Origin of the sequence: Nonomuraea sp. NPDC049624, from assembly GCF_040675255.1 — a bacterium.
GTDB lineage: Bacteria > Actinomycetota > Actinomycetes > Streptosporangiales > Streptosporangiaceae > Nonomuraea.
The window spans coordinates 602,695-712,705 of the sequence record NZ_JBFAOR010000001.1; the positions used below are offsets into that span (position 1 = coordinate 602,695).

Sequence of the window (110,011 nt, forward strand, 5' to 3'; positions counted from 1 at the left end):
CATACGTGACCTCATGACCGGCATCCACGAGGGCACGGATCTGCCGATGCAGAATTCTCGCGTCCTCGGGGTTATGCACCACCGTCATGACGAGCACGTGCACTGCGCGCAGCCCTCCGTCGCTACAGCCGCTCGACGCGTTCACCCTCGGTGAGCACACCGCGGGTGTCCAGCACGAGCTTGGCCTTCGCCTCGACCATGGCCAGATCGAACGCGGCGTGCTGCTGCAGCAGCAGCGTCACGTCGGCGTTGACCACGCCCTCGGTCAGATCCTCTTCCCGTGGCACCGGAGTGCCGTCGACCGACCACTCCTTGACGTACGGATCGGCGAACGAGAGGTCGGCCCCCAGTTCCAGCAGCGCACGCGCCACCGGCAGAGCCGGAGTTTCCCGTTCGTCGGCGATATCCGGTTTGTACGTGACGCCGAGCATAACCACTCGGGCGCCGTTCACGGGCTTCTTGTGTCTGTTCAGCAGTCGCTGGACGCGCGCCACCACGTAGGACGGCATGCGCTCGTTGATCTCCTGGGCCAGCTCCACGAACCTGAACGGGTACCCGAGCTTGCGCACGGTGTAGGACAGGTACGAGGGGTCCACGGGGATGCAGTGACCGCCGACGCCCGGCCCCGGCAGGAACTTCTGGAAGCCGAACGGCTTGGTGGCCGCGGCCTCGATCGACTCCCACAGGTTGATGCCGAGCTCGTCGCAGAAGATCGCCATCTCGTTGACGAGGGCGATGTTGACGTGCCGGTAGGTGTTCTCCAGCAGCTTGGCCATCTCGGCCTCGCGGGTGCCGCTGACCGGCACCACCTGCTCGATGAACTGCTTGTAGAACGCCGTCGCCCGGTCGCGGCAGACCGGCGTGTAGCCGCCCACGACCTTCGGGGTGTTCTTGAGCCCGAACTTCGGGTTGCCCGGGTCGATGCGCTCGGGCGAGAAGGCCAGGTGGAAGTCCACGCCGGCGGCCAGGCCCGACTGCTCCAGCAGCGGGCGGGCCACCTCGTCGGTGGTGCCGGGCCAGGTGGTGGATTCGAGCACGACGAGCGTGCCCTTGCTGAGGTTGCGGGCGACGGCCTTGGTCGCGCCCTCGACCGCGGACAGATCGGGACGGTGGTCCTCGTCCAGCGGGGTGGGTACGCAGATGACGATCGTGTTGCTTCTGGCCAGCACGGACTCGTCCAGCGTCGCGCTGAATCCGTTCGCCAGCATGTGATCGAGGTCAGCGTCGGTCAGGTCATCGATGTAGGACTGCCCGGCGTTGAGCGCGTCGACCTTCCGGGGGTCGACGTCCACGCCGACGACCCGCAGCCCGGCGGCAACCGCTTCCTTCGCAAGCGGCATACCGACGTAGCCCAGGCCGATGACAGCCAAGTCGATTTCTGTCACAGCAGTGCCTTCGAGAGCCGGAAACAACACTTCATGGTCGCAAAGGTTATCTCAAGTCCACCTAGCTCACGCCTAATGCGACCGAACCCGTCACAACGTACAGGCAACGTGGAGGTCATCTTTCGGCAAGCGATCGGTATAGGGCTTGATAAGTCTCGGCAACGCGGCTCCAGGTCCGCTTCGCGGCGACCTCGGCGCGTCCGGCCTCGCCCATCTCCGCCCGCCTGGCCGGGTCCTCACGCAGGCCGGCGATGGCCTTGGCCAGCTCGGCCGGGTCGCCGGGAGGCACCAGCAGGCCGGCACCGTCGGAGCCGACGAGCTCGGACAACGCGGGCAGATCGCTGAGCACCACCGGCTTGCCGAGCGCCATCGCCTCGACCGGCTTCAGGGGCGTGACGAGCCGACAGACCCGCAGGTCCTCACGCGGGCAGGCGAAGATGTCGATGGCGTCCTGGGCCTGCAGCGCCTCGTCGGGACCCACCCGGCCGGGCAGGACGGCGTCGCGCAGCCCCAGCTCCTCGACCAGGGCGAGCAGGTTCTCCCGCTCGGCGCCGTCGCCCACGATGAGCACCCGCACCGGCGTGCGGTCGTCGCGCAGCAGCGCGGCGGCGCGCAGCAGGGTCGCGAAGCCCTCGTAGGCCACGATGCTGGACACCGAGCCGACCACGATCTCGCCGGGGGCGATGCCGTACGCCTCGCGGAAGGAGGCGCCGTCGTAGTGGGCCGACAGCAGGGTGTCGTCGACGGCGTTGGGGGCCAGGTGGATGCGTTCCCTGGGCACGCCGCGCTCGACGATCTCGGTGGCCATCGTCTCGGCCAGCGTGACGACCGCGTCGGCCTCGCGCATGAGGAACGCCTCGCGCTCGCGCTGGAGCACGTGCCGCTGGCTGCCGACCCGGATCGGGTCGCGGGAGGCCCACGTCTCCTCCAGGAAGCCGCGCACCTCGTAGACGAACGGGGTGCCCGTCCGGTCGCGGACGGCGTGGGCGACCGAGCCGTTGCGGTGGTCGGTGGCGGCGTGCAGGACCTGCGGGCGCAGCTGCTCGACCAGGCGGGTGACGCCCTCGGCGCCCTTGACCATGCGGCCGCGCATCTCGAACGGCACCTCGCCGTGCCCGTCGGGCAGCAGGCGGTAGTACGGGATGCCGTCGATCTCCTCCTGCGCGGGCGCGTCGGCGTGCCCCTGGAGCATGGGCCAGCCCCAGCTCGTCACGACGTGCGGGTCGAGCCCGGCCGCCTTCTGGGAGGTGACGATCCGGTGGGTGCGCACGGTGTAACCGGCCTGCGTGTACGGCAGCGCGTTGGTGACCAGGTGCAGCACGCGGCCCTCGACGCGCCCGGCGATGGCGACCTTCGGCCCCGGCGGGATCGGGTCGGGGCTGATGGCGGCCAGCTCACCGCGGTAGTAGGCGGCCCTGCGCTTGACGAAGGGGTATTTGGTGTGCGCGTCGAGCACTTCGGCGGCCTGCGAGACCCGCCCGGCGTCCCAGTGGGCCTTCGCCTCGTTCCACGGCGCCTTGATCACGCGCATGCCGATCTTGCGCACCATGCGGCGGGCGCGGCGGGCGGCGGGCCATGCCACGCTGCCGACGAACGGGCGCAGCTTGGGCGGGAGCGCGTCGGCGGCGGCCTGCGCCACGCGGACGGGGTCGGACTTGACCTTGGTCACGACGACGCGGGAAACGATGACGGGGTGCTGGACGAAGCCTTTGAGAAGTCCCCCGACGCCGGCCCGGGCGGACTTCGCGGAAACCTTGGAGGAGTCTTGACGACTGGCGTCGGATGCCACGCTGGGACCGTACCATAGGCAGCGTTTTTTCCCTTCCGCTATGAAAGGCGAGGTCAATGAGGGAGAACCCCCTGGTCCTGCACGTTTTGGGTGCTCGTCCCAATTTCGTGAAAGCGGCCCCGGTGGTGCGTGCACTCGGTGAACTCGGCGTGCGGCAGGGCATCATCCACACCGGTCAGCACTACGACGCGCTGATGTCGGACGTCTTCTTCGCCGATCTCGGCCTGCCCGAGCCGGTGGCCAACCTGGCGGTGGGCTCCGGCACGCACGCCAGGCAGACCGCGGCCCTGCTCGTGGGCCTGGAGGACGTCTTCGTCGCCCAGGAGCCCGACCTCGTCGTGGTCTACGGCGACGTGAACTCGACGCTGGCCGCGATCCTGGTCGCCGCCAAGCTCGGCATCAGAACGGCGCACGTCGAGGCCGGGCTGCGCTCGTTCGACCGGGGCATGCCCGAGGAGGTCAACCGGGTCGTCACCGACGCGCTGGCCGACCTGCTGTTCGTCACCTCGCCCGAGGCCCTCGCCTATCTGGCCTCGGAGGGCGTGCCGCCCGCGAAGGTGCACCTGGTGGGCAACCCGATGATCGACAGCCTGTTCGCCGCGCTGCCCTCGCTGGACCCGGCGCCGGTGGTGGCGCGGCTCGGCCTGCCGTCCCGGTACGCCGTGGCGACCCTGCACCGCCCGGCCAATGTGGACACCGCCGAGGCCGCCAGGGAGCTGGTCGAGGCGGTGCTGGAGGTGTCGCGGCGGACGCCGGTCGTGGTGCCGGTGCACCCGCGCGGCAAGGCGCGGCTGGCCGAGGCGGGCCTGGTGGACGGCGACACGATCAAGGTCATCGAGCCGCTGGGTTATGTGGACTTCCTCTCACTCGTCCGGGGCGCGGCGCTGGTCGTCACCGACTCCGGCGGCGTGCAGGAGGAGACGACCATGCTGGGCGTCCCGTGCCTGACGCTGCGGCCCAACACCGAGCGGCCGATCACGATCACGCACGGCACGAACCGCCTGGTCACGCCCGCGCTGCTGCCCGCCGCCGCGGAGAAGGCGCTCGCCGACGGCGCCGCCACCCCGGCCGGCGAGCTGCCGGTGTTGTGGGACGGCAAGGCCGGTCCGCGCATCGCGACGGTGATCGCGGCGTGGCTGAAGGGCGACAACCTGGCCCCGGCTTCCCAGGCCAAACGCCCCGAATAGCGGCTGAATCCGCCGTACTATGACATACCTCCGCTGAGCGATAGGCGTATCACCATGGCCGAAAACCCTGAGCCCCCCGCGTTCCAGCGACTGGGACCCGTCAACTGGCTGCCCGAGGAGCGCAAGCTCGTCGAGCGGTACGAGGCCGAGGTCAGGGAGCTGCGGCGGCGGCTGGAGATCGCCGAGGCCAAGGCCGCGTACGCCGGCTGGAAGCTGGAGGCCACCCAGGCCAAGCGCACGTTCAAGCTGGGCGAGGCCCTGGGCTCGAAGAGCCCGGGCAGGATCGTCGAGGCGGTCAGGTCGAAGGACAAAGCGCCCAAGCCGCCCATGCCGGTCACCGAGGCGGTCGAGCTCGCCAACCACCGCCCCCCGCTGGTCGAGGTGCCGGCGGCGAAGTGGCCGCTCGGCCCGGTCAACCGGCCCGACCTCAAGGTGGCGGTCATCCTGGACGACTTCTCCAGGATGGCCTTCAGGTACGAGTGGGACCAGATCGAGTTCGGCCTCAAGGACTGGCCGGAGATCTTCGCCGACAAGCGCCCCGACCTGCTGTTCTGCGAGTCGGCCTGGCACGGCAACCAGGGCCGCTGGCGCTACCAGATGACCGGCACGAACGCCCCCAAGGAGCCGCTGCGCGACCTGGTCGCCTGGTGCCGCGCCGAGGGCATCCCCACGGTCTTCTGGAACAAGGAGGACCCGCCGAACTTCGACTTCTTCATCGACACGGCCAAGCTGTTCGACTACGTGTTCACCTGCGACGGCGACATGCTGCCGAAGTACCGCGAGGTGCTCGGCCACGACCGGGTCGACGTGCTGCAGTTCGCCGCCCAGCCGCGGGTGCACAACCCGATCCAGCAGAAGCAGGGCCGGCTGCACGACGTGGTGTTCGCCGGCATGTACTTCCGCGACAAGCACCCCGAGCGGCGCGAGCAGATGGAGGTCGTCCTCGACCCGGTGCGCGAGCTGGGCCTGCACATCTTCGCCCGCAACGGCGAGGTGGACGAGAAGTACGCCTGGCCGGAGAAGTACCGGCCGCACATCGTGGGCGAGCTGCCCTACGACCAGATGCTGGCCGCGTACCGGATGTACAAGGTCTTCCTCAACGTCAACTCGGTGCTCGACTCGCCGACCATGTGCGCCCGCCGCGTCTTCGAGCTGTCGGCGTGCGCGACCCCGGTGGTGTCGGGGTGGTCGCGGGCGATCGAGGAGACGTTCGGCGAGCTGGTGCCGATCGCGCGTGAGCCGGTCGAGTCGTACAACCAGGTGCTGCACCTGATCAACAGCCCCGAGCTGCGGGCCAGGATGGGCCACCTGGCGATGCGGGAGGTCTTCGACAAGCACCTGTTCTCGCACCGGGTGGACCAGATCCTGCAGAACCTCGGCCAGGCCACCACGCCCCGGTCGCGCTCGATCTCGGTCGTGCTGCCGACCAACCGGGCCGCGCAGATCGAGCACGCGATCTCGTCGGTGGCCCGGCAGCTCCACCGGCCGCTGCAGCTCGTCATGGTCCTGCACGGGCTGGACATCGACCCGGTGGTGGTCGCCGACAAGGCGCGGATGGCCGGCATCACGGACGTCGTCGTCCTGCCCGCCGCACCGGAGCTGACGCTCGGCGCCTGCATGAACCTGGGCATCGCCGCCGCCGAGGGCGACCTGATCGCCAAGATGGACGACGACAACCTCTACGGCGAGCACTACCTGTCGGACCTGGTGCGCGCGTTCGACTACTCCGACGCCGAGCTGGTCGGCAAGGGCGCGCACTACGCGTACTTCGAGGGCAGCAACACCACCATGCTCCGGCTGCCCGGCCTGGAGCACCGGTACTCCTTCCTCGTCCAGGGCGGCACGTTCCTCGGCAAGGCGGACATGTTCCGCTCGTACGGCTTCGCGGACATCACGCGGGGGGAGGACACCCAGCTGGTACGCCGGCTGAAGGAGGACTCCGTCAAGATCTACTCGGCCGACCGGTTCAACTTCGTCTACTGGCGCAGCGCCGACGCCTCGATGCACACCTGGCAGGCCGACCACATCAAGCTGACCCGCAACGCCCAGTTCTCCTTCGTCGGCCGCCCGGACGACCACGTGCTCATCTGAGCCTCAGCGGGTGACGCGGGCCAGGTTCTGGTCGGCCAGGCGGGCGAGCTCGTACAGGCCGGCCGCCTTCACCTTCTCGCCGACGACGAGCATGCTCATGATCAGGTGGGCCCGCCTGATCACGATCGACCCGATCTGGGCGCGCTTGTCGCCGCCGGAGGCCGTCGTCAGGTACGCCCGCGACTCGTCGCCCCTGGCCGGCATGGCCAGCTTGGCGGTGCGGTAGGTCACGTCCGCCCCCTCGACGGTGGCCTTGTACAGGGCGCACTGCTGCGGCAGCGGCGCCGGCATGGACGCCGACGGCATCGACACGACGGCCTGCGTGATCGAGCCGCGCGCGGCCGAGAAGGCGATCACGGCGGCGGGCGCCTGGGCCACCTCCGGCTTGGCCGCGTCGAGCTGGGCGGCCCCGGCGCACTCCGGACGTTCCAGCTTGGCCTGCTGAATGGCGGCCAGCCCCTCCTGGGTGGACTTGAGCGAGCCGAACGCCCCCATCTCCGGCCCGTACGCGATGCGCATGCCCTTGGGCACGGGCAGCAGGGCGGCGCGCAGCCGGGCCGCCTCCACCGCCGAGGAGGACGCGGCGGGCTGCGCCGACCCGGCGGCCTGATCACCGGCCTCGCCGGCGGAACATCCGGCGACGACCATCATGCTCAGACATACCCCCGAAATAGCCTTAAGCACGAATTCTCCCCTTGCTCTAGCGGCTTTTTCGAAAACGCTAGAGGAAGGGCCGAGTAAGGAGCCGAGTAACGGCGCTATTCACGGAATTCGGCGGGTTCGCGAGGGATTTCAGGTTCGCGAGAGGTTTTGGCTTCGCGCGGGACAACGGGTTCGGCGCCGTTCCGGCTTCCGCCGTCGAGCAGCGCCCTGGCCAGGCCGATCCCGGTGCCGCCGAGCGTGAGCGCCTTGGCCAGCAGCTCCTCCACGCCCTGAGCGCCGTTCAGCACCACCATGTGGTCCACGTTCCCGAACGCCTTCGCGCCCGCCTCGACGACCTCCGGCCAGCGCTCGGCGAGCTGCTGGGCGATGACCGCCTCCTGGTTCTCCTTCAGCGCCTCGGCCCGCGCCCTGATCGCCTCGGCCTCGGCCAGGCCCAGCGCCCTGGCCGCCTGCGCCTCGGCCAGCCCGCGCGCCTGGGCGGCCTGGGCCTCCGCCTCACCCGCGATCTTGGTGGCCGCGCCGGCCGCCTCGCCGCGCAGCCGTACGGACTCGGCCTCCGCGGCGGCGGCCAGCTTCACCTGGCTCGCCTGGGCCCCGGCGCGCAGCTCGGTCTCCTGCGCCTCGGCCTGGGCCTGGGCGATCCGGGCGTCCCGGTCGGCCTGCGCGAGCGTGACGGTCTCGTACGCCTTGGCGTCGGCGGGCTTGCGCACCTGCGACTGCAGTCGCTGCTCGGCGAGCTGGGCCTCCAGCTCAGCGGCCCGGGTCTCCTGGACGACGACCTCCTGCCGGGCGGTGGCCTCCGACAGCGGCCCGGCCTGCCGGGTCGTGGCCTGCGCCCGGTCGATCTCGGCCTGGTAGGCGGCCCGCTTGAGCTGCGCGTCGCGCTGGGCGGCGGCCTTGTTGGCGGCGGCGATCTGCTCGGCCTCGGTGGCCTCCTGGTCGCGCTGGGCCTGGGCGATGCGGGCGACGGCCGCGACCCTGGCGGCGTGCGGCTTGCCGAGGTTGGCGATGTAGCCGGTCTCGTCGTCGATCTCCTGGATCTGCAGCGAGTCGACGATCAGCCCGAGCTTGCTCATCTCGTCGGCCGCCGAGGCCCTGGTCTCGCTGGTCAGGCGCTCGCGGTTGAGTATCAGGTCCTCGATGGTGAGGTTGCCGATGATCGAGCGCAGGTGCCCGGTGAACAGCTCGTGGATCGCGCTGGTCATGAAGTCCTGCTGGTCGAGGAAGCGGCGGGCGGCGTTGGCGATCGAGGACAGGTCGTCGCCGACCTTGTAGATGACCACGCCGCGGATGTGCACGGGGATGCCCTGCTGGGTGACGCAGGAGACCTGGAGATTGGCCGCCCTGGTGTCCAGGCGCAGCCGCCGGGCGGCCTGGAAGCCGGGGAGCACGGCCGTGCCCTTGCCAGTGATGATCTTGAAGCCCAGGCTGTCGACGCCCTCGCCCCGGCGGCGCGCCCCCAGACCGGAGATGATCAGCGCCTCGTTGGGCTCGGCGACTCGCCAGACGGCTTTGAACAGCAGAATCACGATGACGACCGCGACGACCGCGGCTCCGGCGACGATGAAGACCTCGGGGGACATCCGCCCCTCCCTAGACGAGTGCTCCGGCCACGTAAACCGTCCGCGGGGGGAAGTAGTCCACCACGACGACGATGGTTCCGAGGCCGAACTCCTCGTCGGGCACACTGGGGTGGGCGTAGAAGGCCTCCACCCCGCCCCTGACCGGGATCATGACCTCGCCGACGAGCCCAGGGCCGATCTTTCCGGTGACTCTGCCCTGCTTGCCGACCACCGCGCTCCCCCCGCTCGCTTCCGTTCCGGACGCTACTCCAAACGGGCATTCGCGGTAATAGGCCACGCAAAATGTTTCTCGAACCGCTGCGCGCCCCTGTGGGGCTTTTGGTCGAAGTGCTGATGATCGCCCTCATGAGCAGGAATCCGCGCGACCTCGGGATGGATGTGCCCATTTCCCGCCGTGACTTGTTCGACGGGATTGCGGTGAGCGCTCTGGCAAGCTCGGCGGCGAAGGCCGTTGTCAATGCCGCGGAACCGGCCGGAGGACTGCGCGGGGACACCGCGCAGGCGGTCGCCGTGCCGCACGCGCTGCGCGACGGCCGCTTCTGGCGGCACGCGGGCCCGCCCGAGCCCACCGGCGAGAGCTACGACCTCGTGGTGGTGGGCGGCGGGCGCAGCGGTCTCAGCGCGGCGGCGGAGTGGCTGCGCCGGGAGCCGCGGGCCCGCGTGCTCGTGCTGGACAACCGCGACCCCGGCGAGCACGGCGGCCCGGCGGGGTTCGGCGCGCGCCCGGCCGTGCGCGTGATGTGCGACAGGGAGACCTTCGGCGCCGACACGCTGGTCCCGGCCGACCGGCTGGAGGAGCTGCCGCTCGCCGCGCGGGCCGTCGACGACCTGCGCATGCTGCGCGACGACCCGCCCGACTGGTTCCCCGGGCTGTCGCAGGAGGACAAGCAGGAGCGCCTGGCCGGGCTGACCTACTCCGGGTTCCTGCTGGAGGTCTGCGGCGTGCATCCCGACGCCGAACGGTTCTGCCGGACGCTGCCGTGCGCCGAACGGGCCTACGACGGCCGGGCGCTCGGGGCGGTGGACGCCTGGGCCGCGGGTTATCCGGGCTTCGGCGGCCTGGGGCTCGACAAGCCCTCGCGGTACGCCTCGGCGGCCGGGCCCGCGACCGCGGGCCCGCTCGGTGCCGCGCGGGCGGTGCTGCGGCCGTCCAGCCCCGTGGTCTCGGTACGGCACGGGGACGCGTCCGTGGTGGTCGCCTACTTCGACGGGCATCGGGTCAGGACCGTCGGCGCGGAGTCGGTGATCATGGCCTGCTGGAGCGCGGACGTGCCGCACCTGGTGCCCGACCTGCCCGAGCAGCAGCAGCTGGCGTTGCGTCAGGCGGCCCGGCTGCCGGTCCTGGAGGCGAGCGTGCGGCTACGCGGCGGCCGGGCGCGGATCGGGCGCACCCGCTGGACGGGCGCGTTCTGGTGCCTGAGCGAGCCCGCGCCCGAGGGGTTGCGCCTGCTGGCCACGCCGTGCCGGTCGGAGCTCGGGCCCGTGGCGGGGGCGGCGGCGGGCCGGCGGGAGATGATGGCGACGCCGTACGACCGGCTGGCGGACGGGGTGCGCGACCAGGTGGCCCGGCTGCTGGGCCCGCGGGCCGGCGTCGAGGCGGTCACCGTCCACCGCTGGGGGCACGGGCTGCCAGTGGCGTACTGCAGGCCCTGGCACCCCTTCTACCCCGACGGCCCCTTCCCCGCCGACGTCGCCCGCAGGCGGTTCGGCCGCATCGCCATCGCCGGGTCGGACACCGAACCGGCGGCCGGCGGCGACGCGGCGGTGGTGGCCGCGCACCGGGCCGTGCGCGAGCTCACCGCATGAGGCCCTGGCTGCGGGTCTTTCTCGGCGGGCTGGTCCTGTGGCTGGCCACGGTCGCCGTCACGGCCTGGACGGCCAACTCCAACCTGGTGCCGACCGTCGTGCTGTTCGGCAGCTTCCTGATCCCGGTGACGTTCGTGGTGTGGGCGCACGGGCGCGACCGCTCGCCGGTGGTCACGGTGGAGCTGCAGTTCCGGGCGTTCGTGGTCGGCGGCGTGCTCGGGGTGCTCGGCGCGTCGCTGCTGGAGAGCTGGCTGATCCGGCCCTCGTTCGTCATGTACGCGCTGGTCGGCCTGATCGAGGAGGGCGTGAAGCTGGCCGCGCTGATGTACGTCACCCGGCACGCGGTCCGGCGCTCGTCCAGGGACGGCGTGGTGCTCGGCGCGACGGTCGGCTTCGGCTTCGCCGCCTTCGAGAGCTCCGGTTACGCCTTCAACGCCCTGTTCACCGCCGACGGCCTGTCGCTGGCGCAGCTCGTCGAGACCGAGATCCTGCGCGGCATCCTGGCCCCGGTGGGCCACGGCCTGTGGACCGCGATACTCGGCGGCGTGCTGTTCGCCGCCCACGGACGCCTCACCGGGCACGTCGTGTGGTGCTACCTCGGCGTCTCGCTGCTGCACGCGTTGTGGGACTCGATGAGCGCCATCGCCATCGCGATCACACTGGTCCTGACCGGGCGGCGGTGGCAGTTCGAGCTGCTGCGGATCGGCCGGGTGCCGAACGTGACCGAAGGGCAGGTGCACGTGTACACGCTGGTGAACTGGGCCGGACTCATCGTGATCTCGCTGGTCGCGCTGGGGTGGCTCTGGCGGGTGCTGCGTGCGGCTCGCCGGGAGACCGAGATCATGCCCCAATAATCACGGTAATCATCCTGTTCCTCCCACTGCGCCGGAACCATAAACGATGCTAGTCTCCTGTGCGATCTTCCGGAGGTGTATTTACACAAGGTGTGGAAATGCCCCCGACTCGAGGTTGGGACATGGGCTCGCGAAACCGGTCAATTCGGTTCAAGATCTTTTTATTGCTGCTGCTACCCCTCCTGTCTCTCAGCGCGCTGTGGGGTTTCGTCCTCAACCTGACCATGGGCGACGCACAGTCACTCCTCCGGGCCGACACGCTCTACGAAACACTCGGCGTCACCTCCACCGACCTGGGCGTACAGCTCCAGTCCGAACGGGTGCGCTCCGCCGAGGCGCTCACCACCCGTGAACTCACCGAGGTCCTGGGCGCGCAGCGGGCCCGTACGGACAAGGCGGCGGCCGACTTCCGGCACGCCGTCACCGAGGCGGGCGACGCGGTCGGCGACGACCTGCGGACGCCGCTCGACGCCCTGACCGCCCACCTCGACCGGCTCGGCGCCATCCGCGCCGACATCGACGGCGGCATCAGCTCCCGCCTGGCCGGCGTGGACGCCTACAACCAGGTGCTCGACGCCGTCTTCGCCCTCTACGACCACCTGATCTCCGTCTCCGACCTGACCGTCTTCCAGCAGGCCACCTCCCTGCACGCCATGGGCAGCGCCCGGGAGTACATCGCCAGGGAGCACGCCCTCATCGTCGGCGCGCTGGTGGACAAGCGGCTGACCGAGCCCGAGCGGGCCGCCTTCACCGAGTACGCGGCCTCCAGGAAGTTCCTGCACGCCCGCGGGCTGGCCGGGCTCGACGTGCCGCTGCGCAGGCCGTTCGAGCAGGTGTTCGCGTCCCAGCCGTTCCTGACCTTCTCCGCACTGGAGTCCAGGGTCGTCAAGACCGGCGCACCGCCCGCCGATGCCGAGGCGTGGAAGAGCGCGGTGGACCGGCTCACCACCGAACTGGACCGCGACAGCGCCGCCGCGGCCAGGACGCTGGCCGGCCGGACCTCGCGGGCCGCGACCGGCACGGTCGTCGAGATCGCCGTCGCGGGCGGCCTCGGGTTGATAGCCGTGCTCGCGTCGATCATCATCTCTGTACGCTTCGGTCGCCGCCTGGCGGGCGAGCTGTACGGGCTGCGCACCGCCGCGATCGAGCTGGCGGAGGTGCGCCTGCCCGACGTCGTGGACAGGCTGCGCAAGGGCGAGGACGTTGACGTGCGGAAGGAGGCCAGGGCCATCAGGGTGAGCGGATCGGCGGAGATCACCGACGTCGGCCGGGCCTTCGCGTCCGTGCAGCGCACGGCGGTGACGGCGGCCGTCGGCCAGGCCGCGCTGCGCCGCGGGGTCGGGCAGGTCTTCCTCAACCTCGCCAGGCGCAAGCAGGGCCTGCTGCACCGGCAGCTCGGGCTGCTCGACGGCATGCAGCGCCGCACGCACGACCCCGACCGGCTGGAGGAGCTCTTCCGCCTCGACCACCTGACCACCCGGATGCGGCGGCACGCCGAGAGCCTGATGATCCTCTCGGGCGCGCCCCCGGCACGGGCCTGGCGCCGGCCGGTGCCCGTGATCGACATCGTCCGGGCCGCGGTCGCCGAGGTCGAGGACTACACGAGGGTCAACGTCGAGGCCATGCCGGTCAGCGCGTTCGACGGCGGGGCCGCGGCCGACCTCACGCACCTCGTGGCCGAGCTGATCGAGAACGCCACCATCTACTCACCGCCGGACACCGTGGTCCAGATCCGCGGCGACGTGGTCAGCAACGGCTACGCGATCGAGATCGAGGACAAGGGGCTCGGCCTGTCGGCCGTCGAATACGCCGCGATCAACAAGCTGCTGGCCGCGCCGCCCGAGTTCGACCTGGCCGACAGCGACCGGCTGGGCCTGTTCGTGGTGGCCAGGCTGGCCGAACGCCACGGCGTCAAGGTCCAGCTCCGCCGCTCGCCCTACGGCGGCACCGCGGCCATCGTGCTCGTGCCGCGCTCGCTGGTCGCCGACCAGGCCGCGCTGACCTCCGGCGACGACGACGGCCGGCCGGCGGAGCTGCCGAGCCGGACGAAGAAGGCACTCGCGGTGGTCACCTCGGGCACCCACGCCGGACTGCCCAGGCGCGTGCGCCAGGCGAACCTGGCGCCGCAGCTCAAGGAAGAACCGCCGGAGCCGGAGCCGCAGGCCGAACGCTCTCCCGACGAGGTACGCGATCTGTTCTCCGCGTTCCAGCGGGGAACCCAACGTGCCCGAGAAGAAGCCTCCGAGGAGGAGCCCATGAGCAAGGGGGACGCATGACTGCGCAAACCACCAACACCGGTGAGCTGAACTGGCTGCTCGACGACCTGGCAGGCAGGGTCGCCGCCGTCCGCCAGGCGGTCATCCTTTCCACCGACGGCCTGGCCGTCGGTTACTCCAAGGGATTGACCCGCGAGGACGCCGAGCACCTGTCGGCCGTGGCCGCGGGCTTCCAGAGCCTGGCCCGCGGCACCGGGCGCCATTTCGGCGGCGGCGACGTGCGCCAGACCATCGTGGAGATGGAGAGCGCGTTCCTGTTCGTCACCGCGGCCGGCCAGGGCACCTGCCTGGCCGTGATCGCCGAGGCGAACGTCGACGTCGGGCACATCGCGTACGAGATGGCGATGCTGGTCAAGCGGGTGGGCCAGCACATCACCACCAACCCGCGCGCGGGAACGGCATGACCGACGCCCCCCGCTGGTACGACGAGGAGGCCGGGCCGGTCGTCCGGCCCTTCGCCCTCATCCGAGGCCGGACGCGCTCGTCGGGAGACGCCTTCGACCTCGTCGCGTCCGTGCGCGCGCTCGCCGACCAGGCGGCCGACCTCGGGCCGGAACAGCAGCTCATCCTGCGGGCGGCGCGGAGCCCGATCTCGGTGGCCGACCTGGCCGTCGAGCTCGACCTGCCCGTAGGCGTCGTCCGGGTGCTGCTCGGCGACATGCGTGACCACGGCCTCATCTCGGTGACGTCGCCCTCGGCAACGGGGTCGCGTTCGAATGAGCGCATTCTCAAGGAAGTGATCAATGGACTCCGTGCTCTCTGAGGACCCCGTCGCGCTGAAGATCCTCATCGCGGGCGGGTTCGGCGTCGGCAAGACCACCCTGGTCGGGTCGATCAGCGAGATCAAGCCGCTGCGCACGGAAGAGGTGCTCTCCGACCGCGGGATCGGGGTCGACGACCTCGACGGCGTGGAGGCCAAGACGACCACCACCGTGGCGATGGACTTCGGCCGCATCACGATCCGCGACGGACTGGTCGTCTACCTGTTCGGCACCCCCGGCCAGGAACGGTTCTGGTTCATGTGGGACGAGCTGTCCTACGGCGCGCTGGGCGCGGTCGTGATCGCCGACACCCGGCGGCTGACCGACTGCTTCCCGTCGGTGGACTACTTCGAGCAGCGCGGCACCCCGTTCGTGGTGGCCGTCAACTGCTTCGACGGCGCCTCCCAGCACAGCGTGGACGACGTGCGCATCGCGCTCGACCTCGACGACGACGTCCCGGTGATGCTGTGCGACGTGCGGCGCAGGGCCTCGGCCAAGGAAGTGATGATCACCCTGGTCGAGCACTCCCTGCGGACGCTCACCGCCGCCAACTAGGACGCGCGGCCCGCCGCGAACCCGGGCGGGCACGGCCCGCCGCCGGGCTAGAGCGCGCGCAGCCCGTTGATCACCTCGCGGAGCAGGCTCTCGGTCGGGGTGGCGGTCTTGTCGCGCGGCGGGCGCACGTCGATCAGGTCGTACTCCAGCAGGTCGCCGAGCAGCACCCGGACCACGCCCACGGGCAGCCCGAGCTCCGAGGCGACCTCGGCGACGGGCCTGGAGTGACCGGTCAGGCAGCTCATCAGCCGCCGGTGCTGGCCGCTCAGCTCGGCCTTGGCCGGCGCGGGCCGTCCCGTCGAGACGACGGTCGCCAGCAGATCGAGGGCCGGGGACGAGGGCCTGGTGCGCCCCCGCGCCACGGCGTACGGCCGGACGACGGGCCCGGCCTCCTCGTCAACCCACTCGTGCTCGCCGCTCACGCTCGGGAACCCCCATCCTGGTCGCTTTCCTGCCGCCCCCGCTGCCATCCGGACTGGAGTGAGGAGAGCAGCGCCCTGGTCTCCTCAGGAGAACGCTCGTCGGCCACGGGCGTCATGGGCGCCGGTGGCGTCGGCGCGGCCAGGGGCGCCTGCCTGAGCCGCTGCCGCTGCGGCAGGCCCGTCTGCCGGTCGCGGCGGGGCAGGTCCTGCCCCTCGCCCGGCGCGGGCCCCGCGCGCTTGCTCGTGCGCACCCGGCGCGGCAGCTCGCCCGGCCCGGTCGCCTCCCCCGCGTCGGCCGGCCGCTCGGACCGGAGGACGGAGACGGACACGGGCTCGAACTCCATCGGCCGCACCGGCGTCGCCATGGGCTCGACCAGCGATCCCGGCACGAGCACGATGGCGGTCGTGCCGCCGTACGGGGACAGCTTCAGCGTCACCTTGATGCCGTGCCGGGCGGCCAGCATGCCGACCACCGCGAACCCCAGCCGCTCGGTCTGCGCCGGGTCGAACTCGGGCGGGCTGGCCAGGCGGTCGTTGATGGCCTTGCGGGTCTCCTCGTCCATGCCGAGGCCGCGGTCCTCGATCTCGACCGCGAAGCCCCTGCCGACCATCTCGCCGCGCACCGAGACCTCGTTGGCGGGCGAGGAGAACGACGTCGCGTTCTCGATCAGCTCGGCGAACAGGTGCATGAGGTCGGCCACGGCCGAGCCGGACACGCCGCACTCGGGCATCGGGTAGACCCGGACCCGGGTGTACTCCTCGACCTGGGCGGCGGCGCCGCTCAGCACGTCCTCGACCGGGATGACGCCGCGCCACCTGCGGCCCGCCGTGCCGCCCGAGAGCAGCACCAGGCCCTCGGCGTGGCGGCGCATGCGGGTGGTCAGGTGGTCGAGCCGGAACAGGCGCTCCAGGGCCTCGGGCTCCTCGGTCTGGCGCTGCATCTCGTCCAGCATCCTGAGCTGGCGCTGCAGCAGCGACTGGCTGCGCCTGGCCAGGTTCCGCAGCGCCTCGGCCACGCCCTCGCGCAGCCTGGCCTGCTCGACGGCGGCGTCCACGGCGGTGCTCTGCACGCTGTCGAAGGCCGCGGCGAGGTCGGCGACCTCGCTGGTGGCGTTGCCGCCGACCTTGATCGGCGGCGCTTCGGCCTCGATGTCCACCCGTTCGCCGGTACGCAGCTTCGTCACCACGTCGGGCAGCCTGACCTCGGCCAGGTCCAGCGCCGTACGGCGGAGGGTGGCCAGCTCCCTGGTGATCCTGCGGCCCACCCGGACGGAGATGAAGATCGAGAAGGCCACCGCGATGAGCCCCAGCGCGCCCGCGATCGCGGCCCTGACCACGATGACCACGCCGGCCGGCTGCATCCGGCCGAGCAGCTTGTCCCCGGTGTCCCAGACGGCCTCGCTGTACTCCTTGAGCACCTGGTCGGCGATGCCGCGCCAGAGGTCCATGTCGGCCGGCTGGCCGGCGACGTAGCTCCGCAGGAGGCTCTCCATGGTGATGTACCTGGAGGAGTAGAACAGCTTCTCGAACGGCGCCCGCAGCTCGGTGTCGAGGTTGGCCAGCGCCTTCGGGAACAGGAACGTGCGGGTGCCGTCGATGCCGGCCAGCAGGTGCACGTCGTGCATCGAGGGACGGCCGTTCGAGCCGACCATCAGGGCGTTCTCGCGGCTGAGCAGCTCGCGCACCTCGTCGGCCGCGATCAGGCCGTGGGCCTGGAGGGACAGTTCGAGGTCGGTGCTGACGGTCAGCCGGGAGTACAGCAGGTGGACCTCGTCGGAGACCTTGGCGTACTCGGTGACCAGGTTGCCGGGGGTGATCCTGCGCTCGTCGACCTTGCGCCTGACCTCCGGCAGCCGGTCGACGGTGTCCAGGACGACCTGGAACTGCTTCTTCATGTCGTCGGTCATCGCCGACTGGGAGTCCTCCGACAGGGCCTGCTCGCGCAGGGTCTTCCTGGCGGCGTCCACCTTGGCGCGGGCCTTGGTCAGGGCTCCGGGCTCGGTCGCCGTGCCGGCGAGGCGTTCGGCGGAGGCCAGGCGTTCGACCTGAAGGCTGGAGACCAGGCCGTCGGCGTTGTTGATCACTCCCGACCAGATGGCGTCGACCTTGAAGAGGTTCAGCGCCTCACCCGTGGTCGTGCTCGCGGCGAAGCCCCAGAGCGCGATCAGGGAGATCAAGGGGATGACGAGCAGCGTCGAGATCTTGAATCGGATGGATCTGCCCGATGCCATGACACCTGCTCCCGCATAGAAGATCGCGGAGAGAATAGCATCGAAACAGACGAGATTAAGATCGACTAGCGATAAATCTGTGATATGTCGGGAAATTTGCGTCTACTGGGTGCTTCGGGGCGCGGACCGGCGACCACGTCAGCCACAGCGCCCACGCCGCCAGCAGGCCCAGCAACGACACCTCGGCGCCCAGCAGCAGCCGCTCGACCAGGCCGATCATGACCCGCTCCCCCGGCAGGGCCACGTACGTGATCGCCAGCAGCCCGAACCCGCCCGCCAGCGCCACCCACTCCACGGCCCGCGCGACGGGCTTCCAGTGGGCGTTCGCGGTCAGCCTGGGCACCAGCAGGGCCCCGGCGGCCGGAAGGCTCACGAACGCCGCGATCGACACGTACCGGTGGATCTGGGCCGCGAGGTCGAGATCGAGACCGAGCGGGACGGTCGGGATGACCGCCACCACGATCAGCGCCGCCGACCACACCATGAGCAACTTCTCCGGCAGCCCCCGGATCGGCGCCCCCATCCTCCGCAGGGCGGCCAGCAGCGTGAGCGAGCCGACCCCGAGCACCGCCATCGCGACCTCCGTGACGCCCCCGCGGTCGGTCACGGCGTACTCGCTGATGGTCACGTTCATGGGGTCGAGGTAGGGGTCGGGCCCGAAGTGGCCGACCAGGATCGCGACCACCGAGAACACGATCGATGCACAGGCGATCAGGGGGTAGAGCCTCGTCGGGGTCAGGAGGGCCCTCAGATTCACGCTCCAGGGCGCTCTCGCGACTCTCACTCTGCTGTTCGGCACTGCGGTCATGTGCCCAACTCTCGCGCCCCCAGGCGTGCCGCCACATCCGGTGGCACCCCCGAGCCGTCCCTGAGTCCACCCCTGAGTCCCCCTCCCCGGCCCCCGGAGGTGGACGGCGCTCCCCCGTCCGGCGAGGGTCCCGCCGATGGGCAACCAGCCGAAGGGGGTGCCGCTGTCACCCGATGCGATGCCCGTCTCATCGCCGGTTCCCCTCTCGCAGGAAAGACATCCTGCGGTTCCGGATGTCACGCTGTTCGCAGCATCGCTTCGCACGGCCGCGATCAGTACGTCCGACACGCATCCGGACTTCTAAGGAATTGTCAACTGCGAGGCTTTTTCGCCCGATACCACAGCCCTCAGTCGAGCACGTGGGACGTGGCCCTGGCGTAGCGGGCGCGGATCTCCGGGACGGCCGGGGCGTCGTAGGTCTCGGTGTCCTCGGTTCGCCAGTCGGGGGTCGTGAGGAGGGCGGCGGCCTGGCGGGCGGCGCCGTCGGCGACGTACTCGCCGGGCGGCGGCACCGCGATCGGCACGCCGAAGACGGTCGGCGCGACGCGGCGTACGGCCTCCGAGCGCGCCGCGCCGCCGATCAGCAGCACCCGCTCCGGACGGGTGCCGAGCGCGTCGAGGGCGTCGGCGAGGCCGCACAACATGCCCTCGACGGCCGCGCGGGCCAGGTGGGCCGGGGTCGAGGTGGCCAGCGTGAGCCCGAGGATCGAGCCGGTCGCGGTGGGCCGGTTGGGGGTGCGCTCGCCCTCCAGGTACGGCACCAGCGTCAGCCCGCCGGCCCCCGCCGGGGCCCGGAGCGCGAGGTCGCTCAGCTCGTCGAGGCCGACCCCGGCCAGCCCGGCGGCCGCGTCGAGGACCCGGGCGGCGTTCAGCGTGCACACCAGCGGCAGGAAACGGCCGGTGGCGTCGGCGAACCCGGCGACCGCGCCGGTGGGGTCGGCGCTGGGCGTCTCCGCGACCGCGAACACCGTGCCGGACGTGCCGAGCGAGACCACGACGTCACCCGGCCCGGCCCCGACGCCGAGGGCGGCCGCCATGTTGTCGCCGGTGCCCGGCGCGAGCAGCGGCCCCGCAGACGCCGGGTCGCCCGCGCGGTCGGCGGGCCCCAGCACCCGGGGCAGCAGCGGGACGGCGCCGAAGGCCGCCTTGAGCAGGTCGGTGCGGTAGGCGCCGGTCGCCGGGGACCAGTAGCCGGTGCCCGAGGCGTCGCCCCGGTCGGTGGTGAGCAGGTCGAGCGGGGGCGGGGGCGCGTCGTGCCAGGCCGCGAGATCGAAACCGGCGCCGGAGCCGCCCGGACACGAGCCCTTGCCCGAACCGGAGCCGCCGCCCGGACCCGAGCCCTTGCCCGAACCGGAGCCCTTGCCCGAACCGGAGCCCCTGCCCGGACCGGAGCCGTTGGCCAGGGCGAGCGCGCCCGCCAGCCGCCAGGTCAGCCAGTCGTGCGGCAGGCAGACCGCCGCCGTGCGGCGGGCGTTGTCCGGCTCGTGCTCGGCCAGCCACCGCAGCTTGGCCACGGTGAACGCGGCGACGGGCACCGAACCGACCGCGTCGGCCCAGGCCCCAAGCCCGCCCAGCTCCGCCACCAGGTCGGCGGCGGCCCGGGCGGAGCGGGTGTCGTTCCACAGCAGGGCGTCGCGCACGACCTCGCCGGACTCGTCGAGGCAGACCATGCCGTGCTGCTGTCCGGCCACGCTGACGGCGGCGACGTCGGCGAGCCCGCCGGCCTCCTCGACGGCCCGCAGCAGCGCGGTCCACCAGTGGGAGGGGTGGATCTCGGTGCCGGCCGGATGGGCGGCGCGGCCCTGTCTGACCAGCGCGCCCGTCTCGGCCTCGCGAATGACGACCTTGCAGCTCTGCGTGGAGGAATCAACCCCAGCGACCAGCGTCACCCGAACTCCTTATGCGTGCTCCCGCGCGAGATGGTTGAGATGGTATCCCCGCTCGGGAGCGACGTTCAGGGGCAATTCGGATGATTCACAACCCCGAGGGGTCGCGGCCGACGCTGATCTCCTCCGCGATCTTGCGGATCTCCGTCACCTCGAGACCTGGAGCCTTGGGCAGGTGGCGCAGCAACGCCTCCATGACGACGGGCACGGGCTGGCCCGCCATCAGCCCGGCGATGCCGTGGACCGTCCGGAACAGTGCCTCTTCGGTGTCGTGCATCGGCAATCCCCTCGTTCGGCTACCGGGAGAGGCTACGGCCTGGCCACGACAGTTCGCTCGCTACCGCTCCAGCGTGTCCCGCACGGCCCGCGACCAGTCGTTCCCGCGCGTCCCGCACGGCCGGGCGTTCTACCGTTCCAGCGTGCCCCGCACGGCCGAGCAGATCGCGCCGAGCTCGCGGACCTGCTCGGGGGTGAGGACGTCGAACAGGCTCCTGCGCACCTCCTCCACGTGGCCGGGGGCGGCGGCGGTCAGCGTGGCGAACCCCTCGTCCGTCAGGACGGCGAGGTTGCCCCTGCCGTCGGCCGGGCAGCGCTCACGGCGCACCCAGCCGCGCTCCTCCAGGCGGGCGACGGCGTGCGACAGGCGGCTCTGGGAGCTCTGGGCCCTGGCGGCCAGCTCGCTCATGCGCATCGACCGGCCCGGCGCCTCCGACAAGGCCACCAGGATCATGTAGTACGTGTGCGGCATGCCCGCCTCGCGCTGGAGCTGCCGGTCCAGCGCCTCGTTGATGAGCTGGCCGGCGGCCAGGAAGTCACGCCAGGTCTGCTGCTCGTCCGGATCCAGCCATCGGGTCACCCTCTCATTTTAGTTGAACTCTCATATACTCTGACCCGGGAGAAACAGGTGAAAGGGGACGACCATGCCGGTCCACAGGCTCAACCACGCGGTCCTCTACGTCCGTGACGTGGAGCGCAGCGTGGCCTTCTACCGGGAGGCGCTCGGATTCGAGGTGGTCATGGGCATGCGCGGCGCCGCGTTCCTCCAGGCCCCCGGCTCCAGCAACGACCACGACCTCGGGCTGTTCGAGATCGGCGCGGGCGCCGGCCCCTCGCCCGCCGGACGCACCGCCGTCGGGCTCTACCACCTGGCGTGGGAGGTCGACACGCTCGACGAGCTGGAGCGCATCGCGGTCACCCTGGGCGAGCTCGGCTCCCTCGTCGGCGCCTCCGACCACGGGACGACCAAGGCGCTGTACGCCAAGGACCCCGACGGGCTGGAGTTCGAGGTCTCCTGGCTCGTGCCGGCCTCGCTGATCACGGACGAGACCCTGGCCGCCAGGTCCGCCATCCGCCCGCTCGACCTGGCCGCCGACAAGGAGCGGTACGGCGCTCAGACGCGGGGCGGGGTAGGGGTGTCGATCCCGGCCTGAAGGTACCGTGGCAGGTATCCGACCGATTTGTTCCGGAGAGGGTCATGCCAAACGATCCGGATCACGTCCTCGACGCCATCGACGGCGTCGTGGACGAATGGGAGACGCTGAGCGCGGACGCCATGCGCTGGGCGCCTCCCGAGCACAAGTCGCCCGACCTGCTGGACGAGGCGACGGAGATCCTCAGGCCGCTGGCCGAGGCGCTCTCCGAGGTGCTGCGGCCGCTCGGCGACTCCATCAACCGCGCGCTGGAACGGCTCACCGACGACGACTGACCAGCCCTGACCAGCCCTGACCAGCACCTGACCGGCCCTGACCGGCGCTGACCGGCCCGTTCTGGCGCGTAGCGGCTCGTGGCCGTCAGTCGGTTCTGCGGCGGCGGGTGCGGCGGGGGTAGGCCTTGGCCGTCTCGGCCAGCCGGGCCGAGTGCTCGGCCTGCCGGCGCCAGTGGCCGTACGCGTCGCCGCGCTGGGCCAGCCGGTCGAGCTGCCGCATGGTCGTGAGCGGGATGAACGCGGGCTCGGCGTCCCGCCAGGGCGTGCCGGGCAGCGGCATGAACGTGTGCGTGTGGATGCGGGCGCCCAGCTCGGCCAGGTCGCCGGCCAGCACGAGCGACTGGCGCTGGTCCTCCTCCGACTCCCCCGGCATGCCGAAGATGAAGTCGACGTTCGGCCTGAAGCCGTGCTCGACGGCGATCCGGACGGCGTCGCGCACGGGCGAGGTGCCGTGCCCGCGGCCCGAGGCGGCCAGCACCCGGTCGGACCCCGACTGGGCGCCGATGATCAGGTTGTCGTTGGCGACGTACCGCTTGAGCAGCCGCATGGCCTCGGGCGTGACGTGCTCAGGGCGCACCTCGGAGGGGAAGCTGCCGAAGAACACCCGGCCGTGCGGCGGCAGCTCCTCCTTGACCCCCGCCAGCAGTTCCTCCACCGCGCCGAGATCGGGGTCGGGGCCCGGCGAGCCGTAGGAGAGCGAGGTCGGCGTGATGAACCGCACGTCCCGCAGCCCCTGTTCGACCATGCCCCTGACGTGCTCGCGCACGCTGGCCACCGACCGGTGGCGGAACTGGCCACCGAACATGAACGGCGTCTGGCAGAACCGGCAGGTGTACCGGCACCCCCGGGTGATCTCGATCGGCCCCTTACGCCCCAGGAACGACGGGAACGCGTCGAGCGGGAGCTGCGGGGCCGGGCGTGTCCTGAGCGCGACGCCGTCGCCGTCCTTGACCGCGAGGCCGGGCACGGTCGTCAGCGGCTCGTCCCGCCGCAGCGCCTCGACCAGGGCGATGATCGTGGACTCGCCCTCGCCGATCGCGGCCAGGTCCCAGCCGGCGTCGATGACCTGCTGCGGCTCGGCGGTGGCGTGCACGCCGCCGGCGATGTGCAGCCCCCGGCCGTCGCTGAGCGACCTGACGGCGGCCAGCTCGGCGGCCATGGCCTCGGCGTCGGGCGAGTAGAACGACCAGAGCACGAGCACCCGGTCGGCCCGGCTCGCCGCGATGTGGGCCGCCGTCTCCTCCGGGGTGACGCCCAGCAGCTGCCGGTGCTCCACGCCCGAGGTCTCCAGGGCGGCGAGCACCGCGTGCACGCCGTACGTCACGGCCTTGCGGTAACGGACCACCACATCCACTGCCAGCGCCACGACCGGCAGCGTAGCTCAGGCGGAGGCCAGCCGCATGGGACGCAGCGCGCCGGTGAGCTTGGCCAGCTCGGCGAGCATGGCGTCGGCGGCGGCGATCATGACGTCGTTGGCCGCCACGCTGCCGTCCTCGGCGATGAACTGCTGGTAGAAGGGGATGTTGACGGCCTCGACCACGGGGATCATCTTCAGCGTGCTGACGACCTGGCGCAGGCCGTTCACCGCCCGGGTGCCGCCGGAGATCCCGCCGTAGCTGACGAACCCCGCCGCCTTGTGCTGCCACTCGTGGTGCAGGTAGTCCAAGGCGTTCTTCAGCACGGCCGTGAAGCTGTGGTTGTACTCGGGGGTCACGAACACGAAGGCGTCGCCCCGGTCGACGGTGGCGCTCCACTCCTTGGTGTGGGCGTTCACGTACTGCTTGAGCTTGGGGTGGTTCGGCTCGTCGAGGAACGGCAGGCCCACCTCGGCGAGGTCGACCAGCTCGACGTCGAAGTGGCCGGAGGCGACGGCCCGGCTCCTGAACCACTCGGCGACCTCGCGCCCGGCGCGGCCGGGACGGGTGCTGGCGACGATGATCTGCAGGACCGGCTTGTCCATGGGGTTCCTCCTCAGATAGTTGACACCTCAACATTATTGAGTAACTAAACATTTCTTAGCAAATGCTAGGATCATCCCCGTGAGCCCCCATTCCGTCTGCGTCCGGTTCCACGTCGCCCTCGAACTGATCGGCGCCCGGTGGTCGGGAGCCGTGATCCACATGATCTTCAAGGGCGCCCATCGTTACGCCGATCTCAAGGCGGCCATCCCCGGCATCAACGACACGATGCTGGCCCGCCGGCTGCGCGAGCTGGAGACGGCCGGGCTCGTCGAGCGGCGGGTGCTGGCCACGTCGCCGGTGCGGGTCGAATACCACCTGACGGAGATGGGCCAGGAGCTGCGCCCGGTGCTCGACGAACTGGTCACCTGGGCGCACAAGTGGATCACGCTGCCCGAGGAACCGGCCAGATCCGCCTAGCGCGTACGGGCGAGCGCGGGGAGGCGGGCCGGGGTTAGACTCCGGGCATGCACTGGCGACATTGATGAACCACCAGCGGCCGACGCGGCAGGAGCGCGCGCGGGCCTCCGAGGTGCCGAGCACCAGACGGAGTCCCTGTCCGCCCCTTCCGAGAGGGCCGCATGTTCGTCCCCAAGCTTTACGTCTACACGTTCCTCGGCGAGTTCGTCCTGCTCTACCCGGTGTACACGCTGCTGTTCACCGATTCCGGGCTCTCGGTGGCCGAGACGTCCTCGCTGTTCGTCATCTGGTCCGTGACCGGCATGGTGCTGGAGATCCCCTCCGGCGCCTGGGCCGACGCGGTGTCCCGCAGGCTGTTGTTGTTCCTGGGTCCGCTGCTGGCCGGCGCCGGCTTCGCGCTGTGGGTGCTGTTCCCGTCCTACTGGGCCTTCGCGCTGGGCTTCGTGTTGTGGGGGGCCGAGGGCGCGCTCGTCTCGGGCGCCTTCGAGGCGCTCGCGTACGAGGAGCTCGAACGCCGGGGCCTGCAGGGCCGGTACGCCGCCGTCATGGGCCGGGCGCACTCGATCGGCATCGCCGCCGCCGCGTCGGCGATCGCCCTCGCCACGCCCGTCTTCGCGGTCGGCGGCTATCCGGCGGTGGGGGTGGCCAGCGTGGCGGCCTGCCTGTTGTGCGCCGCCACCGCGCTGACCCTGCCCGAGCGGCGTCCTGCCCGAGCTACCTCCACTGATTCGGACGGGCGGTATCTCGCGGTTCTGCGGGCCGGTGTGACCGAGGCCCGTACCGATCGGAACGTGCTCGAAGCGATCGTCCTGATCTCCGTCGTGACGGCGATCTGGGGCGCGCTGGAGGAGTACGTGCCCTTCCTGGCCGCCGCGACCGGCGCACCCAGGACGGCCGTGCCGCTGCTCGTCCTGGCCGTCTGGGTCGGGGCGGCGGCGGGCGGCCTGCTGGCGGGGCCCGCCCGCCGCCTGAGCGAGCGGTCGTTCGCGCTGGTCCTGGCGCTGGCGGCGCTGGCCATGGCGGCGGGCGCGCTGGTTCCGCATCCGGCCGGGTTCCTGCTGGTCGCCAGCGCCTTCGGGGCGTTCCAGATGGCCGGCGTGGTGGCCGACACGCGGCTGCAGGAACGCGTCTCGGGCGATCAGCGGGCCACCGTGACGTCGGTGGCCGGCCTCGGGACGAACGTGGTCACCCTGGCCGTCTACACGGCCTACGGCGCGGGATCGCCGTTCCTGTCCCACGGCACGACGTTCGCCCTCCTGGTCCTGCCGTACGTGGTCATCGCCCTGTGGCTGGCCCGGGAGCGGGTCGCGCCGATGTGATCCTCTTCGACGCGAACGGGACGCGCTTGGGCAGCGGCGGCGGCTCCTCCCCCTCCTTCTCCGGAGCCGGCGCCCCGCCCCGGCGCGCCCGCCAGCGGGACGGGAACACCGAAGCGGTCAGCAGAATGCCACCGACCACCAACGACCAGGTATTCAGCAATGCCGTGTACGCGTCCAGATAATCGGTGGGAACCAGGTCGAATCCCATTCTCCGGTCGCCTCCCGTGGCGGCCCGCACGACCGTCGCCCCGGCCAGGGCGGTGAATGCCAGGCCGGGCAGCAGCGAGGCGACCGGAGAAATCCGGGAACCGGCCAGGACTCCGATGAGGAGCGCGGTTCCCGCCAGCGCCGCCGTCGCCGTCCAGTCGGGGACGGACTCGGGGACGGACGTGGTCGCGCGGGGTCCGTACAGAAGACCGGCCGCGATCAACGGGATCGCGGCCACCCCCAGCACGGCCCCGGCGAAATGACGAACACCATTACCCATAGAGAACACCTCCAGGCCCAATACGATACCGACATACCACCAGTTACAACTTTAGGACGAAAAATCTCCATTTGTGGCCGGTGGCCGGAAGGACGGGCATATCGCCTTAATAGGAAATGATTGGTATCTCCTCATTTGTCTGTCAGCCGTTACCGTGACAGAACCCCCCATCGAGGAGCGGCGGCATGTTTCGCTGTGCAGTGGCAGGCGTCACCCTCCTGGCCGCCTGCCTGGCCACCCCCGCCCACGCGGCGTCCGACCCCGTGATCGAGGCGCTCTCGCGCGACCTCGGCCTCTCGGAGCCCGCAGTGGTCACCCGGCTGGCGAACGAGCGGCATGCCGCCGCCCTGGAGGCCGAACTGGCCACCTCGCTGGGCGACTCCTACGGCGGGTCGTGGCTGACCGAGGACGCCTCCGCCCTCGTCGTCGCCACCACCGACCCCGATCGGACCGCCGCGATCTCGGCCCGGGGGGCGCGCCCCGTCGTCGTGCGGCACTCGCTGTCGGAGCTGGACGCCGTCGTGCGCCGCCTGGACCAGGCCGCCCGCCGCATCCGGACCGGCCCCGCCCTCTGGTACGCCGACGTCCGCGCGAACCGGGTCGTCCTCCAGGTCCCCTCCCCGTCCGGACCGGCCCCGGCCCTGGCCCTGGTGAGGGCGGCGCGCAGCGCGGCCGTCGTGGTGGCGCCGGCCGCCGAGCTGCCCCGCACGTACGCCGACATCATCGGCGGCGACCCCTTCTACATCGGCTCGATGCGCTGCACGATCGGCTTCTCGGTCACCAAGGGCAGCATGCCGGGCTTCGTCACCGCGGGACACTGCGGGCACACCGGCGACCCGGTCAAGTCGCCGGCCGGCACCGTCCAGGGCTCGTCCTTCCCGGGCAACGACTACGCGTGGGTCGCCACCCCGGGGTACACCGCGCAGCCGTACGTCCGCGGCCCAGGCGGGACGCTGGTGACGGTACGCGGCTCGGTCCAGGCGACGGTGGGCGCGTCCGTCTGCCGTGGGGGCCCGACCACCGGCTGGCACTGCGGCACCGTCCAGCAGCACAACGCCACCATCACCTACGCCCAGGGCACCGTGTACGGCCTGACCCGCACCAACGTGTGCGCCGAACCCGGCGACTCCGGCGGACCGTTCATCTCGGGCGGCCAGGCCCAGGGCGTGACCTCGGGCGGCTCCGGCAACTGCAGCACGGGCGGCACGACGTACTTCCAGCCGGTCAACGAGATCCTGAGCGCGTACGGCCTGACCCTCCGCACCGCCTGACCCCGCCCCGCCCTCTTCCAGGGCCACCCTGGACCTTCGGGAAACTCGTTCGCGCGCTCCCTCCGGGAAATCCGTTCGCGCGCTCTTTTCGGGAAATCCGTTCGCGCGCTCCCTTCGGGAAATTCGTTCGCGCGCCACCGATGAGTTCCCATGCCCGGCCCGGTCTGCCCTCCCGACAGCGGATCCCCTCCGCCGCACCGACCACCGGGAGGCACCGATGACGCGCCCCAACCTGAACAGCCTGCTCCTGGCCAGCACCGACCCGGCCCGGCTACGCGCCTGGTACGCCGCCGTGCTCGACCCCGAGTCCGACACCGACGTCACCCATTACGGCGTGCTGACGTTCGGCGACTTCCACCTGATCATCGACACCCGGGCCGACGTGGCGGACAAGAATCCCGAGCCCGGACGGGTGATACTCAACTTCGACGTCCCCGACGCGCGCGCGATCGTCGCCCGGATGGAGGAGGCGGGCGTGTCCTGGCTGGCCGAGCTCGAAGACCGCGAGGGCAGCCTGTTCGCCACGGCGATCGACCCCGACGGCAACTATGTCCAGATCATCCAGCTCAGCGAGGAACACCGGAAGGCGATGTGACGATGTTCGGCAAGACGAAGGCGTTCAGCGGATTCTCCGTCAACGATCTGGCCGCCGCGAAGGCGTTCTACGGCGACACCCTCGGGCTGGAGGTGTCGGAGTCGAACGGCCTGCTCACCCTGCACATCGCCGGCGGCACCGACATCCTGGTCTACCCCAAACCCGACCACGTCCCCGCAACCTTCACCATCCTCAACTTCCCGGTCGACGACATCGAGCAGGCCGTCGACGCCCTGGCGGCCCGCGGCGTGCACTTCCAGCGCTACGACCACCTGAAGACCGACGAAAAGGGCATCTTCCGCGGCGGCGGCCCCCTGATCGCCTGGTTCACCGACCCGTCAGGAAACGTCCTCTCAGTCCTCCAGGACTGACGCCCGGAAGCCAGGCCGCGATCCTCCAGGACTGACGCCTAGAAGCCGGGCCGCGGTTCGGCGCCGCAGGAACACCTTCCCCCCCTGCGGCGCCCGCCCCACCCCGGACCGTCCCATCCCACGGCCCCGGCATGACTCACGTTTCCGCAGGCAGACCGCCTCTCGCGTGTCCCACCCTGTCCCACGGACGATGCGCACGACCTCGCCTCCGTGTTCGGATAAGCCCCGTCAGCACGCACCGCTCACCACGTACTGACGAAGGCACGAAGCACCGGCGAGTCCCCCGCGAATCCGATCAGAAAAGGCAGTGACCGGACATGAGCCACCACGTCAGCGAGAACGTCCTCAGCATCACGGACATCGAGCAGCAGCAGCCCAAGGCCCGCAGAATGAGGTTCACCCTCAACGGCGCACTCTGGTCACTCCAGGCGTTGTGGGGCTTCTTCTTCGCCGGCAGCGGCTTCGGCAAGGTGCTGCTGTACGACGACGCCCTGTTCGCGACAGCGCCCCGAGCTGTGGCCTGGTACGCGGCGGTGCCGCAGTCCCTGATCGTCTTCATCGGTATCGTCGAGGTGCTCGGCGGCATCGGCCTTATCCTGCCGGCGATGACGAAGGTCAAGCCGATGCTGACGCCGCTCGCCGCCGCCGGCCTGACGCTGACGATGATCCTCGCGGCCGGTTTCCACATCCTGCGCGGCGAGTACGAACTGGTTCCCGCCAACATCCTCCTGGGTGCCGTCGCGGCCTTCGTCACGGCCGGACGATGGAAGCTGCGCCCCATCTCCCCCGCACCCGTCACCACCCGAGGCGTACTCGGCGCGCTCGCCGTCCTGGTCGCCCTGGCCGTGCTGACGTTCGCTCCCACCTGGTACACGATGACGAACGTCCAGTTCTGATCACTGCGCCGGCAGGCGGAGGGCGCCGGGCGCGAAACCGCTGGGAACAAGACGCCGTGGGCTCGAACCCGGCACCGGCAGAGACTAGATGCAGATCCAGCAATAGATCATCTGCTCTTCCTCTTGCGCCCGTTGAGCAAGACCTCGCAGCCCGGTAAGAATCTCCAGCAGGTATCCAGCGCCCGGTGGCACGTAGGCGAACTCCTCGATCTGCTCCCATCGCTCGACGAGTTCGTCCACCCTGCTGTCCGGGATGCCGGCCAGCGTGTCGCGCACATCCGCAGAGAGCTCTTCGATTCCCGGCCCCTCTTTGTAAGGAGAGTCGTCGGGCAGAGCCTCCCACTCCTCCATCGTCGCCGGAGCGCCCTCGGGCGGCGGATAGACGGTGACCGGCCGCACCAGGTCCAAGCTGTACGGAACGTCTCTGGCAAGGGCTATCAGCTGGCCGAGAATCACGTAGGGGTCGATCCACTTGGCCTCCACGGCGTCGAACGTGGCCACCCCCGGGATGGGCTTCTCGACTGCACGTGGGTCATCAGGATTCTCCGCAGCGGCCTGCCTGTTCGCCGCCCGGTAATAGTCGTAGAAGACCCCCATGCGTCCCTCTCGTTCGATCGCCCGGCTTCCATGTTCGCGACAGATTAGGGGATCGTACGTATGTGCGAAAGACGCCTGGACTGCCAGCAGCTGCGCCGGCACCGATGTGCCGCCTCCGAAGGCGTATTCACTTGGGGCAATCGCGACCTGGAGATCACACCGCAGGCAGGCGATCATCACGCTCATGACTTCGTGCCGAAGGGGCCATACCGCGTAGGCGCCCTTCAGCGGTTCGCACCCGAAAATTCATATGCGTAACCCACAGACCTTCGATTCATCTTGGACGCGGCCGCATCTCTACAGCCTCGTACTCCCCATCGACAGAAGCTTCCTCGTCCGAACGTCGCCAGCCCCCCGCCCGCATCCCCTGATTGGCCATGGCGGCGGCAGCGGCACCGCCCAACCGCGTGACGGCATGCATCCAAGCCTTGGCGGTGGGCTCGTTCAATCGAGGCATGCATTAGTCAGCAATGGCGACGCTGCCGAGCCGGCGATCCCAGAGACAGCCGCGCAGAGATGAAAAGTCCCTCCCCTGAAGATGGGGGAAGGGTCATTGATTTGGCGACGGATCGGGGATGCAACCCCGGATGGTGCTGCCACCAAATCGCATCAGCAGCTCGGTCCCAGGCCGTCTCATATGGGCCGATGCGGCTGGACGGCCTTGGCGGAACAGAACGGTACGGCGCAAAACTGCAACCCATAGCGATCAAATGACGGCGCCTACGAGGCGGCGGCCATGACCATATGATCATCTCGTGTCCGATCTCTCGCTCCCTGAAATTGTCGGCTTCGTTGTCCCCGGACTGTTCATCTGCGGCCTCGCCTTGTGGACGGTGGGCATGATCCGAGTCTTCAGACAGCGCCGCATACTCCGATACACGGACCGGTTCAGAGCCGAGGAGCTCACCGGACGCGTCCGTCAGCTCAAGATCCGCGGGGATGAGGAACAAGCAGTCCGGCTTGCTCAAGTCGAATTCGGTATGCCGGTGAACCTGGCTCGCTCCTGGGTCAGGTCCATCTGAGGTAGATGACTGTTGATCAGCGGTCGGATGTACGTCATCTTGGCGCGCTGCATGACGGATTCCGCTGATGTACTGCTCGCAAAGACGCACGCCGATCTTGCTTCACCAGAGCAGACGCAGCTCAACGTATGGGCAGCATCGCCACCATGGCACCCCACCGCGGTCGCCGACCTGACGCAATGAGCATGCCGCCACGGGCGACGAACTCTATGATCATGTTCGTCCTGATCGTTGAGATTCGGAGAAGATGTCAATCTCATGCGCCGCGCCATGGTCCTTCTGGGTGGCGTCGCCCTCGTCATCGGCGCGTTCGTCCTCTTCTACCGGGGCCCGGGACAACCGTTCATCCGCGGCTACGTGAGCGACGTCAGCGCCACCATGCTGGTCTACGCGTTCTTGGGGCTGTTGTGGCGCACCACTGCCGCACGCCGCACCCTGGCCACGGCCGCGATCGCCGCCGCCGTCGAGTTCTACCAAATAGCCGGCATAACCCCGCCGGGCGTCGGCGGTGTCCTGGTCGGCGCGTTCCCCGACCCATGGGACCTGGTCGCCTACGCCATCGGGGTCGTCGCAGCCCTGGCCTGGGAACATCGATTGGTCCGAGCCGATGATCAGCCCGGCTGACTCTCGAACGCCACCCCACCGGCACGCCGACCGTACGGATGCCCCACAGCGGCGAGGTCATCGGGTTCGTCCGCGCGGCGGCCAACCGTCGCAAAGCAGAACCGCCGCATCTCAGGACAAGCCGGCGCGTCGCGTGGAGTCCATCCTCAAGCGGGCCCGGCGTACAGGACGTCCGCGTTCACGATGTCCGGCACACCGCCGCAACACTGTTGATAGAGCAGGGCGTCCACATCCGCGTCGTCCAAGAGATCCTCGGCCACACGCGGGTGACCACCACCGAGCGGTACACCCACGTGGCCACCCTCCAGATGAAGGACGCCAGCGACCGCATGGACTCCGCCCTCTGGGGCTGACGGGCCAACTGCAACCCACAGCCCCGCAGAGATCGAAAAAGGCCCTCCCCCGAAGATCGGGGAAGGGCCTTTCACCTGCGGAGGATCGGGGATTTGAACCCCGGATGGTGTTGCCACCAAACCGCATTAGCAGTGCGGCGCCATAGACCTGACTAGGCGAATCCTCCTGGAAGCCATCGCGGCTCAGCACAGCGTACCGGCCTTCTGCCGAGGCGGCAAAGCGGTTGCGCGTCGCGCCTTCACCAAGAGTTATCAACAGCCTGTGGGTAACCACCTGTGGATGAAGCCCGTCCCATGTCAGGACGGGCTTCCCGGGTGTGGATAACCCAGCTCAGGCGGGGTTCGCCTCGCCCTCGATCTCGATCTTGACCTTCTTGCCCACGAGCACACCGCCGGCCTCCAGGGTCTGGTTCCAGGTCAGGCCGAACTCCTCGCGGTCGAACTCGGTGTTGATGGAGAAGCCCCAGACCGAGTTGCCCCAGGGGTTGGTGCCGGCGCCGCCGTACTCGACGGTGAGCTCGACTTCCTTGGTGACGTCGCGGATGGTCAGGTCGCCTACGACGGTGAACTCGTCGCCGGAGTGGCCGACCACGCGGGTGCTGCGGAAGGTGATCTCGGGGAACTTGTCCACGGCGAGGAAGTCGTCGCTGCGCAGGTGGCCGTCGCGGTCGCCGACGCCGGTGTCGATGCTGGCGGTCTTGATCGTCAGCTCGGCCGTGGACTCCAGCGGGTTCTCCGCGATCGTCACGGTGCCGCTGAAGTCGCCGAAGCGGCCGCGGACCTTGCTCACCATCATGTGCTTGACCACGAACCCGATGCGGGTGTGGGCCACGTCGAGGTTGTACGTGCCGGCGGCGGGGATGGTCAGGGACTCCCAGGTGCGGGTGCTCATCGGGTTCTCCTTGGGAACGTTGCTGTGCGGATGTCTGCGGCAACAAATGTCTACACGAGGAATATTCCGCAAGTCAACTAACGTCGGTTAAGGTATGGACGTGAAGCACATCGATGACCCCAGGCTGACGGCGATGGGCCTGCTCGCCGAGGTTCACGCAGGCCTGTCGGCCCGGATGCAGCCCGTCTTCAGTGCGGCGGGGTTGTCGGGCATCGACTTCGAGACCGTCATCCGCCTGGCGCGATCACCGCGGCAGGCACTGCGGATGACCGACCTGGCCGCCCAGACGGGCTTGTCCACGAGCGGCGTGACCAGGGTCGTCGACCGGCTCGAACGCGAGGGCCTGGTGACCAGGCAGGCGTGCGCCACCGACCGCAGGGCCTCCTACGCCGCGCTCACGGACGAGGGGCGCGACCGGCTGGCGAGCGTCCTGCCCCAGCACCTTCAGGACATCGAGGACACCTTCACCGGCCTCCTGAGCCACGACGAGCTCGCCGCGTTCCTGCAGACGCTCCGCAAGATCAGAGACGTCGTACGCCCCTGCGCGACCGCCGGCGCCGAGGAGACCACCCCGTCGCTCAACTGAGGGCTCTGAGCCGACCAAGGGCTCGGAGCCAGACAACCGAGGGCCTAGAACCAGCCGAGGGCTCGGAGCGATCCTACGCGGACGTCTCCGGAACCCCCGGGCCCCCCGCCTCCGTGGAGATCCCCAAGGCGCTCCTCAGCTTGCCCATCGCCCGCGACACCGTGCTCTTGACCGTGCCGACGCTGATCCCGAGCGTCCTGGCGATCTCCGGCTCGGTCATGTCCTCGTAGTACCGCAGCACGATCGCGGCCCGCATCCGTTCGGGCAGCCCCTCCAGCGCCTGTTCCAGCAGCTCGTGCACCTCTCCGCAGGCCGGCGGGTCGGCCGTGGGCACCTCGGGCAGCTCGTCCGACGGGTACTCCTCCAGTTTGCGCCGCCGCCACTGCGAGATGTTGATGTTGACCATCGCCCGGCGGACGTACCCGTCCAGCGCCCCCCGGTCCTCGATCTTGCCCCACGCCAGGTACGTCTTGGCCAGGGCGCTCTGCAACAGGTCCTCCGCGTCCAGCGGATGCCCGGTGAGCTGACGGGCGGCGCGCAGCAGCGCGGGACCGCGGGCCATGACGTACTCGCGGAACTCCTCTTCCCACCCGGTGGTCTGCATCGTGGCCAGAATCGCAGCCTGATGCCCTTTTGCGACTGAGCCACAATTCAGGTTTCGGCCCGACGAAGACAAAGGTCAGTCAAGGTCGGTGGCAGATTGTTCGAAGGCGGGTGTCAACTACCTTCCCCGGGGATGCGTATTTTGCTCCCATCTGTTCGCCGCGGCACGAGCCGCTCCGGAGTCATGTGAACCTAGTACCTGACGAGGGAGGGCGGATGGGCTATCCGAACGTCGAGCGCCGCAGACTGCTCGCGGCCGCCGCGCTGGGCCGCGCCCCGGGCATCGCCGGCCCCGACCCGGCCGGCGGCCCGCCTTTGTGCGCCGTCACCGGCGAGATCCTTGACGTGAGCCCGCATCTCATCGTCGTCGAGACCTCCGAAGGCGCCGAGGAGCGGCTGGTGATCGCCCCCTGGGCCACGGCCTGGCACGGCGCGGAGATCGCGCCCGCCGACCTCCCGGTGGGCTCCATGGTCCTCATGCGCACGTTGCGCGAAGGCCGGGTGGTCGAGCGCATCTGGGCCGACACCACCCGCCTCACCGGCACGATCGTCTCGATCGAGGGGCGCCGGGAGCTGACGGTCGAGCTCGACTGCGGCCCCCACCGCGGCCCCCGCACGATCGTCATCCCCTACCCGGCCACCGGACGGCTGCAGGTGCGGCATCCGAAGTTCGAGCCGGGTTACCTGTTCGACGCCATCGGGATCAGGCGCGACGGCTCCGCCCTGGCGCTGCTGCCGGCGACTTCGCAGCCCGCTCACCGGTCGGGCAGCGTCCCGGCTCCGCCGCCGGCCTACGCCGGGGCGCAGGCGCGCATCTCCGGCACGGCCACCTGGTCCGACACGTTCGACGAGGAGGAGCGCGGCGCGGCGTACCCGATGCTGGAGCGCGTGGACACCGGCTGCCCCGACGCCGGGCTCTCCTGCGCCGGCCTGCCCTACCTCGCCATCGGCTCGCTGCTGCAGATCAGGAACACGTGCGCCGGCCGCACGGCCAACCTGCCGGTGGTCGCCTGCGGATGCCTGGCCGGGCGGTTCTGCGACCGCTGCGTCGAGTGCGAGACCTCGCCGCGCGGACGCGTCGCCGAGTTGTCGCCGGCCTCGTTCGTCGAGCTGGGCGGCGAGTTGATCAAGGGCTGCTTCAACGCTCAGATCGGATTGGGGTGACGGGCGTGCTGGAGACGGGCGTGCTGGAATCGCAGCTGCCGACTCTGATCGTGCTGCTGGTCATGGGCACCGGCGCGAAGGTGGTGACGGTCCGCGGGGGCGGCGAGCCGGGCGCCCTGTCCAGGCTGGGCCCGGCCGTGCTCATGCCCGGCCGCATGCAGGCGCCCTCGCTGCTGGTCTGCGCGGCGGGCGAGCTGGTGCTCGCCGTCGGGCTGCTGGCCGGCACCGCGCCGATCTTCAGGTGGGGGACGGTCTGCTTCTTCGCTCTGTCCACGTACGTGCTGATCGAGCTGCGCAGGCGACGTCCGGACGCGGGCTGCGGCTGCTTCGGCGAGGTCAGCTCGGCGCCGGTCGGCATGCGCTCGATCGGCCGGACGGTCGTGCTGACCGGGATGTCGGCGTTGTCGGTGGCCGCGCCGGCGTCCGGCTGGGCGGCGATGACCCACCCGACCTGGTTCACGGCCGCGGGGGTGGCGGTGCTCGCGCTGCTCTCCCCCGAGATCGAGGAGCTGGTCGACCGCGTACGGTACCGCGCCCCCTGCGAGCAGCGCCCCGGCCCCGCCGAGCAGGTGATGCTCTCCAGGCTCAGGTCGAGCGGCGCGTGGCGGACGTACCGGGAGGCGCTGGCCTCGCCCGAACCGTACGACAGCTGGCGCGAGCTGTGCTGGCGCTTCTTCGTCTTCACCGGCCACGACCACGACGACGTGGTCTTCGCGGTCTACCTGAGCGGACGGCGTCCGGCGGTGCGCGTGGCCGTGGTGAGCAGCGACGACAGCGACTCTCTGCCGGAATATACGTCAGTATCGGCGTGACGCTAGAGAGCCCTAGATTTCTCTATCCGGGCATGGCGATACAGCTCTATTGGGCTGTCTAGCTTCCCCACTAGACAGCCCAATAGAGGTCTAGGGGCGGCGCTCAAATGGGTTGAGCCCGCAGGAACCTTCCGAAGTGCGGCACCGTGAACGCGATCAGACCGCGTTCGGCGCTGTAGATGAGCCCTTTCTTGATCAGACTGTCGCGGGCGGGCGAGAGGCTGGACGGCTTCCGCCCGAGGGCGTCGGCCACGTCGGCGGTGGCGACCGGCTCGTCGCCGATCTGGGCCATGGCGTGCATGTAGTCGCGCTCGGCGGGGGTGGCGCGCTCGTAGCGGCTGCCGAAGAAGCCCACGGCGAGCTCCTCCTCGGCCTCGGGCGCGGACACCTTGACGTCGTCGAGGGTGATCGGGCTGCGCAGCGCGAGGTCCCAGGCGACCTTGCCGTACGCCTGGACGAAGTAGGGATAGCCGTCGGCGGCCTCGTAGAGCGCGTCGAGGGCCTCCTGGGTGAACTCGACCTTCTCCTCCCGCGCGGGCAGGATCAGCGCCAGGTCGGCCGCCTCACGGTCGAGCTTGTCGATGCGCGCGTAGCGAAAGAGCCGTTCGGAATAACTCTTGCTGGCCGACAACACGCTCGGCAGGTGCGGCAGCCCCGCGCCCACCACGATCAGCGGCCCGCCCGACTGGGACAGCTCGTGGCAGGCGGCGCAGAGCGCGGAGACGTCGGCGGACTGCACGTCCTGCATCTCGTCGATGAACAGCGCGATGCCCACGCCGAGGTCGGTCGCCACGCCGGCGGCGTCGACGAACAACTCGGTGAGGTCGATCTCCAGGTCGCCGGAGTCGGCGCGCCCGCGGCTGGCGGGCACCTCGATGCCGGGCGACCAGTGGGAGGTGCCCTTGGCCGCGGACGGGTCGCGCATCGCGAACGCCTTCAGCACGCCGAGGAACTCCTCGATGCGCTCGGGCGCGCGGTGGCGCGGAGCCAGCTCGCGGATGGCCATGTGCAGGGCGGCCGCCACGGGACGCCGGATCGACTGGTCGGGCCGGGCCTCGATCTTGCCCGTGCCCCACAGGCGCTGCATGGCCATGGACTTGAACGTGTTGAGCAGGACGGTCTTGCCGACGCCGCGCAGGCCGGTGACGACCATGCTGCGCTCGGGACGGCCACGGGCGACCCGCTCCAGCACCACTTCGAACTGCTGCAGCTCACGGTCGCGCCCGGCCAGCTCCGGCGGACGCTGCCCGGCGCCGGGGGCGTAGGGATTGCGCACAGGGTCCACGCTCTCGGACTTTATTGCCGGATATAGCGGCCGTCTTAGATTTGGGAAGAAAGTGCTACGGCGTGTCCGAGCAGGAGCTGTGGCGAGCATCGTCATCGGACACACCCCCTCTCACCAGGCCGAACCCTTGTTCGATTTCGATACCCAGAACTGTAGCGCGGACTCGAACATGCATGCGATGGTTTCGAGTAAAAGATCTTTGCAACAGTCCGGGACGCCCGTGCGTCTGGGTGTTGTGGAGTTCGAGGAGTTCGTGCAAGCGCGTGGCGCCGCCCTGCTCCGGTACGGATACGTGCTCACCGGGAACCCGGACGACGCCGCCGACCTCGTCCAGGAGGCGCTGCTCAAGCTCGGCGACACCTGGCGCAAGGTGCGCAACAAGGACAACCCGGAGTCCTACGTACGCACGATCATGACCCGTCAGCACGTGAGCTGGTGGCGCCGGCGACGCAGGGAGCAGCTCACGGGCGAGATGCCCGAGGGCGCCTACACCGACCGCCACTCCTCCGGCGAGCTGTGGCGGGAGCTGGCGACGCTGCCGCGCAGGCAGCGGGTGGTCCTGGTGCTGCGGTACTACGAGGACCTGCCGGACCAGGAGATCGCCGACATCCTCGGCATCTCCCGCGGAACCGTCCGCAGCCAGGCGTCGCGCGCGCTGCACACGTTGAGGATCCGGCCGGCACTGCTGGAGAGGGAACGGGCATGAGGAGCGAGAAGGACCTGACCGAGACGCTTCGGGCCGCGGCGGAGCACGCTCCTGACCCCGGCGGGCTGCTCGCCGGGGTGGAGGGGCGGCGTCGGCGCAGGCGGAGGCGGCGTACCCGGGGGCTGGCCGTCGCGACGGCGGTGGCGGCCGTGCTCGCGACCGGCACGGTCATGGCGGCGAACGGGCGGCAGGCAGCCGCGCCGTCCCCGGCCGCGCGGCCCTTCCCGCAGGCGGTGGCCGTGCCCCTGGAGCGGGCGTGGCCGCAGGCCGTCGTCACGATGCCCGGCGTGCGCGCGGACGGCCTGTTCCGCTTCCCGGTCACCGCGCTCGACGCCACCCGGATCCTGGTCGTCGCCGGGCCCGGGATGGCCACGATCCGCGCGATCGAGGTCTACGACACCACCACCCGGACGTTCCGCGAGATCACCGGCATCTCGACTCCGCCGGGCGTGAGAACCTACCGCCCCCAGCCGCCGGCGCATGACGGGCTGAACCTCGCCTGGCACGTGAACGCCGTACGGAAGGACGGCACGCAGGTGCGCGAGATCTGGACGGCCCCGCTCGCCGGCGGCGAGCCCCGGCAGGTCGCCGCGATGACCGGAGAGCACCTGCGGATCGAGCGCATCGCCCTCGACGGCGACCGGATCGTCTGGTCGGAACGGACCGGCGGCGTGTGGTGGATGCCGCTCGCGGGCGGCGCCCCGACGCGCTTTCCGGGCAGCGACGGCCTGCACCTCGTCGAATGGCCGTGGGCGAGCGACGTCGCCGACGGCGAGGACCGGAACCAGACCAGGCTCGTGAACCTGTCGACCGGCCGCCACTCCACCAGGGACGTCGTCGCGCCCCCGGACGTGCTGAGGCTGCGCTGCGGCCCGTCCTGGTGCCGGGGCGTGCGGGGCGGGCGCACGTACCTGCAGCGCCTGGACGGCGGCGGCGCGGCCGAACCCCCAGGACTCGGGCTCGTGCCCAGGCTCGGCGACTACCCGGCCCTCGACCGTTTCGTGGTGAGCAGCGACGGCGCGGTCTACGACGTGCGGACCGGCACGCTGGCCACGTCGGACCGGCCGGGCATCTGGTGGGGGCACGAATGGTCCGCCGAACCGGCCGCGATCGTGTACTGGGCCGAGAGCCTGCGCGACGGGTACCGGGTGCTCAACTTGGCAGCCGTCCCGCCCGCGCAATAGCGTTCGTGGCCATGCGGACCTTCGCGAACGTACAGGAACTCAAGGCGGCCGTGGGCGAGACGTTCGGCCCGACCGAGTGGCGCACCGTCACCCAGGAGCAGGTCGACCTCTTCGCCGACGCCACCGACGACCACCAGTGGATCCACGTGGACGTGGAGCGCGCCAAGGAGGGGCCCTTCGGCGGCACGATCGCCCACGGCTACCTGACCCTGTCGCTGCTGCCGACGTTCATGTTCGAGATGGTGCGCGTCGAGGGCATCGCGATGGGCGTCAACTACGGGCTGAACAAGGTCCGCTTCCCGCGGCCGGTGCCCGTGGGCGCGCGGGTCAGGGCCGTGGGCGAGCTCACCGACGTCAAGGGCACCCCGGCCGGCTACCTGGCCAACCTGAAGATGACGATCGAGATCGAGGGCGAGCGCCGGCCCGCCTGCATCGCCGAGTCGCTCAGCCTGTACGTCCCCGCGAGCTGATCACCACAGCGACAGGACGATTCCCACCACCGCGGCGAGCCCGATCAGCCCGAGATAGGCCAGCACGAGCCGGGTGTCCCTGAGCAGGCATTTGCTCCGGGTCAGCCCGGCCCGCCGCGCCTTCCAGTACCCCGCGAACCCCAGCGCCGCGAAGCCGAGCACCGCCCACGGCCCGAGCAGCCAGGCCAGCAGCGCCACGGTGGCGTACACGCACAACCGGAGCGGGTCGTACGGCCGGCTGTTCAGAGGATCACCAGCCCCGGCCTGGCGGCCACCGCGGACAGCCGCTGCCGCGACAGCTGCGGCCAGGCCTGTACGGCGCAGAACGGCGCGCACTGGTCCTGCGCGGCCCGCGTGCCGACGTGCACGCAGCACTGCGTGAGCCGCTCCTCGATCATGGTCGAGATGTCCATGAACGGCTTGATCGTGATCCGCACCACCCGCTCGCCCAGCATCCTGCGCAGCTTCTTCCGCCGGCCGGGCAGCGCCGAGGAGGCGAGGGTGAGCAGCGTGGCGACGCCGAGGTCGCAGTTCTCGCAGATGTCCCGCCACAGGTCGCCGATCTGCGGGTGGGACAGCGACGACTGCTCCGACAGCAGCCCGAGCAGCGATTCCTGGACGGCCGTCCGCAGCTCGCGGGGCAGCTCGGTGTCGGCGATGCGGTTGGAGACCAGGCCCAGGTTCTCCTTGAGGCGGTCGTGGCCGATCAGGGCGACCAGCGAGCGCCACTGCTGGGCGTCGTCGCGGATCAGGTAGCCGACCGAGCAGCAGTGGGGGTGCGAGCAGGGCAGGGCGGTCAGGTCGCGCCAGGTCACCAGGCCGCCGGTCTGCGGGCCGAGCCGCTTGAGCACCCCGGTGTGGGTGAGCCGGTCGGACGGGTCGATGACGCCCGATCTCCCCGAGCCGAACTGGGGTTGCAGCGACACGCCGCCGACGAACGGCGTGTCGAGCGCGAGGCGCACGACGTCGCCGATCTCGCCGTCGTTGACGCCCAGGGCCGCGGTCATGACCAGGGTCGTGAAGATCTCCCGCTCCGACAGCCGCCGTACGGCCTCCACCTTGATCCGGCGCAGGTCGCCGCCGCGGTGGTGCTTGGACGCCTCGGCCGACGAGCCGTCGTACTGGAGGTAGACCTCCACCCGGTCGCGGTGTTCGGTGAGCAGGTCGAGCAGCGCGTCGTCCCTGGCGATGAGCACGCCGTTGGTGTTGATCAGGATGCGGGTGACCGGCCGGCTCACCAGCTCGGCGAGGAGGGTCTTCAGCTCGGGGTGGAGGGTGGGCTCGCCGCCGCTCAGCATCAGGACGTCGAGCTTGCCGTTCTCCCTGGCCAGACGCTGGTCGACGTTCGCCAGCACGTCGGCCACCGGGACGACGCCGGTCAGGTCGGGCGAGCTGTCGGCGAAGCAGGTGGGGCAGCGCAGGTTGCACGCCTCGGCGATGTCCTCCAGGAGGATGCAGGTGTGCTGGGTCTGCATCTCGGGCAGGCCGTTGAGGTACGCGCCGGGGATCGGGGCGAAGTTTCCGGACACGTCTGGTATGTGCTGCTTGGTGGGAGCGGTCCACTCCTCCAGGTAGGCGAGGATCTCCGGGTCCTCGTCGTACAGCGTGCGGATCAGGCCGTGTTCGCGGCAGCCGCGTTCCAGCCACACCTTGCCGTCGCGTTCGGCCAGCCAGCCGCTCAGCCGTTCGACCTGGTCGAGGTCCTGGCCGTGGCATCTCGGGCAGAACGCGTTGACGTACCGGAGGATGCGGTCTCCCCGTAGCCCCATCCCTGCGCTCATGTCGTGACCTTCCATCTGAAAAGAGCATCGTAGTGGCCTCGACGCCAGCCGTACGCGAGCCTGAGCGCGAGCAACGTCAGGCCGGGCACCAGGAACCATTGCGGCCCGGTGAGGTCGAGCCACAACGTCTCGTTCGCCCTGGTGAACTCGACCAGGAACCGGAAGACCGCGTATCCGGCGAGATAGAGCGTGAAGAGCTCCCCGGGCTCGGTCAGCCGCTTGCGCGCCCACCGCAGCGCGACGAACGCGGCCAGCTGGAAGACGATCTCGTACACGAACGACGGGTGCATGGCCTGGCCCGTCAGACATCCCGGACATTCCGGGGTGGACGGCGGCGCGTGCACCCCCCAGGGCAGGTCCGTGGGCCTGCCGGGGGCCTCGGTCAGGTGGCAGCCGATACGGCCGATCGCCATGCCGAGCGCCACCGCCGGGGCGAACAGGTCACCGGTGCGCTCCTTGTAGCCGATGACCTTCTTGGCGACCAGCACGCCGACGTACGCGCCGGTCAGGCCGCCGAGGATGCTGCGGGAGCCGTACAGCCAGAGGTCGGCGAGGTCGAGCGTCTCCAGCCAGCCCGCCAGACGCATGCCGATCGCGCCCCCGACCAGGGCTCCGGTGACGGCGACCAGTGACTGCTCGTTGAGCGCGCCCCTGGCCCTGGCCTCGCGGACGAAGACCACCGCGGCCACCAGGACGCCCAGGCCGACGAATATCTCGTGGTAAGGCATGGTTCAGCCGTACAGGGTGGGGTTGGGACGACCGGTGCGGAGTCCGGCCGTCAGCGTCGACCACGACGCCCAGCCGATCGCGAGCCCCAGCCCCCGCCCTCGCCCTCGCCCTCGGGACCATGGCTTGCGCAGTAGACCGAACCCCAGACCGGCGGCCAGGCCGGCGAGGGCGATCAGGACCGCGGTGTAGGTGAGAACGCCCGCGACCAGCATCGCGCTGAGAAGCCTCATGGAGTTGCGACTACTGGGTGGTGGTGACTGTAGAGGCGTTGAGCGCTGCTGCTGCTGCGGCGGCTGCGAGTTCAACGCCCGCACGTGTGACGGCGGCGGCAACGGCCGCGGCTGTGACAGGGGCGGCGGCAACGGCCCCGGTTGTGGGGACGGCGGGGGCAACGGCCCCGGTCGTGACGACGGCGGCGGCAACGGCCCCGATTGTGACGACGGCGGGGGCGACGATGGAGGCGACGGTGGTGGCCAGTTCTGGTGCTGCCCCGGCGGGCACTGTGGCGGTGGCGTCGTCATCCCGCTACCTCTGGCCGACAGGCGATGCTACGTGCCGAACGATCAATGCCTTCACCTATGCGTACAGGCCGGGGTTCAGCCCCGTGCAATATCCGGCCGAGACGATCGACGCCAACGCCCATCCGATCATCAACCCGAGCCCCAGGCCGAACGACCACGGCTTGCGCAGGACGACCAGCACGATGCCCACGCCGAGCCCCAGGAGCAAGAGGAACCCCGCCGCGACGCCGATCGCCGCCGTGGACTGCACGCTAACCGCGAGCAGCCCGACCACCAGGTTGATCACCAGGTAGGCGAAACTCCCGGCCAGCGCCAACGCAACGGTCAGCCCGGCCTGCCGCCGCGGCTGCGGCGGCCCTACGGGAGGAGGCCCGGCTGGCGGCCCGCTGGGCGGCCCGAACGGAGGCTGCCCGGGAGGAGACCCAGGTGGACGCTGCCCATACGGAACCTGCCCAGCCGCAGGCTGCCCGAACGGCGCCTGCCCAGACGGCCCGGACGGCCGGTGCCCAGACTGAGACCCAGGCACCCCTGGTGGACGCTGCCCAGACGGAGCCTGCCCCGACGGAGGCTGACTGGAGGGCGACTGACTGGGCGAAGGCTGCCCGGACGAAGGCTGCCCGGACGAAGACTGGCCACCGGGCGGCCCGGGTGGACGCTGTCCGAACGGAGGCTGCTCCGAGGGCGGCTCCCCCGGTGGAGGGGGCGGCGGCGTGGTCACGCCGTTCACCCTACGGGGCTAAAGCGACTCTGAGTAGTAAATCGCCGCCTGCACGCGGCTCTTCAGCCCCAGTTTGTTCAGCAGCCGGCTGACGTGCGTCTTCGTGGTGGCCTCGGCCATGTCGAGCTCCTTGGCGATCTCGGCGTTGGACAGGCCGCGGCCGATGCAGGCCAGCACCTCACGCTCGCGCGGGGTCAGGGCCTCCGGGTCGGGCGGCTCACGACGGGGCGGCTGGTCGGCGAAGGCGGCGATCAGCCGTCTGGTGACGCCCGGCGCGATCATCCCCTCGCCGCCCGCCACCAACCTCACCGCTTCCACCAGGGCATCGGCCTCGGTGTTCTTGAGCAGGAAACCGGCCGCCCCCGCCCGCAGCGCGCCGAAGACGTACTCGTCGACGTCGAACGTCGTGAGGATCAGGACGTCACTCACCCCCGCCAGCTCCCTGGTGGCGGAGATGCCGTCGAGACGAGGCATGCGGATGTCCATGAGGACGACGTCAGGGCGCAGATCGTGAGCCAACCGAACCGCCTGCTCACCATCAGCGGCCTCCCCCACGACCTCGATGTCGTCGGCGCCGTCCAGAATCATCACAATCCCGGCCCGTACGGCCGCATGATCGTCAGCCACCAACACCCTGATGCTCATGCCACGTCCGTTCCGCCATCACCGTTCCTGGGACGTTCACCATCCCTGGGACGCTCACCATCCCTGAGGTCTTCACCGTCGTCACCAGCGCTCTCATCCACCGGCGCCACCGCTGCCCCTCCGACCGCCCGCCACCGCACCGCCCGCCCATCCACAGCCCCAGCCTCCGGCCCCTGCACACCCGCACCCCGCCATTTCCGATTAGTGATGGAAATGTCGTGAATTACTCCGGCTCCTGCACATCCGCACCCCGCCCCTCCGGATCCCGCGCCCCAGAAGCACGCACCTCCGCAGAACGACCACCCGAGGCACGTCCACCGTCCGAAGCACCATCACCCAAGACACGCCCACCCACAGGACCGTCACCTGACCCACGACCGTTCGGCGGCCGACCATCGAGCGCCCGTGTACCGGGGTTGAGCGACGTCGGAAAGCCCGCCGCGATGCGCCACCCATCCCCCGACCGCCCCGCCTCGAAGAACCCTCCGACCAGCGAAGCCCGTTCGCGCATGCCGATCAGCCCCGCCCCCGAACCCGGCAGCCGAGCCCCCCGCCGCCCGACCTGGTTCTCGACCGTCAGGAGAACCTCCCCCGGTCCGTACGTCAGCGAGACGACGACCGGCGCCTCACCATGCTTGAGCGCGTTCGTCAGCCCTTCCTGAAGGATGCGATAACCGGCCAGGTCCACCGAAGCCGGCACCTCACGCAACTCCCCCTCGACCCGCAGCTCGACCGCCATCCCAGCCCGCCGCGTACGCTCGACCAGGTTCTCGGCGTCGGCCAGCCGCGGCCGGGTGGCCTCAAGCTCCGGCCCTTCCCCCTCGCGCCCGCCGTTGGCCTCCCGCAGCAGCCCGATCATGTCCCGCATCTCGGCCATGCCCTTGACGCTGTTCTCCCGTACGGACTCCATGACCTTGCGAACCGTCTCCCGATCCAGGTCCTTACGGGACAGAGCAGCCGTCGACTGGATGGCGATGGCGCTGAAATGGTTCGCGATCATGTCATGCAGCTCACGAGCCATCCGCGTACGCTCAGCCGCGATCGCGGCCTGCCGATCGAGCTCGGCCAGGTGCGCGACCTGCTCGGCCCGCGCGCGTTCCGCGGCCGCCCGGTCGCGCTGCTCCCGCAGCACCCAGGCCGTGGTGACCGGCGTGACCAGCACCAGCCCCGCCTGGATCCCCATGACGGCCAGCAACCGCCAGTCCGCCGCGATGAACGCCGCCACCGCCCCGGCCACCACGGCCAGCACCGTCGTGATCCCGAGCAGCCACCGAGCGAGCCGCGCCGGCCCGTAGAGCGCCGCGGCGTAAAGATTGTCGGTGAACACCAGCACGGTCGCCAGCGACGGCCCCACCAGCCCGTCGATCGTGACGGCCACCACCCCCAGCGCCAGCGACCACAACGGGGCCCGCTGCCGCAGCAACACGGCCGAACAGGTGATCGCCAACGGCACCAGCAACACCCACACCGGCACGCCCCGACGCAGGTATCCACCAGCCAGAATCAGCAGCGCCCCCAGAACGAAGGCCGCCCCCGCCGCCACCCCAGGCGGCACCCTGCCCTTCTCCTGACCGCCGCCCCCGGAAGCCCCGCGCGCCTCGAACCGCCTCAACCACCGCGAACCCGCCCGCCCCCAGGCGTTCCACGGCAGCGGCACCGATCGCCACCACTGTGAAACCGACCGCGTCAAGGCCGTCGACCGGCCGGCGCCCCTACGCACCCGGACCACCCGGCCAGCTCCGGCCCCGCCCACACCCCGAACCACGCGGCCAGCTCCGGCCCCGCCCACACCCCGAACCACCCGAGCCGGCCCCCAGCGGCGCCCCGGACGGCGTCGCCCGACCCGCCACCGCCCGCGCCCCGGCGCCACAGCCCCTCACCGCCGCTCGTGTCATGTCCTCATCTCACCACTCCCGGACGCCGCCGCCGTCCTCCGAGGGTCAGCCTGTGGATACACCTTTCGATGTATCCACAGGCTCGTTTTCGCCGACGATGTGCCGGGCCGCGAATCCCCGCAAGCTGGTACACGTGATTGTCGCCATCCTCATCGGCTGCGAAATCGGCTTCTGGCTCCTCCTGGGCCTCGGCCTGGCCTGCCGCTACCTCTGGAAGCGCCGACGGCTGAGCACGGCCCTCCTGCTCTGCGTCCCGCTCCTCGACGTGGTCCTCCTGGCCGCGGCGGTCATCGACATGCGCGGCGGCGCCACGGCGGACGTGCGCCACGGCCTGGCGGCGGCCTACCTGGCCTACTCGATCGTCTTCGGCCACCGAACGATGCGCTGGGCCGACGCCCGCTTCCACCACCGCTTCGCCGGCGGCCCCCCGCCCTGGAAGCCTCCAGCAGGCGGACCCGCCCGGACCCGCTACGAGTGGGCGTTCTGGCTGAAACTGCTCCTGGCGTACGGAATCTCGTGCCTGATCCTCTTCGGCCTCATCTGGCTCGTGAACGACCCCTCGCGCACAAAAGCCCTGGTGGACTTCATGCTCAACCTCCTCAAGGTCCCCCTGATCGCCCTGATCTGGCCGGTGAGCCACACGCTCTGGCCCAAGAAGGAGCAGTCGGCTCGCCAGTGATCGCGGTATTCGGTTCGATGCACTGCACAGAACCCGCTATGCTTGCTTACGCAGCGAGCGGCCGTAGCTCAATGGATAGAGCATCTGACTACGGATCAGAAGGTTGGGGTTTCGAGTACCTCCGGCCGCACACATGCGAAAGGCCCGCAACCAGGGGTTCCTGGGAGCGGGCCTTTTGGTTTGTCAGGACAATCTCCAGATCTTGCTAACACCTCTGCTAACACAGGCCCTCGTCACTCACCGATCGCCTCGGCGAAGACGTCGGCGGCTGATGCTTCGGCCTCGCGGATCACGTGGGCGTAGACCCGAAGGGTGATCGACGGGTCAGCGTGTCCGAGGCGGGCCGCGACGACGTGGACGGGAACGCCCGCCAGGAGCAGGATCGTGGCGTGGATATGGCGTAGGTCGTGAAGCCGTGCGTGGGGCAACGGTGTGCCGAGGTTCGCCAGGTTGTATCGCTTGATCAGGATCGGGAAGAGCGAGCTCAGCGTGTCGGGGTGAACGGGCTCGCCCCATCCCGTGGTGAACACGTAGTCGCCGGTGCCTCGCCACTCGGGGCCGAGTTGGAGCTTGTCCGCGGCTTGCTGAGACCGCTGCGCACGGAAGACCTGGACCGTCCGCGCATCGAGGCTGACGACGCGCTTACGACCGCTCTTGGTGGTGCCCTCGACGCGCTTGCCGTCGATGAACGAGGCCGAGCCGCGGATGGTGATCTGCCTATCTTCAAGGTCGACATCGGACCAGCGCAGATGAAGCAGCTCACCACGCCGAGCACCCGTGTAGGCCGCGACATGGAAGAAGGGCCAGAGGCGGTGATCGCGAGCAGCGAGGAGGAACGTCTTGAGCTGGTCCGTGGTCCAAACCGTGCCGGGCTCGCTGATCTCCCGTCGCGGGCGCTTGGCCTTCTCCACCGGACTGGACGACAGGATCTCATCGACGTTCATGGCGTCACGGAATGCCTTCCGAAGCACGGCGTGGACGTAATCGACCGTGCGTGAGGAGAGCGGCCGCCCATTCTTGCCGCCGCCGGCCCTCAGATCCCGGTACAGCTTGGTGATCGCGGTAGCCCGAACGGCCTGCAACCGCAGCGTGCCAATGTTGGGCTTGATGTATCTCTCGATGATGTGTCGGTAGTCGGCGAGGGTCTTGGGCTTGATCTCGACGGCGTGCGCCTCGATCCACTCATCGAGGTACTCGCAGACGGTGATCGTATTGCGGTCGACGTACTCGCCACGGCGGGCCTTGACCCGTGCTTCGTCACGAGCGGCCTTGGCATCGTCCTCGCAGGTGAAGCCGCCAACCCATCGCGGCTTGCTCTCCCCTGTCTCAGGGTCGCGGACCCTGATCACGTACGACCAGGTGGTGCCGCGCTTCATGACGCCGTCACGAAGCTTGGGTGCCTTCTTCTTGCGCGGCTGCTCGTCCGGCGTGCCGATATAGGTCTTGGTCATACGGCAACCTCCTTCCTGGTCAGGCGGGTGATGTAGTCGTTAAGGGCCGTGATGGGGATGCGGCGAGAGCCGTCGATGCGGATGGAAGCGACGGCGCCGGTAGCGAGCAGTTGGTAGAGCTTGCTTCGTGAGATAGCCAGGGCTTCGGCGGCTTCGGGAACCGTGAGGAGTAGCCGAGTCATGAGCGGCTTCCTGCGTACTCGAACGTCGCCGATGGCGTTCCAGTGAGGGCGGCGACGAGGAGCGCGTCTCCCAGGGAGTGGCCCTTGCCCGCGTACTCCCATTCGCTGATGACGAGGACTGCGTCTTCGGCGAAGAGCGGGAGGCGGCCGGTGGTGATCTCGCTTGCTCGGGCGTGGTGTTCGCGGTCGGCTCGGATGTCGCCGAGCGTGGTGGAGTAGCGGCGAGAGCGGGTTGAGAAGTGGCCGCGGAAGCCGAGCATGTGGGCCCAGTCTGCGAGGCGGAGTTCGGCGAGGTCGGGTTGGGTGCCGAGTTCCATGCAGGTGGTGATGAGGCGGCGGGCGTGGTCGCGGAGGTTGTACAGGGTCAGGTCGTCGAGGGGGTTGATGCGGCGGTCCAGGGTGCCGACGCATTCGGCGGCTTTGGTGGCGTACTTGGCGATGTAGCCGGCGACGGCTTGGTCGGTGAGGTCGCCGTGCAGGGTGATGGGGCGGATGTCGAGTTGGGTGCCCCAGCGCAGGACTCGTTCGGGCTGGTCGGCGTAGGTGGGAGCTTTGGCGGTGACGGCTTTGGCGGCGTGCTGGATGGCCTGGGTCAGGGCGTCGGTGGTGGCCCAGGATGGCGGAGGTGTGGCAGGGCCGCCGGGGCCGTCGAGGCGGATGACGGCGTGGAAGTGGACGACGCCGCGGCGCTGGTATTCGGCGACTTTGGCGAAGGAGAGGGTGAGGTGGTGGCGGAGGTCCTTGAGGAGGAGGCCGCCGAGTTTGGCGAGGTGGCGGCGTACGGAGTCGGCGAAGCGTTTCCACAGCAGTGGGGCCAGGGCGTTGAACAGGACGGAGCCGGTGTAGTCGTAGCAGTTGGGGCAGAGTGGTTCGCCGAGGCGTGGGTCGTCCTTGCTGTGGCGTTGGGTGCAGGACATGACTTGGCCGTGTGGGCAGGTGGTGGCGTTGCGGCGGGCGTGGCAGGGCTGGGCCTTGCCGTGGTGTTCGCGGCGGGTGTGGACCGGGCCGAAGGACGGGGCGGTCAGGGTGATGAACAAGGTTGGGTGGGTGGTGACGGTCTCGGGGACGCCCTTGCCGCCGACGAGGCCGGCGCGGATGAGGTGGTAGGTGTCAGCGCGGTAGGTCTCGGCACAGGACGGGCAGCGGGTGGCCCGGCGGGTCTTGCACGGGACGCGCAGGATGCCGTCAGGTTCGGTGCGGGTGGTGTAGCGGTGCAGGAGTTGGCCGGTGGCGCGGTCGTAGTGGTCGACCTTGCCGCGGAGGTGGATGGGCTGACGGCAGCCGCCCGTGGCGCGAATCTGATTGGCCCAGCGGTCGTAATCGGGGTGGTTGAGTCGGGCGATCATGCCCGCTTTGGCGTGCGCGGTGGCGTGGGTTGTGGGCAAGATGGAGACCTCCTTTCGCTCGTTCGGGTGAAGGGATGGCCCTCGACCTGGCAGTCGTCTTGGCGGATGTGCGGCCAGGCCGGGGGCGCTGCGCGTTATGCGCCGTGGTTGTCGATGCCGTTGCCGTCGCAGTCGAGGCAGCGGGCGTCGTCGGAGTCGATTCCGGTGCCGTTGCAGGTGCAGCAGCGGTAGTGGATCACCTCGTCCATCGGGTCACTTCCTGTCGCGGGCGGTCGTGAGGTAGATGCGCCAGTGGTACGGGCGGGTGCGGTCGGGGTAGGCGCGTGAGACGCCGATGACGGTGAAGTGCAGGCGTAGGCGGAACAGGGCGTCGACGATCTCGGCTCGGGTGCCGTCGATGCGGATGCGCATGGTCGGATCCTCATCTGGTCAGGTGGCTGGCGTGGGGTCGGATTGGATGCAGCCGCGGTAGCTGGCTTCGGCGGCGTGGCGGGCGCGGGCGGCAGCCAGGATGGCGACGGCGCGGTATTCCACCGGGCCGAACAGGCGCGAGGTGGCGTAGTGGCCGTACGGGGAGTCCTCGTAGTCGATGTCCGAGCCGACGAGGGCGGCGATCTGGTCGATCTCGGCGCGCTGGTCGGCGTCGCCGGCCTGGTCGGTGAAGTGGTGGACGGTGACGCTGGAGGAGACGGGTACGTCGGGATGGGCTTCCAGGAAGGCGGCCAGGTCGAGCAGGCCGTTGATGAGGGCGGTGCGGCGGTCGTGGGTCATGGGTCGGTTCTCCCTTCAGGCGGTGCGTAGAGTGCGCAGCAGATCGGAGGCGAGTTGGTTGGACACGCCCAGGTGGGCGCGTAGGGCGTCTCGGGTGATGGGCTTGCCGTGCCGGGTGTGGTGTTCGTCGGCCACACGGCGGGCGTAGTCGATCAGGGCGGGCGCGAGGTCGCTGTCCCGCTCGTCGTCCTCGTCCCGAACTTGGGACGGGACGAGTTCCGGAGCCGAGGACGAAGCCAGGACGGGCGAGGACGCCACGGCAGTGGACGGTTCCGGGCGGGTGGCGCGGCGTTCCAGCATTGAGACGGCGATGAGGAAGGCGGCGGCCGGAGTCGCGGCGGTGATCCAGCCCCAGACGGTCGGGTCGGCTTGGGCGAGGTTCGCGGCCAGGGACAGGACGATGCCGCCGGTCAGGACGAGGACGGGCCACGAGAGCCGACCCCGCCGGCGGTTGCCGGTCCTCTTGTCGCGCTGACGTTCGCGGGCGGCCATCACGCAGGTCAGGTCGATGCAGACCGCGACCGCCCAGGACATCCAGCCGGTCTGGCCGTGCTCGATAGCGGTGTCGCGAATGTGGGTGAACGATCCGGCACCCGCGATGGCGGCCAGGACGAGGACCGGGCCGGTGTCGAGCAGCCAGCAGGCGAAGCGTCGCATCGTTCCTCCCTTCGTGGTTCAGGCGTTGATGGGTTCGGGCAGGTGGGCGGTGATCTCATCCCAGGCAGGGGTGAGGTGGGCGTGAGTACGGGCGGCGTGTTCGGCGGCTTGCTCGGTGACGTAGTAGGAGCGGGCGCGGTACCACTGGCCGTCCTGACCGGCGACGATGGCGACGCCCGGCGTTTCGGCGGGGATGGCACGAGCCGAGGCGAGGGCCGCCGGGTCGAGGTCGCCGAGCGTCATGGTGGCGGTCTCGGGATCGTTGACGCGGTGGCAGATCCGTCCCGAGCACTGGGCGCGGAGAGCGGTGACACCGGGTCCGAGGTCGGAGCCGATGCGCTGGCCGCAGCAGAACAGGTAGATGCCGAACGCCCGACCGAGCTGGGCGACCCGCAGCAGCGCCGTCGAGGTCTTGGCGATCTCGTCCTTCTCGGACTTGTCGGCCATCAGGTACAGCTCGGCCAGCTCGTCGACCAGGGCCACGACTGGGACCGGTCGCACGCCGGGCGGGAGCTGCCAGATGTTGCGGGCGCCGGCCTGGCGGCACAGTCCCATGCGATCGACCATCAGGCCGACCAGGTCATCCAGCAGCCCACCGGACTCGGCGCGCGAGGTGGCCAGCGCGGACAGGCGTGGTCCATAGGGCGTGAACTCCACCCCGCCTTTGAGGTCGAAGCCCACCAGGGCCACGGGTTGTGGAGCCAGCCCGACGATCAGGGCGTTGGCGAGGTTCGACTTGCCGGACTGCGTCGCGCCCGCGTTCAGCCAGTGCGGCACGGTACGGAAGTCGATGGTCCAGGGCTTGCCCGTCTCCAGCCGTCCCACCGTGACCTTGAGCAGTTCCGGTGAGGGCGGCAGCTCGTCGACCTTGACCAGCGGGTCGCGCATGGTGGCCATGAGGACGACGCGGCCGGGACCGGGTGAGGAGACGCGGATGGCGTGGACGCCCCAGGAGTGGGCCAGGCGTTCGGCGACGTCGGCGTAATCGCCGGGCGTCTGGCCCTCCAGGGTGTGCAGGGTGACGCGCCAGCCGTGCCGGGTAGGCAGCGGCAGCCACATGAACGGCTTGGTATCCACGGCGATGCGCTGCCACCTGCGCCGGACACGGACGATGCCCGTCGAGGCGACCAGGCCGGGGACGGTGGTGAACCAGAAGCGCTGCCGCTTCTTGGTCAGCCCACAGCCGAGGGCGACCCGCCGCCACGACGCCCGTACCGACAGGCCGACGAGCGGGAAGCCGAGCACGAGCCAGAAGGACGGGTAGTGGTAGCGGCGCCAGGCCCACAGCCCGGCCGCGACGGCGGCCAGGGCTGCAAGCATGTACGGCGCGTCAGGCATCGATGGCCTCCCTGGCGGGGAGCAGCGCCGAGGCGCGGTAGGCGATGCCCCATCGGCCGGCGATCTCCCAGACGTAGCCGAGCAGGCCGACGGCGTTGACCTGGTCGCCGACGCTGATGGGCGGTTCGCCGGTGATGCCGATCTTGACGAGTTCCATCCGGCCGAACTCGTCCTCGACGGAGACGGTGACCTCGTAGACGGTGTTGCCGTTCTTGTCGGTCTTGATCTCGCCGGTGTCCCTGTTGAGCACCCGCGGTCGCGGTGCCTTGACGCAGGTGATGGCGAGCTTGCCGACATCCACAGGAATCGGGATGGAACGCATGGGCTGTGACCTCCTCTTTCATCGTTCACCAACATAGTTAACCTAGTTGGCTTGGTTGTCAACGTCCTCTCGGTTGGCTTGGTCGATGTTTCGTGGTGTGATGGACGGCGATGGTCAAGAACACCGGGCGCCCCGGCTACCTCCAGATCGCCGACGATCTCCGCGAGCAGATCCAAGGCGGCTCTCTCGCGCCCGGTGCCCCGCTGCCATCCACGGCGCAACTCGCCGAGCGGTACGACGCCTCGCTGAGCGTGGTGAAGATGGCCGTCGGCATCCTGCGCAACGAGGGCCTGGTGATCGGCCAGCAGGGCAAGGGCGTGTTCGTCCGGGAGACGGAGGAGCGCCCCGCCGGCGACGAGCAGGCCGACGTGGCCGAGCTGCGCGCCGCCGTACGGGACTTGTCGGTTCGCCTCGCGAAGGTCGAGGAGCAGTTGGCTACGTCCACGTCACGCCATCCCGGACGTAGCAGCCGGTGACCTTCCGGGCCAGCGAGGCCGAAGCCCCGCCGGGGTGCCGGCGCAGGCTCAGGGCCTTGTCCTGGCGACGGATGCCGACCAGGACCATGACGTAGCCGACGAGCAGGGTCGTGCTCAACAGAGCGGCGACGATCAGCGGGAGCCAGCTCACGTCCAGCTCACCCCCATCGCGAACGCGCCGCGGGGGTTGCGCGGGGGACGCCTGGTCTCGGTCCGTCGCCGGTTACGCCGGTTCCGGGCCCGCTCCTTACGCGCCCACCGGCTCCGCGCCAGGCACTTGGAGCACTGGGTCTGCCCCTCGGTCAGGGCGTTGCCGCAGTCGCACGAGGGCGTCTCGGCGGGGATGGTGATCTCGTTGTTCATGGGTGCATCTCCTCCTTCGATCGCTGCCGTTGTGGCGTTGTGCAACCGAGGATGCGACGCAGTGTTAGGACGAGATCACTACACGACGGGACATGTTCAAGACGTCCGGCCTACGATGTCCAGGTCCCCGGACGTCCTTGGGAGCAGGTGAGATGGCGAACGAACGGCTACGCGCTGCGCTGTTGCAGAAGGGCGTGAGCGTCGCGGACCTGGCCGAGGCGATTGAGGTGGATCCAAAGACCGTCGAACGGTGGATCACCAAGGGACGCGAGCCGTACCGTAAGCACCGGTTTGCCACGGCTTCGTACCTCGGTGTGGACGAGACGTACCTGTGGCCGCAGGCCCTCTCGCGGGAACAGGTGGTCGCCGCGTCCGAGAGCGAGGTCCTGGCGATCTATCCACACCGCTGGGCCGTACCGCGGGACGCGTGGGGACGTCTGTTCACTGCCGCGTCCCAGGACATCGGCGTCCTGGTCTACAGCGGATTGTTCCTCGCCGACGACGCCGCGATGGTCCGTCTGCTGGGGGAGAAGGCGCAGGCGGGCGTGCGGGTCCGTGTCCTACTCGGCGACCCCGGCTGCGCCGAAGTCGCTCAGCGAGGAGAGGACGAGGGCGTCGGCGACAGCATGGCCGCGCAGATCCGTAGCGCGCTGATCTTCTACCGGCCGCTTCTGCCCCTGGACAACTTCGAGCTCCGCCTCCATCAGACGATCCTTTACAACTCGATCTATCAGGCTGACGGCGACTACCTGGTCAACATGCACGTGTACGGCACCCGCGCAGGGAACGCACCTGTACTGCATCTGCGAAGGGTGGCCGGCGGGGAGATGGTGACCACCTACGCCGACAGCTTCGAGAAGGTATGGGCGCAAGCGACCCCGGTGGAGCTCTGATCATGGCCAAGCGGATCGACTTCTACGACGACCCCGACGCGCCCGAGCCGAACAGCCTGGTTCCGTCCGTCAACGTCATCGTCATCAACGCGGCCGGGGACGTCCTGATGATCCGCCGCAGCGACAACGACAACTGGGCCGTGCCCGGCGGCGCAATCGACCTCGGCGAGTCCATCCCCGCGGCGGCCATCCGGGAGACGTACGAGGAAACCGGCATCACCTGCGAGATCACCGGCCTGGTCGGCACCTACAGCGACCCCCGGCACGTGATCCTCTACACCTCCAACCGCGAGGCCCGACAGGAGTTCTCCATCGTCCTGACCGGCCGCGCGGTCGAGGGTGAGCCGACTCCGAGCGAGGAATCCCGAGAGGTCAGCTGGGTGCCCCGGAGCGAGATCGCGTCCCTGCCGATGGACCGGTCGATGCGCATGCGGATCGACCACTACCTAACCGGCGTCGGCCTGCCGCACATCGGATAGCGCTGCCTCCACCGACCGCACCGAGGACACGATGCACGGGGTGGCGTCCGTGATCGACCGGCTGACCACATGCTCAGGACCGTACCGCGAATGGATCTCGGCCAGCCGGTCGGTAACGTCCACATGCTGGCCGTCCGGACCGGTGGTCATGTCGCAGTAGGTGAGCGCCCTCGCCAAGTCCGGCGCTTCCTGGTCGAACTCCTTGGCCAACACATCGAACAGGTCACGCTGCCGGGCCTCGTTGTCCGCACACGAGTGGTAGGCCACCAGGCGGCACAGCCGCCCATCCGCCCCGGCGACGTCGCGAAGGTACCGAGCGCCGTCGAGCTGATGCATGCCCGTGTCGACCAGGTCCGGGGCGTACCCTATGTCGTGCAGCAGCGCAGCGGCAATCAAGGTGTCAGCCTCTTCCCTGAGGAGTGGCGTCAGGGACGCAGCTCGCTCAGCGACTCCCTGGGTATGCGCCCAGCGGCGAGGCAAAGTCGTCTCCAGCAGCTCTTTGGCCAGGCCATAGGCCCAATCGACATGCTCCACGTTGTTCACCTTAGACAGACCGCATATGGGCTGATCTAGGGGCACATGTGGACGTCCCAGGACGTCTCATCCTCGAACGAACCGGCCCCGCCCATGCTCGACCACGACCAACCCTTCACGCTCCAGAAGGTCGAGCGCCCGCCGCACCGTGTCCCGCGAAGCCTCGTACCGCTGCCGCAGCTCCTTCTCGCTCCGCAACACAGCCCCCACCGCGAGGGCCCCGCTCTCGATCTGAGCGCGGAGCTCAGAGGCGATCACCTCATAGCGGTACGCGGTGTCCGCCCGCGGCCCCGGCACCACGCGGCCTTTCGAGGGAACCGTGACGATGACCCCCTCCTGCTCCAGGATGGCCAGGCCACGCCTGAGCGTGTTCCTAGCCACCCGAAACTCCGCGCACAACTCAGCCTCGGACGGCAGCGAACCGCCCGCCGGATATCGACCGGCAACGACCCGCGCCCGCAGCCGCTCTGCGATCTGGGTGTAGACAGCACCGCCCGTCAACCACGGAGATTCGTCCACAGCCATGCCGTCAGGCACGCCGATACGCATCAGAGATCAGACCCAGATCGATGCGCAGCTCCGCCTGCTCACCCGCGCGCCAGCCGTTCCGGGCGACCCGCTCAACCCGGTCGATGGCAGCCTCCAGATTGAGGCAACTGGTCCGCTCGTCGGGCTGATCACCCCAATAGAACCAGTAGAACGGGACGTTGACGTAGACCTTGCGGATCCGAGAGCGGCGATCCTGGACGCACAACTCAGGACGTCCATCCTCGGCCGCCATCAAGACGGCCGCGATACCCCGAGGTCGTAGCCCGTTCCCCAGCTCCGTCAGCAGACGCTGCTGATAAGCGAGGCTCTGTGCTCGGCCGCTTTGCATGTGTTCCGTCCCTTCGGTGGCTCTTCCGGCCCCACGAGCATCGGCCAGGCACCCGGAACCTCTACACCACAACTAGGGGACGTCTAGGGACGTCTCATGTTAACGTCGCAGGCAACGACGGTTCCCTCACAGGAGCGGCGGCCCCCATGAACGACCACTTGCGCAACGCGATGCTCGCAGCCCGCATCACCCCGACCGACGTCGCGGCAGCCCTCACCGTGGATCCCAAGACCGTCCACCGCTGGCTCCAGGGCCGCATCCCCTACCCACGCCACCGCTGGGCCATCGCCGACCTCCTCCAGGTCCACGAAGCCGACCTGTGGCCGCAGGTAGCCCAACAACACCTCGCCCTGGCCGGCGGCGTACGCGCCGTCTACCCCCACCGCTGGGCCGTCCCCCAGAGCGCCTGGCACGCCCTCTTCCAGGGCGCGACCGAGGAGATCGACATCCTCACCTACAGCGGCCTGTTCCTCCCGGAAGACGGCAAAATCCTCGACACCCTCACCGCTCGCGCCCGAGCAGGCGTCAAGATCCGAATCCTCCTCGGCGACCCCGAGAGCCCCCAGGTCGCCAGACGCGGCACTGACGAAGGCATCGGCCCCGAAGTCATGGCCGCCCGCATCAAGAACGCCCTAACCCTCTACCGCCGGCTACACGACGCCCCCAACGTAGAGATCCGCCTCCACCGAACCGTCCTCTACAACTCCATCTTCCGCGCAGACAACGAACTCCTGGTCAACCTCCACGCCTACGCCACCCCAGCCGCCGAAGCCCCCGTAATGCACCTCCACCACAAGGAGGAGCAGGGCACAGCGGCGGTCTACCTCACAAGCTTCGTACACGTCTGGGCCACTGCTGTGCCTCACAACAACGAGAGCTGACCAGGGCACCGGACACAGGGCACCGGACAGTCCCGAAAGCAACTTCTCTACACGTCATCAAGGGCGGCCCGCTGCGCGACCCGCCGGGCGCACTGGCCGGTCAGCGTGCCCGGCTGCGGCTCTTCGGCCGGTCCGGGCACGCACCGTCCAGTGCGCCTGAGGAGGACAAGAGTCACCACTTGACACCGTGACGATCGCTCACTTCGGTACGCTTCGAAGCGGCTAGGGCGATCGACTGCCGCGCGGCTTCCGGTGCTCGGGCCTGGCGGCCCTGCGCTCCGGGTCCACTTGCCACCGGATGACGTGGCGGGCCAGTGCACTCTCATTTAGAGGAGCTTGTGACCTGCGGCACTTAATCGCGTCTCCCTGTCTTGTCATCCAAACAATTTCATGGTCTTGTCGTTTCCTGGATTATTAGGCAAGAGCATGACCCTTGAGAATCACCAGCGTCACGCGGCATGTTCTTCCGGTATGGCTGTCGCACGTACGCCTCGCAAGACCGAGACGATGGCATCGACGCTGGCTTCGGGAAACAGGTCCTCGGGTCCGCGAGGAGCGAGGGCGGTAAATGGCGACTCGTAAAGGGCTTCGACCTCTACAATGCCGTTCTTGGCCAGGTAGTCGATCAGGAGGTGGAGGAAATGGAGTTGGTTGGCGGTGAGATTCTTGTCGGCCTGGAACTGGTCGAACGCCCTGGATGCGGCCTCGCGGTCCAGGCCTGTGAGTGAGCGGAGGAACACGCCGAGGCCGTCGTGCTCATTCTTGGCCTGCTCGATATCGGCCTCGGTGCCGAAGCCGTTCACGATGAAGATCTGCTCCAGCTCTTCGAGGTCGACGGTTGTGATCTGCTGGTTGCGGCGGAGCTTCTGCACTGCCCACTCGTTCTCGTGGCTGCGCAGGTAGGTGCGCACCTTGGACTCGAACCGCGACTTGTCCGTGCCCAGCACGACACCCTTGATCTCGGCCATACCCAGTTCGCCGAGTTCGTCCTGGAAGTCGGTGTATACGATGCCGCGTTTCACCTTGGGGATGAGCTTGGCCAGCCCACGCAGGCGACGCCGCATCGACTCCAGCATCGGCATGGTGACGTCCTCCCACCACGAGTCTGTGGTGAGGTCCTCAAGGAGTTCCTGCTGCTGCCGGACGGCGGGGATGGTCAGTGTGGTGGGGTCGAGCAGTGCTGAGGCAATCTCCTGAACCTGGCTGCGGAGCCGCGGATAGCTCGCATCGGCCTCTACTTGAGCCAGCTGGAGCCGCAGCACCAGAAGGTCAAAGCGCTTGGCCTCTTGGCTGTTCTCGTCCTCACGGAACTCTGTGGGAAGCGGCGCGAGCGCTTGGGTGATCTCCGTGTGCTTCTCCGGGGTGATCTTCAGCCAGCTAGCCGGCTCCCTATAGGTCTCGACCTCGCGCAGGTGCCGGCGAACCTCGACGTTGGCATGGTTCATGTTCGCCACCTCGATCTGCAGCCGCTCGGCCAGACTCCAGCGAAGATCGGCCACGGTCTTCGGCTCGTCGGGCGTCTTCTCCGCCGGGGCCGCCAGGTTGAGGTTCTGCTGGTCCAGGTTGAGCAGCAAGTCCATCCGGTGCTTGAACAGCCGTTCGCTGAGCGAGGGCTGAAGTCTGCCTTCAGCGAGAGCGAGGCCCTGGTTGAAAAACTCGAAGTTCTGGCATAAGTCGAAGACGAGGAAGCCACTCTTGTCCTGGTTCGGACCGAACAGGTCGGAGCATAGCCGGGTGCCACGACCGATCATCTGCCAGAACTTCGTCTTGGACCGCACCATCTTGGCGAAGACTAGGTTGACGACCTCAGGGATGTCGATCCCGGTGTCGAGCATGTCTACCGAGATCGCGATGTGCGGAGCCTTGTTCTTGTCGGAGAACTTGTCGATGAGGTCCTGTGCAAGGACCTTCTTGTGCGTGATGACCTGCGCGAACTCGCCGCGAAACTCGGGGAACAGCGTGTCGAAACGCTGGACGATAAACTCGGCGTGGTTGTTGTTCCGGGCAAAGATAATCGTCTTGCCAAGCCGGTCCCCGCCTTCGACCTTTGCGCCGTAGGTCATCAGCGTCTCGAGGGTCTTGTCGATGGTGTCCTTGTTGAACAGGAATTTGTTTAACTCGTCCGCGCTGATCTCGCTGGGAACGTCGTCGTTCTCATCCCAGTCTGCCGTGTCCCACGCTTCCTTCTCCTCTTCCGACAGGTCGTCGTACTTGATGCCCTTGCGCAGGAATTTCAGAGGTACGTCCACCCCACGCGGAGCGACGAGATACCCCTCGGTTACGGCCTCATCCAAGCCGTATACGTCGGTGGGCACGCCGTCTTCGAGGTTGAACAGCCGGTAGGTGTTGCGGTCGATCTCCTCTCTCGGGGTAGCGGTGAGTCCAACCAGCAGTGAGTCGAAGTAGTCGAAGATCATGCCGTACTTTTGGTAGACCGACCTGTGCGCCTCGTCGATGACGACGAGATCGAAGTAGCCGGGTCCGAACCTGCGCAGGCCGTTACTGGTCTCGTTGATGAGCCCCATCATGGTGGGGTATGTCGAGACGTAGACCCGGCCCTCGGTGTTCTTCTCGTTCAGCAGATTCACTGTCGGCACCCCTGGTAGGTGCTGCTTGAATGCGTTGGTGGCCTGGGTGACCAGCGCCTGCCGGTCGGCCAGGAACAGCACCCGCTTCACCCAGCCGGCCCGGATCAGCTGGTCTACGAGGGCAATCACGGTCCGGGTCTTGCCCGAACCGGTCGCCATTACCAGTAGGGCCTGACGCAAGTGATCCTTCTCGAAGGCGTCGTCGATACGGCGGATCGCGCGGTTCTGGTAGTGGCGGCCAGCGATCTCCTCGTTGACCGTTTCAGTGCCCAACGGGCGACGGCTGCTCCGCCGGTGGATCAGGGTGCGGAGTTCGTCCTTGGTGTAGAAGCCCAAGATCTTGCGCGGCGGATAGTTCCGGTCATCCCAGATATGGGTCTCGTAGCCGTTGGTGTAGAAGATCACGGGCCGTTGGCCGTACTTCTGCTCCAAGCAGTCGGCGTACGCCTTGGCCTGGTGCTGGCCCACCGTGGCGTCGCTGGTGGTGCGCTTGGCCTCGACCAGTCCCAGCGGCTTGCCGTTGTCATCCCACAGGACGTAGTCGACCTTGCCCTTCCCGCTGGGAGTAGGCATCCCTGTGACCGGGAATTCTCGGTCCTCTGGCTTGTTGAGTGGCCAACCTGCCTCGTGCAGCAACAAGTCGATAAGGAGGTCGCGGGTCTCGGCCTCGTTGTAGTCGTGGGTGTCCGGGACCTTCGCGTTCGCGGCTTTCGCCGCCTTGATCTCGGCGCGCAGCTTAGCTAGTTCGGCGTCCAAGTCCTGGCTCTTGCGGCGCTCCTTGGCAAGCTCGGCCTGCTGCTTGCCGAACTCCTCGGCCATCGCCTGAATCTCGGCCTGCTTCTTCTGCCGGATGTCGGCGGGCACCGGCTTGGGAATCAACGTCTGATCGAAGGCCAGCCCGGCGGCAGGTAACTCGTCATGATTACGGGAATACTGCCGGGCGATCCAGTACATGACGTGGAACAGCTCGCCTACGATCCGGACCGCGTCCGCAGCGGGCACCGGTCCGTGCTTGTGTACGGCGGTGTTGCCCTGGCGCCGGATCAGGTCCATCTTCGTGCGGATCGCCGGGCCGACCAATTTCACCATAGTCGGTTCGGTAATCAACGCCGAAAGGTCGTCACGATACGGCAGTTTGAGCGTCTCGTCGGCCTTATAAAGCCAGGTGACTGCTAGTTCCAGGGTCCGGCGGGCGTAGAAGCACGAGACGCGTGGGTCGGCTACGGCGAGCCGCTCCGCGCGTGTCGCACCGTCGTACAGATCAGCCCACTCGGGCTCGGACTGGAGGAACGCGAAGTTGCCCATCGAGACACCTCACCCAGGAAGGCTTTCAGATGTCTCGATTGTCCCACAGGTCCCCACGAAAAGCCCGCTGTTGAAGCGATTCGAAGAGTGCATCCAATCCAGCAAGGTGCATGCGATGGACAGCCTTTAGCGCGTTCACCGATGCGATTCGTTCAGCGAAGGCGTTCTGAAGGTCAAGTGGCGGTTCTGCTATACGAATAGTCTGAAGTTCTCGAGCGTTAATATTCGCCATTCCGATGATGCTTTTACACATGTTGCGGAGCACGCGTTTGATGTAGGCCGTATTCATGAATGCGGCGAGGTATTCGGGATGGTTATTCGGATTTGTTCGAACGCGCACCAGGTACCCCGCGTATGCTAGTGGAGCAGTTCCTCGATAGATCGCAGTTTTCCCAACGAGGTCGGCACTATTAGTTCGATTGAAGAGGATGTCTCCGTGGCGAACTAGGTAACGTTCATCTACTGACGAATCTGGCATGTACTTAAGATCCCGCAAGTCAACTTCGCCAGTCGCCGTGACGTTCCCCATCCGCAGGACCGGCAAGTCTCCGGACTCGACAGCCTTTTCGCTCGTTCCGTATTTGGCTGAATCGATTAGATCGCCAACAGTGCGTATGGGCCAGCCGTAAGGGTTAAGGACGGGATCGCCAAACATCTCGATGAAGATAGACTGAGCGAGGTCGTCAAGGAGGGCGATAGCCTTCCGGCGCTCCGCGCGCAGAGCGTCTGCCCGATCCAGAATATCTGCGATCCGCCGCTGCTCACTGAGGGGAGGCAGTGGTATGAATAGGTTTTTGAGATTGTCAATGGGGAAATTGTCGGCAGTCGTTGCCCTTACCCATGTCAGAATTCGACCCGAGCTCCCCTTTATGAAGCGAGCCAGGTAATCCGGGATAACCGCATCAGAGCAAATCAACGCCTTCATGTCCTGATTGATGGCGACTGGAAGTCGATTCAATCCTACAGGGATAGTGTGCTTCAATACGCCTGAGCGGACGACAATGAGAACACTGCCTTCCGGGATAAGTCGTGAGGTGCTGTTGTCCAGTCCTTTCTGTGTGATACTTATTTGAGCCTTCTCGATGTTCCAGAACTTCATGTCCTTTGGAGTTATCCAAGGAATATCTCCGCCATAGTAGTCCGGATTACTCCTGGTAGGGGTGCCGCCCCCCACAAAGTGGGCTACGTCGCCGATTGGAACCTCTAGCCACTTACTCATCCCAGCAGCCCTTTCAATTCGGACATGCTCTGCTGAATGTTGGCTTCGATACGCTCCAACTCCTCCAGGATCTCCGCTGGCGGACGATGCTCGACCTCATTGTGGGCGATCTCCTTGTACCGATTCAGGCTCAGGTCATACCCCTGTGCGGCAATATCGGCCTTGGGGACGCAGAAGCTCTGCTCGGTCTTGGCTCGCTGCTGCTCGCTACCATTGCGGCGGGACCAGCGGGCGAGGACGTCCGGGAGGTTGTTCTTGACCAGATCAGCCTCGTCGAGCAGAGCGTTCGGTGTCGCGCCGAGCTTGTCCTCGGACAACAGCGGGGTGCGCTTGTCGTCGAGGCTGAACCCGTCGGCGGTGACTTCGTAGAACCAGACGTCGTCGGTCCCGCCGCTGTTGGTCTTGGTGAAGAACAGGATGGCGGTGGAGACCCCGGCATACGGCCTAAAGACGCCACTGGGCAACTTGACCACAGCGTCTAGCTTGTGATCTTCGATCAAGATGCGACGGAGTTCCCTGTGTGCCCCGGTGGAGCCGAAGAGCACGCCTTCCGGAACGATGACCGCCGCGCGCCCGCCGGGCTTTAGGAGCCGGAGGAACAGTGCGAGGAAGAGCAGCTCGGTCTTCTTGGTCTTGACGATCCGCTGCAGGTCTTTGGCGGTAGTCTCGTAGTCAAGGCTGCCAGCGAACGGCGGATTCGCGAGGATCATTGAGTAGCGCTCAGCCTCGTCGGCGACGTTCTCAGCCAGCGAGTCACGATAGCGGATGTCCGGCTGCTCGATCTCATGCAGCAGCATGTTCATGCTCGCGATGCGGAGCATGGTGCTGTCGAAGTCGAAGCCGTGGAACATCCTCTGGTTGTAGTGCTGCCGCTGGCCAGGAATGAGGAGCGCGTCCCTGTGGGCGCGGGCGACGTACTCGGCGGCCGCGACAAGGAAGCCGGCCGTACCGCAGGCCGGGTCGCAGATCTCGTCGTTCGGCCCTGGAGCCATCATCTCGACCATGAGCTGGATGATGTGCCGGGGCGTGCGGAACTGGCCATTCTGTCCGGCGGTGGCGATCTTGCCGAGCATGTACTCGTAGAGGTCGCCCTTGGTGTCTTGCTCGCCGAGGGGGATGTCGTCGAGCATGTCGACGACCTTGGTCAACAGGTTCGAGGTGGGGATGGTGAAGCGGGCGTCCTTCATGTGGTGCGAGTAGGTGGACTCATCGTCACCGAGACCGCGCAGCCAGGGGAAGACGCCGTCCCGCACCGTTACAAGCATCTTGTCCGGGTGCTCTTCGGTGAACTTCGACCAGCGAAGGAAGTTCGTCTCCTCCGTGTAGATCGGGTTCTCGATCGGCTTACCGGTGCGGTTGGCCTTGCGCTCCTTCGTGGTCTGCAGGTCCTCCATGCGCCGGAGAAACATCAGGTAGGTGATCTGTTCGATCACTTCGAGCGGGTTGGAGATCCCGCCCGACCAGAAGGCGTCCCATAGCCGGTCGATCTTGTTCTTGAGCTCACCCGTAATCACAAGCGCAGCCTAGTGGAGAGGCCGGACAAGACTTACCTTCTCAGCAGAATGACCCAGCGGATACCCCCAGTTGGAAGGACTGCCGTGCACATGGGCTCCTCGATTCAGGGCAGCCCTACTCAGACCTGTCTCGCGAGCCAGCCGAGGTGGCTTCTCGTTTAGGCAGACAGATGGGCTGCATGACTCCAACCACCTCGTGGGCGAAGTGGAATCCCCAAATACTGAGCGTTTCATCCCGCTTCGCGAAGTTGACGGACAAGGATTGCTTTGACGAACTGACCTGCAAGGAGTGAGCAGCAGCGAAGTTTGCGGAGGATGCGCCAGGGTTTCCGCTGGGCATTGGCGCGCTCACCGGGCCCGCGGAGCTTGGCCTGGGCCGCGTTGGAGGTCTTCGGTGAGGCGGGCTTGTTGCGGCCCTTGTAGGGCACGCGCAGGTGCTCACCAGCGCCGACGCCCCCTTGTCGGCCAGGGTGATCACATCGGCGGCTTGCAGGCGGCACAGGATGCCTAGATCCGGGCGGCCCTGAGGTCGTGCACGGAGCCGGGCAGGGAGCCGGAGGTCCACACGGGGGTGCCGTCGGACGTGGCCAGAACCTGGGTGTTCATGCCGTGCTTCTTGTCTTTGCCGGAGTAGTAGGGCCGGTCGGCGGTCACTCGGTCGATGGGGATCAGCCTCCCGTCCAGCACCAAGTAGGGGTAGCCAGCGCGCTTGGCCACGTGTAACGCCTGGTCCGGGCGAGGAGAGCGCCGGACGAGCGGGGTGACGGTTTTGCGGATGTAGCGCCAGGCGGTCGCGATGCCGAAGCCGAAGCCGGCCGCGACCTCGGCCAGGGTCTCGCCTTTGCGCAGGTGGACGAGCACGAGCAGGGCCTGCTGGCCGAGATTGAGACGGCGCCAGGGCGTGCCGATCGTCTTGTGGTGCCGGCGCAGGATGTCGGACAGTAGACAGCATCCGAGATGACAAGGGCAGCGCGGCACGATAAAACAGCAACTAAGAGCCTCTGGTAGTAAAGGTTGTTCTTGGCCGACAACCCTTCTACCAGGGGCTTTCCTACTTGTCGATCAAGTCCACTCACGCAGCATGCCCTCGACCTGCGGGCTTCTGGTTGGAAAACCCTCACTGCGGGTGCGGGGACATACACGAGATGATCATGGTAATGGCGCGGAGAGTTCGAAGCATCTACGCAGGTCACAGGAGATGAGCCAGCCGGAAAGCCACCGCTCTCTTAACCCGGGTATCGCATGGCTCATGCCGTTACGATCGCGGACTTCGCGATGCGGCAGGGGTGATCGCCGTCAAGTCGCTCCTTCGTCGCCCCTTGCCACCGCGTGCCCACAGCTGTAGCTGCGGCTTGGTGCGAACCGGCAGCGGATCAGGTGGCAAGCGCCTGACGTGGAGTGTCGTCAGAGTGCGCTCGTTTGACGCACATTGACAAGCCCCATGAATGGCAACAGCTCGACGCGGTGGCACGTACCTGACCACGCACTCGATCGACCGAAGAGGGTCACCGGTCCGCCTGAAAGACGGAAGGCCGGCGGTTCGAGCGTCAGCCAGGGAGCTCAGGACCCGCTTGGAAGCTTGAGGGTAGAAGCATCCGCGCTTTTCTTGCCGAAGGGACTCCGGCGGGCTTCAGCGGTAGTTACACTCACGCGTGTTGGGGCATACCAGCTCAATCATGATGGACGGCCCATGCGTACTACGAGTTCCGTGCACACTGCAGTCGTACCAACCGAAGCGTACATCGGCGTTGCCGAGACGGGTCCTACTCAACTCCACGTGCTGCGCCTGAACGACGGACGCTTCCCTAAGGCGTACTACGTACAACTCTATGAGGAGCCGTTGATCAACCTTGATGGGACGCTGGCGGGTCACCCCCTTGGTTTTGTTCATCACTCTCTTGAGGGCTGCAAGCCGAAAAGCCAGGACGTGCATTTTCATGTTGTTTGGGTCAAGGGCAAAGAGCTTCGGCGAAGCAAGGTCGACATGCCTGTATTTCCGAGCAGATTTCCTGGCGATGATGCGGATCATTGGAACTGGCTAAGCGTACATCTATACTGCGGGATCAAGCTCCCATTTAAAACCCCTCCAGGACCTGCAGCCACGATCCCTGTGCGGTTTGATGACGGAATCGTAGACCTTAGCATCTCTTCCGAGCACGCTGCCCTCCTCTGGCCTCATCATTTTCCGGGACGTAGAGAGGCGGCGCTTAGGGAGATCGAAGAGATATACGACAGCCCTCCTCGCGTTCGAGATCTAGTCACATGTGATTGGGCTGGACAGATTAACAAGTCAATAAGAATAGAGAAAGAGCGCCGAGCACGTCTTTTAGTGCAATATCGGCAGATCTCCCAGTTGCGTCAAATTTTTGTTGGCGCCTAATGTGATGTCGACTAGGCGAGGTCTTCGGCTCAGCAGCCTCGCTAGTGTCTGTGACGAGCGCAGATTCGCGCCCCCAACCTGCCAGCGCCTTGGTGCCAGCCTTCGGTGCGCCCATTCGGGATGGGGCCGGCCTGGCACAGGGCCGACTCGCCCGAAAAGCGGAATGGTCGGAGTGCTGGTACCGCCGCGATGCGTTCGTCTCCTCGATGTCACGTCAGATGAGCGAGGGCCTGTCGTGCTACGTAGTCGTCGCCGGGGAACCCGTATCGCCAGAGTCGCTCGTCGAGAGCCTCGGGCCCGCCCCCAGGAGCGATGTCGTAACGGCCGAGGAGGCATCGAAGTTCATCAATGAATGGATCGCCAGCTTCGACGACTGACGAGTCCCTGCGAACAGGCCCCTCTGCTCCCGTGACGCACGGGCTGTACAGCAGTACGTACAGCAACGCCGTCTTACGCGATCACATTCGATCAGCGCGCATCTACCGCCTGAACAGGCCAAGGTTCCCTCAATGAGTGGTCTGCCCTTCTCTACGGATCAGAAGGTCGAGCGTCCATCGAAGCCAGAGTGGCTCAGCCTGACCAGCGCCATCGGTCGAGGTCGACCCACTCCGCTTCGAGGGCGGCGGCGAGTCGGCCACCGAAGGCGACAGTTCCCTCGTGGGAGGCGAACGCGATCCAAGTAAGCGTGTCATCGCTCCACACGCCCTCGGCGCCCGTGTACTGAGGTGCAAAAATCTCCACGTCAACGAGATAGTCCGCGCCGTACTCACGGAGCTCTGTCACACGGCTGCCGCTCATCTCGAGCAGTGCGGCGCGCACCTGGGCGAGTCCCTGCTCATTCCACATCGATGCCTCCGTCAGCACGAGCACGCCGGGCGGGGTTGGCCCGGCGAGCATCGGGTGCCACGACCTGCCCGCCAACCCCCACCGCTGCCGCAACTGTTCCTGCCGTTCGGCCGACTCGGCAGGCGTCAACACGCGACGGTACGCCAACGGTGTCACCTGAAGGTCGCCCCGCGTAACCAAACCTTGCAGGACCGACTGGAACAGACGGCGTTCCTCAGCCATGGCCTTGGCCTCCACCTCGTTGGACGCCGGCTGGGTGAACGGGGACTGGGCGGTGTCGGCCGCCTCTGCCAGAGCCTCGACGAGGTCGGAGAACTCGGGCAGCCGGTCTGGATCGAGCCGCTCCACCTGTTCCAGGATCGCTGCGACCACGTTGTAGCGAGGGAAGATACGCCAGGCTTCGGGACTGTAGTCATACCCGTCCGCGGCTCGCCCCTGGTTGGGCAGCTCAGCGTACCTGTCGGCCAACTCGTCGTAGCGATCTATTAGATACCGGCGTGCTGCCACGTGCAGTGTTACCGAGTCCACGCCACAGAATCTCATGATCCAGCCGCGCCGCGCTCTCAGGTTGCGTACGCGGAAGTGGTGTATGCGGCTTGGCGATCACGGTGGTGATCCGCATCCCGCTTCTCAGCTTGAACACTGATGCTGTCAGCTCGTGCGGACGGCACCCAGAAAATGTGATCTTGCTAACGGAGGTGCTAACACCGTCCCTGGATGTGAGTGGACACCCATGAAAGGTGATCAAGAGCGAGGTGTCTCGAACAGGTCTTTCTGACATCCGTGGACGCTGGTGGACGATCTCGGCCTTGCTACGGATCAGAAGGTTGGGGTTTCGAGTACCTCCGGCCGCACAGCAGGTCAAAGGCCCTCCGGGATCATCCCGGAGGGCCTTTTTCGTAGGCGTACAGCAGCGTTGTACAGCAACGCCGCCGAGCTTAACCGTCTGATTCGGCGGTCAGACGCTCATTCAGCCGGGCGAGCGCCTTGCGGGCCTCGGGACCCGGGATCTGCGTATAGACGTCCATGGTCATCGAGATCTGCGAGTGCCGCAGGATGCGCATCGCCACAGCGGGTGGACGTCGAGGGCGGCCAGGAGCGAGGCGCAGGTGTGCCGGGTGCGTGGACACGGATGCGTGGGACGTCCGCTCGGCGGCAGTGGTTCTCGAAGGCCCGATTGAAGTTGCGCGGCTCTATTGGCGTACCGGTACGGGTCGTGAACGTCAGGTCCGAGGTCTTCCATGCGTCGCCAGCCAATTTCCGCGCCTCCTCCTGGACGCGCTGCCGGTCCCTGAGTGCGGAAACGCACAGGCCACAGACTGGCAGCGAAGCGCGCTTGCTCCCTCAACAGCCGCATCTCGGGCGACACCTAAGGGGGGATCTATCCACGACGCCTTCAAAGGCGATGGTCTGGCTGCCGTTCGACGAGGATGGGCCTGGAGAGCTTCGGTCCTAGACTCGAGTCATGGCCAGGATTGACCGCGCCAGCCGACTGATCGCGGCACCACCGGCGACCGTATACGGCACTCTCCTCGACCGGGAGTCGCTCGAAACCTGGTTGCCGCCGGACGGCATGCGCGGGCGGATCGAGCGGTGGGATGCCCGGCCTGGTGGGGGGTTCATGATGGTTCTCACGTACCTCGACCCCACCGACAACCCCGGCAAGACGTCAGACGCGACGGACGTCGTCAACGTCGCGTTCGTCGACCTGGTGCCACCAGAGCGCGTGGTGCAGCGGGCAGTGTTCGAAGCTGATGACCCGTCGTACGCGGGCACCATGACGATGACCTGGCACCTCGCTGCCGTCGGCGAAGGGACCGAAGTAACCGTCACCGCCACGGACGTACCGCCCGGCATCGACCAAGCGGTACACGAGGCCGGGATGGCCTCCTCGCTGGCCAACCTGGCGTCGCACGTCGAAGGGGCCGGATGACTCAGGTCGGCCTGCGACCGAGGGGCCAGCGCCATCGGATGAGGGGGTGGGCGGCCGGCCGGGGGGCTGTGTGCAGCAGTGGAATACAGCAACACCGCCTCACGTCATCACACTCCACTGGGCTGCATCTGCCATGTGACCTGACCAGGGCGAGGAGCCGTCTACTTTGTGACCGGCTCCCATCTGCAGGTGGGCGCTCACGTACCACTGCAGGGAGACACGATGTCGCCCAGTTGAGGCCGTGACGATCGCTCACTTCCCCCATCGCCGACCGTGGCTGGGGGATCGACGCCGAAGCCTCCTCCGTCAGGCACCGGCACCGGCACCGGCACCGAGTGACCATGGCGTAGGTGACAGCATCGCTGACTGCAACGTCCCCACGCATCAGCGCATCCGTGCCACCGTCCGCACGCCCTTGATCATTTTCTTGATCAGGCGAGCAGGGTAATTGCTCCGCTTGAGAAGCCAACAGTCCTCCTCGCAAGGGATCGGCCTCCTCTCCCAGAGCAGCACGTCGCATCGACTGACACTTCAGACCAATCCCGGCGATTCGGTTGCTGCGGTGAATGGAGCGCAGTCCAATGGCCTCACGCCTTGATCTCGAGCTTGGTCGTCGCACCCGAAGGAGTCACGTATGACCCGGGAGCAAGTGGAACAGGCCTTGCGCCGAGCCGAGCAACTCACGGATCAAGCCAAGCCCATTCTGGATCGGGCAATCTCGCTCATGGCACAGAACGTCTGGACCGGCCCAGCAGCTCGGCGCTTCGCCGACGAGCTGACCGCTCAGCGCCAAGCCCTGATCGGCGCGTGCACCGGTGCGGTAGACGAGCTGCGGGCGCTGTTAGCCCGTACGCCGGCAGACACTTCCGGCTAAGCCCATGGGTCAGCTGGAGGGCATGGTCCCCGAGGGAGTTCGCAGCCTGAAGGACACGCTGCACCAAGCTGAATCGTCGCTGGAAGCCATCGGCGAGGAGTTGTGGAACATCCTGCGCGGGTCCTGGCTGTCGACCGCCTCGGCCGACACGATCCGTCAGGTAGGGGCGTGGGCCGGCGCACAGGGACCGGAGATCAACAAGCGGTTGGTGCTCCTGGAACGCATGGAGCTGGCCAAGCCCGAGATGTTCGGCGCTGGGAAGCCGGCGATCTCGGTCGACGGTTCGATGTTCGCCCCGGGAGCGGTCCTGCCCACGGCAGGCGGCTTCTGGGACCGTATCGGCCAGCAGATCCAGGACGCCTTCGACCCGAACCTGACCTCCGGCAACCAGATGACGGAAACGGCCAAGGGCACGGTGGAGAGCCTGGCCGGCTTGGGCAAGATGGTGATCGACTACTCTCCCACGCGGGCGGTCGTCGACTTCATGGGCTGGCAACGCAGCGTCAACGATCTGGGCCAAAGCCTGCTCTACGGCATTCAGGACCCGGTCGGGTTCGCCAAGTCCGTGCTGGACTGGGACACCTGGGCCGCCAATCCCGATCGGGCATTGGGCCGCCTCATCCCGGACATCGTGGCGGCCGTCACAACCGCCGGCTCAAGCGGCGCCGTCTCCGGCACCACCCGAGCCGTGGGAGCCCTGGGCAAGGCGGCCAAGAGCGTGATCAAACCCAAGCCAACGGCCACACTCTCACGCTTCGGGGAGCGCTTCGAACTCAAGGGAAAGGACGTGCCACCGCTGTTCCGGGGAGACGGCCGGACACTGGAGCGAATCTTCGAGAAGGGCATGACCGCTCGCGACCCGGACATGAGCGTCGAACAGCATCTCTCCGGTGAGAACGGTCTGATCGCCGCCTCGAAGAGCAAGAACGTGGCCCGAGGGTTCGCCGTCGGGCACAAGGGCTACATCTTTGAGATCGAGGACCGCGGGAACGGCATGGAGGTAAAGTACGGCCCCGGATTCAGGCACCTCAGAGGCGAGCAGGAGGTCGTGTTCAAGCGGATCGATCCGTCGCAGATCAGAGGAGCCTGGAAGCCGGGCAAGTATGGAAGCGCTGACGACGTCTGGATTCCGAACCCCCACTACGTGCCGAGGTGAGCATGCACGACCTCGAATTGGTTAGCTTGGCGGACGAGTCCCTTCTGCCCTGCCAGGTGACAACGCAGACCGATGGCGAGACGTACGAGCTCCGACTGGATCGCGCAAGCGCTTCGCCGATCAGGGTTCACTCTTCGACCGACTTCGAAGACGCCCTGCGACAGCTGAGAGCAGAGCTGGAACAGCAGAACCTGCTGTTGCTCTGCAACAGGTACCGCCGCGATGCGTTCGTCTCCTCGATGTCACGCCAGATGAGCGAGGGCCTGTCATGCTACGTAGTCGTCGCTGGGGAACCCGTGTCGCCGGAGTTGCTCGTCGAGAGCCTCGGACCTGCGCCCAGGAGCGATGTCGTCACGGCCGAGGAGGCGTCGAAGTTCATCGATGAATGGATCGCCAGCTTCGACGATTGACGAGTCTCTTCGAACCAGGCCCTCGGCTCCTGTGGCGCGCGGGCTGTCCAGCAGCACGTACAGCAACGCCATCTTACGCGATCACACCCGACCTTTCGTGTTTGTCAGGACAATCCCAGGCTCTTGCTAACACCTCTGCTAGCGGCGTGGCTCCCGCTGCTGCTTGATGTCCCTACAGAGGAAGCCGATCCGGCCGCCTGGCCCAGCATTCACCACGTGTCGCGAGAGCCGCTGCGCGGCGTCGATCATGGACTGTCGGGGTAGCCGCTTGAGTCGCCTCGGAAGCGAGCGTTGAACGAGCAGAGGGTAGGAATGCGGCGGTCTGAGCGTCTTTGGCATCTCGTCCGGTCCTACGACATGGGCGAGTGGTTCATGTCCGCGTGGGTCGAGGGTCTGGAGGTGTGGGAGGCCGCCCGTCGCCTGGGGGCATCGGTTGCGGAGGTGGATCACTCGACCCAGTGCACCTGGGCGAATGTCCTGCGTGGGCTGCCCGCTGATGATGACGCCGGGGTGGTCTGGGCAGGCCCGGTCACGGCGGATTGGACGCAGATCATTCAGGTGCGGGGGTTCGATTGCGACCAGGCTCTGCGAGATCTCTCCTACGGCGGACGGGCGCTGCAGGTGGGTTGGGACCTGAACGGGCCGCGTGATCTGGAGTACGCGATCAACGGCGAATACGTTACGGGCTTCAGCGTCACCGTCCCCGGAGAGCGCTGGGGTAGCGATCCTCAGGCGCTCGACCACCACGCTCAGGGGTTGCAGTTCGACCTCGACGACTCCAGTTGGCAGAGCGATCCCGACCTGCCGGCGGGCTGGCTGGAGTACTGCGCGTGGGAGGAGGCCCGGCTTGAGACAGGGCAGGACTACGGCGATGAAGACATCCCCGAGGAGTGGCAGGACTTCATTGCCCTGGCTCACAGCGGCTACAGCCCTCCGATGGCGACCTGCCTCACGTCAGCCCTGACGCTTGTTGGCAGAGTGACGGGCAGGGAGATTGACCGGGAGTGGATGAACGGGACTCACACCCGTTACGTGATCCGCGACAAGCACAACGGCTGAGCGCCGGTAACCCAGCTCAGTAGAAGGCCTCTGGACAGATCGCTTGATCAGGATCGGAAGGAGCAGCGGACTTCAGCGTTGGATTTCGCCTGGCTATTCTGCGGGCATCGTGGCGTTGGAAGCGGGGGGTACGTCGGGTGGGACGCTCTTGGGATCAGGCTCTGTTGATGCGTGTGGGGGTGGCGCTGTTATCTGTGATCACCTTGGCCCTGGTGTGGCTTCCTCGACACGCGGAGGAGGAGTCCAAACGGCCCACGCAGCTCCCCGTGTTGCCGCATATCGCACCGGTCAGCGAGGTCTGGCCAGAGGCTGTCAGCGTGGTGCCCGCTGAAAGAAAAGACGGTACGTGGCTATGGCCCATTGGATCACTCGGCCAAGATGAATTGCTCTTGATGAGCGATGAGCGTGCTCCGGAGTTCAGCAGCTTCAATACGCGGACCAAGAGGCAGCATGTCATGGCGCGAGCCCCCGAATGGGCGGAATGCGGTGGCTGCTTTGAGATCCAGAAAACGGCCCTCGGAACTACCCACGTGGCAATGATCATCAAGGGTTACGTGCCGGGCGCCTCTGCCGGTGGGCAACGCCACTACGAGGTATGGGCAATGCCGCGAGCAGGTGGATCCATGCGCATGGTGGCGCGTCTGCCGCTATCCGTGCAGGCTGAGGGCGCCCATATTGACGGCTTCCAAATCATCGGCGAGAACGTCGTGTGGTGGGGATACGACGGTGACATCTGGCGCGTCTCGCTCCATGGCGGGGAGCCTGAGCAGGTGCTTCCAGGTAGACGGCTTCGCGTGAGTTCGTGGCCATGGGCGTATGACAGATACGAGCGGATTGTGATCAATCTCGACACGGGCCAGGAGACCGAAGTAACCGAGGCTGAGGATTTCGAACATCGTCTTGCCTGCGGGCCCGCCTGGTGTGTCGGGGAAGACTGGCAGGAGCTGTGGAAGGTCACGCAGGCGACCGTGTTGCGCGTGGATGGTTCCGATCGCGTCACAGTGCCGGGAGATGCGCTCCTGATGAGGCCTCCGATCCGCGATCGGCTTGCTCTTCTCGGCGTCCCAACGGTCGCTGGGGACGACTCCATCCCTAACACCTGGGGGGCCGCAACCCTTGGGCATGTGATGCAGGTCTACGATCGCTGCACGCGTAAGGCCGCCATCCTCGGGTCCTATACCTTGACGAAGGCTGAGATGCCATGGGGAGAGATAAAGATCGGCGTGTGGCCGCAGGACGGTCCCGTCCTGTATTGGCGAACGACTCAGAATCGGCTGATGGTCGTCGACCTGGCACGCGTCGGTGAGTCTCCTTGCTCCGCATGAGCTGTCGAAGCGGACGACCTGGCTACGCGAGACATCAGGCTGGGGGGCGCGTCCATTGAGGTGGTGTACATCAGCCTCGTACGGCAACACCATCGCCCGCCGCCGGACCGTGTCTGCCACGTGAGCAGGGCATCGCACCACCATACGAGGCTGAGGGATCGGCTGTCGGCGGCCTTCTCCGTCGGGCCTTGCCAGTCGGATGACGCGCAGCTGGGGCAGCAACGTCTCCATCCGCCGACACAGCTGTGGCAGCACCCACACGCTTCTGACCAAGGTCTTCACCAATCGAGCATGGTGGTTGCTCTGTCTGGGCAGCGGAAGGTCGGTTGGACCCGGCCGTGACCCAGACCTGCGTGGGTGCAACCCCGTGGCACTGCCAGGGTGGTCAGGTAGTACGCCGAGCAGCGAGTGTTGCTGGACGGCGCAGAACGATCATGTTCCGACGATGGGCCCCACAAGCATTGGGTGGTCGAGCATGTCCGGTCTGAACGGCACCCCGGTGACCTTGGCCGCCAGGGCGAAGCCCCTTGGCACGGCGGTGTCGTAGTTGTCCTCCCAAGCGGCGTCCCAGGCGGCCTCGTCCTCGGGCATGTCGAGCCGCATGCTCAGCTCCCGTATGAAGCCGTTGAGCCGGTCAGGGTCGGAGCCGTAACGCTCGTATGGGTGTCGCAGCTGGTAACCGGTGACAAAGGTGCCGTCAATCGCGTACGCGAAGCTGTGGTCGGCGTAGTCGTGCCGGGTGACCGCCACAACCTCACAGCCCTGCGACAGCTCGGTCACCACCGCGTGGGACGTCACCATCCAACCGTGGGGCTCGATGGCCACGCACCACTCGCCGGTTTTGAAGACGCCCACGTAGCCGCCGCCAAGCCCGCCGTCCGTCTCGAGGACGAACTCGTAGGCTTTGTCCTCGAGCCCGCGGAAGTTCGACTCCTGGCCGGAGCTGTCACCGCGGCTGAAGCGGCGCATCACCTCCGCCGGGTCGAGCCCGCGGAAGAAGGCCACACTGAAGATCACACTCAACGCGCCGCCCGAGCCCTCGGCCAGGTTGAGCCACTGGAACGGGGCCAAGGGGTCGGATGTCGTCACGCGGGTCATGGTGGCAGGCCGTACCGACAATCAGTCGGGACTGGCGGCCATCTCGATGAACGCCCGCATTTGACGGGGTCCTGATCCATGCGGAGGAAGTGCTGTACAGCAACACCGCCTCACAGAGGCATTCTCCACCTGCTCGCATCTGCCTCTGAGGAAGGCCGTTGGCGAGGTGTCTACGGCTCAGGTGGTCAGGTGTCGTACAGGCCGTCCCATGGATCGTAGAAGCCGATGTTGTTCGGGTAGAACTCGGCGTGTTCTTCGCCTTCGAAGGTCTCTATGACGAGGCCGAACAGCACTCCGTCGAACGTGTGCTGGAAGGGCCGGATGGCGATGTCGTCGAAGCGGAGGCCCGTGAGCGTGTCGAGCCAGTGTTTCAGTCGCTCCTCGGCGCGGGCGACGGCCGAACGGTGGACGTCGTCGGCGCCGGTGTGCTCGATGCGGGAGCCGAGGTGGTGGCCGGCGGCGTCGAAGGTGTGCAGGACGGCGTACCAGCGCTTGCGCCTCGGCCAGTCGTCGGAGTGGATGTAGTCCTCCGGGAAGGCGGCTATGACGGAGCCGAAGAACTGGCCGCCGTCCCAATGGCCGATCGTGTCGGTGTGGTAGTTGGGTTCGTGAACGATGGGGATGATCTCGGGGACTGTCATGCGCTGGACAGTAGACGTCGGGACTGACAACACGTCTCTGCGGCTGAGGGCTCTGATGACCACGCGTTCTTGTCGGTGATGGATGGTGGTGGACGTCTCGTTCCTGGTACGGATCAGACGGCCCTGGGCTTCGTGTACCGCATGCGAAAGACTCGCGGCCACTGGTCGCCATTCTCATTACCTGACGCGTAATCGCGGTACTTACGTGCCTGCTGCCATTGTTCAGGTGTCGAAACGAGCACTTGAAGGAGCCGAGATGACCGCCCTCACCATCACCGCTGACCGGACCAAGTTCCTGCGCTTCGCTCTTGTTGCGGACGCCGTCGTCACCGGCGTCAATGGGCTGGCGTACCTGGCGCTGGCCGGCCCCGCGAGTGACCTGCTCGGGCCCGGTGCGGGGCTGCTGCGCGAGATCGGGGTCTTCCTGCTCGTGTACGGCGCCGCCGTCGGCCTGGTGGCCGCGCGTCCCGCGATCAGCCAGAACGCCGTCAGGGCTGTCATCGCGTTGAACATCGTCTGGACCCTTGGCAGCGTGGCGGCCGTCGTGACCAGCGCCGTCGGGTTCAGCACGCTCGGGGCCGTCTGGGCCGTCGCGCAGGCCGTGGTCGTGGGGCTGTTCGCCGAGCTGCAGATCACCGGGCTGCGCAAAGCCCGTCGCTGAAACCTGTTCGAAGGCATCGCCGGCGTGCGGGGTCGGCTGCTGATCCCGCCGTCGTTCGATGCCACGTGGTCGGGCCGGTCGCTTGCGATATGGAGATCGGTCCCGAAAGTGGGGCCTCCGGAGCGAGGTTCGTTCGTTTGTGGTCGGTGCGAGCGCCGGCCGGGATTTATTTCAGGCGCGATTCCGCCGTGCGTTCAATAAGGTGTCTCACATGCCAGGCCGGGGCGGGAGAAAGCGAAAGACAGATGTTGTGAGGCTGCGCCGTCACGCGGACTTGGCTTCGCCATCCAGGGGCGCGGAGATGGTGAGTACGGCGGCAGGGCCCGAGGGGGAACTCGTCGTTGTGTGGGCCTCGCAGGAGAACTCCGATGCGCCAACCGCACAGACTACGGCCCCCGGTGGGGCATCATTTCCTCATTCGCGTATGGCAGCGCCCGCCGCATTACAGGTCGCCACGTACCGTCCCCATCTGACGAGGTCGGTTCCCATCGCCCGGCGCTCACAGGTGCACAACCACGTCCAGCCGCTGCCGGACGGGGCCGTGCTGTTGGTGGGGGCGCGGTGCCGGTGGCGGGACGGAGCGGCCGAGTCCAACGCTGCCGTCTACGATGCCGACGGAAAACTCCTGCGAAAGGGCGTCCTGGGAGACGGAATCGCCGACGTGCAGACGACGCTTTCCGGCGACATATGGGTGAGCTATTACGACGAAGGCGTGTTCGGCAGCTCCGGATGGGGAGAGAAAGGCAGTCCTACCCCCATCGGCTCCCCCGGGCTGATCCGCTTCGGGGCTGACCTGGCTCCCGCGTGGCGATATCCGTACGACGGTGAGTTCGGCGCCATCTCCGACTGCTACGCGCTGAACGTGTCGGGAAATGAAGCGTGGGCCTACTACTACATCGACTTTCCCCTTGTGCGGGTACGAGCCGGCGCGGTTGCCGGCTGGTCCACGCAGGTGAGGGGCGCCCATGCGCTCGTTGTCGCCGGCGACCGGGTGGCGCTTGTCGGCGGATATGGAGAACATCGGCGCCGGGTGGTCACCGGGAGCATCAAGGGAGAAGGCTTGTCGGTGGATCGTCCCACCCGGCTGGTGATGCCCGACGGACGGCCGGTTCCCAGGACGGCGGCCGTGCTGGGGCGAGGCAGCGAGCTGCACGTCGTCGTGGGCACTACTTGGCTGAAGGTGGGGTTCGAGGACCTGGCGTCAGCCTGAGTGGTCGAACGGCACATGCGGAGTCTGTGTCAGTCGAGTGGCTGGCCAGTGTGACCCGGTCTGCGCCCGCCCCGTACAGCCGCCAGGCGTAGAGGCCGGTGGCGGCCAGGCTCAGCGGGCCCTCAATGGCGGCGGCGACCACGGGGACAGACTGATCGCAGCATCCTGCGTTCCATTTGTTCGTGGATTCATGCCGACCGAAGTCCTGACGCTGTTGGTACGTGATGGTGCCGCAGTCGGCCGTCGTGGTGGGCGCGCCCTTCGGGGTATGACGGGGCCCGGCGCTATGTGCTGTTTCCGGCAAAAGCGCCCTTGATCACCTGGACGCGGGCCCGCGACGACGCCTCGTCCGGCGCGAGCGGGTCGGCCTCGCCACGGAGGATGTGCGGGCGTTCCGTGGCGAGTTCGGGCTGGAGCTGCGTGCAGCCCGGCCGAGACCCTGCCAGCAAAGGCGCAATCGCCGACGGGAATGTGCGGCGTTCCCACTGTTGCGGTGTTCCTACTGCTGCGGCGTTCCTGCTGCCGCGGCGACGTACGCCTCGATGCCGTCGAGGATTCTGGCGAGGCCGAATTCGAAGCCGTCGAGCGGAGGTTCGTCGGCGAGGAACATGGGGTCCTGGATCGCGTCCGCGACGGCGTTCAGGTTGCGGGAGCGGAGCTGGCCGTCCAGGAACACGCGGACCGCGCGGACCGCGCGTTGCTGGTCGGGGTTGGCGCGGCGCAACGCGGCCGGTGTCGGGGTGTTGCGTCGCAGGTTGGCACCGTACCGGGCGTGGCTGTCGAGGAGGTACGCGCAGTTCAGCATCAGCTGCGCCTCCATGCCGGTCGGCCCGAGCGCGGTGATCAGGGCGTCCAGCCAGGCCGCGTTGTGCGGGGTCAGGGAGACGGTGGTCGGGACGTCCAGCAGCCATGGACGGGAGAGGAAACGCTCGAACAGCCGACGTGACCACAGCGCGGCCGCCTCTCGCCAATCGTCGTCGGGCAACTCGGGCGGGTCGCCCCAGGCGCGATCGGCCAGGAGCACGATGAGCTCGTCCTTGGAGCTGACGTAGCGATACAGCGCGTTGGCGGTCACGCCGATCCGGGCGGCCACCTTCGGCAGGGAGGCGGCGGCGATGCCCTCCTCGTCGGCCAGTTCGGTCGCGACCGCGATGATCTTCTCGACGCTGTGCGCCGGCTTGGGGCCGCGCCGCCCACCGGTGTCGACGACGCCCCAGGCCGCGGCCAGGCCCGGCGGCAGCGCATCGAGGTCGGCGTCGTCGGCGGGGCCGGGATCCGGCGCGGGCTCGCGGTCTCGCGTGAGGTCGCGTCCGGAGCTCTTGCGTGGGGTCATGGCCGGCATCCTCTCGAAGATCTGCAGGAAATAGTAGACGGCTTACACAGTTGTTGCTACTGTGCATGCCATGAACACTTCATTACTTACACAGATTCAGCTCCCGCCCACGGCCCGCCGCTGGATCGGCGTGGCCGGGATCCTCGGCGCCGTCTTCGCGATGGCCGAGCTCCCCCTCTACTTCGTCGTGCCGGCGTGTGACCCTCCGGCCTGCGGTGTCGAGACCGGCGCTCTCATGCCGGACTGGCTGATCCTCACCCGTACGCTCTTCAACTTCTGCGCGCTGACGCTGTTCTTGGTGTTCATGAGCGGCGTCCGGTCACTCATCACGCGGGCTGACGCCCGCTACGAGTGGTTCGGGGCGGTCGCCGGCACCGCCGGCGTGGCGTGGACGATCATCGACATGGTCGCCAAGGGGATCGAAGGCAGCAGCGCCATCAAGGCCGTCGAGGAGATCGACCCGACCCGTACCGTGCCCACCTACCTGCTCTACGGCTCCATGAGCCACCTGATGCTGGTCGTCTTCGGTGTCGCCTTCGGGTACGCGGTGCTGCGCACCGGCGCCCTCTCCCGGTGGGTCGGCTGGTCGTCGTTCGGCATCGCCGCGCTGCACCTGGCGGGGGTGCCGTCGATGTTCTTCGGCTTCAACTCCTCGGAGTTCTACGCCTCGAACGGCTGGGGCGCGGTCGCGATGTTCAACGGCATCGCCGCCATCTGGGTGGCGGCCGTCGGCGTCGCGGCGCTGAGGAAGAGGGTCATGCCGGCGCCGAGGTTGGTCTGACGACGGCGACGCACAGGCACGTACGCGTGGCGAGTTCGGCGGTCGCGTCCCACTGAAGCGGGTCGCATCCCGCTGAAGCAGGCCGGATCCTGCGGAAGCGGGTCGCATCCCGCCGAACTCGCACGGGTGAACTCGCACGCGCCGAACTCGCATAGGGAACGATGGAACCGAAGGGCCGGTGCGGGTGAGTCAGTGGTGAAGGGTGCGAACGCGCCCTGTGGAAGGACTTCCCCCCATGAGAGGACTCACCCCGGTGGCGGCCGTCACGGACGCCGCCCTCATCGAGGAGTCGCTGGCCGACCCCGATCGGTTCGCGGGCCTCTTCGACAGGTACGCGGATGAGATCCACCGATATGCCACCAGACGCCTCGGCCAGGAGAACTCCTCCGCGGCCGACGACGTGACGGCGGAGACGTTCCTCGCGGCGTTCCGAAAACGGTCCCGCTACGACCTGTCCAGACCGGACGCCGCCCCCTGGTTGTACGGCATCGCCGCCAACCTGATCGCCAAGCACCGCCGTACCGAGGTGCGCAGGCTGCGAGCCCTGGCCAGGATGCCGGGTGACGACGACCACCCCTTCGAGCAGCGCAGCATCGACCGGATCGACGCCCAGCGGCTCGGTCCTCGCCTGGCCGACGCGCTGGCGAGGCTCTCTTCGGCCGAACGCGAGCTGCTCTTCCTGGTCACCTGGGCCGAACTGTCCTACGAGCAGGCGGCTCAGGCGTTCGACATCCCGGTGGGCACCGTCCGTTCCCGTCTGTCCCGGATCCGGGCCAAGATTCGCAACGTCCTGGAGGACCCCCGATGAACGAGTTCGACCTGATCAACGAGGTACGGCCGGAAGTGGCGCCCTACGACCCCGGCACCAAGGCCATGGCCAGGGATCGGCTGCTCAGGGCCGGCCGGCCCCGGTGGTCCTGGCGCAGGCCGTACACCTTCGCCCTCACCGGAGGGCTGGCGCTGGCCGTCGGCCTGGTCGCGGTGCAGGTCCCGTCCGCCTCGAACCCGTCTCACGAGATGAAGCTGCTGTCGGCCGCCGACGTGCTCAACCGCGCGGCGAGGGCCGCGGTCGACGAGATCGAGCCGCGCGACGACCAGTACATCGTGGTGAAGACCCTGCAGACGATGGACTACTCCCTGATGCCCTACGAGGAGTCCAAGGACCACTACTACCGGCGCTACAAGGACACCATCTGGCTGCGAGCGGGCGAGCGGCGGCCAGGGCAGTACGCCGACGGCGTGCGCAAGCAGATGCCCATCGAGCCCCTGGCCTATGCCGGCGAACCGATCCCGAAGTCCGCCTACAAGGACATGGGAACCAAGCTCCAGCCCATCGTCTACTGCAAGGACTCCAAGAGCGACTACCCGACGATCAAGAACCTGCCGACCGACCCGGACGGCATGCGCGCCCACCTCAGCGCCAGGTGGAAGCCCAAGGCGGAGAAGCTGACGCCGTTCCTCGCCTTCCTCGCCGCACGTGAGCTGCTGTGGCAGACGTACCTGCCGGCCGCGCAGCGCAGCGCGTTGTACCAGGCCCTGAGCACGTTCCCCGGCATCACCCTCGACGAGGGGGTGCAGGACGCCGCGGGCCGCGAGGGCATCGGCGTGGGCTTCACGAGCCCGGACGGGCTGCGCTGGGAGCTGATCTTCGACAGGGACACCTACGCGCTGCTCGGCGACCGTCAGGTGGTGGTCGACGCCAAGGCGGCCAAGCCGCCGACCGGCACCCTGGTGGCCGCCACGGCGCAACTCGACATCTCGGTCGCGGACTCCGCGCCCGAGGTCGAGGTCGAGGAGAGGTTCAAGAGCGGACAGTGGTGCACCGGCAACTAGCCCCGAGGAGGGCGGCGGGGGTGTGGCTTCCCGCACCGGTGGGCGCGGTGCTCGGATGACGGCACGGCCCGGCGCCGCTCGTCACGCGGGCGACGCGCGACGGACGGTCCCTGCGTCCTTGCCGGTCAACGTGGCGAGGGCGTCGAGGAGGGTGGAGGCGGCCGGGAGCGGGCCGGGCCAGCGGGCGGCGACGTGCCCGTCGGGACGGACGAGCAGCGCTCCCCGCGCGGTGATCCCGCAGAACGCCGCGTGTTCCGCGGGAAGGGACTCGACGCGCACCGGCCATGGCGTCGCCTGCCGTGCCCAGGCTGCGGGGTCCGGGGTGAGCACGGTGAACCACTCGCCGAACGTGTCCAGGGTCGAGCGGTCGCGGGCGAGCCAGAGGTGCGGCATCCGGCGACCCGGTTCCGCGCTGGGCACGTAGTCCGCGCCCAGCGGCTCCGGCGCGGGTCCTTCGCCCGCGAGCACGGCCCCGGAGCGGTACGTGACGCCGAGCACCAGGCCGAGCTGCGCGAAGTACCGCTCCGACCAGGGCAGCTCGACGTGCTCCGGCGCGGCCCGGTCGGGCTGGAGCTGGGCGCGGCGCCGGTTCTGCACGTCGAGCATGAGCTCGGTGTCGGCCACCGCCTGATGCAGTGTCCGGCAGGCGACGGGCCGCCGCTCCTCCTCGTACGTCTCCAGCAGGCCGGGACCGGCCCACCCCCGCAGGACGCCCGCCAGTTTCCAGCACAGGTTGTGCACGTCGGCGATACCGGTGTTCATGCCCAGCCCGCCGACGATGGGCATCGCGTGCGCGGCGTCGCCGGCCAGCAGGATCCGGCCGTGACGGAAACGCTCGGCGACGAACGCGTCCGTCTCCCAGTGCTGGATCCGTACGACGTCGGCCGGCACGCCGCCGCCGAGGGCGCGGTCGAGGAGGGCGGGCCAGTCGGCGCGCGGGCCGTCGGCCGGGGTGGGGACGAACCAGGCCCAGCCCCCTTCGGGATACAGCGGCGCGAACAGGCCGTGCGCGGTGAAGTAGACCCCGGCGGGCTGGTCGGCGCACCAGCGGCGCAGGTCGGCGTCGAACACGACGGTGGTGAAGCCGCCCATGCCCCCGGGGCCGGTGACGCCGATGCCCAGCAGGCGCCGGACGGTGGAGTTGGCGCCGTCGGCGGCCAGGACGTGACGGGCGCGGAGCCGGGTGCGCTCGCCATCCGGAGAGGCGCCGATCAGGGCGGCCACGACGCCGTCCGCCTCCTCGGTCAGGCCGGCGAGCTCGACGCCGAAACAGGCCGGCGACCTCGCCCCGGCGAGCAGGACGGGTTCCAGCCGGTCCTGCGAGGTGACCACGCCGGTCACGGGGCTCTCGGGCACCGGCGCGTCGATGCCGGTCATCGCCGCCGTGGCGAAGTCGCGGCCGCGCAGGGTGTCGCGGAAGCGGATGCGGCCGTACTCGGGGGCGAACGCGCGGGCGGAGATTTCGGCGGCGAGCCCGAGCCCGCGGAAGATCTCCATCGAACGCACGTTGACCAGCCGGGCCCGAGGGAAGGGCGACGGCTCGCGGTGCCGTTCGACCAGCAGAACCCGCACGCCCCAGCGTTCCAGCAGCGCCCGTGCGGTGAGCCCGACCGGCCCGCCGCCGACGATCAGCACCTCCACCTCGCCGCCCGCCATGGGGACGCTCCGCAGCCGATCCACGTCTCATCGTAAGCAGGGCCTGCCCGGCCGGGTCGTTGCGGCGGCGCGGGCCCGGGAAGCGGCGCCGGCGCGGGAAGCGGCGCGGGCGCGGGAAGCGGCGCGGGCGCGGGAAGCGGCGCGGGCCGGTGAATCGTCCGTAAGCTGAGGATGTGTCTCCCGCACTGGTCCTCCTCGACGGCGTCCGCTGGCACGGCGCGCGCGTCGTGGGCGACCGCGCGCACACCCTGCTGGCCGTGCTCGCCCTGCACGGGCGCGCTGGCGTCGGCGACGAGCGGCTGGTCGAGGAGTTGTGGCCCGACGGCGCGCCGGCCAACCCGACCAAGGCGCTGCAGGTGGTCGTCTCCCGGACCAGGGCCGCGACCGGCCCCGACGTCGTGGTGCGCGTCCCGCGTGGTTACCGGCTCGGGCTGCCCGCCGGCCAGGTGGACGTCCTGCTGCTCGGGACGCTGGTGGAGCAGGCGCGGGCCGCGCTGGGCCAGGACGACGCGGCGCTGGCGCGCCGGCGTGCCGAGGAGGCCCTGGACCTGGTCGTGGCGGGCGGCCCCGACGGCGCCATGGGCGCGCTGGCCGACCTGCGCGCCCTCGCCGCGCGCCAGGCGGCCGAGGCGCGGCGGGTGGCGGCGATCGCGGCCGGCCGCGGCGGCGCGCACGAGGCCGCGCTGCCGCTGCTGGAGGAGGCCGCGGCCGAACGGCCGCAGGACGAGGAGCTGCTGGCCTGCCTGCTGCGCAGCGAGGCCGCCGTCCGCGGCGCCGCCGCCGCACTGGAGCGCTACGAACGCCACCGCTCGGGCCTGATCGCCCGGCTCGGCACCGAACCCGGCCCGGAGCTGGCCCGCGTGTACGCCGAACTCCTCGCCGCCGACCGGCCGGTGCGCGCCGGCCTCCAGTTCGACGGCTCCTCGCTGCTCGGCCGCGAGGACGACATCCGCGCCGTGCACGCCCTGTTGCAGACCAACCGGGTGGTCTCCGTCGTGGGCCCCGGCGGCCTGGGCAAGACGCGGCTGGCCCACGTGGCGGGCCGGAACGCCGCGCAGCCCGTCGTGCACTTCATCGAGCTGGTCGGCGTCTCCTCGCCGGAGGGCGTGGTGGGCGAGGTGGGCTCGGCGCTCGGGGTCCGCGACTCGGTCAGCGGGCGCCGGATCCTGACCGCCGGGCAGCGCGCCGACGTGCGCGCCCGCATCGCCCAGCATCTCGACCAGGCTCCGGCGCTGCTCATCCTGGACAACTGCGAGCACGTGATCGAGGCCGTCGCCGACCTGGTGGCGTTCCTCACCGTGACGACCCGCGACCTGCGGGTGCTGACCACCTCGCGGGCCCCGCTGTCGATCCCCGCCGAACGTGTCTACCTGCTCGGCGAGCTGCTCGCCGAGGACGCTGCGGAGCTGTTCCGGCAGCGTGCCACGGCCGCCCGCCCGGGGGTGCGGATCGGCGGGGAGGCGGTCGGGGAGGTCGTCGCCCGCCTCGACGGGCTGCCGCTGGCGATCGAGCTGGCCGCGGCCAAGGTGCGGGTGATGTCGGTCGAGGAGATCGCGCGGCGGCTGGCGGACCGGTTCGCCCTGCTGCGCGGCGGCAACCGGACGGCCCCCGACCGCCACCAGACGCTGCTCGCGGTGATCGACTGGTCGTGGAACCTGCTGGACGAGCCCGAACGGCGGGCCTGGCGCTGGTTGTCGCTGTTCGGCGACGGGTTCACGCTGACCGCCGCCGAACACGTGCTCGGCCCGGACGCCCTGGCCGTCGTGGACGCGCTCACCGAGCAGTCCATCCTCGGCGTCCGCGAGACGGCGTACGGCCTGCGCTACCGGATGCTGGAGACCGTCAGGGAGTTCGGGCGGCTGCGGCTGAAGGAGGCCGGCGAGGAGGCGGCGGCCCGCGCGGCGCAGCGGGAGTGGGCGACGGCGTACGCCCTCGCACACGCCTACACGCTGTTCGGCCCGGGGCAGTACGAGTCGGTCGACGCGCTGCGCGCCGAGGAGGGCAACCTCGCCGACCTGCTCCGGCAGGCGCTCAGGGAGCCCGACCCGGCCGCGACGGTCCAGTTGCTGGCCGGCGTGGGCTCACTGTGGTCGATCCGCGGCGACCACACCCGGATCTTCGTCCACCGGGAGGCGATCGGCCAGGCGCTCAAGGGCTGGGTGCCGCCACCGCCGCTCGTCGAGGTGACCAGGGCCGCCCTGCTGATCACGCTGATGAACACCATCGCCGTGACCGACCGCGCCCACGATCCCCTGCGCCTGCTCCTGCAGGAGCTGCCGGAGACCGGCGAGATCGACCCCCGCCTGGGGGCCATGACCACGGTGGCGCTCGCCTGGGACCGGGACGACGCCCACCGCAAGCTCCTGGAGCTGCGCCGGAGCCCCGACCGCGACGTGGCGCTGGCCGCGGCGCAGGCGAGCATCCACGTCCTGGAGAACGTCGGGGAGGTGCACCAGGCGATCGAGGCCGCCGAGCAGGCCCTGTCGCTGCTCCGCGACAGTGAGGGCCCGTGGATCGGCGCGGTCGCGCATGCCGTGCTGGCCCAGCTGTTCATGCAGCTCGGCGACCGCGGGCGGGCGGTCGGCCACGCGCGGACCGCGCTGCCGGTGGTGCGCCGACTCGGCGCCGCCGACGACGAGGCCCAGCTCCGCTCGGTCCTGCTGATCTCGGCGCTGGCCGACGGCGATCTCGACGCCGCCGAGGCCGAGCTGGCCGGCATCAACGGGATCAGCGAGGGCGACACCGTGCTCGGCGGCGCGGCGATCGACTCTCTGTGCGCGGCCGAGATCGCCCTCGCCCGCGGGGAGACGGCCGCGGCGCTGCTGCACTACCGCAGGGCGGTCGAGCGGGCGCGCGACCTGCGTCCGCCGGGGGTGCCGTTCGAGGGGGCCACGTCCTGGTCGGTCGTCGCGGAGTCGATCGCGCTGACGGCGTACGCGCACCACGCGGGGCCGCGGGAGGCCCGGTACGGCGCGGAGCTGTTCGCCGCCGCGCAGGGCTACGACCTGCTGATCGTGACGAACCCGGTCCTCGACTTCCCGGTGTGCGGCTCGATGTTGTTCGCGCTCGGGACGTGGGGGCTGCTGCGGCAGGCCATGGAGGCGCGCGACGCGATCAGGCTGCTGGTGCTGGCCGAACGGTTCGCCTACAACAGCACGATGCCGAGCATGCACTTCGAGCGGATCGAGCCGCACGCGGAACGGGCCGCGCCGGGCCTGCTCGCGGCCGTCCGGGCCGGGTACGGCGACCGGCGCGGGCCTGACCTGCTCGACGAGGCCCGGCGGCACGTCGAGCAGGTCTTCAACCGTGACCGGCGGCGCTCACATGTGCCGCTTGTAGCTGCGCACCGACAGGGGCGCGAAGATCGCCATGACGACCGCGCACGCCAGCAGGGTCCAGGCCACCTCGCCGCTGACGAGGGCGTTGTTGGCGAGGTCCCGGGTGGCCGTGACCAGGTGTGAGACCGGATTGACCCGGACGAACGCGGCCAGCCACCCCGGCAGCGTCTCCACGGGGACGAACGCGTTGGACAGGAACGTCAGCGGGAACAGGATCATCATCGAGATGCCCTGCACGGCCTGGGCGCTGCGGGCGATCGTGCCGACCCAGGTGAAGATCCACGCCAGCGACCAGCCCGTGAAGATCGCGAGCAGGATGGCGGCCAGCACGCCGCCCACGCCGCCGCCCGGCCGGTAGCCCATCAGCACGCCCATGCCGAAGGTCAGCGTGGCCGCGATCGTGTAACGCAGCAGGTCGGCCACCATCGGGCCGGCCAGCGGGGCGATCCGGGCGATCGGCAACGACTTGAACCGGTCGAAGACGCCCTTCTCCATGTCCTCCCGCAGCTGCGTGCCCGTCGCCATGCACGTCGTCAGCACCGTCTGGGCGAGGATGCCGGGGATCATCAGCGGGAGGTAGTTCTGCACGTCGCCGGCGATGGCGCCGCCGAAGATGTAGGCGAACATCGCGGTGAACAGCAGGGGTTGCAGCGCCACGTCGAAGAACTGCTCCGGGTTGCGGCGCATCTTCTTCAACGCCCGCCAGGCCATCGACAGGGTCTGGCCGACGGTCTCCGCCAGGGTCACGCGCCGCCGGGCGGCCTCCACGCGGTCGGCGGCGCGTACCGTCTCGCGGGTGGGGGCGATCATGGTGCTCATCGGTTCTCCTCCGTGCCGGTCGCGGCGTCGTCGTCCGTGCCGTGGCCGGTCAGGACGAGGAACACCTCGTCCAGGCTGGGCTTGGCCACGCTCACCGACGCGATCGACACCCCGGCGGTGCGCAGGGCGATCAGCACCTCGGCGGCCAGGTCCGCCTGGTCGAGCGCGACGTTGAGGCGGCCCTGCTCCGGGCTGAGCACCGGGTCGGAGCCGAGCACGCGCCGCACGACCTCCACGGCGGCGGGCACCTCGCCCGGGTCGGCGAGCAGCAACTGCAGGGTCGAGTTGCCGACCGCGCTCTTCAGCTGGTCGGGCGTGCCCTCGGCGACCTTGCGGCCGTGGTCGATGACGGCGATGCGGTCGGCGAGCTGGTCGGCCTCGTCCAGGTACTGGGTGGTCAGCAGCACGGTGCAGCCGTCGGAGACCAGGTCGCGGATGGCGTCCCACATCTGGCCGCGGGTGCGGGGGTCGAGGCCGGTGGTGGGCTCGTCCAGGAAGATCAGCGGGGGTCTGGTGATCAGGCTCACCGCCAGGTCCAGACGCCTGCGCATGCCGCCGGAGAACTGCGAGATCGGCTTGTCGGCCGCGTCCTCCAGGCCGAACTGGCCCAGCAGCTCGGTGGCGATGCGCCGGGCGCGCGGCTTGGCGATGCCCTGGAGGCGGCTGAACAGCCAGAGGTTCTCGCGGGCGGTCAGGTTCTCGTCGACCGAGGCGTACTGGCCCGTGACGCCGACGAGCTGGCGGATCACGTGCGGGTTGGCGGCCACGTCCACCCCGAAGATCTCGGCCCGGCCTGCGTCGATCTTCAGGAGGGTGGCCAGCATCCGGAGGGTGGTGGTCTTGCCCGCGCCGTTGGGGCCGAGGACGCCGAAGATCTCGCCGGTGCGTACGTCGAGGTCGATCCCGTCCACGGCCCGGTGTGCGCCGAACGTCTTCACCAGCCCTTCGGCGTGTACGGCCGCCTCGGCGGCCGCTCTGGGGGGCGGGCCGACCCCGGCGTGCCCGAGTTCTGTGATGCTCATGCCTCCAGTGTCGGGGACGCCGGTTTCATGGCGCCCTCGACAAGGTTTCACCGGTTACCGAGGAGAATGTACGGATGCGTGCAGCGCCATGGATGATCCTCATCGGCCCCGCCGCAGCGGGCAAGAGCACCTTGGGCGCGGGCATGGCCGCGGCGACGGGCCGGAGCTTCGTCGACCTCGACGCGATCGGCGCCGGCTACAGCCACTACACGCGGCCGGAGCTGTTCGTGCGCGTCCGGGCCGCCCTCGCCGCGGTCGAGCACGTGGTGCTGGTGCTGCCCTGCGCCGACGAGGGCCGCTCCGTCGAAGTCCTGCGGGCGCGCAGCCTCGCCGCGAAGAACACCGACTGGATCAGCGCCGACGGCCACGACTTCCTCGCGGAGTGGGTCCGCGCCCCGGGCAACCGCACCCTGGCCACAACCGTCCTGCACACCGACGGCGAGCTCCCCGCCCAAACCCTCGCCCGCCTCCTGACCACATGCGGAACGAACTAGCGCTCGGAGCCGAAGCGGGTCCGGGAAGGGCATGCGGCCGGTCACGATGTTTCCCGGACGGTCGCCACGCCGGGCATACCAGCACGGTAATCTCATCGGACGATAACTAAATGCATTAATCTGACGACTGTGAGTAATGGACACGTTGTCGGTACGCCCCCGCTTCGCCGTACCCTCACCCGCGTCCTCCGCCGCGTCGGGAGGCGGGGCGCCTCCTTGGCGTTCGTGGGCCTGCTGAGCCTGGCCATCGCCGCCTCGCTGGCGTTCGTGCCGGGCAACCAGCGCGGCACGCCCGGCTACGCGTCGCTGGCCGTCATCGCGCCGCTGCCCGCCTGGGCGGCGGTCTGGTGCGCGCTCGGCATGCTGTGCCTGGCGCAGGCGTTCATGCGGTCCGACCGGGTGGCCTTCGCCGCCGCGACCGCGCTGCTCCTCACGTACGGGCTGATCTATCTGATCTCGACCTTCACCGGCGACAACCCGCGCGGCTGGGTCGGCGGGGCGGTCTGGCTGGCCTTCGGCGGCTGGATCGCGCTGATCGCCACCTGGCCCGAGGCGGTCGTGCTGGGCCGCCTGCCGGGCGGCCGCGCGGCGTCCTCGACGGCCGTCATCGTGGCCGACGCCTCGGGCACGATCCAGTCGTGGAACCCGCAGGCCGAGGCGCTGTTCGGCTGGGACACCGACGAGGCGGTCGGCAGGTCGCTGACGATCCTGATGCCGCCGCGCTTCCGCGACCGGCACACCGACGGGCTGGCCCGGGTGCTCTGCGACGGCCACTCCGACCTGGCCGGCCGGATCATCCCGCTGGTCGGCCTCCACCGCGACGGCGGCGAGTTCCCGATCGCGCTGACGGTCAACGCCTGGCACAGCGACGAAGGCGTCACCTACACAGGGGTGATCCGTCCATTGGGGGGCCGCCATGTCCGCTCTGAGTGACGTCCTGGTCCAGCTCGGCGTCGGCATCGTGCCGCTCGGCGTGGCCTACCTCGCCTTCCGGTCGGCGACGGACGCCAGCAAGAAGTCCCAGCAGAGCGCGTTGCTCCAGGTCGAGCACCAGGCCGAGGTCGAACGCTCGAAGGTCGACGCCGAAGCCTTCATCCGCGCCAAGACGATCAACGAGGACGCCCTGGCGCAGATGGAGAAGCAGATGACCCGGATGCAGGGCCAGGCCAGCCAGCTCGGCGCCGAGCTGGTCAACGAGCAGAGCAGCTCGGTGGTGATGCGCGACCAGATCCGCCGGTTGCAGGCCCAGATCCGGGCGCTGGAACGCACGGTTCTCGCGTTGCGCTCCCAGCTGGTGGACGCGGGCTTGTCACCGGCGCCGCCGTCCGACCTGACCGGGCCGCACCTGCTCCTGCCGCAGCGCTCGGCCGACTAGGAGGCGTCGCGGGCCAGGCCGTGGGCGGCGGCCAGCAGCTCGACCGAGCGCAGCCACGCCTTCCTGTCGGGCGCCGAGGAGACGACGATCAGCTCGTCGGCCTGCGCGTGCGCGGCGAAGCGGGTGAGATAGTCCTCCACCTCGGCGGGCGTGCCGACGGCCGAGTACTGCATCATCCGCAGGATCTGCTGCCCGGCCGGCGATTCGAGCACCATGTCGGCCTCCTCCGGCGTGAACGTGCGCCCGCGTCCGAGGAACCGGCTCACCCGGTACCGCTTGGCCGTCAGCAGCTGCTCCTGCGCCTCCTCGCGGGTGTCGGCGGCGATCACGTTCACCCCGGCGATCACGTACGGCTCGGCGAGCTGCTCGGACGGCTTGAACTCCCGCCGGTAGAGCGCCACGGCCTCCTCCAGCGCGTCGGGCGCGAAGTGCGAGGCGAACGCGTACGGCAGCCCGAGCGCGGCGGCGAGCTGGGCGCCGAACAACGACGAGCCGAGGATGTACAGCGGCACGTTGGTGCCCTTGCCAGGCGTGGCGTCCACACCGGGGATGCGCGACTCGCCGGTGAGGAATCCCTGCAGTTCGAGGACGTCCTGGGGGAAGGTGTCGGCGGCGCCGGGGGTGCGCCTCAGGGCGCGCATGGTCGGCTGGTCGCTGCCGGGGGCGCGGCCGAGGCCGAGGTCGATGCGGCCGGGGTGGAGGGTCTCCAGGGTGCCGAACTGTTCGGCGATGGTCAGCGGGGAGTGGTTGGGCAGCATGATGCCGCCCGCTCCGAGGCGGATCGTCCTGGTGTGAGCGGCTACGTGGGCGATGAGCACGCTGGTGGCCGAGGAGGCGATGCTCGGCATGTTGTGGTGCTCGGCGTACCAGATGCGGTGGTATCCCAGTTCTTCGGCCCGCTGGGCCAGGCCCACGCTGGCGGCCAGACTCTCGCTCGCCGTCTCTCCGTCGCCGATGTGCGCCAGATCAAGGATGGAGAGTGGAACAGTCATGGGGAACGAGCCCTTTCGCCTGGACGGTGGCCATCGGGCAGTGCAACCGTAATGGCTCTCCGCTTATTTCCCGGGCGCCCCCGCGCGGGGGCGCCCGGGAGGCGTCAGGACGCGGTGCAGGTGAGGGCGGGCGGGGTGCTGGTCGCGGCGTCGCCGTTGGCGAGGAAGCCGAACGTGGTGGTCGCGCCGGCGGCCAGGGCGCCGTTCCAGCTCAGGTTCGTCACGGTGGCGTTGCCGGACAGGGTGCCGTTCCAGAGCTGGCTGATCGTCTGGCCGCCGGGGAACGTCCATTGGACCTTCCAGCCGGCGGTCGGCGCCGTGCCGGTGTTCTTCACGGTGACCTCGCCCTGGAAGCCGCCCTGCCACTGGCTGGTCACCTTGTAGGCGGCCGAGCAGCCGGCCGGGCCGCTGGTCGGGGTCACTGTGGGGGTGACCGTCGGGGTCACTGTGGGGGTCACTGTGGGGGTCACGGTCGGGGTCACGGTCGGGCTCGCCGTGGGTGAGGGCGCGGCCATGGCCAGGTCGTACGCCCGCTGCGGCACGAACTGCCCGGCCCCCGCGATGCAGCCGTCGGCCTCGCCCGGCGGCTTGACCCACAGGTAGGCGTCGATCGCGGCGTCACCCGTGTTCGTGGTGCTCCACAGGCCCGTGGCCCGGCCGGCGGGGTCGCACCACTCGCTGCCCGCCGGGCCGTTGCCGTTGCGGCTGGTGTCGATGACCGCCTTCAACCTGGACACGCCGGTCGCCGCGATGACGCTCTTGGCGTACGACACCAGTCCCGGCGTCGCGCGGTAGTTGGAGGTGTTGAGCGCGATGCCGTCGGCGCTGCCCCCGACGTCGGCGCCGTTGAGCCTGGACGCGGCCTCCGACGCCGGCAACCAGGCGTCGTGACCGATGTCGAAGTACACCTTGACCTGCGACGACGTCGCCTTGAACTTCTTGCCCGCGTACGCCATGGACGCCTTCACCTCGGCCTGCTGCGCGGCGTTCATGCAGTTCGTCATGATGGCGAGCGCGTCCGGTTCGAGGACGACGGTCGCCGCCCGCCCGCCCAGACCGGCCGCGATCTGGTCGATCCACGCCCGGTAGGACGAGTGGTCGGGCGCGCCGCCCGCGCTCGCACCGCCGCAGTCGCGGTTGGGCATGTCGTACACGACGACGATCGGGATCTTGCCCGCCGCAGCGGCGGCCCCCACGTAGGAGTCCACCTGGCTGCGCACGGTCGCGGGGTTGTAGCTGGCGAACCACCGGCCCTGAGGCACGGCGGCGATCCGGTCCCTGATCACCGGCGTGCGGCTGTCGCCCGGGTTGGCGGCGACCCATTTGGCGGCGTTCGTCTGGGGATCGACGTAGAAAGCGGAGTCGGCGGCCTGGGCGGTGGACGAGGCGAGGACGACCGCCCCCGCCGCGGCCACGGCGGTGGCGGCGAGGAGCGCCGCGAGCACGGGCCTTCTGCGAGACATGAGGTTACTCCGTCCGTAGAGTGGGAGTGGGAGCGCTCCCACGGCTCTCTCCGGATCGTAGGGAGCCCGCCCGGCCACAGAAAGACGTCCGACCGGTGCGCACCGGCTTTCCCCAGGCCACGACCGGTCAGGGCAATGAAAGTTTCACTCCGCCAGGCACGCCTCGAACACCGCGGTCAACCGGTCGACGTCGGCCGCCGTGGGCTGCTCAGGCCCCAGCCGGCGGCGCATCGCGCCGATGCCCAGGAAGACCGCCGTCGCCATCCTGGCCCGCGCCTGGACGTCGGGCCCGTCGAGCTGCGCGGCCAGCGGATCGAGGATGGACGTGCGCAGGCGCTCGCGCACGACGTCCTGGATCTCCGGATGACCGGCCGAACGTTCAAGGGTGCGCAGCACCGGGCTCTCGGGGTCGTGGTGCATGCGCTCGGCCGCGTATTCGGCCAGGCGTCGCGGCAGGCTCGCGTGGTCGCCGGTCAGCAGGGCGACGAACGTGGGCTCGCCTTCGAGCACCGCGCCGAAGAGCCCGGCCTTGGAGCCGAAATAGCGGCCGACCAGGGCGATGTTGGCCTCCGCTGCCGCGGCGATCATGCGGACGGTGACCTGCTCGTATCCGTGCTCGCCGAACAGCACGCGGGCCGCGTCAAGGATGCGCTGCCGGGTGGCCTCGCGGCCGCGGGGCCGGGCGTCCGTCGTCGGGGCGTCCATGTCCCGAACTCTACTCAGGAATAAAGTCACTTGCCGCGCGGCTAGTAAACGTGCGTATACTCAACATTGGATAAGTGCGTACGAAGGGGATGTGGTGTCTTGGTAGCCCAGGCACAGGCCGCGCCCCCCGCCCGAAGGCAGTACACCCACCGCGAGATCCTCGAAGTCATGTCCGGGCTCATGCTCGCCATGCTGACGTCGATGATCTCCACTTCCGTGGTGGGCACCGCGTTGCCGACGATCGTGGGGGAACTCGGCGGTCAGGACCAGTACTCATGGGTGGCCAGCGCCACCATGCTGACGATGACGGTCTCGACACCGTTGTGGGGCAAGCTGTCCGACCTGTTCGGACGGAAACTGCTCTTCCAGACCGCTCTCGGTCTGTTCGTGGCGGCTTCACTGGTGGCCGGTCTGTCCCAGAACATGGGACAGCTCATCGCGGCGCGTGCCGTGCAGGGCCTGGGCGTGGGTGGTTTGTCGGCACTTGCGCAGGTGATCCTGGGAGACATCGTCTCGCCGCGCGAGCGCGGCCGGTACTCCGGTTACATGGGGGCCGTCTTCGGGATCTCCACCGTCGCCGGGCCGCTGCTCGGCGGGTTCATCGTGGACACCGACTGGCTCGGCTGGCGCTGGTGCTTCTACGTCGTGGTGCCGTTCGCCATCGTCGCGTTCGCGGTGGTGCAGAAGGTGCTGCGGCTGCCCAAGGTCAGGCGGAACACCTCGATCGACATCTGGGGCGCGACCACCATCACGGCCAGTGCGGCCTCGCTGATGCTGCTGCTGACGCTGGGCGGCAACGAGTTCGAGTGGAACTCGTTCTGGACCTACTTCCTGGCCGCGTTCGCCCTGCTCATGCTGGCGCTGGCGGTGCTGGCCGAGCGTACGGCCCGCAACCCGATCCTGCCCCCGCGGCTGTTCAGGAACCGCACGTTCGTGCTCACCAGCGCGGCCTCGCTGTTCGTCGGCATGGCCATGTTCGGCGCGATGATCTACCTGCCGCAGTACCTGCAGATCGTCAAGGGCCTGAGCCCGACGAACTCGGGCCTGATGACGCTGCCCATGGTGGTGGCGCTGTTCCTGGCGGGCGTGATCTCCGGCAAGATCGTCACGAACACCGGCAAGTGGAAGATCTTCCCGGTCGCCGGTCTGGTGATCGTGGCCGTCGGCCTGTTCCTGCTCTCCCGGCTGCACGTCGACTCCAGCGAATGGCTCATCGGCTTCGACGTGGGCGTCCTCGGCATCGGCCTCGGCCTGTCCATGCAGATGCTCATCCTGGCCGCCCAGAACGGCTCCGAGCTGCGTGACATGGCCTCGACCACGGCCGGCGTCTCGTTCTTCCGCTCGCTCGGCGGCGCGATGGGCGTCGCGGGCTTCGGCGCGATCCTGACCAACCGGCAGGCGAGCGAGTTCGCCGACCTCGTGGCCCAGGCCCGTCTCCACCTGCCCAGCACCGGGCAGAAGCTGGGCAGCCCGGCCGCCATCCAGCACCTGCCCGAGCCGATCAAGGGCATCATCCTGGAGTCCTTCACCCGGGCCCTGGAGACGGTGTTCATGGTCGGCGTGCCGATCGCCCTGCTCGGGTTCGTCGCGGCGCTGTTCCTGAAGGAGCTGCCGCTGCGCGGCACCACGATGCCGGCCGGCCCCAAGCCACTCGGCAAGGACGACCTCGTCCTGGCCGGCCTGCTCCTGGAGCTCATCGCCCAGCGCGTCGAGCGGTCGAACGGCCAGCCGTCCGCGCTGCTCTCCGCGGTCGCCAGGATGGCGCCGCCCGACGGCCGCCCCGAGCGCGAACGCGCCTGGGCAGTCGCACAGAACGTGCTTCGGCCCACCTCGCGCGCCCTCATCGCGCAGGCCACGCCGGCGCAGCAAGACCTCGTATCCGGAGGAGTCTCACAATGATTCGCAAGTTCGTGGGCGCCGTAGCGGCGGCCCTGGCGGTCATGGCCGGCCTGTGGCTGATGATCGCCCCCTTCGCCCTCGGCACGCAGCCCGAGAACGCCGACTGGACCGACCCCACCACGACCGAGTTCTTCTCGGGCCTGGGCGTGACCGTCTTCGGTCTCGTGGGCGTCGTCGGCTTCGTCCTGGCCATCTACGAAGAGCTCGTGATCCGCGGGCTGGTGACCGTCAAGCAGCGCGTGGAGCCGGAGCCCGAGCCCGTGCCCGCCGCCCCGCAGGCGTCCTCGGCCGAGCTGGCGAGCCTGCTCGCCCCGCTGGTGGAGGCGCTGCGCGAGGACATGCACAACCCGAGCCGCGGCGGTGAGCACCGTCAGAACGGCAGGACCACCCTGGTGGGTCTGGAGGAGTCCCGATGAAGGCCAAGCTGGGCATTTCCGCCCTCGTGCTGCTGTTCCTGACCGGGCTGTGGCTGGTCGCCGCGCCGTTCGCGGTCGGCTATCAGCCCCGGGGCGCCGGGTACACGGACGCGACCGTCAACGACCTGTGGGTCGGCGGCGGGCTCGCCGCGGTCTCGTTCGCCGCCCTGGTGATCTACGCCGCCGACTCACTGCGCGAGCTGGCCCGCCGCGGCAAGCACGCGGACGTCTGACGCGAGTCGTGCCGTGTTCGGCGGTAACACAGACCCCGGCCGGGAGCCACTGGAAGGCCGGCTCCCGGCGGGGCAGTTCGAGATCGGCAAGGACGGCGCCGGGCTGCTGGTCGTCGGCTTCGACGGGTCGGACCCCAGCCGCAACGCACTCGCGTACGCGGCCGGGCTGGCCCGGCGGGACGCCGCCGCGCTGCTCGTCGCCTTCGTGGAGCCGATCAACAGCACCACGTTGTGGTTCTTCGCCGGCTCCCCGGTCATCCCCGACAGCGCGGCCGACCTCACCGACGACCTCCGGGACGAGCTGAGGGGCGCGGGCGTGCCCTGGCAGTTCGTCAGCGTCCGCGGGGACACCGCCCGCGAGCTGGAGGCGCTGGCCGGCTCCTACCGGGCCGACGCCATCGTGGTCGGCAGGTCGCGCTCCTCCTGGCACGCCCTGGGCGGCTCGGTGGCCGTCGGCCTGGCGAAACGGGCTCGCCGTACCGTGCTGATAGTCCCCTGACCTGGCACGACGTCGCATATGGTGGCCAGATGAAACGTACCGCCGCCATCGCGTTCGTGGTGCTCACGTCCGTTTCGTGCGCAGGGCAGGAGCCCGTCGCCTCCTCCGGCGCCACGCCCACGCCCTCCGCGCCCGCGGCCGGGACGGCGTCGCCCACGACCTCGCCCACGAGCGAGCCGAGCCCGACGGCTCCGCCGCCGTTCACCTCGAAGGTCACGAAGGTGTCGCGCGAGCGGCTGCCGTACTCGTGGCGGCCGGGTTGCCCGGTGTCCTACCAGGACCTGCGGCTGGTCACCATGTCGTTCTGGGGTTTCGACGACAAGCCGCACACCGGCGAGCTGGTCGTCCGCAAGACGGTCACCGACGACATCGAGACCGTCTTCCGCAAGCTGTACGACTGGCGCTGGCCGATCCGGCAGATGAAGCTCGTCGACGTCTACAAAGGCGACGACTTCGCCTCCATCGAGGCCGACAACACCTCGGCATTCAACTGCCGTCGCGCCACCGGGTCCAGCAATTGGTCGAACCACGCGTACGGCCAAGCGATTGACATCAATCCGCGCGAGAACCCATATGTCACCGCAAGCGGTGGCACAGCGCACCAAAATGCCAAGAGGTACACCAAGCGCCCAATGAAGGGTAAAGGTGTGGTAAACCCTGGAGACAAGGTCGTAAGGGCCTTCGCCGACGTCGGCTGGGAGTGGGGCGGCTACTGGGCGGGCGCCAAGGACCTGCAACATTTCAGTAAGGGCGGAGGCTGAGACAATCCCTCATGGCGGCTAAGGACGGCGACGGCTGGGCCGAATGCGGGCTCGGACACAGACATTGGGGCATCCACGGAGCGTCGGGCCTGCTGCTCGTCCACCATGACCCGCTCGGCGTGCCCCACGTGCTCATGCAGGAGCGCTCCCTGTGGAGCCACCACGGCGGCACCTGGGGGCTGCTCGGCGGCGCCCGCGACAGCCACGAGGACGCCGTCACCAGCGCGCTGCGCGAGGCCCACGAGGAAGCCGCCCTCGGCGGCGACGGGTTCCGCGTCCAGGGCGTCTACCTCGACGACCACGGCGGCTGGACCTTCGAGACGGTGATCGCCGAGTCCGCCGAGCTGGTGCCGGCCAGGCCCGCCAACAGCGAGAGCACCGACCTGCGCTGGCTGCCGCTGCCCGAGGTGGCCGGCCGCAAGCTGCATCCCGGCTTCGCCGCGACCTGGGACCGCGTCCAGGCCGCCATCCGTCCCGAGACGATCGTGCTCGACGTCGCCAACATCATCGGCGCGCGGGCCGAGCGCGGCTGGTGGAACGACCGGCTGGGCGCGGCCACCCGGCTGCTCACCGACGTGGCGGAGCTCAGGCTGTTCCACCCGGTGTTGTCGCAGTGGTTCCCGCGGGTGGTCGCGGTCGTGGAGGGCGCGGCCAGGAGCACCCCCGAGATCCCCGGGCTGCAGGTCGTCGCGGCCACGGGCAGCGGCGACGACGCGATCGTCGCCGTCGTGGCCCAGGCCAAGCCGTGGGAGCGGGTGCTCGTCGTCACGGCCGACCGCGGGCTCCGGGAACGGGTCGCCGAACTGGGCGCCGAGACCGAGGGCCCCCGCTGGCTCCTGTCACAACTGAGCCGCTGAACGGGCGGCGCCCTCAAACAGGAACCACCTCGTCGAAGACGGCCGTCAGCCCGGTCACCTCGAGCACCCGTCGCAGCACGCCGTGCACGCCCAACAGGCGTAACGAGCCGCCGCGCCCGGCGACCGCGCGCTGGTGCTCCACCAGCGTCCACAGGCCGCTGGAGTCGCAGAAGTCGAGGTGGCGGGCGTCGATCGTGAGGGCGACGAGCCCTTCGGCGGACAGCTCGGCCAGCCGCCGCTTCAGCAGGGGCGCCGTGATCTTGTCGAGGTCTCCGGCAAGGCGCACCGTCGTGTCGCCAAGACCGCGCTCAACCTCGACGCCCAGATCCGCCACCTCCTGAACGTACACCCCTGCCACCACAGCCGCTATCGTGGTGTCCGCACAGGAGGGTTCGCATAGTGGACGAGTGCAGCCGCCTTGAAAGCGGCCAGGTCAGCGATGGCCTCGTGGGTTCGAATCCCACACCCTCCGCTCACTCGCGCACACCCGCGAACCCGTCGCCCACGCTGGCGGCGAGCTGCAGGTAGGCCTCCCTGGTCGCCTCCTGGAGCCGGTCGAGGTCGATCTCCGCGCCCTCCTCCAGGTGCGGGTCGTACGGCACCCTGATCACCGCGCGGCACCTGGCCGCGAAATGGGCCTCCAGCTTTCTGATGTCCACCGCCGACTTCGACCGCGGCCGGACGCTGCACAGCACCACGGTCGCGTTCTTCACCAGGTCGGCGTAGTGGTGGGCCTCCAGCCAGTCGAGGGTGGCCGAGGCGGCCCTGGCGCCGTCCACGGAAGGGCTGCTGACCAGCACGATCTGGTCGGCGAGCCCGAGCACGCCGCCCATGGCGGAGTGCAGCAGGCCGGTGCCGCAGTCGGTGATGCAGATGGAGTAGAAGTTCTCCAGCACCTGGGAGACGGCCTGGTAGTCGGCGCCGCTGAACGCCTCCGACACCGACGGGTCGCGGTCGGAGGCCAGCACCTCCAGCCGCGAGGGCGCCTGCGAGGTGAACGCCCTGATGTCGACGTACCGCTTGACCTGGTCGCGCTCGTTGAGCAGGTCGCGCACGGTGGCCGAGGTCTCCAGCACCAGCTTGTCGGACAGCGTGCCCCGGTCGGGGTTGGCGTCCACGGCGATGACGCGGTCGCCGCGCATCTGCGCGAGCGTCGCGCCGAGCCCGACCGTGGTCGTGGTCTTGCCCACGCCGCCCTTCAGGCTCAGCACCGCCACCCGGTGGTGGCCGGTGGTCACGGGGGTGCGCGCCCTGGTCACCAGCTCGCGGCGGCGGCGCACCTCCGGCGCCTCGCCCGGCTTGATCCAGCCGCCGGACGCCTTGTACACCAGACGCCGCCAGCCCTTCGAGGGCGCGTTGCGCCTGCCGCGCAGCAGCGACTCCGGGTCGAGGCTGTCGGCGGTCGGCCTGCCGGTGAGCGGCGGGCGCTGCGGCGCGGTGAACACCGGGATGGGCGCCGGACGCCGCCGGCGCTCGTGCGGCGGCGGGATCTCCCGCTCAGCCGGCCGCCATTCCTGGCGGTCGCTCCACTGCGGGCGCTCGTCCCGCGCGGTCTCCTGGGGTGCGGGGTCGCCGTGCGCGAGGTCGGGCCGCTGCGGGCGGCCCTCGCGGAAGGAGGCGTCGGACCACTGCGGCCGCTCGTCCCACCGGGGCCGCTCGTCGGCCGGCGCCTCCTCGACCGCCTCCGTCCGTACGGGCTCCGCGCGTACGGACTCCCTGCGTACGGGGTCCTCTGCGCGGCCGGGCTCCTCGAACCCGCGCGGCGGCTCGACCGGGGCAGGCTCGTCAAGCGTCCCGGGGGGCTCGGTACGGGCGGGCACTTCGAACGCCCTGGCCGACTCGGTACGGGCCGGCACGTCGAAGGCCCTGGGAGACTCGGTGCGGGACGGCACGTCGAACGCCTCGGGGAGCTCGGTGATCATCGGCTGCGTCTCGTTCGACTGCTCGGCGGGCCGCGACCAGTCGCCGAGCGACGGCCAGCCCGGCTCCTCGCTCTCGCCCGCCGGCTCCTCGCCCTGCCGCCGCCCCTGCTCCCGGACCGGCTCCTCGCCCTGCTCCCGGTCCTGCTCCCGGTCCTGCTCCCGGCTCGGCTCCGGGCCCTGCTCAGTGCTCTTCCCGCTGCTCTTCTCGGCGCTCTTCTCCCCGCTTCCCGCCCGCTCGGGCGGCGTGAACGTCAAGGAGTAGCTGTCGGTGTCGTCAGGACGCGGCAACGGCCTGAGCGGCGCCAGGAAGGGATCCTCCGACCGGCCGAGGCTCACCGGCGGCGCGGCCGGCTCGCTCTCCTGCGCACCGCCGCTCTCCTGCCCCCTGCCGCTCTCCTGCGTGGCGGCCCGGTCCAGCCACTCCCCGGCCTCGCTCTCGGCCTCGGGCAGATCCTCGGCCGCCGCGTGGCCGTAAACGGAGTCGACGGCGGCGCGGAACAGCGGCGGCGTCGGCGTGTCGTGCGGCGTGGGCACGAGCAGCCACGGGTCCTTGGGGTACGGCGAAGCGACCGGCTCGTCCGCCGACGCGGACGAGGCTCCGACGGAGACGGGCGTCTCCTCCGTCTCCTTGATCGCGTCCAGCCAGGCCAGCTGTTCCTCGAGAGATTCTTCTCGATCGTGTCTTGCCACCGTGTTCCCCCTCGGGTGGGTCTAAAGGGGCAGCAAATACTTTGCAGGTTAACGCCACGCGTTCCCGCGCAGCCCGGCAACCCACAACTTCTTTGCCCGGCTACCGTGGATCGCATGCGAGCCATTGAGATCACGGAGCCGGGCGGACCAGAGGTCCTGGAATGGCACGAGGTGCCCGATCCGCCCGTCGGACGCGGCGACGTGCTCATCGACGTGGTGGCCTCGGCGGTGAACCGCGCCGACGTCCACCAGCGGAGGGGCTTCTACGACCCGCCTCCCGGCGCGCCCCTGTACCCCGGGCTGGAGGTGTCGGGCGTGGTGGCCGCGGTGGGGGCGGACGTCGAGCAGTTCAAGGCCGGCGACGAGGTGTGCGCGCTGCTGGCCGGCGGCGGTTACGCCGAGCGCGTGGCGGTGCCCTGGCAGCAGGTCATGCCGGCGCCGCGGGGCGTGCCGCTGGCGGAGGCGGCGGGGCTGCCCGAGGTGGCGTGCACGGTGTGGTCGAACGTGTTCATGGTCGGCCGGCTGCGGCGCGGCGAGACGCTGCTGGTGCACGGCGGGGCCAGCGGCATCGGCACGTTCGCGGTGCAGCTCGCCAAGGCGCTCGGCTCACGGGTGGCGGCCACGGTCGGGTCCGCGGCGAAGGCCGAGCAGGTCAGGAAGCTGGGCGCGGACGAGGTCGTCAACTACCGCGAGGAGGACTTCGCCGACCGGGTGGAGGCCGACGTCATCCTCGACATCATGGGCGCCGAATACCTGGCGGCCAACGTGCGGGCGCTGCGCACCGGCGGCCGGCTGGTGATCATCGGCCTGCAGGGCGGCGGAAGGGCCGAGCTCGACCTGGGCGCGCTGCTGACCAAGCGGGCCTCCGTCCACGGCACCACGTTGCGCGCCCGTCCGGTGGATGAGAAGGGCGTCATTGTCCGGAGCGTCGTGGACAACGTCTGGCCCCTGGTGGAGGCGGGTGCCGTGCGTCCGGTGGTCCACGCGCGGGTGCCCATGGCGGAGGCGGCCGATGCACACCGAATGTTGGATTCGGGAGAGCACGTCGGCAAGATCCTGCTAGTACGGTGAGTGTTATGAATGCTGAGGACAACAACACCCCTCACATCGTGGTGGTGGGCCCCGACTTCCAAGGTCAGGGCGATAGCGGTGATGAAGAGCGCTCGGTCACCAACCTGGTCGAGCAGCCCGCCAAGGTGATGCGCATCGGCAGCATGATCAGGCAGCTCCTGGAGGAGGTGCGCGCCGCCCCCCTCGACGAGGCCAGCCGCAAGCGCCTGAAGGAGATCCACGAGTCCTCCATCAAGGAGCTTGAGGACGGTTTGGCGCCGGAGCTGGTCGACGAGCTGGAACGGCTGTCGCTCCCGTTCACCGACGACAACGGCACGCCCCCCAGCGAGGCCGAGCTGCGCATCGCGCACGCCCAGCTCGTGGGCTGGTTGGAGGGTTTGTTCCACGGTATCCAGACCACCCTGTTCGCCCAGCAGATGGCGGCCAGGGCCCAGTTGGAGCAGATGCGCAGGGCGCTGCCCGGCGTGCCGGGTGACGAGGGCCACCGGCCGCCGAGCGGGTCGGGCCCCTACCTGTAGAGCCGCTCCAGCACCTGAGCGACGCCGTCCTCGTCGTTGGACGCGGTCACGTGATCGACCGCCGCCAGCACGTCGGGGTGGGCGTTCGCGACGGCGTACGACGTACCTGCCCAGCTCAGCATGGGCAGGTCGTTCGGCATGTCGCCGAAGGCGACCACCTCGGCCGGCTTGATCTCGCGCCGCCCGGCGAGCGCGGCCAGCGCGGTCGCCTTCGTCACGCCCTGGGCGCTCATCTCGACCAGGCCGCCGTGGCTGGAGTGGGTCGCGGTCACCAGGTGGCCCACCAGGTCGTGCACGGTCGCGTGCAGCTCGTCGGCGTCCATCTCGGGATGGAGGGCGAGCAGCTTGGCGCAGGGCCGGGCAGTCAGTGCGTCACGGTCAATCCGGACAACTCCGACACCCTTGCGATCCAGGCCACCGAGCCGGAAATCGGACTCGTGCGCAAAACCGCCTTCATACTCGACCGAAAATACGAGATCGGACACGTTCGCTCGTAGCTGAGCGACGACTTCCCCGAGTACGGGGGCGTCGATGAGGTGAGATTCCACTATCCGTTCGGTATGGAGATCGTAGATCAGTGCACCGTTGGCGCATACGGCCAGGCCACGGTGCCGTACGGCGTCCGCGACCTCCCTCATCCACCGGGGCGGCCGTCCGGTCACGAAGACGAGCGCGGCCCCGGATTCCTCGACTTTCGCGAAGGCCGCAGCCGTCCGGGGAGACACGGTTCCGTCGGCGCGCAGGGCGGTGCCGTCGAGGTCGGTGGCCACTAGGCGCGGCGGTGCAAGGCTCTGCATAACAGGTTCCAGTTTGCCCGGTGATGCCGCCTGACAGAAATCTTCGTAGGGACGGGAACACCAACGCGCCAGAATGGTGTTAGATGTGATGGCGTTGTATTAGCTGTTCCCGTAGTGAAAACCAGCATGACTTTGTCTGAGCCACCCCGGGTGCCTGCTGTACGACACACCGGGATCCACGAGGTGTGGGTCCCATAGATTCACATCCTGAGGGAGAGCTTTTATGGCTCAGGGAACCGTCAAGTGGTTCAACGCTGAGAAGGGCTTCGGCTTCATCGCCCCGGACGGCGGTGCGCCGGACGTGTTCGTGCACTTCTCCGAGATCGTCGGCAACGGCTACCGCAGCCTTGAAGACGGCCAGCGGGTCGAGTTCGAGATCACGCAGGGACAGAAGGGGCCGCAGGCCTCCCAGGTCCGTGCCCTCTGACCTGTAGTTCGTAGTTCGCAACTAAGACCGGGGTCCGCATTCCAGCGGACTCCGGTCTTTTTGCTTCTCGCCCCGGCACTTCGCCTGCCCCTTCGGCAGGGCCTGAGGACGCCGTTGCGGCCCTGACATGCGCTGGGCGGCCCCTCCCCATGTCCGGACATGTACTCGCGCGTCAGGGGCCGTCTGAAGCGCGACGGGAAGTTCCGTCCACAGGTGGAGGTCGTCCTGTGGACAAAGGGGAGTTTCACAAATCAGTCACGGCCTCGGGCGCGGCCCAACTTCCCGCCGTCTCCCGCCATCCACCCGTATATGAGGTACGCGTGGTTATGTCACCCCGTGACCATCACCGGGGTCATCCTGCTCCTGCTCAACGACCACCTCTTCAAGCCGCTCTGGCCCGGCCTGCTCACCGGCAAGCTCAGTGATGTGGCCGGACTCGTGGTCGCCCCCGCCCTGATGGCACTGCTCCTCGGGCGCCGCGCCGACCTGGCGGCCACCGTCCTGACCGGTCTGCTGTTCACGTTCATGAAGACCACGGAGACGGGCGCCGAGCTCGCCTCCCAGGGCTGGAGCCTCGTGGCCGGGCCCTCGCGCGTCCTGGCCGACCCCACGGACCTGATCGCCCTGCCCGCCCTCGCCCTGGCCTGGTGGGTACGGCTGCGCAGCGCCGACACCGACTCCCCGCGCCGGCGGATCATGGTCACCGTGCCGCTGGCCGTCCTGGCCGTGACCGCCACGGCCGGGCCCGTCCCGGCGTCGGCGGCCATGTCCGTCGACGTGACCGAATCGGGCAAGATCGTCGTCGGGACGACCGGCACGGAACAGAGCTCCCGCCTCTCCGACGACGGCGGCACGACCTGGACCGACGGAACCGTCCGCGCCTCGGCCCGGACGTCGATCAGCGCCCAGTGCGTGCCCGGCCAGGCGACCCGCTGCTACCGCGTCCGCCAGAACCACCTCGGCGTGGACCAGTCGGACGACGGCGGCCGCACCTGGCGGCCCTCCTGGCAACCCTCCCCCGACGCCCGCCTCCGGCTGACCAGGAAGTACGGCGCGGACGAGAACATGCTCATGTCCTACGACCTGGCGGTCCAGGCCAGGCCAGGAGGGCACGTCGTGGTCGTCGCCAACGGCGTGGACGGCATCCTGGTCAGGGACATCTCAGGCGTCTGGCGTCGCCTCGGCTGGTCCTACACGCTCGACGCCGTGCAGGCCGACGAGGTGGACCTCAGCCCCGAGCGGAACGTCGCGCTCTTCCTGGCGGCGTGCATGCTGCTGGGCGGCGTCGGCGCCAGGATGCGCAGGTATCAGGGGGTGTTCGCGGCATCAGGGGCGATCGGGGCGCTGGCCATGTTCGTCGCGCTGGACAGCGGGACGCACGAGACGGTGTTCGTCAACCTCACCGCCGTGTTCAGCTGGGCGGTGGCGCTGGCGGCCGGGCTGGCGTGCCTCGTGCTGGCCTGGGACGGGAAGCCGCATCCGGTGAGCGCGCTGACCGGCGTCGTGGCCGCGCCGCTGGTCTACGCGGCCGTCTACCTGCCCTTCCACGGCTGGGCAGGCGGCACGCCCGAGACCCACGGGGCCGCCGTCACGCTCGCGGCCCTGCTGACCGGCCTGATCGTGATCGCGGGCGTCGCCGTCATCGCGATCGACGCCCGCCGCCACTCCTACTTGGACGGCTCCAGCACGTCGAGCCCCACGTAGGGACGCAGCGCCTTGGGAACCACCACCGAGCCGTCGGCCTGCTGGTGGTTCTCCAGGATCGCCACGATCCACCGGGTGGTGGCCAGCGTGCCGTTGAGCGTGGCCAGATGCTGCGGCTTGCCGTCTTTGTCGCGATAACGGACGGCGAGCCTGCGCGACTGGAACTCGGTGCAGTTGGAGGTCGAGGTCAGCTCGCGGTAGCGGCCCTGGGTCGGGATCCACGCCTCGCAGTCGAACTTGCGCGCCGCCGACATGCCGAGATCGCCCGCCGCCGTGTCGATGATCCGGTAGGGGACCTCGATCTTGGCCAGCATCTCCTTCTCCCAGGCCAGCAGCCGCTGGTGCTCCTCGTGCGCCTCCTCGGGACGGACGTAGGAGAACATCTCCACCTTGTCGAACTGGTGGACCCTGATGATGCCCCGGGTGTCCTTGCCGTACGAGCCGGCCTCGCGGCGGAAGCACGACGACCAGCCCGCGTAGCGCAGCGGCAGCTCGTCGCCGCTCACGATCTCGTTGGCGTGGTAGCCGGCCAGCGCCACCTCGGAGGTGCCGACGAGGTAGAGGTCGTCCTCCGGCAGGCGGTAGATCTCCTTGTCGTGGGCCACGTGGAAGCCGGTGCCCTGCATGGTCTCCGGCTTGACCAGCACCGGAGTGATCATCGGCGTGAACCCGGCCTCGATCGCCTGCTGCATCGCCATGTTGAGCAGGCCGAGCTGCAGGCGCGCGCCGACGCCCTTGAGGAAGAAGAACCGCGAGCCGGACACCTTGGCGCCGCGCTCCATGTCGATCGCGCCCAGCGCCTCGCCGAGCTCCAGGTGGTCCTTCGGCTCGAAGTCGAACTGGCGCGGCTCCCCGAACGTCTCCAGGACGACATAGTCGTCCTCGCCGCCCGGAGGGGCGCCTTCCTCGACGATGTTCGGCACCGTCTGCATGAGCTGTTCGAGCTCGGCGGCCAGCTTCTCCGCCTCGGCCTCGGCGGCCTTGACCTGGCTCGCGAGGTCCTTGGCCCGCTGGAGCAGCGCGGCCTTCTCCTCGCCCTGCGCCTTGGAGACCGACTTGCCCATGCTCTTTTGCTCAGCGCGCATCGACTCGAACGAGGTCAGCGCGGATCGGTGGCGCTCGTCGAGGTCGAGCAGCGTTGCGACGACGGAGTCGTCCTCACCGCGGGCACGCTGCGACGCCCGTAGCCGGTCGGGATCCTCACGAAGGGTACGCAGGTCAATCACAAGGAAAGGCTACCGGCGCGCGCCCCCACCCCGCCCCCGGATTCCCCGGCACACCACTCGGGGCACGCCCGCGGACCCCTCGAAGGCGGCGACGGCCACCCGCAGGCAGCGCGACCTCGTGGGCCTACCCGGGAACGGTCGGGCCCGCGTCAACGCCCTGGGGTGTCAGAGCCGGCCGGATCTGACGCGGGCCAGCCAGTCGGCGGCCTCGGCGAACTGGGTGTCGGCCGTGCCTCTCTTGATCTGCGGCGCGACCCCGTCGGCGCGGGGATAGCTGCCGAGGAAGCGCACCTCGCCGCAGATGCGGTGGAGCCCGGCGACGGCCTCGCCCACCCGCGCGTCGGCGATGTGCCCCTCGAAGTCGAAGTGGAAGAAATAGCGCCCGATGCCGTCGCCCGTCGGCCGGGACTCGATGCGGGTCAGGTTGACCCCGCGCACGGAGAACTCGGTCAGCATCTCCAGCAGCGCGCCCGGGTGGTCGTCGGCCAGGAAGACGACCAGCGTGGTGCGGTCGGAGCCGGTCGCCTCCGGCAGCGGCCCGGGACGGCTCACCTTGACGAACCTGGTCACCGTGTCGGACCGGTCGCCGATGTCGCCGGCCAGCGCGACCAGCCCGTAGTGCTCGCCGGCGATGCGCGCGGCGATGGCCGCGTCGTACGGCGAGCCGGGCAGCGAGACCTCCTGGGCCGCGGCCGCCGTGGACGGCGCGGCGACCACCACGGCGTCGGGCAGCTCGCGGGCGATGAAGGCGCGGCACTGCGTGATGGCCGCGGGATGGGTGTAGACCCGCTTGATGTGCGCGATCTCGGTGCCGGGCCTGGCCAGCAGCGAGAACTGGACCGGCAGCAGCAGTTCGGCCGTGATCACCAGCGGCTCGCCCCAGGCGAACTCGTCGAGCGTCGTGGTGATCGCGCCCTCGATGGAGTTCTCCAGCGGCACGACGGCGCCGTCGGCGTCACCGGAACGGGCGGCGTTGAGCGCCGCGCTCACCGTGGCGCAGGGCAGGCGCTCGGCGGCGGGGTCAAGGAGCCTCAGGGCCTCTTCGGTGAAGGTCCCTTCCGGTCCGAGATAGGCGAGTCTGGGCATGCATCCAGAGTATCCGCAGGTGGTCGCAGCATGCCGCTCTTTCGCCGACCGCGTACGGCACCCGTACGGGCACTCAGCGTGAACCTCTGAGGACCCGCGGCGGGACCAGCGGCCCCAGCCCGAGCCGGGCCGCCCGCACCGCCTGCTCCTCCTCCGGCGACAGCGGCTGCTGGCCCTTCCCGCCCACCACCGGACGCACGTACGTGCGCGTCTCGCTGGTGCCGTTGATCGAGGTCAGCACGATGCCGTCACCCAGCCCGTTGATCATGGCCACCGAGAACGAGAGCCTGCCGCTCATCTCGGCGAGCGCGTCGTAGCGGCACACGGCCACGTCCCGGATCGCCTTGAGGTCGCCGGCGCTCTCGCTGGTCTGCCTGGCCACCCTGCGCAGGCAGTCGTCGACGGCGGCCCTGGCCTGCCTGAGGCCCATGTAGCCGATGAACACGCCACTCACCCCGGCCACCAGGCCCACGACTACCCAAGCGGTAACGAGCACGCCACAGAGGGTAATACTTCGGTCAAGCCAATTGCCGCCGTTTGGGCAACCAGGACGCCAGCAGCCAGACCAGAACCAGCGCCCCCAGCCCGAAACCGTCCTGCACGATCTTGCCGAGCACCAGGCTCACCCCCGGGATGCCGGCGGCGATCAGCGAGACCCCCCACCAGGGCACGGGCACCACGTAGAACAGCCAGACCCCCGCGGCCACCCGCAGCCTGACCGGATCGCGCCCGTCGCCGACGATCGCCCCGAGCACCACGACCACCCAGGCCAGATGGTGGATCCAGGCGACCGGCGAGAGCAGCACCGCCATCAGCGACGTCAGCGCCACCGCCGTCAGCTCGTCCTTCGCCTGGTACGCCGCCCGCGCAGCCCGGAACCCGTACCAGGCCACGGCCGCCACGATCACGGCCCAGATCGCGAACGTCAGCGACTCCGGCATGTACAGCCGCAGCAACATGCCCCGGATCGACTGGTTCGTCGTGGCGGTGTTCGCCCCCAGCCGCTCCGGATCGAGCAGCGCCGAGAACCAGAAGGCGGACGCGTCCTGCGGGATCACCACGAACGGCAGCACCGTCAGCACGGCCGCCACGAACGCCGCCATGAAGAACGTCCGCCACTGCCTGGTGACCAGGAAGTAGATCAGGAAGACGCCGGGGGTCAGCTTGACGGCCGTGGCCAGCCCGACCAGGAACCCCCGGGGCAGCCAGGGCCGCCGCGCCAGGCAGTCCACCAGGCACAGGGCCACCAGCAGGATGTCCACCTGCCCGAACCGCACCTGGTCCCGGATCGGCATCAGGTACGTGCAGGCCACCATGAGCAGCCCGAACACCCACGGCACGTAGGCCCGCAGCGCCTGGCGGAAGGCGAACCAGACGGTGACGGCCAGCGCCGCGAAGATGCCGGCCGTCCACACCCATTGGGCGGTGCCCCAGGACATCTCGGCCAGCGTCACGGCCAGCATCGCCGCGATGGGCGGATAGGTGAACGGCAGCAGCTGCGGCGCCGGGGTGAAGAAGTCGTACACCGGACGGCCGTCGAGCAGCATCTGGCCGCCGGTACGGTAGACGTCGAGGTCGACGAGCCGCTGGTCGTCCGGGTTGGTCAGCCACGTGTGCACAAGAGGCGCGGCCGCCGCCGCGACGACGAGCGCCACCACCACCCACGCCCACCACTGCCGCCGGATCACTCGCACCTCGCCTCTTGTCACGATGTGGCACGTTACCGTGGCTGTTGATCGAGGGCGCAGACACTGGGGGTTCCGTACATGCATCACGCCACGCCGGGGGGCGAGCACCAAGCGCGTCGCGCACGCCCCGCGGCCCCGAGCGCCCATGCCAAGCCCCTGCGGCACCTCGCCAAGCTCCTGCGGCACCTCGGTACAGCGGCGCCTCGGGCGCGCCGCCATCTCGTCACTGTCCTCCTCGGCCTCCTGCTCGCCGCCCTCCTCCTCCCCGGCACGGCCGTCGCCGTTTCCCGGAGCGGCAGCACAGCCGCGGGTTACGGCGCCTCGGGTGACGGCGTCTCCGGACAAAGCAGGCAAGGCGGGCAAGGCGGGCCGGCGGGGCGGCGGGTCGTGGTGGTCGGCGTTCCCGGTCTCCAGTGGAGTGACTTCAGCGAGTCGGGCACGCCCACCCTGTGGAAGCTCGCCGCCCAGGGCAGCTCGGCGTCACTGTCCACCCGCGCCGTCCCGCCCAAGGACAGTGGCGTCACCTGCCCCATGGCGGGCTGGCTGACCGTCTCCGCCGGCCAGCGCGCCGGCACCCCGGGGCAGGGCTGCCCCGCCGCGACGCCGCCTCAGCCCGCCGGGGAAGGCGCCACCGTCCCCGGGTGGCGGGAGCTGGTGGCCTTCCAGGCCGACACCGGCTACGCGGCACAGATCGGCACGCTCGGCCAGTTGGTGACGGACGGCGGGGGCAAGGTGGCGGCGATCGGCCCCGGCGCCGCCCTAGCCGCCGCCGACAAGACCGGAAAAATCACTAAATACGTCCCCACCCTCGACGCCCTGACCGACCTGACCCCCTACAACCTGATCGTCTTCGAAGCCGCCGACCTCACCACCGCCTGGGCCCGCGGCCCCCTCGGCGATCACGCAATCCCGGTCTCCCTCCCGGCCGCCGACCGTCGAGCCGCCGCGACCAAGGCGGACCAGCAGATCGCCGCCCTGCTCGGCAAGGTGCCCCCGAACACCACCGTCCTGCTCGCCGGCATCTCCGACCTC

General features: G+C 69.0%; 116 protein-coding genes, 3 tRNA genes and 2 pseudogenes (2 of these 121 running past the window's edge). 59 read left to right on the forward strand and 62 right to left on the reverse strand.

Translation table 11 applies throughout. The annotated features are described in order from the left end of the window. The 3 genes from AB0J76_RS03210 to AB0J76_RS03220 form a co-directional block, all read right to left on the reverse strand. Positions 1-103, reverse strand: partial view of a glycosyltransferase gene (locus tag AB0J76_RS03210; protein ID WP_352318038.1) — the 5' end (the start) only. It extends 986 nt beyond the left edge of the window; the window shows 103 of its 1,089 coding nt (coding positions 1-103); it begins with the start codon at positions 101-103; its stop codon lies off the left edge, out of view. A gap of 19 nt (positions 104-122) precedes the next feature. Further along, the gene (locus AB0J76_RS03215; RefSeq protein WP_352318040.1) at positions 123-1,385 is read right to left on the reverse strand and encodes a nucleotide sugar dehydrogenase; all 1,263 of its coding nucleotides are present in this window, start codon (positions 1,383-1,385) and stop codon (positions 123-125) included. A gap of 115 nt (positions 1,386-1,500) precedes the next feature. Further along, complete coding sequence (locus tag AB0J76_RS03220; RefSeq protein WP_352318042.1) at positions 1,501-3,174, reverse strand: glycosyltransferase family 4 protein; 1,674 nt, start codon at positions 3,172-3,174, stop codon at positions 1,501-1,503. Positions 3,175-3,230: 56 nt separating this feature from the next. Between AB0J76_RS03220 and wecB the strand changes: the two genes are divergently transcribed. After that, positions 3,231-4,361: a UDP-N-acetylglucosamine 2-epimerase (non-hydrolyzing) gene (gene wecB / locus AB0J76_RS03225; RefSeq protein ID WP_352318044.1), complete on the forward strand. Its 1,131-nt coding sequence runs from the start codon at positions 3,231-3,233 to the stop codon at positions 4,359-4,361. Positions 4,362-4,415: 54 nt separating this feature from the next. Continuing rightward, the gene (locus AB0J76_RS03230) at positions 4,416-6,452 is read left to right on the forward strand and encodes a glycosyltransferase (RefSeq protein WP_352318046.1); all 2,037 of its coding nucleotides are present in this window, start codon (positions 4,416-4,418) and stop codon (positions 6,450-6,452) included. Positions 6,453-6,455: 3 nt separating this feature from the next. Here AB0J76_RS03230 and AB0J76_RS03235 read toward each other — a convergent pair whose 3' ends face one another. From AB0J76_RS03235 to AB0J76_RS03245, 3 genes are all read right to left on the reverse strand, one after another. Then, the gene (locus tag AB0J76_RS03235; RefSeq protein WP_352318048.1) at positions 6,456-7,103 is read right to left on the reverse strand and encodes a hypothetical protein; all 648 of its coding nucleotides are present in this window, start codon (positions 7,101-7,103) and stop codon (positions 6,456-6,458) included. Positions 7,104-7,210: 107 nt separating this feature from the next. Further along, a complete protein-coding gene (locus tag AB0J76_RS03240) occupies positions 7,211-8,698 on the reverse strand; it encodes an SPFH domain-containing protein (RefSeq protein ID WP_352318050.1) in 1,488 nt (495 codons plus the stop codon). Between the two features lie 10 nt (positions 8,699-8,708). Beyond that, a complete protein-coding gene (locus tag AB0J76_RS03245) occupies positions 8,709-8,909 on the reverse strand; it encodes a hypothetical protein (protein WP_352318052.1) in 201 nt (66 codons plus the stop codon). 206 nt (positions 8,910-9,115) lie between these two features. Here AB0J76_RS03245 and AB0J76_RS03250 point away from each other — a divergent pair, with 206 nt between their 5' ends. From AB0J76_RS03250 to AB0J76_RS03275, 6 genes are all read left to right on the forward strand, one after another. Beyond that, positions 9,116-10,504 (forward strand): hypothetical protein, encoded by a 1,389-nt coding sequence (locus AB0J76_RS03250; RefSeq protein WP_352318054.1) that lies wholly within the window; start codon positions 9,116-9,118, stop codon positions 10,502-10,504. Further along, positions 10,501-11,358 (forward strand): PrsW family glutamic-type intramembrane protease, encoded by an 858-nt coding sequence (locus tag AB0J76_RS03255; RefSeq protein ID WP_352318056.1) that lies wholly within the window; start codon positions 10,501-10,503, stop codon positions 11,356-11,358. The genes AB0J76_RS03250 and AB0J76_RS03255 overlap by 4 nt, the downstream gene beginning before the upstream one ends. Positions 11,359-11,522: 164 nt before the next feature. Next, complete coding sequence (locus AB0J76_RS03260) at positions 11,523-13,634, forward strand: nitrate- and nitrite sensing domain-containing protein (RefSeq protein ID WP_352318058.1); 2,112 nt, start codon at positions 11,523-11,525, stop codon at positions 13,632-13,634. Further along, the gene (locus tag AB0J76_RS03265; RefSeq protein WP_352318060.1) at positions 13,631-14,038 is read left to right on the forward strand and encodes a roadblock/LC7 domain-containing protein; all 408 of its coding nucleotides are present in this window, start codon (positions 13,631-13,633) and stop codon (positions 14,036-14,038) included. Before AB0J76_RS03260 ends, AB0J76_RS03265 begins: the two co-directional genes overlap by 4 nt. Beyond that, positions 14,035-14,397: a DUF742 domain-containing protein gene (locus tag AB0J76_RS03270; protein WP_352318062.1), complete on the forward strand. Its 363-nt coding sequence runs from the start codon at positions 14,035-14,037 to the stop codon at positions 14,395-14,397. The genes AB0J76_RS03265 and AB0J76_RS03270 overlap by 4 nt, the downstream gene beginning before the upstream one ends. Beyond that, positions 14,378-14,950 carry an ATP/GTP-binding protein gene (locus tag AB0J76_RS03275; RefSeq protein WP_352318064.1) on the forward strand — a complete coding sequence of 191 codons (573 nt, stop codon included), beginning with the start codon at positions 14,378-14,380 and terminating at the stop codon, positions 14,948-14,950. The genes AB0J76_RS03270 and AB0J76_RS03275 overlap by 20 nt, the downstream gene beginning before the upstream one ends. Before the next feature lie 47 nt (positions 14,951-14,997). Here the strand turns inward: AB0J76_RS03275 and AB0J76_RS03280 are convergent, their stop codons facing one another. The 6 genes from AB0J76_RS03280 to AB0J76_RS03305 form a co-directional block, all read right to left on the reverse strand. After that, positions 14,998-15,372 (reverse strand): DUF742 domain-containing protein, encoded by a 375-nt coding sequence (locus AB0J76_RS03280; RefSeq protein WP_352318066.1) that lies wholly within the window; start codon positions 15,370-15,372, stop codon positions 14,998-15,000. Continuing rightward, positions 15,369-17,603: a nitrate- and nitrite sensing domain-containing protein gene (locus AB0J76_RS03285; RefSeq protein ID WP_352318068.1), complete on the reverse strand. Its 2,235-nt coding sequence runs from the start codon at positions 17,601-17,603 to the stop codon at positions 15,369-15,371. The genes AB0J76_RS03280 and AB0J76_RS03285 overlap by 4 nt, the downstream gene beginning before the upstream one ends. 55 nt (positions 17,604-17,658) lie before the next feature. Then, positions 17,659-18,402 carry a DUF998 domain-containing protein gene (locus tag AB0J76_RS03290; protein WP_352318298.1) on the reverse strand — a complete coding sequence of 248 codons (744 nt, stop codon included), beginning with the start codon at positions 18,400-18,402 and terminating at the stop codon, positions 17,659-17,661. 356 nt (positions 18,403-18,758) lie between these two features. Further along, positions 18,759-20,300, reverse strand: a complete 1,542-nt coding sequence (locus AB0J76_RS03295) for an FGGY family carbohydrate kinase (RefSeq protein WP_352318069.1) — start codon at positions 20,298-20,300, stop codon at positions 18,759-18,761. Between the two features lie 85 nt (positions 20,301-20,385). Continuing rightward, positions 20,386-20,574, reverse strand: a complete 189-nt coding sequence (locus AB0J76_RS03300) for a hypothetical protein (RefSeq protein ID WP_352318071.1) — start codon at positions 20,572-20,574, stop codon at positions 20,386-20,388. A gap of 129 nt (positions 20,575-20,703) precedes the next feature. Beyond that, positions 20,704-21,153: a MarR family transcriptional regulator gene (locus AB0J76_RS03305; protein ID WP_352318073.1), complete on the reverse strand. Its 450-nt coding sequence runs from the start codon at positions 21,151-21,153 to the stop codon at positions 20,704-20,706. Positions 21,154-21,217: 64 nt separating this feature from the next. Here AB0J76_RS03305 and AB0J76_RS03310 point away from each other — a divergent pair, with 64 nt between their 5' ends. Together AB0J76_RS03310 and AB0J76_RS03315 are read left to right on the forward strand one after the other, a co-directional pair. Beyond that, entirely contained in the window at positions 21,218-21,727 is a 510-nt protein-coding gene (locus AB0J76_RS03310) for a VOC family protein (RefSeq protein ID WP_352318075.1), read from the forward strand. 44 nt (positions 21,728-21,771) lie between these two features. Continuing rightward, positions 21,772-22,002: a hypothetical protein gene (locus AB0J76_RS03315; RefSeq protein WP_352318077.1), complete on the forward strand. Its 231-nt coding sequence runs from the start codon at positions 21,772-21,774 to the stop codon at positions 22,000-22,002. 85 nt (positions 22,003-22,087) lie between these two features. Here the strand turns inward: AB0J76_RS03315 and AB0J76_RS03320 are convergent, their stop codons facing one another. Then, entirely contained in the window at positions 22,088-23,368 is a 1,281-nt protein-coding gene (locus tag AB0J76_RS03320) for a TIGR04013 family B12-binding domain/radical SAM domain-containing protein (protein WP_352318079.1), read from the reverse strand. A 15-nt stretch (positions 23,369-23,383) separates the two neighbouring features. Beyond that, complete coding sequence (locus tag AB0J76_RS03325) at positions 23,384-23,962, reverse strand: NAD(P)H-dependent oxidoreductase (RefSeq protein ID WP_352318081.1); 579 nt, start codon at positions 23,960-23,962, stop codon at positions 23,384-23,386. A gap of 79 nt (positions 23,963-24,041) precedes the next feature. Here AB0J76_RS03325 and AB0J76_RS03330 point away from each other — a divergent pair, with 79 nt between their 5' ends. Continuing rightward, complete coding sequence (locus AB0J76_RS03330) at positions 24,042-24,380, forward strand: helix-turn-helix domain-containing protein (RefSeq protein WP_352318083.1); 339 nt, start codon at positions 24,042-24,044, stop codon at positions 24,378-24,380. A gap of 161 nt (positions 24,381-24,541) precedes the next feature. Beyond that, complete coding sequence (locus tag AB0J76_RS03335; RefSeq protein WP_352318085.1) at positions 24,542-25,699, forward strand: MFS transporter; 1,158 nt, start codon at positions 24,542-24,544, stop codon at positions 25,697-25,699. Here the strand turns inward: AB0J76_RS03335 and AB0J76_RS03340 are convergent. Continuing rightward, complete coding sequence (locus tag AB0J76_RS03340) at positions 25,656-26,186, reverse strand: hypothetical protein (RefSeq protein ID WP_352318087.1); 531 nt, start codon at positions 26,184-26,186, stop codon at positions 25,656-25,658. The genes AB0J76_RS03335 and AB0J76_RS03340 overlap by 44 nt on opposite strands. A gap of 185 nt (positions 26,187-26,371) precedes the next feature. On the opposite strand from AB0J76_RS03340, the gene AB0J76_RS03345 reads away from it, so the two are divergent. From AB0J76_RS03345 to AB0J76_RS03360, 4 genes are all read left to right on the forward strand, one after another. Further along, a complete protein-coding gene (locus tag AB0J76_RS03345) occupies positions 26,372-27,457 on the forward strand; it encodes a S1 family peptidase (protein WP_352318089.1) in 1,086 nt (361 codons plus the stop codon). A 217-nt stretch (positions 27,458-27,674) separates the two neighbouring features. Then, on the forward strand, positions 27,675-28,052 hold the full coding sequence (locus AB0J76_RS03350; RefSeq protein ID WP_352318091.1) for a VOC family protein: 378 nt from the start codon (positions 27,675-27,677) through the stop codon (positions 28,050-28,052). 2 nt (positions 28,053-28,054) lie between these two features. Beyond that, positions 28,055-28,423: a VOC family protein gene (locus AB0J76_RS03355; protein WP_352318092.1), complete on the forward strand. Its 369-nt coding sequence runs from the start codon at positions 28,055-28,057 to the stop codon at positions 28,421-28,423. Between the two features lie 317 nt (positions 28,424-28,740). Next, the gene (locus AB0J76_RS03360; RefSeq protein ID WP_352318094.1) at positions 28,741-29,319 is read left to right on the forward strand and encodes a DoxX family protein; all 579 of its coding nucleotides are present in this window, start codon (positions 28,741-28,743) and stop codon (positions 29,317-29,319) included. Between the two features lie 84 nt (positions 29,320-29,403). Here the strand turns inward: AB0J76_RS03360 and AB0J76_RS03365 are convergent, their stop codons facing one another. Then, positions 29,404-30,102, reverse strand: coding sequence for a hypothetical protein (locus tag AB0J76_RS03365; protein WP_352318096.1), 699 nt, complete (start codon positions 30,100-30,102; stop codon positions 29,404-29,406). A 569-nt stretch (positions 30,103-30,671) separates the two neighbouring features. Between AB0J76_RS03365 and AB0J76_RS03370 the strand changes: the two genes are divergently transcribed. The 3 genes from AB0J76_RS03370 to AB0J76_RS03380 all read left to right on the forward strand — a co-directional run bounded on the left by AB0J76_RS03370 (position 30,672) and on the right by AB0J76_RS03380 (position 31,915). Then, the gene (locus tag AB0J76_RS03370; RefSeq protein ID WP_352318098.1) at positions 30,672-30,938 is read left to right on the forward strand and encodes a hypothetical protein; all 267 of its coding nucleotides are present in this window, start codon (positions 30,672-30,674) and stop codon (positions 30,936-30,938) included. Between the two features lie 270 nt (positions 30,939-31,208). Continuing rightward, positions 31,209-31,562, forward strand: a complete 354-nt coding sequence (locus AB0J76_RS03375; RefSeq protein WP_352318100.1) for a DUF2809 domain-containing protein — start codon at positions 31,209-31,211, stop codon at positions 31,560-31,562. Positions 31,563-31,600: 38 nt separating this feature from the next. Then, positions 31,601-31,915 (forward strand): tyrosine-type recombinase/integrase, encoded by a 315-nt coding sequence (locus AB0J76_RS03380; protein ID WP_352318102.1) that lies wholly within the window; start codon positions 31,601-31,603, stop codon positions 31,913-31,915. 78 nt (positions 31,916-31,993) lie between these two features. On the opposite strand, the gene AB0J76_RS03385 is transcribed toward AB0J76_RS03380, so the two are convergent. Both AB0J76_RS03385 and AB0J76_RS03390 read right to left on the reverse strand, forming a co-directional pair. Further along, positions 31,994-32,082: transfer RNA gene (locus AB0J76_RS03385), tRNA-Ser, on the reverse strand. Positions 32,083-32,246: 164 nt separating this feature from the next. Continuing rightward, entirely contained in the window at positions 32,247-32,807 is a 561-nt protein-coding gene (locus tag AB0J76_RS03390) for a YceI family protein (protein ID WP_352318104.1), read from the reverse strand. Positions 32,808-32,901: 94 nt separating this feature from the next. Here AB0J76_RS03390 and AB0J76_RS03395 point away from each other — a divergent pair, with 94 nt between their 5' ends. Further along, a complete protein-coding gene (locus AB0J76_RS03395; RefSeq protein WP_352318106.1) occupies positions 32,902-33,393 on the forward strand; it encodes a MarR family transcriptional regulator in 492 nt (163 codons plus the stop codon). Positions 33,394-33,466: 73 nt separating this feature from the next. On the opposite strand, the gene AB0J76_RS03400 is transcribed toward AB0J76_RS03395, so the two are convergent. Next, positions 33,467-33,997 (reverse strand): SigE family RNA polymerase sigma factor, encoded by a 531-nt coding sequence (locus tag AB0J76_RS03400; RefSeq protein WP_352318108.1) that lies wholly within the window; start codon positions 33,995-33,997, stop codon positions 33,467-33,469. 215 nt (positions 33,998-34,212) lie between these two features. On the opposite strand from AB0J76_RS03400, the gene AB0J76_RS03405 reads away from it, so the two are divergent. Further along, on the forward strand, positions 34,213-35,160 hold the full coding sequence (locus AB0J76_RS03405) for a hypothetical protein (RefSeq protein WP_352318110.1): 948 nt from the start codon (positions 34,213-34,215) through the stop codon (positions 35,158-35,160). Positions 35,161-35,165: 5 nt separating this feature from the next. Then, a complete protein-coding gene (locus AB0J76_RS03410; RefSeq protein WP_352318112.1) occupies positions 35,166-35,972 on the forward strand; it encodes a MauE/DoxX family redox-associated membrane protein in 807 nt (268 codons plus the stop codon). A 103-nt stretch (positions 35,973-36,075) separates the two neighbouring features. On the opposite strand, the gene AB0J76_RS03415 is transcribed toward AB0J76_RS03410, so the two are convergent. Then, complete coding sequence (locus tag AB0J76_RS03415) at positions 36,076-37,257, reverse strand: ATP-binding protein (RefSeq protein ID WP_352318114.1); 1,182 nt, start codon at positions 37,255-37,257, stop codon at positions 36,076-36,078. A gap of 220 nt (positions 37,258-37,477) precedes the next feature. Here AB0J76_RS03415 and AB0J76_RS03420 point away from each other — a divergent pair, with 220 nt between their 5' ends. From AB0J76_RS03420 to AB0J76_RS03430, 3 genes are read left to right on the forward strand one after another with little or no spacing between them, the layout of a single operon-like run. Beyond that, on the forward strand, positions 37,478-37,963 hold the full coding sequence (locus AB0J76_RS03420; RefSeq protein ID WP_352318115.1) for a SigE family RNA polymerase sigma factor: 486 nt from the start codon (positions 37,478-37,480) through the stop codon (positions 37,961-37,963). Beyond that, positions 37,960-39,147 (forward strand): hypothetical protein, encoded by a 1,188-nt coding sequence (locus AB0J76_RS03425; RefSeq protein WP_352318117.1) that lies wholly within the window; start codon positions 37,960-37,962, stop codon positions 39,145-39,147. The genes AB0J76_RS03420 and AB0J76_RS03425 overlap by 4 nt, the downstream gene beginning before the upstream one ends. A gap of 11 nt (positions 39,148-39,158) precedes the next feature. Beyond that, positions 39,159-39,617 (forward strand): MaoC family dehydratase, encoded by a 459-nt coding sequence (locus tag AB0J76_RS03430; protein ID WP_352318119.1) that lies wholly within the window; start codon positions 39,159-39,161, stop codon positions 39,615-39,617. Here AB0J76_RS03430 and AB0J76_RS03435 read toward each other — a convergent pair whose 3' ends face one another. From AB0J76_RS03435 to AB0J76_RS03465, 7 genes are all read right to left on the reverse strand, one after another. Further along, the gene (locus AB0J76_RS03435; protein WP_352318121.1) at positions 39,618-39,827 is read right to left on the reverse strand and encodes a hypothetical protein; all 210 of its coding nucleotides are present in this window, start codon (positions 39,825-39,827) and stop codon (positions 39,618-39,620) included. It lies immediately after the preceding gene. Positions 39,828-39,859: 32 nt separating this feature from the next. After that, positions 39,860-41,398, reverse strand: coding sequence for a radical SAM protein (locus tag AB0J76_RS03440; protein ID WP_352318123.1), 1,539 nt, complete (start codon positions 41,396-41,398; stop codon positions 39,860-39,862). Next, positions 41,395-42,126, reverse strand: coding sequence for a prolipoprotein diacylglyceryl transferase family protein (locus tag AB0J76_RS03445; protein WP_352318125.1), 732 nt, complete (start codon positions 42,124-42,126; stop codon positions 41,395-41,397). Before AB0J76_RS03445 ends, AB0J76_RS03440 begins: the two co-directional genes overlap by 4 nt. Before the next feature lie 3 nt (positions 42,127-42,129). Continuing rightward, on the reverse strand, positions 42,130-42,357 hold the full coding sequence (locus tag AB0J76_RS03450; RefSeq protein WP_352318126.1) for a hypothetical protein: 228 nt from the start codon (positions 42,355-42,357) through the stop codon (positions 42,130-42,132). Positions 42,358-42,703: 346 nt separating this feature from the next. Beyond that, complete coding sequence (locus tag AB0J76_RS03455; RefSeq protein ID WP_352318128.1) at positions 42,704-42,934, reverse strand: hypothetical protein; 231 nt, start codon at positions 42,932-42,934, stop codon at positions 42,704-42,706. A gap of 450 nt (positions 42,935-43,384) precedes the next feature. Beyond that, positions 43,385-44,011, reverse strand: coding sequence for a response regulator transcription factor (locus AB0J76_RS03460; RefSeq protein ID WP_352318130.1), 627 nt, complete (start codon positions 44,009-44,011; stop codon positions 43,385-43,387). A 223-nt stretch (positions 44,012-44,234) separates the two neighbouring features. After that, complete coding sequence (locus tag AB0J76_RS03465; RefSeq protein ID WP_352318132.1) at positions 44,235-45,554, reverse strand: histidine kinase; 1,320 nt, start codon at positions 45,552-45,554, stop codon at positions 44,235-44,237. A gap of 485 nt (positions 45,555-46,039) precedes the next feature. On the opposite strand from AB0J76_RS03465, the gene AB0J76_RS03470 reads away from it, so the two are divergent. Together AB0J76_RS03470 and AB0J76_RS03475 are read left to right on the forward strand one after the other, a co-directional pair. Continuing rightward, positions 46,040-46,585 (forward strand): hypothetical protein, encoded by a 546-nt coding sequence (locus tag AB0J76_RS03470; RefSeq protein WP_352318134.1) that lies wholly within the window; start codon positions 46,040-46,042, stop codon positions 46,583-46,585. A gap of 57 nt (positions 46,586-46,642) precedes the next feature. Next, positions 46,643-46,715 (forward strand) — tRNA-Arg (locus AB0J76_RS03475). Between the two features lie 103 nt (positions 46,716-46,818). On the opposite strand, the gene AB0J76_RS03480 is transcribed toward AB0J76_RS03475, so the two are convergent. From AB0J76_RS03480 to AB0J76_RS03515, 8 genes are all read right to left on the reverse strand, one after another. Beyond that, on the reverse strand, positions 46,819-48,036 hold the full coding sequence (locus AB0J76_RS03480; protein ID WP_352318136.1) for a site-specific integrase: 1,218 nt from the start codon (positions 48,034-48,036) through the stop codon (positions 46,819-46,821). Then, a complete protein-coding gene (locus AB0J76_RS03485) occupies positions 48,033-48,218 on the reverse strand; it encodes a helix-turn-helix domain-containing protein (RefSeq protein WP_352318138.1) in 186 nt (61 codons plus the stop codon). Before AB0J76_RS03485 ends, AB0J76_RS03480 begins: the two co-directional genes overlap by 4 nt. After that, the gene (locus tag AB0J76_RS03490) at positions 48,215-49,603 is read right to left on the reverse strand and encodes a replication initiator (RefSeq protein WP_352318140.1); all 1,389 of its coding nucleotides are present in this window, start codon (positions 49,601-49,603) and stop codon (positions 48,215-48,217) included. Before AB0J76_RS03490 ends, AB0J76_RS03485 begins: the two co-directional genes overlap by 4 nt. Before the next feature lie 213 nt (positions 49,604-49,816). Further along, positions 49,817-49,975, reverse strand: a complete 159-nt coding sequence (locus AB0J76_RS03495) for a hypothetical protein (protein ID WP_189651145.1) — start codon at positions 49,973-49,975, stop codon at positions 49,817-49,819. A gap of 18 nt (positions 49,976-49,993) precedes the next feature. Next, the gene (locus AB0J76_RS03500) at positions 49,994-50,335 is read right to left on the reverse strand and encodes a hypothetical protein (RefSeq protein WP_352318142.1); all 342 of its coding nucleotides are present in this window, start codon (positions 50,333-50,335) and stop codon (positions 49,994-49,996) included. Between the two features lie 15 nt (positions 50,336-50,350). Further along, positions 50,351-50,992, reverse strand: a complete 642-nt coding sequence (locus tag AB0J76_RS03505) for a DUF2637 domain-containing protein (protein ID WP_352318144.1) — start codon at positions 50,990-50,992, stop codon at positions 50,351-50,353. Between the two features lie 18 nt (positions 50,993-51,010). Continuing rightward, a complete protein-coding gene (locus AB0J76_RS03510) occupies positions 51,011-52,330 on the reverse strand; it encodes an FtsK/SpoIIIE domain-containing protein (RefSeq protein ID WP_352318146.1) in 1,320 nt (439 codons plus the stop codon). Continuing rightward, a complete protein-coding gene (locus AB0J76_RS03515) occupies positions 52,323-52,652 on the reverse strand; it encodes a hypothetical protein (RefSeq protein WP_352318148.1) in 330 nt (109 codons plus the stop codon). Before AB0J76_RS03515 ends, AB0J76_RS03510 begins: the two co-directional genes overlap by 8 nt. Before the next feature lie 110 nt (positions 52,653-52,762). On the opposite strand from AB0J76_RS03515, the gene AB0J76_RS03520 reads away from it, so the two are divergent. Continuing rightward, positions 52,763-53,128: a winged helix-turn-helix domain-containing protein gene (locus tag AB0J76_RS03520; RefSeq protein WP_352318150.1), complete on the forward strand. Its 366-nt coding sequence runs from the start codon at positions 52,763-52,765 to the stop codon at positions 53,126-53,128. Here the strand turns inward: AB0J76_RS03520 and AB0J76_RS03525 are convergent. Together AB0J76_RS03525 and AB0J76_RS03530 are read right to left on the reverse strand one after the other, a co-directional pair. Then, complete coding sequence (locus tag AB0J76_RS03525) at positions 53,088-53,279, reverse strand: hypothetical protein (RefSeq protein WP_352318151.1); 192 nt, start codon at positions 53,277-53,279, stop codon at positions 53,088-53,090. The two genes, AB0J76_RS03520 and AB0J76_RS03525, sit on opposite strands and share 41 nt — an antisense overlap. Further along, complete coding sequence (locus AB0J76_RS03530) at positions 53,276-53,491, reverse strand: hypothetical protein (protein ID WP_352318153.1); 216 nt, start codon at positions 53,489-53,491, stop codon at positions 53,276-53,278. The genes AB0J76_RS03525 and AB0J76_RS03530 overlap by 4 nt, the downstream gene beginning before the upstream one ends. Positions 53,492-53,643: 152 nt before the next feature. Here AB0J76_RS03530 and AB0J76_RS03535 point away from each other — a divergent pair, with 152 nt between their 5' ends. Together AB0J76_RS03535 and AB0J76_RS03540 are read left to right on the forward strand one after the other, a co-directional pair. Beyond that, a complete protein-coding gene (locus tag AB0J76_RS03535) occupies positions 53,644-54,384 on the forward strand; it encodes a helix-turn-helix transcriptional regulator (protein WP_352318155.1) in 741 nt (246 codons plus the stop codon). A 2-nt stretch (positions 54,385-54,386) separates the two neighbouring features. Further along, positions 54,387-54,863, forward strand: coding sequence for an NUDIX domain-containing protein (locus AB0J76_RS03540; protein WP_352318157.1), 477 nt, complete (start codon positions 54,387-54,389; stop codon positions 54,861-54,863). Here the strand turns inward: AB0J76_RS03540 and AB0J76_RS03545 are convergent. The 3 genes from AB0J76_RS03545 to AB0J76_RS03555 form a co-directional block, all read right to left on the reverse strand. Next, complete coding sequence (locus AB0J76_RS03545; protein ID WP_364388641.1) at positions 54,831-55,397, reverse strand: HD domain-containing protein; 567 nt, start codon at positions 55,395-55,397, stop codon at positions 54,831-54,833. The genes AB0J76_RS03540 and AB0J76_RS03545 overlap by 33 nt on opposite strands. A 66-nt stretch (positions 55,398-55,463) precedes the next feature. After that, complete coding sequence (locus tag AB0J76_RS03550) at positions 55,464-55,946, reverse strand: GntR family transcriptional regulator (protein WP_352318161.1); 483 nt, start codon at positions 55,944-55,946, stop codon at positions 55,464-55,466. Further along, complete coding sequence (locus AB0J76_RS03555) at positions 55,927-56,181, reverse strand: hypothetical protein (protein WP_352318163.1); 255 nt, start codon at positions 56,179-56,181, stop codon at positions 55,927-55,929. Before AB0J76_RS03555 ends, AB0J76_RS03550 begins: the two co-directional genes overlap by 20 nt. Before the next feature lie 239 nt (positions 56,182-56,420). Between AB0J76_RS03555 and AB0J76_RS03560 the strand changes: the two genes are divergently transcribed. After that, positions 56,421-57,155, forward strand: coding sequence for an XRE family transcriptional regulator (locus tag AB0J76_RS03560; RefSeq protein ID WP_352318165.1), 735 nt, complete (start codon positions 56,421-56,423; stop codon positions 57,153-57,155). 449 nt (positions 57,156-57,604) lie between these two features. Here the strand turns inward: AB0J76_RS03560 and AB0J76_RS03565 are convergent, their stop codons facing one another. From AB0J76_RS03565 to AB0J76_RS03580, 4 genes and pseudogenes are all read right to left on the reverse strand, one after another. Beyond that, the gene (locus AB0J76_RS03565) at positions 57,605-61,048 is read right to left on the reverse strand and encodes a DEAD/DEAH box helicase family protein (protein WP_352318167.1); all 3,444 of its coding nucleotides are present in this window, start codon (positions 61,046-61,048) and stop codon (positions 57,605-57,607) included. 25 nt (positions 61,049-61,073) lie between these two features. Beyond that, positions 61,074-62,267, reverse strand: coding sequence for a restriction endonuclease subunit S (locus AB0J76_RS03570; protein ID WP_352318169.1), 1,194 nt, complete (start codon positions 62,265-62,267; stop codon positions 61,074-61,076). Further along, positions 62,264-63,781 (reverse strand): class I SAM-dependent DNA methyltransferase, encoded by a 1,518-nt coding sequence (locus AB0J76_RS03575; RefSeq protein ID WP_352318171.1) that lies wholly within the window; start codon positions 63,779-63,781, stop codon positions 62,264-62,266. Before AB0J76_RS03575 ends, AB0J76_RS03570 begins: the two co-directional genes overlap by 4 nt. 230 nt (positions 63,782-64,011) lie before the next feature. Continuing rightward, a pseudogene (locus AB0J76_RS03580) lies at positions 64,012-64,772 on the reverse strand (transposase family protein). Between the two features lie 786 nt (positions 64,773-65,558). Between AB0J76_RS03580 and AB0J76_RS03585 the strand changes: the two are divergent. Then, a complete protein-coding gene (locus AB0J76_RS03585) occupies positions 65,559-66,161 on the forward strand; it encodes a hypothetical protein (protein ID WP_352318173.1) in 603 nt (200 codons plus the stop codon). A 570-nt stretch (positions 66,162-66,731) separates the two neighbouring features. Here the strand turns inward: AB0J76_RS03585 and AB0J76_RS03590 are convergent. Both AB0J76_RS03590 and AB0J76_RS03595 read right to left on the reverse strand, forming a co-directional pair. Next, a complete protein-coding gene (locus AB0J76_RS03590) occupies positions 66,732-67,379 on the reverse strand; it encodes a hypothetical protein (RefSeq protein ID WP_352318175.1) in 648 nt (215 codons plus the stop codon). Positions 67,380-67,945: 566 nt separating this feature from the next. Beyond that, entirely contained in the window at positions 67,946-68,071 is a 126-nt protein-coding gene (locus tag AB0J76_RS03595) for a hypothetical protein (protein WP_352318177.1), read from the reverse strand. Positions 68,072-68,472: 401 nt separating this feature from the next. Between AB0J76_RS03595 and AB0J76_RS03600 the strand changes: the two genes are divergently transcribed. From AB0J76_RS03600 to AB0J76_RS03625, 6 genes are all read left to right on the forward strand, one after another. After that, positions 68,473-68,940 carry an SRPBCC family protein gene (locus AB0J76_RS03600; RefSeq protein WP_352318179.1) on the forward strand — a complete coding sequence of 156 codons (468 nt, stop codon included), beginning with the start codon at positions 68,473-68,475 and terminating at the stop codon, positions 68,938-68,940. A gap of 634 nt (positions 68,941-69,574) precedes the next feature. Beyond that, complete coding sequence (locus AB0J76_RS03605) at positions 69,575-69,814, forward strand: hypothetical protein (protein ID WP_352318181.1); 240 nt, start codon at positions 69,575-69,577, stop codon at positions 69,812-69,814. Positions 69,815-69,818: 4 nt separating this feature from the next. Next, positions 69,819-70,970, forward strand: a complete 1,152-nt coding sequence (locus AB0J76_RS03610; protein ID WP_352318183.1) for a hypothetical protein — start codon at positions 69,819-69,821, stop codon at positions 70,968-70,970. 2 nt (positions 70,971-70,972) lie between these two features. Continuing rightward, positions 70,973-71,380 (forward strand): hypothetical protein, encoded by a 408-nt coding sequence (locus tag AB0J76_RS03615; protein ID WP_352318185.1) that lies wholly within the window; start codon positions 70,973-70,975, stop codon positions 71,378-71,380. Between the two features lie 357 nt (positions 71,381-71,737). Then, positions 71,738-72,439: a DUF6461 domain-containing protein gene (locus AB0J76_RS03620; protein WP_352318187.1), complete on the forward strand. Its 702-nt coding sequence runs from the start codon at positions 71,738-71,740 to the stop codon at positions 72,437-72,439. A 167-nt stretch (positions 72,440-72,606) separates the two neighbouring features. Continuing rightward, a complete protein-coding gene (locus tag AB0J76_RS03625; RefSeq protein WP_352318188.1) occupies positions 72,607-73,764 on the forward strand; it encodes a hypothetical protein in 1,158 nt (385 codons plus the stop codon). Between the two features lie 432 nt (positions 73,765-74,196). Here AB0J76_RS03625 and AB0J76_RS03630 read toward each other — a convergent pair whose 3' ends face one another. Together AB0J76_RS03630 and AB0J76_RS03635 are read right to left on the reverse strand one after the other, a co-directional pair. Further along, positions 74,197-74,853, reverse strand: coding sequence for a DUF6461 domain-containing protein (locus tag AB0J76_RS03630; RefSeq protein ID WP_352318190.1), 657 nt, complete (start codon positions 74,851-74,853; stop codon positions 74,197-74,199). A gap of 194 nt (positions 74,854-75,047) precedes the next feature. Further along, positions 75,048-75,503: a hypothetical protein gene (locus tag AB0J76_RS03635; protein ID WP_352318192.1), complete on the reverse strand. Its 456-nt coding sequence runs from the start codon at positions 75,501-75,503 to the stop codon at positions 75,048-75,050. A 256-nt stretch (positions 75,504-75,759) separates the two neighbouring features. Here AB0J76_RS03635 and AB0J76_RS03640 point away from each other — a divergent pair, with 256 nt between their 5' ends. Both AB0J76_RS03640 and AB0J76_RS03645 read left to right on the forward strand, forming a co-directional pair. Then, the gene (locus tag AB0J76_RS03640; RefSeq protein ID WP_352318194.1) at positions 75,760-76,164 is read left to right on the forward strand and encodes a hypothetical protein; all 405 of its coding nucleotides are present in this window, start codon (positions 75,760-75,762) and stop codon (positions 76,162-76,164) included. Positions 76,165-76,588: 424 nt separating this feature from the next. Further along, positions 76,589-77,374 carry a hypothetical protein gene (locus AB0J76_RS03645; RefSeq protein WP_352318196.1) on the forward strand — a complete coding sequence of 262 codons (786 nt, stop codon included), beginning with the start codon at positions 76,589-76,591 and terminating at the stop codon, positions 77,372-77,374. Between the two features lie 499 nt (positions 77,375-77,873). Here AB0J76_RS03645 and AB0J76_RS03650 read toward each other — a convergent pair whose 3' ends face one another. After that, positions 77,874-78,707 carry a TetR/AcrR family transcriptional regulator gene (locus AB0J76_RS03650; RefSeq protein WP_352318198.1) on the reverse strand — a complete coding sequence of 278 codons (834 nt, stop codon included), beginning with the start codon at positions 78,705-78,707 and terminating at the stop codon, positions 77,874-77,876. Between the two features lie 70 nt (positions 78,708-78,777). Between AB0J76_RS03650 and AB0J76_RS03655 the strand changes: the two genes are divergently transcribed. The 3 genes from AB0J76_RS03655 to AB0J76_RS03665 all read left to right on the forward strand — a co-directional run bounded on the left by AB0J76_RS03655 (position 78,778) and on the right by AB0J76_RS03665 (position 81,321). Then, complete coding sequence (locus AB0J76_RS03655; RefSeq protein ID WP_352318200.1) at positions 78,778-79,488, forward strand: hypothetical protein; 711 nt, start codon at positions 78,778-78,780, stop codon at positions 79,486-79,488. Positions 79,489-79,723: 235 nt separating this feature from the next. Continuing rightward, the gene (locus AB0J76_RS03660; protein ID WP_352318202.1) at positions 79,724-80,296 is read left to right on the forward strand and encodes an RNA polymerase sigma factor; all 573 of its coding nucleotides are present in this window, start codon (positions 79,724-79,726) and stop codon (positions 80,294-80,296) included. After that, on the forward strand, positions 80,293-81,321 hold the full coding sequence (locus tag AB0J76_RS03665) for a CU044_5270 family protein (protein WP_352318204.1): 1,029 nt from the start codon (positions 80,293-80,295) through the stop codon (positions 81,319-81,321). The genes AB0J76_RS03660 and AB0J76_RS03665 overlap by 4 nt, the downstream gene beginning before the upstream one ends. 81 nt (positions 81,322-81,402) lie before the next feature. Here AB0J76_RS03665 and AB0J76_RS03670 read toward each other — a convergent pair whose 3' ends face one another. Next, positions 81,403-83,001, reverse strand: a complete 1,599-nt coding sequence (locus AB0J76_RS03670; protein WP_352318206.1) for an FAD-dependent monooxygenase — start codon at positions 82,999-83,001, stop codon at positions 81,403-81,405. Positions 83,002-83,423: 422 nt separating this feature from the next. Between AB0J76_RS03670 and AB0J76_RS03675 the strand changes: the two are divergent. Next, a pseudogene (locus AB0J76_RS03675) lies at positions 83,424-84,617 on the forward strand (BTAD domain-containing putative transcriptional regulator); the annotation flags it as partial. Between the two features lie 1,680 nt (positions 84,618-86,297). Here the strand turns inward: AB0J76_RS03675 and AB0J76_RS03680 are convergent. Together AB0J76_RS03680 and AB0J76_RS03685 are read right to left on the reverse strand one after the other, a co-directional pair. Then, a complete protein-coding gene (locus tag AB0J76_RS03680; RefSeq protein WP_352318208.1) occupies positions 86,298-87,134 on the reverse strand; it encodes an ABC transporter permease in 837 nt (278 codons plus the stop codon). Then, complete coding sequence (locus AB0J76_RS03685; RefSeq protein ID WP_352318210.1) at positions 87,131-88,156, reverse strand: ATP-binding cassette domain-containing protein; 1,026 nt, start codon at positions 88,154-88,156, stop codon at positions 87,131-87,133. Before AB0J76_RS03685 ends, AB0J76_RS03680 begins: the two co-directional genes overlap by 4 nt. Before the next feature lie 74 nt (positions 88,157-88,230). On the opposite strand from AB0J76_RS03685, the gene AB0J76_RS03690 reads away from it, so the two are divergent. The 3 genes from AB0J76_RS03690 to AB0J76_RS03700 all read left to right on the forward strand — a co-directional run bounded on the left by AB0J76_RS03690 (position 88,231) and on the right by AB0J76_RS03700 (position 90,025). Further along, a complete protein-coding gene (locus AB0J76_RS03690; RefSeq protein ID WP_352318212.1) occupies positions 88,231-88,650 on the forward strand; it encodes a hypothetical protein in 420 nt (139 codons plus the stop codon). A 225-nt stretch (positions 88,651-88,875) separates the two neighbouring features. Then, the gene (locus AB0J76_RS03695) at positions 88,876-89,583 is read left to right on the forward strand and encodes a PAS domain S-box protein (RefSeq protein WP_352318300.1); all 708 of its coding nucleotides are present in this window, start codon (positions 88,876-88,878) and stop codon (positions 89,581-89,583) included. After that, a complete protein-coding gene (locus AB0J76_RS03700; RefSeq protein ID WP_352318213.1) occupies positions 89,567-90,025 on the forward strand; it encodes a hypothetical protein in 459 nt (152 codons plus the stop codon). Before AB0J76_RS03695 ends, AB0J76_RS03700 begins: the two co-directional genes overlap by 17 nt. On the opposite strand, the gene AB0J76_RS03705 is transcribed toward AB0J76_RS03700, so the two are convergent. From AB0J76_RS03705 to AB0J76_RS03715, 3 genes are all read right to left on the reverse strand, one after another. After that, a complete protein-coding gene (locus tag AB0J76_RS03705; RefSeq protein WP_352318215.1) occupies positions 90,022-91,017 on the reverse strand; it encodes an LLM class flavin-dependent oxidoreductase in 996 nt (331 codons plus the stop codon). The genes AB0J76_RS03700 and AB0J76_RS03705 overlap by 4 nt on opposite strands. A gap of 104 nt (positions 91,018-91,121) precedes the next feature. Further along, positions 91,122-92,480, reverse strand: coding sequence for a glycoside hydrolase family 6 protein (locus tag AB0J76_RS03710; protein ID WP_352318216.1), 1,359 nt, complete (start codon positions 92,478-92,480; stop codon positions 91,122-91,124). Between the two features lie 144 nt (positions 92,481-92,624). Beyond that, positions 92,625-93,185, reverse strand: a complete 561-nt coding sequence (locus AB0J76_RS03715) for a TetR family transcriptional regulator (protein WP_352318218.1) — start codon at positions 93,183-93,185, stop codon at positions 92,625-92,627. A 99-nt stretch (positions 93,186-93,284) separates the two neighbouring features. On the opposite strand from AB0J76_RS03715, the gene AB0J76_RS03720 reads away from it, so the two are divergent. Genes AB0J76_RS03720 through AB0J76_RS03745 form a run of 6 tightly spaced genes read left to right on the forward strand, consistent with a single transcriptional unit; the run spans position 93,285 to position 97,850 of the window. After that, positions 93,285-95,084, forward strand: coding sequence for an MDR family MFS transporter (locus tag AB0J76_RS03720; RefSeq protein ID WP_352318220.1), 1,800 nt, complete (start codon positions 93,285-93,287; stop codon positions 95,082-95,084). Next, on the forward strand, positions 95,081-95,500 hold the full coding sequence (locus AB0J76_RS03725; RefSeq protein ID WP_352318221.1) for a hypothetical protein: 420 nt from the start codon (positions 95,081-95,083) through the stop codon (positions 95,498-95,500). Before AB0J76_RS03720 ends, AB0J76_RS03725 begins: the two co-directional genes overlap by 4 nt. Then, positions 95,497-95,733 carry a hypothetical protein gene (locus AB0J76_RS03730; RefSeq protein ID WP_352318223.1) on the forward strand — a complete coding sequence of 79 codons (237 nt, stop codon included), beginning with the start codon at positions 95,497-95,499 and terminating at the stop codon, positions 95,731-95,733. The genes AB0J76_RS03725 and AB0J76_RS03730 overlap by 4 nt, the downstream gene beginning before the upstream one ends. 13 nt (positions 95,734-95,746) lie before the next feature. After that, positions 95,747-96,232 carry a universal stress protein gene (locus AB0J76_RS03735; RefSeq protein ID WP_352318224.1) on the forward strand — a complete coding sequence of 162 codons (486 nt, stop codon included), beginning with the start codon at positions 95,747-95,749 and terminating at the stop codon, positions 96,230-96,232. A gap of 29 nt (positions 96,233-96,261) precedes the next feature. Beyond that, entirely contained in the window at positions 96,262-96,993 is a 732-nt protein-coding gene (locus tag AB0J76_RS03740; RefSeq protein WP_352318226.1) for a M15 family metallopeptidase, read from the forward strand. A gap of 11 nt (positions 96,994-97,004) precedes the next feature. Further along, the gene (locus tag AB0J76_RS03745) at positions 97,005-97,850 is read left to right on the forward strand and encodes an NUDIX domain-containing protein (RefSeq protein WP_352318228.1); all 846 of its coding nucleotides are present in this window, start codon (positions 97,005-97,007) and stop codon (positions 97,848-97,850) included. 13 nt (positions 97,851-97,863) lie between these two features. Here AB0J76_RS03745 and AB0J76_RS03750 read toward each other — a convergent pair whose 3' ends face one another. Then, complete coding sequence (locus AB0J76_RS03750; RefSeq protein WP_352318230.1) at positions 97,864-98,199, reverse strand: STAS domain-containing protein; 336 nt, start codon at positions 98,197-98,199, stop codon at positions 97,864-97,866. A 36-nt stretch (positions 98,200-98,235) separates the two neighbouring features. On the opposite strand from AB0J76_RS03750, the gene AB0J76_RS03755 reads away from it, so the two are divergent. After that, positions 98,236-98,322, forward strand: a tRNA-Ser gene (locus AB0J76_RS03755). A gap of 1 nt (position 98,323) precedes the next feature. On the opposite strand, the gene AB0J76_RS03760 is transcribed toward AB0J76_RS03755, so the two are convergent. Beyond that, positions 98,324-100,462, reverse strand: a complete 2,139-nt coding sequence (locus tag AB0J76_RS03760) for an AAA family ATPase (RefSeq protein ID WP_352318232.1) — start codon at positions 100,460-100,462, stop codon at positions 98,324-98,326. Between the two features lie 114 nt (positions 100,463-100,576). Between AB0J76_RS03760 and AB0J76_RS03765 the strand changes: the two genes are divergently transcribed. Together AB0J76_RS03765 and AB0J76_RS03770 are read left to right on the forward strand one after the other, a co-directional pair. Then, complete coding sequence (locus AB0J76_RS03765) at positions 100,577-101,533, forward strand: NAD(P)H-quinone oxidoreductase (protein ID WP_352318234.1); 957 nt, start codon at positions 100,577-100,579, stop codon at positions 101,531-101,533. Between the two features lie 5 nt (positions 101,534-101,538). Next, positions 101,539-102,051, forward strand: a complete 513-nt coding sequence (locus AB0J76_RS03770) for a bacterial proteasome activator family protein (RefSeq protein ID WP_352318235.1) — start codon at positions 101,539-101,541, stop codon at positions 102,049-102,051. On the opposite strand, the gene AB0J76_RS03775 is transcribed toward AB0J76_RS03770, so the two are convergent. After that, positions 102,042-102,821 (reverse strand): HAD family hydrolase, encoded by a 780-nt coding sequence (locus tag AB0J76_RS03775; protein WP_352318237.1) that lies wholly within the window; start codon positions 102,819-102,821, stop codon positions 102,042-102,044. The genes AB0J76_RS03770 and AB0J76_RS03775 overlap by 10 nt on opposite strands. 250 nt (positions 102,822-103,071) lie before the next feature. Between AB0J76_RS03775 and AB0J76_RS03780 the strand changes: the two genes are divergently transcribed. Continuing rightward, the gene (locus tag AB0J76_RS03780) at positions 103,072-103,275 is read left to right on the forward strand and encodes a cold-shock protein (protein ID WP_080043977.1); all 204 of its coding nucleotides are present in this window, start codon (positions 103,072-103,074) and stop codon (positions 103,273-103,275) included. Between the two features lie 336 nt (positions 103,276-103,611). Continuing rightward, complete coding sequence (locus AB0J76_RS03785; protein WP_352318239.1) at positions 103,612-104,979, forward strand: hypothetical protein; 1,368 nt, start codon at positions 103,612-103,614, stop codon at positions 104,977-104,979. On the opposite strand, the gene serS is transcribed toward AB0J76_RS03785, so the two are convergent. The 4 genes from serS to AB0J76_RS03805 form a co-directional block, all read right to left on the reverse strand. Then, on the reverse strand, positions 104,943-106,205 hold the full coding sequence (gene serS / locus AB0J76_RS03790) for a serine--tRNA ligase (protein WP_352318241.1): 1,263 nt from the start codon (positions 106,203-106,205) through the stop codon (positions 104,943-104,945). The genes AB0J76_RS03785 and serS overlap by 37 nt on opposite strands. A 165-nt stretch (positions 106,206-106,370) precedes the next feature. After that, entirely contained in the window at positions 106,371-107,291 is a 921-nt protein-coding gene (gene pheA, locus AB0J76_RS03795) for a prephenate dehydratase (RefSeq protein WP_352318243.1), read from the reverse strand. Between the two features lie 73 nt (positions 107,292-107,364). Beyond that, positions 107,365-107,787, reverse strand: coding sequence for a DUF4446 family protein (locus AB0J76_RS03800; protein ID WP_352318245.1), 423 nt, complete (start codon positions 107,785-107,787; stop codon positions 107,365-107,367). A gap of 22 nt (positions 107,788-107,809) precedes the next feature. After that, entirely contained in the window at positions 107,810-109,000 is a 1,191-nt protein-coding gene (locus AB0J76_RS03805; RefSeq protein WP_352318247.1) for a glycosyltransferase 87 family protein, read from the reverse strand. 366 nt (positions 109,001-109,366) lie between these two features. Between AB0J76_RS03805 and AB0J76_RS03810 the strand changes: the two genes are divergently transcribed. Then, positions 109,367-110,011 carry the 5' end (the start) of a hypothetical protein gene (locus AB0J76_RS03810; RefSeq protein WP_352318248.1) on the forward strand. Its footprint extends 1,581 nt past the window's final position, so only the first 645 of its 2,226 coding nucleotides appear in the window; its start codon is at positions 109,367-109,369; the stop codon falls past the right edge of the window.

Coding starts and splice junctions, on each gene's coding strand:
- wecB (WP_352318044.1), top strand. CDS start 3,231: ATGAGGGAGAACCCCCTGGTCCTGCACGTTTTGGGTGCTCGTCCCAAT.
- AB0J76_RS03230 (WP_352318046.1), top strand. CDS start 4,416: ATGGCCGAAAACCCTGAGCCCCCCGCGTTCCAGCGACTGGGACCCGTC.
- AB0J76_RS03235 (WP_352318048.1), bottom strand. CDS start 7,103: ATGATGGTCGTCGCCGGATGTTCCGCCGGCGAGGCCGGTGATCAGGCC.
- AB0J76_RS03240 (WP_352318050.1), bottom strand. CDS start 8,698: ATGTCCCCCGAGGTCTTCATCGTCGCCGGAGCCGCGGTCGTCGCGGTC.
- AB0J76_RS03255 (WP_352318056.1), top strand. CDS start 10,501: ATGAGGCCCTGGCTGCGGGTCTTTCTCGGCGGGCTGGTCCTGTGGCTG.
- AB0J76_RS03265 (WP_352318060.1), top strand. CDS start 13,631: ATGACTGCGCAAACCACCAACACCGGTGAGCTGAACTGGCTGCTCGAC.
- AB0J76_RS03270 (WP_352318062.1), top strand. CDS start 14,035: ATGACCGACGCCCCCCGCTGGTACGACGAGGAGGCCGGGCCGGTCGTC.
- AB0J76_RS03275 (WP_352318064.1), top strand. CDS start 14,378: ATGGACTCCGTGCTCTCTGAGGACCCCGTCGCGCTGAAGATCCTCATC.
- AB0J76_RS03285 (WP_352318068.1), bottom strand. CDS start 17,603: ATGGCATCGGGCAGATCCATCCGATTCAAGATCTCGACGCTGCTCGTC.
- AB0J76_RS03300 (WP_352318071.1), bottom strand. CDS start 20,574: ATGCACGACACCGAAGAGGCACTGTTCCGGACGGTCCACGGCATCGCC.
- AB0J76_RS03310 (WP_352318075.1), top strand. CDS start 21,218: ATGCCGGTCCACAGGCTCAACCACGCGGTCCTCTACGTCCGTGACGTG.
- AB0J76_RS03315 (WP_352318077.1), top strand. CDS start 21,772: ATGCCAAACGATCCGGATCACGTCCTCGACGCCATCGACGGCGTCGTG.
- AB0J76_RS03325 (WP_352318081.1), bottom strand. CDS start 23,962: ATGGACAAGCCGGTCCTGCAGATCATCGTCGCCAGCACCCGTCCCGGC.
- AB0J76_RS03335 (WP_352318085.1), top strand. CDS start 24,542: ATGTTCGTCCCCAAGCTTTACGTCTACACGTTCCTCGGCGAGTTCGTC.
- AB0J76_RS03340 (WP_352318087.1), bottom strand. CDS start 26,186: ATGGGTAATGGTGTTCGTCATTTCGCCGGGGCCGTGCTGGGGGTGGCC.
- AB0J76_RS03345 (WP_352318089.1), top strand. CDS start 26,372: ATGTTTCGCTGTGCAGTGGCAGGCGTCACCCTCCTGGCCGCCTGCCTG.
- AB0J76_RS03350 (WP_352318091.1), top strand. CDS start 27,675: ATGACGCGCCCCAACCTGAACAGCCTGCTCCTGGCCAGCACCGACCCG.
- AB0J76_RS03355 (WP_352318092.1), top strand. CDS start 28,055: ATGTTCGGCAAGACGAAGGCGTTCAGCGGATTCTCCGTCAACGATCTG.
- AB0J76_RS03360 (WP_352318094.1), top strand. CDS start 28,741: ATGAGCCACCACGTCAGCGAGAACGTCCTCAGCATCACGGACATCGAG.
- AB0J76_RS03365 (WP_352318096.1), bottom strand. CDS start 30,102: ATGAGCGTGATGATCGCCTGCCTGCGGTGTGATCTCCAGGTCGCGATT.
- AB0J76_RS03375 (WP_352318100.1), top strand. CDS start 31,209: ATGGTCCTTCTGGGTGGCGTCGCCCTCGTCATCGGCGCGTTCGTCCTC.
- AB0J76_RS03380 (WP_352318102.1), top strand. CDS start 31,601: ATGCCCCACAGCGGCGAGGTCATCGGGTTCGTCCGCGCGGCGGCCAAC.
- AB0J76_RS03390 (WP_352318104.1), bottom strand. CDS start 32,807: ATGAGCACCCGCACCTGGGAGTCCCTGACCATCCCCGCCGCCGGCACG.
- AB0J76_RS03395 (WP_352318106.1), top strand. CDS start 32,902: ATGGACGTGAAGCACATCGATGACCCCAGGCTGACGGCGATGGGCCTG.
- AB0J76_RS03400 (WP_352318108.1), bottom strand. CDS start 33,997: ATGCAGACCACCGGGTGGGAAGAGGAGTTCCGCGAGTACGTCATGGCC.
- AB0J76_RS03405 (WP_352318110.1), top strand. CDS start 34,213: ATGGGCTATCCGAACGTCGAGCGCCGCAGACTGCTCGCGGCCGCCGCG.
- AB0J76_RS03425 (WP_352318117.1), top strand. CDS start 37,960: ATGAGGAGCGAGAAGGACCTGACCGAGACGCTTCGGGCCGCGGCGGAG.
- AB0J76_RS03430 (WP_352318119.1), top strand. CDS start 39,159: ATGCGGACCTTCGCGAACGTACAGGAACTCAAGGCGGCCGTGGGCGAG.
- AB0J76_RS03440 (WP_352318123.1), bottom strand. CDS start 41,398: ATGAGCGCAGGGATGGGGCTACGGGGAGACCGCATCCTCCGGTACGTC.
- AB0J76_RS03445 (WP_352318125.1), bottom strand. CDS start 42,126: ATGCCTTACCACGAGATATTCGTCGGCCTGGGCGTCCTGGTGGCCGCG.
- AB0J76_RS03450 (WP_352318126.1), bottom strand. CDS start 42,357: ATGAGGCTTCTCAGCGCGATGCTGGTCGCGGGCGTTCTCACCTACACC.
- AB0J76_RS03460 (WP_352318130.1), bottom strand. CDS start 44,011: ATGAGCATCAGGGTGTTGGTGGCTGACGATCATGCGGCCGTACGGGCC.
- AB0J76_RS03480 (WP_352318136.1), bottom strand. CDS start 48,036: ATGACCAAGACCTATATCGGCACGCCGGACGAGCAGCCGCGCAAGAAG.
- AB0J76_RS03485 (WP_352318138.1), bottom strand. CDS start 48,218: ATGACTCGGCTACTCCTCACGGTTCCCGAAGCCGCCGAAGCCCTGGCT.
- AB0J76_RS03495 (WP_189651145.1), bottom strand. CDS start 49,975: ATGCGCATCCGCATCGACGGCACCCGAGCCGAGATCGTCGACGCCCTG.
- AB0J76_RS03500 (WP_352318142.1), bottom strand. CDS start 50,335: ATGACCCACGACCGCCGCACCGCCCTCATCAACGGCCTGCTCGACCTG.
- AB0J76_RS03505 (WP_352318144.1), bottom strand. CDS start 50,992: ATGCGACGCTTCGCCTGCTGGCTGCTCGACACCGGCCCGGTCCTCGTC.
- AB0J76_RS03510 (WP_352318146.1), bottom strand. CDS start 52,330: ATGCCTGACGCGCCGTACATGCTTGCAGCCCTGGCCGCCGTCGCGGCC.
- AB0J76_RS03515 (WP_352318148.1), bottom strand. CDS start 52,652: ATGCGTTCCATCCCGATTCCTGTGGATGTCGGCAAGCTCGCCATCACC.
- AB0J76_RS03520 (WP_352318150.1), top strand. CDS start 52,763: ATGGTCAAGAACACCGGGCGCCCCGGCTACCTCCAGATCGCCGACGAT.
- AB0J76_RS03530 (WP_352318153.1), bottom strand. CDS start 53,491: ATGAACAACGAGATCACCATCCCCGCCGAGACGCCCTCGTGCGACTGC.
- AB0J76_RS03535 (WP_352318155.1), top strand. CDS start 53,644: ATGGCGAACGAACGGCTACGCGCTGCGCTGTTGCAGAAGGGCGTGAGC.
- AB0J76_RS03540 (WP_352318157.1), top strand. CDS start 54,387: ATGGCCAAGCGGATCGACTTCTACGACGACCCCGACGCGCCCGAGCCG.
- AB0J76_RS03550 (WP_352318161.1), bottom strand. CDS start 55,946: ATGCGTATCGGCGTGCCTGACGGCATGGCTGTGGACGAATCTCCGTGG.
- AB0J76_RS03560 (WP_352318165.1), top strand. CDS start 56,421: ATGAACGACCACTTGCGCAACGCGATGCTCGCAGCCCGCATCACCCCG.
- AB0J76_RS03565 (WP_352318167.1), bottom strand. CDS start 61,048: ATGGGCAACTTCGCGTTCCTCCAGTCCGAGCCCGAGTGGGCTGATCTG.
- AB0J76_RS03570 (WP_352318169.1), bottom strand. CDS start 62,267: ATGAGTAAGTGGCTAGAGGTTCCAATCGGCGACGTAGCCCACTTTGTG.
- AB0J76_RS03595 (WP_352318177.1), bottom strand. CDS start 68,071: ATGCGCATCCTGCGGCACTCGCAGATCTCGATGACCATGGACGTCTAT.
- AB0J76_RS03600 (WP_352318179.1), top strand. CDS start 68,473: ATGGCCAGGATTGACCGCGCCAGCCGACTGATCGCGGCACCACCGGCG.
- AB0J76_RS03605 (WP_352318181.1), top strand. CDS start 69,575: ATGACCCGGGAGCAAGTGGAACAGGCCTTGCGCCGAGCCGAGCAACTC.
- AB0J76_RS03610 (WP_352318183.1), top strand. CDS start 69,819: ATGGGTCAGCTGGAGGGCATGGTCCCCGAGGGAGTTCGCAGCCTGAAG.
- AB0J76_RS03615 (WP_352318185.1), top strand. CDS start 70,973: ATGCACGACCTCGAATTGGTTAGCTTGGCGGACGAGTCCCTTCTGCCC.
- AB0J76_RS03620 (WP_352318187.1), top strand. CDS start 71,738: ATGGGCGAGTGGTTCATGTCCGCGTGGGTCGAGGGTCTGGAGGTGTGG.
- AB0J76_RS03625 (WP_352318188.1), top strand. CDS start 72,607: ATGCGTGTGGGGGTGGCGCTGTTATCTGTGATCACCTTGGCCCTGGTG.
- AB0J76_RS03635 (WP_352318192.1), bottom strand. CDS start 75,503: ATGACAGTCCCCGAGATCATCCCCATCGTTCACGAACCCAACTACCAC.
- AB0J76_RS03640 (WP_352318194.1), top strand. CDS start 75,760: ATGACCGCCCTCACCATCACCGCTGACCGGACCAAGTTCCTGCGCTTC.
- AB0J76_RS03645 (WP_352318196.1), top strand. CDS start 76,589: ATGGCAGCGCCCGCCGCATTACAGGTCGCCACGTACCGTCCCCATCTG.
- AB0J76_RS03650 (WP_352318198.1), bottom strand. CDS start 78,707: ATGACCCCACGCAAGAGCTCCGGACGCGACCTCACGCGAGACCGCGAG.
- AB0J76_RS03655 (WP_352318200.1), top strand. CDS start 78,778: ATGAACACTTCATTACTTACACAGATTCAGCTCCCGCCCACGGCCCGC.
- AB0J76_RS03660 (WP_352318202.1), top strand. CDS start 79,724: ATGAGAGGACTCACCCCGGTGGCGGCCGTCACGGACGCCGCCCTCATC.
- AB0J76_RS03665 (WP_352318204.1), top strand. CDS start 80,293: ATGAACGAGTTCGACCTGATCAACGAGGTACGGCCGGAAGTGGCGCCC.
- AB0J76_RS03680 (WP_352318208.1), bottom strand. CDS start 87,134: ATGAGCACCATGATCGCCCCCACCCGCGAGACGGTACGCGCCGCCGAC.
- AB0J76_RS03685 (WP_352318210.1), bottom strand. CDS start 88,156: ATGAGCATCACAGAACTCGGGCACGCCGGGGTCGGCCCGCCCCCCAGA.
- AB0J76_RS03690 (WP_352318212.1), top strand. CDS start 88,231: ATGCGTGCAGCGCCATGGATGATCCTCATCGGCCCCGCCGCAGCGGGC.
- AB0J76_RS03700 (WP_352318213.1), top strand. CDS start 89,567: ATGTCCGCTCTGAGTGACGTCCTGGTCCAGCTCGGCGTCGGCATCGTG.
- AB0J76_RS03705 (WP_352318215.1), bottom strand. CDS start 91,017: ATGACTGTTCCACTCTCCATCCTTGATCTGGCGCACATCGGCGACGGA.
- AB0J76_RS03710 (WP_352318216.1), bottom strand. CDS start 92,480: ATGTCTCGCAGAAGGCCCGTGCTCGCGGCGCTCCTCGCCGCCACCGCC.
- AB0J76_RS03715 (WP_352318218.1), bottom strand. CDS start 93,185: ATGGACGCCCCGACGACGGACGCCCGGCCCCGCGGCCGCGAGGCCACC.
- AB0J76_RS03725 (WP_352318221.1), top strand. CDS start 95,081: ATGATTCGCAAGTTCGTGGGCGCCGTAGCGGCGGCCCTGGCGGTCATG.
- AB0J76_RS03730 (WP_352318223.1), top strand. CDS start 95,497: ATGAAGGCCAAGCTGGGCATTTCCGCCCTCGTGCTGCTGTTCCTGACC.
- AB0J76_RS03740 (WP_352318226.1), top strand. CDS start 96,262: ATGAAACGTACCGCCGCCATCGCGTTCGTGGTGCTCACGTCCGTTTCG.
- AB0J76_RS03745 (WP_352318228.1), top strand. CDS start 97,005: ATGGCGGCTAAGGACGGCGACGGCTGGGCCGAATGCGGGCTCGGACAC.
- AB0J76_RS03765 (WP_352318234.1), top strand. CDS start 100,577: ATGCGAGCCATTGAGATCACGGAGCCGGGCGGACCAGAGGTCCTGGAA.
- AB0J76_RS03770 (WP_352318235.1), top strand. CDS start 101,539: ATGAATGCTGAGGACAACAACACCCCTCACATCGTGGTGGTGGGCCCC.
- AB0J76_RS03780 (WP_080043977.1), top strand. CDS start 103,072: ATGGCTCAGGGAACCGTCAAGTGGTTCAACGCTGAGAAGGGCTTCGGC.
- pheA (WP_352318243.1), bottom strand. CDS start 107,291: ATGCCCAGACTCGCCTATCTCGGACCGGAAGGGACCTTCACCGAAGAG.